The organism is Kluyvera sp. EC_51, from assembly GCF_019584505.1.
Lineage (GTDB): Bacteria > Pseudomonadota > Gammaproteobacteria > Enterobacterales > Enterobacteriaceae > Kluyvera > Kluyvera sichuanensis.
This window is the reverse complement of record NZ_VDAG01000029.1, coordinates 56,169-139,678: the sequence shown is the minus strand read 5'-3', so window position 1 is coordinate 139,678 and position 83,510 is coordinate 56,169. Positions and strand designations below refer to the sequence as shown.

General features: G+C 54.8%; 79 protein-coding genes, 1 tRNA gene and 1 other RNA gene (1 of these 81 only partly in view). 46 read left to right on the top strand and 35 right to left on the bottom strand.

Features of this window, described 5'->3' with window-relative positions; translation table 11 throughout:
• The 9 genes from FHC49_RS08715 to FHC49_RS08675 form a co-directional block, all read left to right on the top strand.
• Window positions 1-99 (top strand): IS1 family transposase (locus FHC49_RS08715; RefSeq protein WP_000641146.1); only part of this gene is annotated, 99 nt, incomplete at its 5' end.
• A 45-nt stretch (window positions 100-144) separates the two neighbouring features.
• On the top strand, window positions 145-696 hold the full coding sequence (fimA, locus tag FHC49_RS08710; RefSeq protein ID WP_220439545.1) for a type 1 fimbrial major subunit FimA: 552 nt from the start codon (window positions 145-147) through the stop codon (window positions 694-696).
• A 70-nt stretch (window positions 697-766) separates the two neighbouring features.
• Window positions 767-1,306: a fimbrial protein gene (locus tag FHC49_RS08705; RefSeq protein ID WP_220439550.1), complete on the top strand. Its 540-nt coding sequence runs from the start codon at window positions 767-769 to the stop codon at window positions 1,304-1,306.
• Window positions 1,307-1,323: 17 nt separating this feature from the next.
• Window positions 1,324-2,040, top strand: coding sequence for a fimbria/pilus periplasmic chaperone (locus FHC49_RS08700; RefSeq protein WP_220439544.1), 717 nt, complete (start codon window positions 1,324-1,326; stop codon window positions 2,038-2,040).
• 72 nt (window positions 2,041-2,112) lie between these two features.
• Window positions 2,113-4,713 carry a fimbrial biogenesis usher protein gene (locus FHC49_RS08695; protein WP_220439543.1) on the top strand — a complete coding sequence of 867 codons (2,601 nt, stop codon included), beginning with the start codon at window positions 2,113-2,115 and terminating at the stop codon, window positions 4,711-4,713.
• 10 nt (window positions 4,714-4,723) lie between these two features.
• Window positions 4,724-5,251 (top strand): fimbrial protein, encoded by a 528-nt coding sequence (locus FHC49_RS08690; protein ID WP_220439542.1) that lies wholly within the window; start codon window positions 4,724-4,726, stop codon window positions 5,249-5,251.
• A 12-nt stretch (window positions 5,252-5,263) separates the two neighbouring features.
• Complete coding sequence (locus FHC49_RS08685) at window positions 5,264-5,767, top strand: fimbrial protein (protein ID WP_185668341.1); 504 nt, start codon at window positions 5,264-5,266, stop codon at window positions 5,765-5,767.
• A 16-nt stretch (window positions 5,768-5,783) separates the two neighbouring features.
• Window positions 5,784-6,689, top strand: coding sequence for a fimbrial protein (locus FHC49_RS08680; RefSeq protein WP_220439541.1), 906 nt, complete (start codon window positions 5,784-5,786; stop codon window positions 6,687-6,689).
• A 185-nt stretch (window positions 6,690-6,874) separates the two neighbouring features.
• Window positions 6,875-7,174 (top strand): SymE family type I addiction module toxin, encoded by a 300-nt coding sequence (locus FHC49_RS08675; RefSeq protein WP_220439540.1) that lies wholly within the window; start codon window positions 6,875-6,877, stop codon window positions 7,172-7,174.
• A gap of 48 nt (window positions 7,175-7,222) precedes the next feature.
• Here the strand turns inward: FHC49_RS08675 and FHC49_RS08670 are convergent.
• Together FHC49_RS08670 and FHC49_RS08665 are read right to left on the bottom strand one after the other, a co-directional pair.
• Window positions 7,223-7,298: transfer RNA gene (locus tag FHC49_RS08670), tRNA-Phe, on the bottom strand.
• Window positions 7,299-7,403: 105 nt separating this feature from the next.
• Entirely contained in the window at window positions 7,404-8,111 is a 708-nt protein-coding gene (locus tag FHC49_RS08665) for a DUF554 domain-containing protein (RefSeq protein WP_185668338.1), read from the bottom strand.
• A gap of 418 nt (window positions 8,112-8,529) precedes the next feature.
• On the opposite strand from FHC49_RS08665, the gene FHC49_RS08660 reads away from it, so the two are divergent.
• Window positions 8,530-10,665, top strand: coding sequence for an ornithine decarboxylase (locus FHC49_RS08660; protein WP_220439539.1), 2,136 nt, complete (start codon window positions 8,530-8,532; stop codon window positions 10,663-10,665).
• A 138-nt stretch (window positions 10,666-10,803) separates the two neighbouring features.
• On the opposite strand, the gene FHC49_RS08655 is transcribed toward FHC49_RS08660, so the two are convergent.
• The 4 genes from FHC49_RS08655 to mutY form a co-directional block, all read right to left on the bottom strand.
• The gene (locus tag FHC49_RS08655) at window positions 10,804-12,060 is read right to left on the bottom strand and encodes a nucleoside permease (protein WP_185668336.1); all 1,257 of its coding nucleotides are present in this window, start codon (window positions 12,058-12,060) and stop codon (window positions 10,804-10,806) included.
• A gap of 241 nt (window positions 12,061-12,301) precedes the next feature.
• Window positions 12,302-13,381 carry a membrane-bound lytic murein transglycosylase MltC gene (gene mltC, locus FHC49_RS08650; protein ID WP_220439538.1) on the bottom strand — a complete coding sequence of 360 codons (1,080 nt, stop codon included), beginning with the start codon at window positions 13,379-13,381 and terminating at the stop codon, window positions 12,302-12,304.
• 47 nt (window positions 13,382-13,428) lie between these two features.
• Entirely contained in the window at window positions 13,429-13,704 is a 276-nt protein-coding gene (locus tag FHC49_RS08645; RefSeq protein WP_185668334.1) for an oxidative damage protection protein, read from the bottom strand.
• Between the two features lie 26 nt (window positions 13,705-13,730).
• The gene (mutY, locus tag FHC49_RS08640; RefSeq protein WP_185668333.1) at window positions 13,731-14,783 is read right to left on the bottom strand and encodes an A/G-specific adenine glycosylase; all 1,053 of its coding nucleotides are present in this window, start codon (window positions 14,781-14,783) and stop codon (window positions 13,731-13,733) included.
• 156 nt (window positions 14,784-14,939) lie between these two features.
• On the opposite strand from mutY, the gene trmB reads away from it, so the two are divergent.
• The 4 genes from trmB (at window position 14,940) to FHC49_RS08620 (ending at window position 18,005) form a co-directional block, all read left to right on the top strand.
• A complete protein-coding gene (gene trmB, locus FHC49_RS08635) occupies window positions 14,940-15,659 on the top strand; it encodes a tRNA (guanosine(46)-N7)-methyltransferase TrmB (protein WP_185668332.1) in 720 nt (239 codons plus the stop codon).
• Between the two features lies 1 nt (window position 15,660).
• Complete coding sequence (locus FHC49_RS08630; RefSeq protein WP_185668331.1) at window positions 15,661-15,987, top strand: YggL family protein; 327 nt, start codon at window positions 15,661-15,663, stop codon at window positions 15,985-15,987.
• A gap of 177 nt (window positions 15,988-16,164) precedes the next feature.
• Window positions 16,165-16,884 (top strand): DUF2884 domain-containing protein, encoded by a 720-nt coding sequence (locus FHC49_RS08625; RefSeq protein WP_220439537.1) that lies wholly within the window; start codon window positions 16,165-16,167, stop codon window positions 16,882-16,884.
• Between the two features lie 116 nt (window positions 16,885-17,000).
• Window positions 17,001-18,005, top strand: coding sequence for a DUF1202 family protein (locus FHC49_RS08620; protein ID WP_220439536.1), 1,005 nt, complete (start codon window positions 17,001-17,003; stop codon window positions 18,003-18,005).
• Between the two features lie 45 nt (window positions 18,006-18,050).
• On the opposite strand, the gene FHC49_RS08615 is transcribed toward FHC49_RS08620, so the two are convergent.
• The 8 genes from FHC49_RS08615 to FHC49_RS08580 form a co-directional block, all read right to left on the bottom strand.
• Window positions 18,051-19,352: a TRAP transporter large permease gene (locus FHC49_RS08615; RefSeq protein ID WP_220439535.1), complete on the bottom strand. Its 1,302-nt coding sequence runs from the start codon at window positions 19,350-19,352 to the stop codon at window positions 18,051-18,053.
• The gene (locus tag FHC49_RS08610; RefSeq protein WP_220439534.1) at window positions 19,352-19,855 is read right to left on the bottom strand and encodes a TRAP transporter small permease; all 504 of its coding nucleotides are present in this window, start codon (window positions 19,853-19,855) and stop codon (window positions 19,352-19,354) included. The genes FHC49_RS08615 and FHC49_RS08610 overlap by 1 nt, the downstream gene beginning before the upstream one ends.
• Window positions 19,856-19,902: 47 nt before the next feature.
• Window positions 19,903-20,889 carry a TRAP transporter substrate-binding protein gene (locus tag FHC49_RS08605; RefSeq protein WP_220439533.1) on the bottom strand — a complete coding sequence of 329 codons (987 nt, stop codon included), beginning with the start codon at window positions 20,887-20,889 and terminating at the stop codon, window positions 19,903-19,905.
• 302 nt (window positions 20,890-21,191) lie between these two features.
• Window positions 21,192-22,328, bottom strand: a complete 1,137-nt coding sequence (gene hemW, locus FHC49_RS08600; protein ID WP_185668325.1) for a radical SAM family heme chaperone HemW — start codon at window positions 22,326-22,328, stop codon at window positions 21,192-21,194.
• A complete protein-coding gene (locus FHC49_RS08595) occupies window positions 22,321-22,914 on the bottom strand; it encodes an XTP/dITP diphosphatase (RefSeq protein WP_185668324.1) in 594 nt (197 codons plus the stop codon). The genes hemW and FHC49_RS08595 overlap by 8 nt, the downstream gene beginning before the upstream one ends.
• A gap of 8 nt (window positions 22,915-22,922) precedes the next feature.
• On the bottom strand, window positions 22,923-23,213 hold the full coding sequence (gene yggU, locus FHC49_RS08590) for a DUF167 family protein YggU (RefSeq protein WP_185668323.1): 291 nt from the start codon (window positions 23,211-23,213) through the stop codon (window positions 22,923-22,925).
• On the bottom strand, window positions 23,210-23,776 hold the full coding sequence (locus FHC49_RS08585) for a YggT family protein (RefSeq protein ID WP_220439532.1): 567 nt from the start codon (window positions 23,774-23,776) through the stop codon (window positions 23,210-23,212). Before FHC49_RS08585 ends, yggU begins: the two co-directional genes overlap by 4 nt.
• Before the next feature lie 18 nt (window positions 23,777-23,794).
• A complete protein-coding gene (locus FHC49_RS08580; RefSeq protein ID WP_220439531.1) occupies window positions 23,795-24,499 on the bottom strand; it encodes a YggS family pyridoxal phosphate-dependent enzyme in 705 nt (234 codons plus the stop codon).
• Between the two features lie 16 nt (window positions 24,500-24,515).
• On the opposite strand from FHC49_RS08580, the gene FHC49_RS08575 reads away from it, so the two are divergent.
• Both FHC49_RS08575 and FHC49_RS08570 read left to right on the top strand, forming a co-directional pair.
• Window positions 24,516-25,496: a type IV pilus twitching motility protein PilT gene (locus tag FHC49_RS08575; RefSeq protein ID WP_220439530.1), complete on the top strand. Its 981-nt coding sequence runs from the start codon at window positions 24,516-24,518 to the stop codon at window positions 25,494-25,496.
• Between the two features lie 522 nt (window positions 25,497-26,018).
• Window positions 26,019-26,672, top strand: a complete 654-nt coding sequence (locus FHC49_RS08570; protein ID WP_185668417.1) for a LuxR C-terminal-related transcriptional regulator — start codon at window positions 26,019-26,021, stop codon at window positions 26,670-26,672.
• A gap of 99 nt (window positions 26,673-26,771) precedes the next feature.
• Here the strand turns inward: FHC49_RS08570 and ruvX are convergent, their stop codons facing one another.
• From ruvX to FHC49_RS24365, 9 genes are all read right to left on the bottom strand, one after another.
• Complete coding sequence (ruvX, locus tag FHC49_RS08565) at window positions 26,772-27,191, bottom strand: Holliday junction resolvase RuvX (RefSeq protein WP_035892025.1); 420 nt, start codon at window positions 27,189-27,191, stop codon at window positions 26,772-26,774.
• Window positions 27,191-27,754: a YqgE/AlgH family protein gene (locus FHC49_RS08560; RefSeq protein ID WP_220439529.1), complete on the bottom strand. Its 564-nt coding sequence runs from the start codon at window positions 27,752-27,754 to the stop codon at window positions 27,191-27,193. Before FHC49_RS08560 ends, ruvX begins: the two co-directional genes overlap by 1 nt.
• Window positions 27,755-27,900: 146 nt before the next feature.
• A complete protein-coding gene (gene gshB, locus FHC49_RS08555) occupies window positions 27,901-28,848 on the bottom strand; it encodes a glutathione synthase (protein ID WP_035892023.1) in 948 nt (315 codons plus the stop codon).
• Window positions 28,849-28,860: 12 nt separating this feature from the next.
• The gene (rsmE, locus tag FHC49_RS08550) at window positions 28,861-29,592 is read right to left on the bottom strand and encodes a 16S rRNA (uracil(1498)-N(3))-methyltransferase (protein ID WP_185668318.1); all 732 of its coding nucleotides are present in this window, start codon (window positions 29,590-29,592) and stop codon (window positions 28,861-28,863) included.
• 78 nt (window positions 29,593-29,670) lie between these two features.
• Window positions 29,671-30,378 carry a deoxyribonuclease I gene (endA, locus tag FHC49_RS08545; protein ID WP_064542663.1) on the bottom strand — a complete coding sequence of 236 codons (708 nt, stop codon included), beginning with the start codon at window positions 30,376-30,378 and terminating at the stop codon, window positions 29,671-29,673.
• A 94-nt stretch (window positions 30,379-30,472) separates the two neighbouring features.
• On the bottom strand, window positions 30,473-30,973 hold the full coding sequence (locus FHC49_RS08540) for a SprT family zinc-dependent metalloprotease (RefSeq protein WP_220439528.1): 501 nt from the start codon (window positions 30,971-30,973) through the stop codon (window positions 30,473-30,475).
• 77 nt (window positions 30,974-31,050) lie between these two features.
• Window positions 31,051-32,445 (bottom strand): sugar porter family MFS transporter, encoded by a 1,395-nt coding sequence (locus FHC49_RS08535; protein ID WP_220439527.1) that lies wholly within the window; start codon window positions 32,443-32,445, stop codon window positions 31,051-31,053.
• Between the two features lie 408 nt (window positions 32,446-32,853).
• Window positions 32,854-34,008: a methionine adenosyltransferase gene (gene metK, locus FHC49_RS08530; RefSeq protein ID WP_220439526.1), complete on the bottom strand. Its 1,155-nt coding sequence runs from the start codon at window positions 34,006-34,008 to the stop codon at window positions 32,854-32,856.
• Between the two features lie 166 nt (window positions 34,009-34,174).
• Window positions 34,175-34,483, bottom strand: a complete 309-nt coding sequence (locus FHC49_RS24365) for a hypothetical protein (RefSeq protein WP_255581259.1) — start codon at window positions 34,481-34,483, stop codon at window positions 34,175-34,177.
• 173 nt (window positions 34,484-34,656) lie between these two features.
• On the opposite strand from FHC49_RS24365, the gene yqgB reads away from it, so the two are divergent.
• From yqgB to speB, 3 genes are all read left to right on the top strand, one after another.
• The gene (yqgB, locus tag FHC49_RS08515; RefSeq protein WP_185668313.1) at window positions 34,657-34,788 is read left to right on the top strand and encodes an acid stress response protein YqgB; all 132 of its coding nucleotides are present in this window, start codon (window positions 34,657-34,659) and stop codon (window positions 34,786-34,788) included.
• A gap of 8 nt (window positions 34,789-34,796) precedes the next feature.
• Window positions 34,797-36,773: a biosynthetic arginine decarboxylase gene (speA, locus tag FHC49_RS08510; RefSeq protein ID WP_185668312.1), complete on the top strand. Its 1,977-nt coding sequence runs from the start codon at window positions 34,797-34,799 to the stop codon at window positions 36,771-36,773.
• Between the two features lie 233 nt (window positions 36,774-37,006).
• Window positions 37,007-37,927, top strand: coding sequence for an agmatinase (gene speB, locus FHC49_RS08505; protein WP_220439524.1), 921 nt, complete (start codon window positions 37,007-37,009; stop codon window positions 37,925-37,927).
• A gap of 102 nt (window positions 37,928-38,029) precedes the next feature.
• Here speB and FHC49_RS08500 read toward each other — a convergent pair whose 3' ends face one another.
• Window positions 38,030-39,298 carry an OprD family outer membrane porin gene (locus FHC49_RS08500; RefSeq protein ID WP_220439523.1) on the bottom strand — a complete coding sequence of 423 codons (1,269 nt, stop codon included), beginning with the start codon at window positions 39,296-39,298 and terminating at the stop codon, window positions 38,030-38,032.
• 388 nt (window positions 39,299-39,686) lie between these two features.
• A complete protein-coding gene (locus FHC49_RS08495; protein WP_220439522.1) occupies window positions 39,687-40,445 on the bottom strand; it encodes a M48 family metallopeptidase in 759 nt (252 codons plus the stop codon).
• A gap of 267 nt (window positions 40,446-40,712) precedes the next feature.
• On the opposite strand from FHC49_RS08495, the gene tkt reads away from it, so the two are divergent.
• The 7 genes from tkt to FHC49_RS08460 all read left to right on the top strand — a co-directional run bounded on the left by tkt (window position 40,713) and on the right by FHC49_RS08460 (window position 49,131).
• Window positions 40,713-42,704 (top strand): transketolase, encoded by a 1,992-nt coding sequence (gene tkt, locus FHC49_RS08490; protein WP_220439521.1) that lies wholly within the window; start codon window positions 40,713-40,715, stop codon window positions 42,702-42,704.
• Window positions 42,705-43,000: 296 nt separating this feature from the next.
• A complete protein-coding gene (epd, locus tag FHC49_RS08485; protein ID WP_220439520.1) occupies window positions 43,001-44,029 on the top strand; it encodes an erythrose-4-phosphate dehydrogenase in 1,029 nt (342 codons plus the stop codon).
• Between the two features lie 39 nt (window positions 44,030-44,068).
• Window positions 44,069-45,232, top strand: coding sequence for a phosphoglycerate kinase (gene pgk / locus FHC49_RS08480; RefSeq protein WP_220439519.1), 1,164 nt, complete (start codon window positions 44,069-44,071; stop codon window positions 45,230-45,232).
• A 92-nt stretch (window positions 45,233-45,324) separates the two neighbouring features.
• The gene (gene fbaA / locus FHC49_RS08475) at window positions 45,325-46,404 is read left to right on the top strand and encodes a class II fructose-bisphosphate aldolase (protein WP_185669879.1); all 1,080 of its coding nucleotides are present in this window, start codon (window positions 45,325-45,327) and stop codon (window positions 46,402-46,404) included.
• 188 nt (window positions 46,405-46,592) lie between these two features.
• Window positions 46,593-47,450 (top strand): small-conductance mechanosensitive channel MscS, encoded by an 858-nt coding sequence (locus FHC49_RS08470; RefSeq protein ID WP_220439518.1) that lies wholly within the window; start codon window positions 46,593-46,595, stop codon window positions 47,448-47,450.
• Window positions 47,451-47,651: 201 nt separating this feature from the next.
• A complete protein-coding gene (gene argO, locus FHC49_RS08465; protein ID WP_220439517.1) occupies window positions 47,652-48,287 on the top strand; it encodes an arginine exporter ArgO in 636 nt (211 codons plus the stop codon).
• Between the two features lie 85 nt (window positions 48,288-48,372).
• Complete coding sequence (locus FHC49_RS08460) at window positions 48,373-49,131, top strand: oxidative stress defense protein (RefSeq protein ID WP_185669876.1); 759 nt, start codon at window positions 48,373-48,375, stop codon at window positions 49,129-49,131.
• Between the two features lie 65 nt (window positions 49,132-49,196).
• On the opposite strand, the gene argP is transcribed toward FHC49_RS08460, so the two are convergent.
• Entirely contained in the window at window positions 49,197-50,090 is an 894-nt protein-coding gene (gene argP / locus FHC49_RS08455) for a DNA-binding transcriptional regulator ArgP (RefSeq protein ID WP_035896251.1), read from the bottom strand.
• A 213-nt stretch (window positions 50,091-50,303) separates the two neighbouring features.
• Between argP and rpiA the strand changes: the two genes are divergently transcribed.
• The 3 genes from rpiA (at window position 50,304) to FHC49_RS24670 (ending at window position 52,746) form a co-directional block, all read left to right on the top strand.
• Window positions 50,304-50,963: a ribose-5-phosphate isomerase RpiA gene (gene rpiA, locus FHC49_RS08450; RefSeq protein WP_047347933.1), complete on the top strand. Its 660-nt coding sequence runs from the start codon at window positions 50,304-50,306 to the stop codon at window positions 50,961-50,963.
• Window positions 50,964-51,228: 265 nt separating this feature from the next.
• Window positions 51,229-52,461 (top strand): phosphoglycerate dehydrogenase, encoded by a 1,233-nt coding sequence (gene serA / locus FHC49_RS08445; RefSeq protein ID WP_185669875.1) that lies wholly within the window; start codon window positions 51,229-51,231, stop codon window positions 52,459-52,461.
• Window positions 52,462-52,686: 225 nt separating this feature from the next.
• Entirely contained in the window at window positions 52,687-52,746 is a 60-nt protein-coding gene (locus FHC49_RS24670; RefSeq protein ID WP_185669884.1) for a type I toxin-antitoxin system Ibs family toxin, read from the top strand.
• 91 nt (window positions 52,747-52,837) lie between these two features.
• On the opposite strand, the gene FHC49_RS08435 is transcribed toward FHC49_RS24670, so the two are convergent.
• The 3 genes from FHC49_RS08435 to zapA all read right to left on the bottom strand — a co-directional run bounded on the left by FHC49_RS08435 (window position 52,838) and on the right by zapA (window position 54,008).
• A complete protein-coding gene (locus FHC49_RS08435; RefSeq protein WP_220439516.1) occupies window positions 52,838-53,434 on the bottom strand; it encodes a 5-formyltetrahydrofolate cyclo-ligase in 597 nt (198 codons plus the stop codon).
• Window positions 53,435-53,453: 19 nt separating this feature from the next.
• Window positions 53,454-53,637: non-coding RNA, 6S RNA (ssrS, locus tag FHC49_RS08430), on the bottom strand.
• Between the two features lie 41 nt (window positions 53,638-53,678).
• A complete protein-coding gene (gene zapA / locus FHC49_RS08425) occupies window positions 53,679-54,008 on the bottom strand; it encodes a cell division protein ZapA (RefSeq protein WP_185669873.1) in 330 nt (109 codons plus the stop codon).
• 158 nt (window positions 54,009-54,166) lie between these two features.
• Here zapA and FHC49_RS08420 point away from each other — a divergent pair, with 158 nt between their 5' ends.
• The 8 genes from FHC49_RS08420 to FHC49_RS08385 all read left to right on the top strand — a co-directional run bounded on the left by FHC49_RS08420 (window position 54,167) and on the right by FHC49_RS08385 (window position 64,328).
• The gene (locus FHC49_RS08420; protein ID WP_185669872.1) at window positions 54,167-54,745 is read left to right on the top strand and encodes a YecA family protein; all 579 of its coding nucleotides are present in this window, start codon (window positions 54,167-54,169) and stop codon (window positions 54,743-54,745) included.
• A gap of 69 nt (window positions 54,746-54,814) precedes the next feature.
• Window positions 54,815-56,131 (top strand): Xaa-Pro aminopeptidase, encoded by a 1,317-nt coding sequence (pepP, locus tag FHC49_RS08415; RefSeq protein WP_185669871.1) that lies wholly within the window; start codon window positions 54,815-54,817, stop codon window positions 56,129-56,131.
• Window positions 56,128-57,306, top strand: a complete 1,179-nt coding sequence (gene ubiH, locus FHC49_RS08410) for a 2-octaprenyl-6-methoxyphenyl hydroxylase (RefSeq protein WP_220439515.1) — start codon at window positions 56,128-56,130, stop codon at window positions 57,304-57,306. Before pepP ends, ubiH begins: the two co-directional genes overlap by 4 nt.
• Window positions 57,307-57,327: 21 nt before the next feature.
• The gene (gene ubiI / locus FHC49_RS08405) at window positions 57,328-58,530 is read left to right on the top strand and encodes an FAD-dependent 2-octaprenylphenol hydroxylase (protein WP_220439514.1); all 1,203 of its coding nucleotides are present in this window, start codon (window positions 57,328-57,330) and stop codon (window positions 58,528-58,530) included.
• A 392-nt stretch (window positions 58,531-58,922) separates the two neighbouring features.
• On the top strand, window positions 58,923-60,017 hold the full coding sequence (gene gcvT, locus FHC49_RS08400) for a glycine cleavage system aminomethyltransferase GcvT (RefSeq protein WP_185669883.1): 1,095 nt from the start codon (window positions 58,923-58,925) through the stop codon (window positions 60,015-60,017).
• A gap of 26 nt (window positions 60,018-60,043) precedes the next feature.
• Complete coding sequence (gcvH, locus tag FHC49_RS08395; RefSeq protein ID WP_220439513.1) at window positions 60,044-60,433, top strand: glycine cleavage system protein GcvH; 390 nt, start codon at window positions 60,044-60,046, stop codon at window positions 60,431-60,433.
• Window positions 60,434-60,650: 217 nt separating this feature from the next.
• Window positions 60,651-63,524, top strand: a complete 2,874-nt coding sequence (gene gcvP / locus FHC49_RS08390; RefSeq protein ID WP_220439512.1) for an aminomethyl-transferring glycine dehydrogenase — start codon at window positions 60,651-60,653, stop codon at window positions 63,522-63,524.
• Between the two features lie 60 nt (window positions 63,525-63,584).
• Window positions 63,585-64,328: an SDR family oxidoreductase gene (locus tag FHC49_RS08385; RefSeq protein ID WP_220439511.1), complete on the top strand. Its 744-nt coding sequence runs from the start codon at window positions 63,585-63,587 to the stop codon at window positions 64,326-64,328.
• A 107-nt stretch (window positions 64,329-64,435) separates the two neighbouring features.
• Here FHC49_RS08385 and bglA read toward each other — a convergent pair whose 3' ends face one another.
• Window positions 64,436-65,869 (bottom strand): 6-phospho-beta-glucosidase BglA, encoded by a 1,434-nt coding sequence (gene bglA, locus FHC49_RS08380; RefSeq protein WP_185669866.1) that lies wholly within the window; start codon window positions 65,867-65,869, stop codon window positions 64,436-64,438.
• A 120-nt stretch (window positions 65,870-65,989) separates the two neighbouring features.
• A complete protein-coding gene (locus FHC49_RS08375; protein ID WP_185669882.1) occupies window positions 65,990-66,718 on the bottom strand; it encodes a MurR/RpiR family transcriptional regulator in 729 nt (242 codons plus the stop codon).
• A 51-nt stretch (window positions 66,719-66,769) separates the two neighbouring features.
• Between FHC49_RS08375 and yqfB the strand changes: the two genes are divergently transcribed.
• Window positions 66,770-67,084, top strand: a complete 315-nt coding sequence (yqfB, locus tag FHC49_RS08370; protein WP_220439510.1) for a N(4)-acetylcytidine aminohydrolase — start codon at window positions 66,770-66,772, stop codon at window positions 67,082-67,084.
• 158 nt (window positions 67,085-67,242) lie between these two features.
• On the top strand, window positions 67,243-67,905 hold the full coding sequence (locus FHC49_RS08365; RefSeq protein ID WP_220439509.1) for a hemolysin III family protein: 663 nt from the start codon (window positions 67,243-67,245) through the stop codon (window positions 67,903-67,905).
• Window positions 67,906-67,982: 77 nt separating this feature from the next.
• On the opposite strand, the gene ygfZ is transcribed toward FHC49_RS08365, so the two are convergent.
• A complete protein-coding gene (gene ygfZ, locus FHC49_RS08360; RefSeq protein ID WP_185669863.1) occupies window positions 67,983-68,966 on the bottom strand; it encodes a tRNA-modifying protein YgfZ in 984 nt (327 codons plus the stop codon).
• A 247-nt stretch (window positions 68,967-69,213) separates the two neighbouring features.
• Between ygfZ and sdhE the strand changes: the two genes are divergently transcribed.
• Window positions 69,214-69,480 carry an FAD assembly factor SdhE gene (gene sdhE, locus FHC49_RS08355; RefSeq protein WP_185669862.1) on the top strand — a complete coding sequence of 89 codons (267 nt, stop codon included), beginning with the start codon at window positions 69,214-69,216 and terminating at the stop codon, window positions 69,478-69,480.
• Entirely contained in the window at window positions 69,461-69,877 is a 417-nt protein-coding gene (locus tag FHC49_RS08350) for a protein YgfX (protein ID WP_185669861.1), read from the top strand. Before sdhE ends, FHC49_RS08350 begins: the two co-directional genes overlap by 20 nt.
• Here FHC49_RS08350 and fldB read toward each other — a convergent pair.
• Window positions 69,874-70,395, bottom strand: coding sequence for a flavodoxin FldB (fldB, locus tag FHC49_RS08345; protein ID WP_185669860.1), 522 nt, complete (start codon window positions 70,393-70,395; stop codon window positions 69,874-69,876). The two genes, FHC49_RS08350 and fldB, sit on opposite strands and share 4 nt — an antisense overlap.
• 102 nt (window positions 70,396-70,497) lie before the next feature.
• Between fldB and xerD the strand changes: the two genes are divergently transcribed.
• From xerD to lysS, 5 genes are all read left to right on the top strand, one after another.
• Window positions 70,498-71,394 (top strand): site-specific tyrosine recombinase XerD, encoded by an 897-nt coding sequence (xerD, locus tag FHC49_RS08340; RefSeq protein WP_185669859.1) that lies wholly within the window; start codon window positions 70,498-70,500, stop codon window positions 71,392-71,394.
• Between the two features lie 22 nt (window positions 71,395-71,416).
• Window positions 71,417-72,130: a bifunctional protein-disulfide isomerase/oxidoreductase DsbC gene (gene dsbC, locus FHC49_RS08335; protein WP_185669858.1), complete on the top strand. Its 714-nt coding sequence runs from the start codon at window positions 71,417-71,419 to the stop codon at window positions 72,128-72,130.
• A gap of 5 nt (window positions 72,131-72,135) precedes the next feature.
• Window positions 72,136-73,869 (top strand): single-stranded-DNA-specific exonuclease RecJ, encoded by a 1,734-nt coding sequence (gene recJ, locus FHC49_RS08330; protein ID WP_220439508.1) that lies wholly within the window; start codon window positions 72,136-72,138, stop codon window positions 73,867-73,869.
• A gap of 89 nt (window positions 73,870-73,958) precedes the next feature.
• Window positions 73,959-75,057, top strand: a protein-coding gene (prfB, locus tag FHC49_RS08325; RefSeq protein ID WP_115073720.1) for a peptide chain release factor 2 whose coding sequence is annotated in 2 segments (ribosomal slippage) — window positions 73,959-74,033 and window positions 74,035-75,057 — 1,098 coding nt in all. Because the reading frame shifts where the segments join, the coding sequence is not laid out codon by codon here.
• Between the two features lie 9 nt (window positions 75,058-75,066).
• Window positions 75,067-76,584, top strand: a complete 1,518-nt coding sequence (gene lysS, locus FHC49_RS08320) for a lysine--tRNA ligase (RefSeq protein ID WP_220439507.1) — start codon at window positions 75,067-75,069, stop codon at window positions 76,582-76,584.
• A 74-nt stretch (window positions 76,585-76,658) separates the two neighbouring features.
• Here lysS and FHC49_RS24360 read toward each other — a convergent pair whose 3' ends face one another.
• Together FHC49_RS24360 and FHC49_RS08265 are read right to left on the bottom strand one after the other, a co-directional pair.
• Entirely contained in the window at window positions 76,659-83,129 is a 6,471-nt protein-coding gene (locus FHC49_RS24360; RefSeq protein WP_255581258.1) for a calcium-binding protein, read from the bottom strand.
• An 18-nt stretch (window positions 83,130-83,147) separates the two neighbouring features.
• Window positions 83,148-83,510 carry the 3' portion of a hypothetical protein gene (locus FHC49_RS08265; protein WP_220439506.1) on the bottom strand. 519 nt of this gene lie beyond the right edge of the window, so the window shows 363 of its 882 coding nt (coding positions 520-882); its start codon lies beyond the right edge, outside the window; it ends in the stop codon at window positions 83,148-83,150.

Genomic DNA, 83,510 nt, shown 5'->3' with positions numbered 1-83,510 from the left:
CTGGCACGGCTGGGACGGAAGTCGCTGTCGTTCTCAAAATCGGTGGAGCTGCATGACAAAGTCATCGGGCATTATCTGAACATAAAACACTATCAATAAGTTGGAGTCATTACCAAGATTCTCTATTAATAAGGAGTAGGTTTTATGGGAATTAATAAAGTCGCGCTGGTTATTATCTCTGCGCTGTCTATGGCTTCAACCGCTGCATTAGCGGCAGATACCACGACCGTAAATGGCGGTACCGTTCATTTTAAAGGTGAAGTCGTTAATGCTGCCTGCGCCGTCGATGCCGGTTCTATCGACCAGACCGTGCAGATGGGCCAGGTTCGTTCCGCAAAACTGGCGACGGCGGGCAGCACCAGCTCCGCAGTGGGCTTTAACATTCAGTTGAACGACTGCGATACCACCGTCTCTACCAAAGCGTCAGTGGCCTTCTCCGGCACGGCGATTGATACCACCAATACCACAGTTCTGGCGCTGCAAGGTTCAGCTTCCGGCGGCGCGTCTAACGTCGGTATTCAGATCCTCGACAACAAAGGCAAACCGCTGGCATTAGACGGTGCCACCTTCAGCAGCGCGACCACGCTGAACGATGGTACCAACGTGATTCCGTTCCAGGCGCGTTACTACGCCACCGGTGCGGCAACCGCGGGTGCGGCGAACGCTGACGCCACCTTCAAAGTGCAGTACGAGTAACCCATTCGGCAGGGACGACGTTCGGGGCCAGGGGGGCCCAGTTATCCGTGAAGGAACGGAGATGATAACGATGCAATGGATGAAATGGGGCCTGCTGGTTGCCATGTCGCCAGCCGTGGCGCTGGCTGGAAATCACTGGAACGTGACGGTCCCCGGCGGAAATATGCGCTTTCAGGGCGTCGTCGTCGCTGAAGCCTGTAGCGTCGCGGCGGGGGATCGCCTGATGACGGTAAAAATGGGTCAGGTCAGCAGTCATCGTTTTCATGCGGTAGGCGAAGAGTCCAACCCGATTGCTTTTGATATCCATCTTGAAGATTGCAACACCGAAGTCAGTCAACACGTCGGCGTGTCATTTCAGGGTGTGGCTGATGGCAAAGACCCGAACGTGCTCTCGGTGGGCGAAGGCGCGGGGATTGCTACCGGTATTGGTATCGCGCTGTTTGATGATCAGGGCGGGCGAATTGCGCTGAATGACGATCCCGTGCGCTGGGTGCGGCTCCACGACGGGCCGACCACGCTGCACTTTGTGGCGAAGTACCGATCGACCGCTCGGCAGGTCGTCGGCGGTACGGCCAATGCGCAGGCCTGGTTTGCATTGACCTACCAGTAATGAACCGAACGCAGGATATGACGGTAAGTACAACAAGGGTAAACATGAAAAGAACGTTGATGATGGTGTTCGGGCTGCTGATGGCGGCAACCGGGCTGGTTTCGCGCGCGGAAGCGGGCGTGGCGTTGGGGGCGACCCGCGTGATTTACCCGGCAGGGCAAAAGCAGGTTCCGCTGGCGGTCACCAACACCGATGAAAACGGCACCTACCTGATCCAGTCATGGGTGGAAAACGCTGCGGGAACGAAAGACGGACGCTTTGTGGTGACGCCGCCGCTGTTTGCGATGCAGGGAAAAAAAGAGAACACCTTACGTATTCTCGACGCCTCCAATAACCAACTGCCGCAGGACAGAGAAAGCCTGTTCTGGATGAACGTCAAAGCCATTCCGGCGATGGACAAATCTAAGCTTAACGACAACACCCTGCAACTGGCGATTATCAGCCGCATCAAGCTCTACTACCGCCCGGCTAAGCTTGCCATGCCGCCGGAAGAGGCTGCTCAGAAACTGACGTTTCGTCGCAACGCCGGCAAGCTCACGCTTATCAACCCTTCGCCCTATTACCTGACGGTTACCGAACTTAGCGTGGGCACGCGTGGGCTGGAAAACGCGCTGGTGCCACCGCTGGGCGAAACCAGCGTGAAAATTCCGGATGAGGCGAGCGGCGAGATTACCTACAGAACTATTAATGACTACGGTGCACTGACGCCGCGCGTCATCGGTGTGATGCGTTAAACAACGGGAATTTCCCGTATCCCTTGAACAGAATAAGAACAGACTGCCGGGCGATATCGAACCGGAGGGACTATGTCATATCTGAAATTTGGCCTCGACCATTTGCAGGCCCGACGTATACGGCTGACGCAACTCTCCGTTGCGACGTTGCTCGCTTCACCGGCCTTTCTCGCTCAGGCGGAGCTCTACTTTAACCCGCGTTTTCTGGCCGACGACCCGGCTGCCGTCGCGGATCTTTCTAGCTTTGAGAAGGGGCAGGAGCTACCGCCGGGCACCTATCGTATGGATATCTATCTGAACGATGGCTTTATGACCACTCGTGATGTCACCTTCAGCGCCGGTGAAAACGGCCACGGTTTGATGCCGTGCCTGACGCGCGGCCAGCTTGCCAGCATGGGGCTTAATACGGCTGTGATTAAGGGAATGGAAGCGCTAGAGCCTGATGCTTGTGTACCGTTTACGGAGATGATCAAGGATGCGACCATCCGCCTGGACGTCGGCCAGCAGCGTCTGTACCTGACCATTCCTCAGGCCTATATGGGAAATCAGGCGCGCGGCTATATTTCACCAGAGCTGTGGGATAACGGGATCACCGCCGGGCTGCTGAACTACAACTTTACCGGTAATAACGTACAAAACCGCGTTGGTGGCAGCAGCCAGTACGCCTATTTAAACCTGCAAAGCGGGCTAAACGTTGGCGCGTGGCGGCTGCGTGATAACAGCACCTGGAGCTACAGCAGCGGTTCAAGCAGCGAGAATAAATGGCAACACGTCAACACCTGGCTGGAACGTGATATCACGCCGTTTCGCTCGCGCCTGACGCTAGGCGACAGCTACACCAACGGCGACGTCTTTGACGGCATTAACTTTCGCGGCGCACAGCTGGCATCCGATGACAATATGCTGCCGGATAGCCAGAAAGGCTTTGCGCCGGTCATTCACGGTATTGCGCGCGGTACGGCACAGGTCTCTATCAAACAGAACGGCTATGAGATCTACCACAGCACGGTGCCGCCAGGTCCCTTCACCATTAACGATCTCTATGCCGCGGGCAACGGCGGCGATCTTCAGGTCGCCATCAAAGAGGCGGACGGTAGCGTTCAGAGCTTCACCGTGCCGTACTCTTCGGTTCCGGTTTTGCAGCGTGAAGGCCACACCCGCTACGCGCTGACTGCCGGGAAATACCGCAGCGGCAACGATCTCCAGGAAGATCCCACCTTCTTTCAAAGCACGCTGATGCACGGGCTACCGGCAGGATGGACGCTTTATGGCGGTACCCAACTGGCAGACCGCTATCGTGCCTTTAACCTGGGCGTCGGGAAAAATATGGGCGATCTGGGCGCGCTGTCGGTGGATATCACCCAGGCCAACGCGATGCTGCCCGATGACAGCGAACAGCAGGGCCAGTCGGTACGATTTCTCTATAACAAATCACTCAGTGAACTGGGTACCAATATTCAACTGGTGGGCTACCGCTACTCCACGCAGGGCTACTACAGCTTTGCCGATACCACCTACCAGCGCATGAGCGGCCATAGCGTAGTGACCGAGGACGGGCCGGTTTACGTGAAGCCGAAATTCACCGACTACTACAACCTGGCCTATAGCAAACGGGGCAAGGTGCAGGTGAGCGTGACCCAGCAGCTAGGCCGTACCGCCACCCTTTACGTAAGCGGTAGCCGCCAAAGCTACTGGGGAACCGACAGCGCGGATGAACAGTTCCAGGTCGGGCTGAATACCGCCGTCAGTGACATCAACTGGACGCTGAGCTACAGCCTGACCAAAAACGCCTGGCAGGATGGGCGTGACCAGATGCTGGCCGTGAACGTCAACATTCCATTCAGCCACTGGCTGCGTTCCGACAGCCAGTCCGTCTGGCGACACGCCAGCGCCAGCTACAGCATGTCTGACGATCTTAACGGTCGCATGAGCAACCTGGCCGGGCTGTACGGCACGCTGCTGGAAGATAACAACCTGAGCTACAGCGTGCAGACCGGCTACGCCAGCGGCGGGGAAGGCTCTAGCGGCAGCACCGGCTATGCGGCACTGAACTATCGCGGCGGTTATGGTAACGCCAACGTCGGTTACAGCCACAGCGACAGCCTGAAGCAGCTCTATTACGGCATGAGCGGCGGCGTGCTGGCGCATGCCAATGGCGTGACGCTAAGCCAACCGCTGAACGACACGGTTGTGCTGGTGAGCGCGCCGGGTGCGGAAGGCACAAGAATTGAAAACCAGACCGGGGTGCGCACCGACTGGCGCGGCTACGCCGTCCTGCCGTACGCCACCGAGTATCGCGAAAACCGCGTGGCGCTCGACACCAACTCGCTGGCGGATAACGTCGATTTAGACGACGCGGTGGTCAACGTGGTGCCCACTCATGGGGCGATTGTGCGGGCGAAGTTTAAAACGCGGGTAGGGATGAAGCTGCTAATGACGCTCACACATCGCGGCAAGCTGGTGCCTTTCGGTGCGGTGGTGACTTCAGCAGACAATCAGAACAGCAGCATCGTGGCGGATAACGGCCTCGTTTACCTGAGCGGTATGCCGCTCGCCGGGAAGGTTCAGGTGGTATGGGGCGAAGGCGACGATGCACGCTGCGTGGCGGACTACCGCATCCCAAATGAGAGCCTGGAACAGACGCTGATTCAGCTATCGGCCGTGTGCCGCTAAGGACAGAAGAATGAGAACTTCCTTTTATCTGCTCAGCGTGTGCTTGGCGCTGACGGCTACCTGCGCGCTGGCGGCGGATAGCACGATAACTATTACCGGCAACGTCAGGGATAACGGCTGCGCCGTGGCGGGGGAATCAAAAGACTTTACCGTTGACCTGATGAATAACGCCGCTAAACAGTTCGACGCCGTTGGCGCAACTACGCCCGCCGTCCCGTTTCGCATCGTGCTCTCGCCGTGCGGCGGGGCGGTCAGCGCAGTGAAGGTGGGATTTACCGGCGTGGCGGATAACGGCAATACCAGCCTGTTAAAGCTGGGCAGTGGCGCGTCTGCCGCGGCAGGAATGGGGGTGCAGATCCTCAACGGGCAGCAGACCACGCTGCCGATTAACGCTGCATCGTCGACCATTCCGTGGACGACGCTCACCCCCGGCCAGACTAACACGCTGAACTTTTACGCCCGCCTGATGGCGACGCAGGTGCCGGTCACCCCGGGCCACGTTAACGCCACGGCGACGTTCACTCTTGAATTTCAGTAAGCGGAGGCGCAGATGAAACGGGTTTATTACGGATGGCTGTGGGCGTTAGCCCTGATGGCGGTCTCTCCGGCGCTGTGGGCTGCCGATGTCACCATCACCGTCAACGGTAAAGTGGTGGCAAAGCCCTGCACGGTATCGACCACCAACGCCAGCGTCGAGCTTGGCGACCTCTATACCTTTAGCCTGCTTTCCGCGGGCTCGGCCTCCGCGTGGCACAGCGTGGCGCTTGAGCTCAGCAACTGCCCGGTCGGCACATCAAGGGTGATTGCCAGCTTTAGCGGCACGGCGGACGCCACCGGCTACTACCAGAATCAGGGCACCGCCAAAAACATCCAGCTTGAGCTCCAGGACAACGGCGGAAACACGCTGAACACCGGCGCTACCACGACGGTGACGGTGGACGAAGCATCGCAGTCTGCGCATTTCCCGCTGCAGGTGAGGGCGCTGTCGGTGAACGGCGGTGCAACCCAGGGCACCATTAAGACGGTCATCAACGTCACCTATACCTACGCCTGACCAGGAGAAGAGAGTAATGAAAAACGTGATAGCCCTACTGACCACGCTGCTGCTGGCTGGTTGGTCGTTTAACGCCTGGTCGTTTGCCTGTAAGACGGCGAACGGTACGACCATCCCCATCGGCGGCGGCAGCGCTAACGTTTATGTGGATCTTGCGCCTGCGGTAAACGTGGGGCAAAACCTGGTGGTCGATCTCTCGACGCAGATTTTTTGTCATAACGACTACCCGGAGACCATCACCGACTATGTGACGCTGCAGCGCGGCTCGGCCTACGGCGGGGTGCTGTCGAGCTTTTCCGGCACCGTGAAATATAACGGTACCAGCTACCCGTTTCCCACCACTACCGAAACATCGCGCCTGATCTATAACTCCAGGACCGACAAGCCCTGGCCTACGGTGCTCTATTTGACGCCAATTAGCTCCGCCGGTGGTGTGGCAATTAGCGCCGGCACGCTGATTGCGAGGCTGATCTTGCGACAGACCAACAACAAGAACAGCGATGATTTTCAGTTTATCTGGAATATCTACGCCAACAATAACGTGGTGGTGCCGACCGGCGGCTGCGATGTTTCCTCGCGCAACGTAACGGTGACTCTACCGGATTACCCCGGCTCCACGGCCATTCCACTGACGGTTTACTGTGCGCAGAGTCAGAAGTTGGGTTACTACCTTTCAGGCACCACGGCGGATGCGGCGAACTCCATCTTCACCAACACCGCGTCGGCCTCACCGGCACAAGGGATTGGCGTGCAGCTTACGCGCAACGGCAGCGTACTTCCTGCTAATAGCACGGTGTCGCTTGGCACGGTGACGACGTCTGCCGTCAGCCTGGGATTAACGGCCAACTACGCGCGAACCAGCGGTCAGGTGACGGCGGGGAACGTGCAGTCGATTATTGGGGTGACGTTTGTGTATCAATGAGGGCGCTGTGTCGCAACGTTTTGCGAGGCGAATTCCAGATTAACGTGATGATTTGATTAGCGTATGAAAACCGCTTGCGGCCTGTAAGTGATAGCAGTACCTTTGCCTGGCATCTGCAAAATCAGGTGCCGGGATTAGCCTCTCCGATGGCGGCATTATTGACTGCTTGTTGGAGGTTGCCCCTTATGGCTACGATCCCTACCCAGACTCACCCATCATCCGCCACACCGATAAAAACCGAGCGCCGCTACACCGTCAGCTACGTCCCTCAGCAAGGTAATGCCAGCACGCCCTCCTTGAACCTCAGCGGAAAATGGCTAAAAGAGGTCGGTTTCGACACGGGAACAGGCGTCACGGTGAAGATTGCCGGAGACTGCATTGTGCTGATTCCGGATAACGATGAAATGAAAGCGCTGCGCGAAGAGATTAAGCAGATGAAGAACATGGTAAAAGCGGTGAAGGAGGGGGGATTGAACGCGTTGTGATATCCCTGAAAAGCAAAAACCCAGCCATAGGCTGGGTTCTTTAAATAGTGGTGCCCGGACTCGGAATCGAACCAAGGACACGGGGATTTTCAATCCCCTGCTCTACCGACTGAGCTATCCGGGCAACGGGGCGCATTAAACCGTAATCGCCTCGACTCGTCAACGAAATTTATAAAATTTGCGGCGAGTCGCACAATCTATCACCACTTTGCCCGTTTTACACACTGCGTCAGGCAAAAAACGCCGTCCAGGCCGCCGAAATCGGCATCGCCAGCAGCAGCGCAGGCAGCATATTCACCACCGCAAACATCTTAATCCCGCAGATGCGCAGCCCGGTAGCCAGCAGCAACAGGCCGCCGACGGCGGTGAAGTCGGCCATCATGGCGGGGGTGGTCAGCGGCAGGATCAGGAAGGCGCAGAACGCCAGCGAGAGCTGGATGATGAGCATCGGCACACTGATGGCGCAGACGGCAAAACCGAGCGAGCAGGCAAAGATCATTGCGGTGAAGAAATCGAGAAACGACTTGGCGATAAGAATGGTCGGGTCGCCGGTCATGCCTTCATGCATCGACCCAAAAATTCCCGTCCCGCTAGCGCAGAACAGTACGATAATCGCCACGAAGCTTTGAATAAAGTTCTCGTGCTGGCTGCTTTTTCCCGGCTTGAGCATCCGCTTTTGTACGCTGGAAACGGCTTTATTGATGCCTTTTTCCAGAAAGCAAAACTCACCAATCAGCGCGCCGACCAGCGTTGCGAGTACCATCACCGGCATATTGGCGCATTTGATAACGAGCAGAAGGCCAATCCCCAGCGAGGCAAGGCCAAAAATCGAGGTCATTGAAATGCGAATACGCTCGGGTAAACGCTGGCTGAGCAGCGCACCGATCAAGCCGCCGACCAGCACCGCGCCAGCATTAATAAATGGGCCTATTACCACGTTAACTCCTGTTACTTATCGATAAGTCCTGCATTATTATGGACTGATTAATCGGTTCAGTTCTTGTTTCTCCGTGGTATAAGTGCATAAAAATTTCGTCTTGCACCCCCTGGGGAATGGTGCCATGATTGCGCGAATTTTCTCCTTTCCTGAATCGGGGCCGCCTGCAATGACATCTTTGCCATTACATCGCCAATGCCACTTCGCCTGCTCGCGAAGGTCTGCCCCTTGCTCATTGCTCACCATGCGGTGAAGCCAACGCACGCTCACTGCAGGACAACAGTAAGATTAGACCATGTCTGCTTTTACTGATGTCTGGCGGTCGGAGCTGTAACCCAGTTGCACCCAGACGCTTTATGGGGCAAAGCCAGCGGCTTTGTCCGGGGCTTTTACTCTCCCTGAGTGGGTCGTTGCGCTTATGAAATCAATGCACATTGCTGCCAGTCGCGAACTGGTCTCTCGTCTCTCCACCCATCGCAGCGTGGTGGCGCTAGACGGCACCGACTTTACCGATGTGGCAGCAGTCGTCATTACGGTGGCGGATAGCCACAGCGGCATCCTGGCATTACTCAAACGTACTGGCTTTAACCTGCCGGTCTTCGTGCTGACGTCGGATGCTATCAGCGTGCCGGAAGGCGTGAATGCGGTGATTAGCGGAAAAGAGCAGGAGTGGCTGGAGCTGGAAACGGCAGCCTGTCGCTACGAAGAAGATCTTCTGCCGCCGTTCTTCGACACCCTGACCCAGTACGTTGAAATGGGCAATAGCACCTTTGCCTGTCCGGGTCATCAGCACGGCGCGTTCTTTAAAAAGCACCCGGCGGGCCGCCAGTTCTATGACTTTTTCGGTGAGAACGTGTTTCGTGCTGACATGTGCAATGCCGACGTGAAGCTCGGCGATCTGCTGATCCACGAAGGCTCCGCCAAGCACGCGCAGAAGTTTGCGGCGAAGGTCTTTAACGCCGATAAAACCTACTTTGTGCTGAACGGCACTTCGGCGGCTAACAAGGTCGTGACCAACGCGCTGCTCACTCGCGGCGATCTGGTGTTGTTCGACCGCAACAACCACAAATCCAACCACCACGGCGCGTTGATTCAGGCTGGGGCAACCCCGGTCTACCTGGAAGCGGCGCGCAACCCGTTCGGCTTTATCGGCGGCATTGACGACCACTGCTTTGACGATAGCTATCTGCGCGAGCAGATCCGCGACGTGGCGCCAGAGAAAGCCGATGACGCGCGTCCGTTCCGCCTGGCGATCATTCAGCTTGGTACCTATGACGGTACGATTTACAACGCCCGTCAGGTGGTGGATAAAATCGGCCATCTCTGCGACTACATCCTGTTCGATTCCGCGTGGGTGGGCTACGAGCAGTTTATCGACATGATGGCGGACACCTCGCCGCTGCTGCTGGATCTTAACGAAAACGATCCGGGGATTTTTGTCACCCAGTCGGTGCACAAACAGCAGGCCGGGTTCTCGCAGACCTCGCAGATCCACAAGAAAGATAACCACATTCGCGGCCAGGCACGTTTCTGCCCGCACAAGCGGCTGAACAACGCTTTTATGCTGCACGCCTCAACCAGCCCGTTCTACCCGCTGTTTGCGGCGCTGGACGTGAATGCCAAAATTCATGAAGGGGAGAGCGGCCGCCGCCTGTGGGCGGAGTGCGTTGAGCTGGGCATTGAAGCGCGTAAAGCGATTGTGGCGAACTGTAAGATGATCCAGCCGTTTATCCCGCCGATCGTCGACGGCCGCCCGTGGCAGGATCATCCGACCAAAACTATCGCCAGCGAACGTCGTTTCTTCAGCTTTGCGCCGGGTGCGCGCTGGCATGGTTTTGACGGTTACGCGCAGGATCAGTACTTCGTCGATCCGTGCAAGCTACTGCTGACTACGCCGGGCATTGATGCACAAACCGGCGAGTACACCGAGTTTGGCATTCCGGCGACGATCCTCGCGCACTACCTGCGTGAAAACGGCATTGTGCCGGAGAAGTGCGATCTCAACTCGATCCTCTTCCTGCTGACGCCTGCGGAATCCGCTGAGAAAATGGCGCAGCTGGTGGCGATGCTTGGTCAGTTTGAGCAGCACATTGAAGATGACACGCCGCTGGCCGACGTGCTGCCGACCATCTACAACAAATACCCGGTGCGCTATCGCGACTACACCCTGCGTGAACTGTGTCAGGAGATGCACGACCTGTACGTCAGCTTCGACGTGAAGGATCTGCAAAAGGCGATGTTCCGCAAAGCCAGCCTGCCGGCGGTAGTGATGAACCCGCAGGATGCCAACAGTGAGTTTATTCGCGGCAACGTTGAGCTGGTGCGTATCAGCGAAGCGGAAGGGCGCATTGCTGCCGAAGGGGCGTTGCCGTACCCGCCGGGCGTGCTATGCGTGGTGCCGGGCGAGGTGTGGGGCGGTGCGGTGCAGCGCTACTTCCTGGCGCTGGAAGAGGGCGTGAACCTGCTGCCGGGCTTTTCGCCGGAGCTTCAGGGGGTTTACAGCGAGAAGGATGCTGACGGGATTAGTCGGTTGTATGGGTATGTTTTGAAGTAGGGAGTGGGATTTCCCCTCACCCTAACCCTCTCCCCATGGGGGAGAGGGGACTGTTAGGTGCAGTGATTAATAACAGAATCCGGGGCGTTTTTCTCCCTCTCCCCCGTGGGGAGAGGGCCGGGGTGAGGGGGCCGTGCCTTAGTGGGCAACCGTCTGCACACCGGCAGGCGTACGCTCATGTTTGTATTTAAACAGCCCAACAAACGCCACCGCCAGAACCAGAGAGTAGGCAGCGAAAATCAGCCATACGCTCTGCCAGTCGGTGATGCCGTCCACGGTATACATCTCAACCACTTTACCGCTCGCCATACCGCCGAGGATACAGCCGAAGCCGTTGGTCATCATCAGGAACATGCCCTGCGCACTAGCGCGAATCTCCGGGCGAACCTCTTTCTCAACGAACACCGAACCGGAGATGTTGAAGAAGTCGAAGGCGCAGCCGTAAACAATCATCGACAGGACCAGCAGCACGGTGCCGAATGGCGTTGGGTCGCCGTAGGCGAACAGGCCGAAGCGCAGCATCCATGCGAAGATACTAATCAGCATCACGTTCTTGATGCCGTAGCGGCTTAAGAAGAACGGAATGGTGAGGATGAACAGGGTCTCAGAGATCTGCGAAATCGACATCATCACCGACGCGTGCTGCACGATAAAGCTGGTCGCAAACAGCGGATCTTTATCGAAGCTGTGCAGGAAGGTGTTGCCGAACATGTTGGTGATCTGCAGCTCTGCGCCCAGCATCATGGAGAAGATAAAGAAGATTGCCATGCGCTTGTTTTTAAACAGCGCAAACGCATCCAGCCCCAGCATGCTGGTCCAGCTCTGTTTCTGCTGCTGGTTAGAGACCGGAATATGCGGCAGGGTCAGGGTAAACAGCACCAGCACGACCGACAGCGCGGCACCGATATACAGCTGCATATGGCTCAGCTCGAAGCCGGAGAAGCTCACCGCCCACATCGCCAGAATAAAGCCGATAGTGCCCCAGATACGAATTGGTGGGAAATCGTTAACGATATCCAGACCGGCCGTTTTCAGGCGGTAGTAAGAGATGGTGTTAATCAGGCCCAGCGTTGGCATATAGGCTAGCGAGTTGAGCAGGATAACGAAGAACATTGCGCTCGGTGTGGTGACTTCGGCCGCCATAAACAGCGTACCGGCCCCGACCAGGTGACAGAAGGCGTAAACCCATTTGGCGCTGATCCACTTATCCGCCACGATGCCGAGCAGCGTTGGCATAAAGACGGCAGCGATACCGAGGGAGCTATAAACCGCGCCGATAGATGCGCCGTCGAATTTAAGCGTAACAAACATGTATGAGCCGAGCGTGGTGAGCCAGCTCCCCCAAAGACAGAACTGCAGGAACGACAGTATCTTAAGCTGCAGCTTTAAATTCATGTTGCTTTCCTCACAAAATTTGGCGTGGTGTGTTACTTGGATAACATTCAGAGGCGTTATTTGCGCTGATACTATCAACGTGGATAGCGAGACATTGTTAAGCACCGCAAAATTTTGCAATTATTCTTACTTTGCAAAACGATTTAGTGACAAAAGTAACATTTTTATAGCGGGAGTTGGTGGGAAGGCCGCTCTCATCCCGGTGAGTTAGGGATGAGAGCGCCTGATAGTGTGAGAATTATTACTTGCGACGATAGCTCTTCTGCGCGGTATTCACCTTATACAGATAGCGACGTGATTCCGCAGACGGATGGCGCGTGGTCAGGGTCTGATAAACGTCGCCCGGGGCCATGCTGTTGATAATATTCGCCGCCTGAACTTTATCGTTGGAGAAGACGCGCAGCACGCTGCCCGCGCCGCCGTTATAGGCGGTGATCACCGCATAGCGACGCGACGTTGGGTTATCGATACCGCCCAGATAGACGTTACTCAGCATCGCCAGATAGGCGGTACCGGTGTCGATGTTACTGGCCGGGTCGAACAGGAAGCTACGGCTTGGCGTGCCGGATTTCCCCTGCGAACGGAACACGTCTTTCCCAGCGGTATGCTGCACAACCTGCATCAGCCCCATCGCATCAGAACGGCTGACCGCATACGGGTTGAAGGAGGATTCGGTCTGCATAATCGCCAGAATCAATGACTCGTCGACGCCGTATTTACGGGATGCCTGACGCACCATGCCCAGATATTTATGCGCACGTTTATCCAGGTGGTTTGGCACCAGATTAATGGTCACGCTGTAGATAATATGCAGGCCGCTGGTGCGTTTTTTCATCCGCGTTTGCAGCAGGTAGTCAGCAAAGCGCTCGGCGCGCCACTGCCAGCGAATGGCTTCGCCGGTATTGTCGACCACCTGGCCGTAGAGGAACGGCTCTTTGGAAATCTGAATATCGTCGGCGTCGGAATAAAGGTCAACCGAGCCGGGGTCATCGCCCATTAACAGGGTGGTGACGATGGCTTGGCGCAGACGCGCGGCGGGATCGGTGCCAGCGATGGTTTCAACGGTGATGGTACCGTCGTCAAAGTTGATGTGGCTACGGGTCTGGTAGCCATCGGAATACTTAACGTAGTCTTTTGGGCCCGCTATCAGAACTTCGTTAAAGCCCCAGATGTTTTCAATGTTATGGGCGAACTGCCCCATCAGAATGTCAAAACCGTTGGTGTCTTTGACCCACGCCTCGTTATAGGTATCGCCTTTATTTTTTGAGGAACAGGAGACCAGCAGCGGCGCAATGAGTGCCAGAGCGAGTAATTTTTTCATTATTCCGGGAGCGCGTGTTGTTGATGTCTTAAAGGCCCGTCGGGCCCTTACTGTTTTTCAGGCGGCGTGTAGCCTTCAATGTGCACATCTTTGCCTTCAAACAGGAAATTGATCATTTCCTCTTCCAGCAGCTTACGGTGCTCCAGGTTCATCATGTTCAGTTTCTTTTCATTGATGAGCATGGTCTGCTTCTGCTGCCACTGCTTCCAGGCCTCTTTTGAGATCTCGTTATAGATACGCTTTCCCAGATCGCCTGGGTAGAGCTGGAAATCTTGTCCTTCGGCTTCGCGCTGCAGGAAAGTACAAAAAATGGTTCTGCTCATAATCAATCCTCTTATGTCGCCGCTCGTTAAACGAGTGAATCGGCGCGTAACTGCTGCAACAGGCGCTCAACCGGTGCGGCCAGCCCAACGACGGGCGGCTGCGCTAAGTTATACCAGAGAGCGTTGCCTTCATCCATGCATGGCGTGAATGAGGACACAGTAAGCCACATTGGCACAATGTCCAGATGGAAATGGCTGAAAGTGTGGCGGAACGCGGTTAGCTGAGTCAGCGTATCAGCAGGGATGTGCCGTGCCTCGAGCCAGTCTCGCAGCGCTTCTTCGGTCTCAAACTGCGGGAAACAGTATAGACCGCCCCACAGTCCGCTAGGCGGACGCTGCTGGAGAAAGACGTCGCGGCCGTTCTGCATCATCAGAAAATAGCCGGTACGTTCCGGGATGGTCTGCTTGGGTTTTTTGCCCGGATACTGCGCCCAGCTGCTATTCGCTGTGGCGATGCAGCCGTTCTCCAGCGGGCAGAGCGAACACTTCGGCTTAGAGCGGGTGCAGACCATCGCGCCGAGATCCATCATTGCCTGGTTAAAGCGCGATACGCCAACCGCAGGGGTGACCTGCTCGCTGATATCCCACAGTTTTTTCTCAACGTCCTTTTTCCCCGGCCAGCCGCCCACGGCGTAGCAGCGTGCCAGCACGCGCTTGACGTTGCCGTCGAGAATCGGGAAATGCTTGCCGAGCGACAGTGACAAAATCGCCCCGGCGGTGGAACGCCCTACGCCAGGCAGCGCGGCCACTTCATCGAAGGTTTCCGGGAAGCGTCCCTGGTGGAGCGTAGCGACCTGCTGCGCGGCCTTATGCAGGTTACGCGCGCGGGCGTAGTAGCCGAGCCCGGTCCACAGATGCAACACGTCATCGAGCGGCGCGTTGGCGAGATCGGTTACGGTCGGAAAACGTGCCATAAACCGTTCAAAGTAAGGGATGACGGTGGTAACCTGCGTTTGTTGCAGCATTACCTCGGACAGCCATACTTTGTAAGGCGTCTTTTCAATTTGCCAGGGCAGGGTTTTACGCCCGTATTTGTCGTACCACTCCAGCACCTGGGCTGAAAATTGAGACGCTTGCATGGTCAAAGCTATGTTTCCAGTATCGTACTATTCAGGGGCCAGATTGCAGCACAGCGGTACTATGCTGTAAACAGGAACTTTCCGGTGCTTGCATCCGGCAACTAACTTTGGATAATGCCCGTTTCCCGAACACTCTCACAAGCAGACTTAATTTTTATGAAGAACGACGTCATTTCACCGGAATTTGATGAAAACGGCCGCCCACTGCGCCGCATTCGTAGTTTTGTTCGTCGCCAGGGGCGACTGACAAAAGGGCAGGAACACGCGCTGGAAAACTACTGGCCGGTGATGGGCGTTGAATTCAGCGAAGAGCCTGTCGACCTCGCCGCCCTGTTTGGCCGCGAAGCACCGGTCACGCTGGAGATTGGTTTCGGGATGGGCGCTTCGCTGGTGGCGATGGCCAAAGCGCGCCCGGAGCAGAACTTCCTCGGCATTGAAGTGCACTCACCGGGCGTGGGCGCGTGCCTGGCATCCGCACACGAAGAAGGTGTCGATAACCTGCGCGTGATGTGCCACGATGCGGTCGAAGTGCTGCACAAGATGATCCCGGACAACTCCCTGAACATGGTTCAGCTCTTTTTCCCTGACCCATGGCACAAAGCGCGTCATAATAAACGCCGTATCGTTCAGGTACCGTTTGCCGAGCTGGTAAAAAGCAAACTGAAGCTGGGCGGCGTGTTCCACATGGCGACCGACTGGGAAGCCTATGCCGAACATATGCTGGAAGTGATGTCCTCCATTGACGGATATCAGAACCTGTCTGAAAGTAAAGACTATGTACCGCGCCCACAATCGCGCCCGGTAACCAAATTTGAACAGCGTGGTCATCGTCTTGGCCACGGCGTATGGGACTTAATGTTCGAGAGGGTGAAATAAAATGGCAAAGAATCGTAGCCGTCGTTTGCGTAAAAAGATGCACATCGAAGAGTTTCAGGAAATTGGTTTCTCCGTTGCATGGCGCTTCCCGGAAGGCACCAGCGCAGAGCAGATTGATCAGCAAGTCGACCAGTTTATCGATGAAGTGATCGAGCCGAACAAACTGGCCTTTGACGGCAGCGGCTATCTGGCCTGGGAAGGTCTGATTTGCACCCAGGAAATTGGTAAATGCACCGAAGAACACCAGGCGCTGGTCCGTAAGTGGCTGGAAGACCGCAAGTACGAAGAGGTCCGCACCAGCGAACTTTTCGACGTTTGGTGGGACTAATAGTCTATATACACGAAATCATTCAAGCTGCATCAAGGCGGCAAGAGAGCGAATCCCCAGGAGCGTACATAAGTACGTGACTGGGGTGAGTGAACGCAGCCAACGCAGAGGCAGCTTGAAGGATGAAGTGTATAAGGGGCCGGCATTTGCTGGCCCGATTTATATTAAGGGAAAGTGATGATGCGTAAAACGCTGCTGACGGCAGTTTTAACCTTCACTGCGATGTCCGCCCATGCTGACTACCAGTGCAGCGTAACCCCCCGCGATGATGTTGTGCTTAGCCCGAAAACCGTGCAGGTGAAAGGTGAAAACGGCAACCTGGTGATCACCCCAACCGGCGATGTGACCTACAACGGCAAGGTCTACACGCTGAGTGCTGCCCAGCGCGAGCAGGCGAAAGACTACCAGACCGAACTGCGCAGCGCGCTACCGTGGATTGACGATGGCGCTCGCAGCCGCGTTGAAAAAGGCCGCGTAGCGCTGGATAAAATCATCGCTAAAGAAGTGGGCGAGAGCAGCAACATGCGCGGGCGTCTGACCAAGCTCGATGCGCAGCTCAAAGCACAGATGAACCGCATTATTGAACACCGCACCGACGGCCTGACCTTCCACTACAAAGCTATCGACGAAGTTCGCGCCGATGGGCAGCAGCTGGTGAACCAGGCGATGGGCGGTATTCTCCAGGACAGCATCAACGAAATGGGCGCCAAGGCCGTGCTGAAAGGCGGCGGTAACCCGCTTCAGGGCGTGCTGGGGAGCTTAGGCGGTCTACAAACGGCCATTCAGAACGAATGGAAAAACCAGGAGGCGGATTTCCAGGCTTTCGGTAAAGACGTGTGTGGTCGCGTGGTGTCGCTGGAAGAGAGCCGCAAAGCGCTGGTTGGCACCCTGAAGTAACCCCTTCTTAACTGGCTACCTGCTTTTCGCCGGTAGTCAGAATCAGATTTCGTTTATCCTTCTTCCCTTCGCAGATTCCGTATGATGCACCCTCACTCATAAAAAGGAATTTGCCGATGACACTCGCCTGGAAATGCGGGCTGCTCCTGCTAAGTAGTATCTCCCTTCACGCTTTTGCCGATGACAACACGCCAACTGATGATGTTATTAAGCAGCAGTTCGCCGAACACTCTGATGGCTTGATGCATCTTGGGGCACTGAAGCTTAGTCCGCTAGAATCGGTAGGCAATCGCGCGACCTACATGGTCGAGGGCGATATTGCGTCTAACGACGATCTCTACGGTATTCTTGGCGCAGCTGGCGACTACCTTTTCTACGAACGGACCTGGAAAAAAGACCAGCCGGTAAAATTTTCGGCGATGATGACTGCCGTTGGAACCAGGACTTCAGGCTGGAAAACCGAATTTTTCTCAATGCAAATGGCCGCCAAAAGCGTGGGACGCCCCTTTAGCCACGAGAAAGATCTCTCCAGGGCGCTGGTGGTTAACGACAGCGGCTATATGGCGCAGTTTGCCAGAATAGACGCGCAGTTCGCCGCCAGTAAGACGCTTATCCAGAAACAGCAGGCAGAGTATGAAGCGCTAAAGAAAAAGCTCGATGCTCAGGATGAAAAGATCAAACGTTCATGGGGAACAGATGAAAACGGTAAGCAGCTCGATCGTGGCGCGCTTCAACGAGCGCAAGTCCAACAGTTGAATGAACTCGATCGTAAAAATAGCTTTGCCAAATTTGAGTCTCAGTACTATCTCAACGTTTATGAACCAGCGCTGGCGGCCTGCCAGAAAAAAGCGGGTTGCGATAGCGCTCCCATTCACGCAGCCCGTGACGTGGTGCTAGAGAAAACAAAAGAGGAGTACTACCGCCAGCATATCCAGTTGCGGGACAAACTGACTGCTGAGATGGCGGAAAAAGATAAACAACTGGCACCGCTGCAGAAAGAGCGTCAGGCGCTGTATGAACAGATGATGGAGGTGTCGTTCAGTATTAATGACCTTGAGCGTAACGATAAGATCTGGCAGGAAGGGACGGCGAAGCTGCGTAAAGAGGGCGTGATTCCGTAATACAAGATACAAGGGAGGCGAGCCTCCCTTTACGAGCGTGAAACCTTACATCAGCCCCAGAATCTGCGGAATAAACAGGGAAATCTGCGGGATATAGGTAATCATCATCAACGCAACCAACAGGGCGAAATAGAAAGGAAGCAGCGGCTTGATCAACTGTTGGATTTTCACCCCAGAGATTGAGCAGCCGACAAACAGAGCGCTGCCTACCGGCGGCGTCAGCAACCCGATGCACAGGTTCGCCACCATCATGATCCCGAAATGTACCGGGTCCATCCCCAGATCCTGAGCGATCGGCAGGAAGATTGGTGTGAAGATCAGCACCGCAGGCGTCATGTCCATAAAGATACCGACGATCAGCAGCACGATGTTAATCAGCAGCAGAATGACCAGCGGGTTGTCTGAGATCCCCATCAGCGTGTCACTGATCATATAAGGGATATCGGCGTTGGTCATTGCCCATGACATGCCCACAGAAAAGCCGATCAGCAGCAGAACGATGGAGGTGGTCACCACCGACTCAAGGATAAGCTTAGGCAGGTCGCGCCACTTCACCTCGCGGTAGATAAGCACCGACAGGATAAAGGTATAAACTACCGCAATGGCAGAGGCTTCGGTGGCGGTGAAAATCCCGCCGAGGATACCGCCCATCACGATAAAGACCAGCAGCAGGCTTGGCAGCGCGTCGAGGAAGGCTTTTGCTGCTTGCGCACAGGTTGGGCGCTCAGAAACCGGATAGCCGCGTCGTTTGGCAATAATCGCGCAGACGATCATGATAGCCAGGCCCATCAAAATGCCGGGCAGGTAGCCCGCCATAAACAGCGAAGCGACAGAAACGCCGCCTGCGGTAAGGGAGAAGACAATAAGCACGTTCGACGGCGGGATCAGCAAGCCGGTGATGCAGGAAGAGACGTTAACCGCCGTAGAGAATGCCGGATCGTAACCTTTTTTGGTCTGGATCGGATGCAGCGTCCCACCGACGGCTGCCGCCGCTGCAACCGCTGAACCTGAAATGGATCCAAACATCATATTGGCGAGTACGTTGACGTGGCCCAGCGAGCCGGGCACGCGGCCAACCATCACCTGTGCGAGGTTGATCAACCGTATCGCAATGCCGCCGCTGTTCATCAGCGTACCGGCAAAAATAAAGAACGGGATCGCCAGCAGGGCGAAGTTATCGAGTCCGTTCGCCAGGCGTTGGGAAACGCTAATCACCGCGATATCCCATGGGAACATCAATAGCATGGAGGCGACGGTGGCAATACCGATGGAAAACGAAATCGGCACGCCGATAAACACCAGCACGAAGAACGCGCCAAACAGCGTTAAGGCAATATACCCGTCCATTAGCACGCTCCTTGCGTGGAATTTTTCAGGCTCAGTAAGCCGTTAACGATGAACCATAAGGCGTAAAACATCATGATGAGACCGGTTAATGGCAGGATCAGATAGACGTAGCCCATCGGGATCTGCATCGCAGCGGACACCTGCGAAGTGGCGAGCGTTTTATCGATAAGCTTCAGGCCGCCGGTGACGATCACCGAACCGGCAAAGAGAAAAATCAGCAAGTTAATCACGATGCTGAGTAGCTTCTGTTTTTGCGGTTTCAGCGTCATCGCCAGTAAATCAATCGCCAGATGGCGCTGCGCGCCGACGGTATAGGCGGCCCCGAGCAGACCAACCCAAATCATCAGAAAGCGTGCCAGTTCGTCGGTAAGCGTGCTGGGCTGGCTTAACACATAGCGGCTAAAAACCTGCCAGACGACGCATATAACCAGCGCGATCATGACCGCGACGGAGAACGCGGCGATCGTGCGGTCCACCGCCTGTTTAGTGCGGGTAAAAATCATCGTTTATTATCCTGGTGAAGGCGGGCCAAGGGCTGGCCCGCAAGGGATTATTCTGCGGCGGCTTCAAATTTGGCCAGCAGCGCGGCCTGTTTTGGATCTTTGCTGAAATCATCGAACAGCGGCTGAACGGCGGCACGGAACGGCGCTTTGTCGACTTTGACGATCTCCCCGCCCATCGCTTTAGCCTGTGCGCGGGTGTCGGCATCGACCTGATCCCACAATTTCTGCTGATAGGCTTCTGAGGCTTTGGCCGCTTTAGCGAGAATCTGCTGCTGCTCCGGGGTCAGCTTGCCCCAGGTTTTTGTTGAAATCACCAGGAAGTCTGGAATGGAGGCATGCTCATCTTCAGAGAAGACTTTCGCAATTTCGATATGGCGCGTTTGTACCCACGACGGCACGTTATTTTCTGCACCATCGACGACGCCTTGCTGCATGGCGGTATAGACTTCGCCGAACGAAATAGGCGTTGGTGACCCACCCATTAATTCCACCATTTTAATCGTCGTTGGGCTGGCCTGAACGCGAATTTTCAGCCCTTTTAAATCTTCAGGTTTAGTAATAGGCTGTTTGGCGTAAAAACTACGGGTACCAGCAACATAAGCCGAAAGTGCAAAGAATCCTTTCTCTTTGGTGGATTCCATAATTTCTTTACCGGCTTCGCCAAAGACGACCTTATTAAAATGGTTCTGGTCTTTAAACAGGAATGGCAGATTATAAATGGCGTACACGTTATCAAATGATTCCAGATCGCTGGCAGAGCCTTTAGTTAAATCCAGCGCCCCGTTTTGCAACAGCTCCATGGTTTCACGCGCGCTGCCCATCTGGCTGCTTGGGTAGATGCGGAGCGTCATTTTGCCGTCAGACAACTGCTTAACTTCTTTCGCCATTTCCTCGAAGGCCTGGTGAACAACGTGGCTGCGCTCGAGATTGTGCGCGAGCTTAAGCGTCACTTTTTCTGCAGCGGTTGCCCCGGTGGAAAGTAACGCGAGCAGAGAAGCGCACATCAGCGTTTTGCTAAAAGAGAGAGGTTTCATTAATAGGCTCCATGCACATTAATTATCGTGGTTTATATCTGTCGGGATAGTCTGTGTTTCTGTATGACATATTATCCTGGTTGTCAGACAACTTCACGCTAACGCTCTCACATTTTTAACCTGGCTATATGTTAAATGCGATTTTTGTGTGCTGGGTTATATTTATTTAATATCCATCACTGGTTATTAATATTTTATTGAAATATTTATGTGGGTATTATTCGTTAAAATTAATTTAGATAGATCGGAATAAATGAGGTATATATTTGCCGTTATTAATAACGGCAAATATATAAGTTGCATTATTCGCTAAGGAATAATTCCAGCAGCGAATTCAAAAATAGCTTGCCGTGCTCGGTGATCTGCCAGTACGCCTCGCACTCGGTCAGGTAGTTCTGTGCCAGTGCTTCATCAAGCTGCGGGCGGATCACGCTTTCATCGAGGCCGGTGTAGGCGCTGAATTCCGCGCGTGGCGCTGGCTCCAGCAGGCGAAAACGGTTCATAAAGAACTCGAACGGTTTGTCCGCGTTTTCAACGTCGTGCTGACGTTCCAGATAGCGTCCTTCCATATAGCCGCGCGGGTGGCGAGTCTTGGCTGTGCGTAGAATGCGCCCATCCGGGAAGGTCACCTTACCGTGTGCACCGCAGCCGATGCCGAGATAGTCACCAAAGCGCCAGTAGTTGAGGTTGTGCTGGCACTGGTAGCCCGGTTTGGCGTAAGCCGAGGTTTCATACTGCTGATAGCCCGCGGCGGTCAGCAGCTGATGGCCTTGCTCGAAGATATCCCACAGCGAGTCGTCGTCCGGCAGCACCGGTGGGCGAGAGCCGAACAGGGTATTAGGCTCAATCGTTAGCTGGTACCAGGAGAGGTGCGGCGGGGAAAGTTCAATCGCCTGACGCAGGTCGCTCAGCGCCTCTTCCAGTGATTGATCCGGTAGCCCGTGCATCAGGTCGAGGTTGAAGCTGCGTAGCCCCAGCCCGCTCGCCAGACGCGCGGCGCGCTTAGCCTCTTCCGGCCCGTGAATACGCCCCAGCCGCTGCAATTTGCTGTCGCTAAAGCTCTGCACGCCGATGGAGATGCGGTTCACCCCTGCGCGCTGATACTCCACAAAGCGATCAGCTTCGACGGTGCCAGGGTTGGCTTCCATGGTGATTTCCGCGTCGCTTGCCAGCTTCAGTCGCGCACGCACGCCGTCGAGCAAGGTCTGCATCGCCGGGCCTGAAAGCAGGCTCGGCGTACCGCCGCCAATAAAGATGGTCTTTACTTCACGTCCCTGTGCCCAGGCGACATCCGCATCTAAATCGCTCAGCAGATGCTGTACGTAGTCGTCGTGAGGCACTTCGCCCTTAAGCGCGTGCGAGTTAAAGTCGCAGTACGGGCATTTTTGCACGCACCACGGGATATGAATGTAGAGACTCAGCGGAGGCAGATTAACCATTGCGCATCGCTTCCAGTAACTGCTTCAGCGCCTGACCACGGTGAGAGATGGCAATCTTCTCTTCGCGCGTGAGTTCGGCAGCAGTTTTGCCTTCCGACGGTACGAAGAAAATAGGATCGTAGCCAAAGCCACCTTCACCCGCTGGTGCACGGGTAATCACGCCAGGCCAGCGGCCGTGGCACACCAGCGGCGTGGGATCTTCGGCGTGACGCAGGTACACCAGCACGCAGTGGAACTGCGCCTGACGCTGGTCGTCTGGAACGTCTTTCAGCGTCACCAGCAACTTTTCGAGGTTCTGTTGGTCGGTGGCGTCCACGCCGGAATAGCGGGCGGAGTAGATACCTGGCGCGCCACCTAATACATCGACAGCCAGGCCGGAGTCGTCGGCAATCGCCGGTAAGCCGGTCACCTGGGCGGCATGACGCGCTTTGAGGATCGCGTTCTCAATAAAGGTCAGCCCGGTCTCCTCAGCGGATTCCACGCCAAGCTCGGTCTGGGCGACGATATCAAGACCAAAATCAGCGAGCAGCGAGGCGAGCTCGCGCACTTTACCGGCGTTACCGGTAGCGAGGACAACTTTTTGCATGGGATATCCTAATTTGTCAGGGCTGCAATGCCCGCAGGAATGTGTTGCGGATGAATAATTTTAACCTGTTTATGCCGCCCCAGTTCGCCTTTCTCAACGATGACCTGGCTTTTGGCAACCTTAAACTGTTTGGCGAGATACTTCACCAGATGGGCATTGGCCTGCCCATCAACGGGTGGGGCGGTGATGGCGACTTTTAACTCGTCGCCATGCTCCCCGACAATCGCGTCACGGCTGGCCTTTGGCTGAATGTATAGCCGTAGAACCAGCCCGTCATCGCAGGGCGTGACGGCACTCATAGCGCCATCCACAGCCCTGGCAGCAGCATATTGCCGGTGGCCTGCAGGACTTCTGCGATGCCCATATTAATCACGTACAGCAGCAGAACCAGAACCATTGGAGAGAAATCGATGCCCCCCATGGACGGCAGCAGGCGGCGGATTGGGCGCAGCAGTGGCTCGGCCAGCTGCATCAGCACAAATTCCACCGGGCTGCGGCCCTGACTGACCCAGCTCATGATAGCCATCAGCAACAGTACCCAGAAGATCAGCAGACCAATCGTCTTGAGCAGGATCAGCACCGCTGAGATCCAGATAATCGGCTGGAAGGTCACCACCATAAACAGCACGATGGCCTTGATAAAGCACAGGATAAACGCCAGCAGCAACGAGGAGCTGTCCAGCGGCCCCATTGGCGGAATAATACGGCGCAGCGGCCCAACGATAGGCTGGGTTATTTTCACCACGAACTGAGAGAACGGGTTGTAGAAATCACAGCGCGCCCACTGCATCCAGACGCGCAGCAGTAGCACCATTGTGTACAGTTCGAGAACTGTAGCGAGCAGGAAGGTCAACGTCTTCATGGCGTTCCTTGAGGTTCCTTATTTTTTTGTGTAATCACGCGCACCGAAAATCGCGGTGCCAATGCGTACCATTGTACTACCCGCCGCGATGGCGGCTTCCATATCGTCAGACATACCCAGAGATAATGTGTCGACGGTTGGGTAGTCTGCTTTCAACCGCGCAAACGCGGCTGCCATCTGTTGAGCGACGGCAAGTTGTCGCTCGTACTCTGTTTCCGGAGCCGGAATGGCCATCAGGCCGCGCAGGCGGACGTTTGGCAACGCGGCAATGTCGGCGGCCAGGGCATCCAGTGCGTCCAGCGAAATACCGGATTTGCTCTGTTCATCGCTGATATTGATTTGAATCAGCACGTTAAGCGGCGGCATCTCTGCCGGGCGCTGCTCGCTTAGCCTTGTGGCTATCTTCAGGCGGTCGACGGTATGACACCAGTCGAAATGCTCGGCGACCAGACGACTTTTGTTGGACTGCAACGGGCCAATAAAGTGCCATTGCAGCGAGGTGATACCTTTTTCCCGAAAGTGGAGGATCTTTTCCACCCCTTCCTGAACATAGTTTTCGCCAAATGCCCGCTGCCCGGCAGCGATCGCTTCTTCGACGGCGCTCGCAGGTTTGGTTTTACTGACTGCAAGCAGCGTAACTTCTTCTGAATCACGGCCGCAACGTACTGCTGCCGCTGAGATTTTCTCCCTGACCTGTGCCAGGTTATGCGCAATATCGTTCATATGTGCTGGTGGGTCTATGGATATACAAGAAATGGTGTCGCTTAGTGTAAAGCATAACGTATCGGATCTACACCTATGTAGCAGCAGGACGGCACGCTGGCGCCAGGCCGGAAAGCTTTTGATCGCGCCGTTTTCCTCGCCGGACCCGCAAATGCTGCTGGCGAGCTGGCTCAATGAAGCGCAAAAGCGCGAATGGCAGCAGCGCCATCAGCTGGATTTTGCGCTCTCGCTGCCTGGCTGTCCGCGCCTGCGTGCCAGCGCCTTTACGCACAGCGAGGGCATCTCTCTGGTGCTGCGACTGCTGCCTGTGGCGTGTCCAACGCTTGCGGCGCTGCATACGCCGGTGGCGCTGGCGGAGCTGCTACGGGAAGAGAGCGGGCTTATCCTGGTGACAGGAGCGACGGGGAGCGGTAAATCGACGACCCTTGCCGCAATGGTTGATCACCTCAACCATCAACTGGCGGGGCATATTGTGACGCTCGAAGACCCGGTGGAGTTTGTGCACGAAAGCGCTAGCTGTTTAATTCATCAGCGTGAAGTCGGGGCTCACACGGCGTCATTTTCCGCAGCACTGCGGGCCGCTCTGCGTCAGGACCCTGACGTTATTCTGCTGGGTGAATTGCGTGATAGCGACACCATTCGTCTTGCGCTGACGGCGGCAGAAACCGGGCATCTGGTTCTGGCAACGTTGCATACGCGAGGGGCACCGCAGGCCATTGAGAGGCTTATTGACGTTTTTCCCGCACAGGAAAAAGATCCGGTGCGTCATCAGCTGGCAAGCAGCCTGTGCGCGGTACTGTCGCAAAAGCTACAGCCGGATAAGCACGGCGGGCGGGTGGCGTTGTTTGAAATGCTGATCAACACCCCTGCCGTGGGTAACCTGATCCGCGAAGGGAAGACGCACCAGCTGGCAGGGGTGATGCAGACCGGCCTGCAGAACGGAATGCAGACTTTCAGCCAGAGCTATCAGCAGCGGGTGAAAGCCGGGATGCTATAACTTTGCGAAGGGAGTATACTTTTCACGCTGGCAACCAACAGATAAATCAGCCCCGGCGCTGAAACATTTTCCCTACCACAATGTATACATTAATAATGTGATGTAATTCCTGTTTTTTAATAAGCGCATCTTAAGTGATTATATTTTAAATGGCGTTTGTAAATATAATTATTTATCCTGTTGCGTGAATGTATTATTTTGTAGTTTCTACGTGATAATGCGCAAAACATTTTTATAACTTACTACGATTTTTATTCTAATAGAGTAATAATCTCTAAGCCATTAGGATGAGTTATTTGTAATGGTTCAATTACATTATGTTGCGTAGGCTTACAAAAAAAGGTTGATATTCTTTTGACACTTCTTGGCTCTTCGTTCTATTCTATTTATGTAATTAGGACTAATCTTATGAAATATTATTTCACTTCTTGATGCGTCCTTATTATTAATGGTATTAGGTTTACCTTTGCTTTGACTTATAAAACACCATGATGGTGGAAATAGACTATGGAGAGTTTCAAAATGTTTGAAGTAACAGAGAGTGCATCTAATTCCCGCAAGATTATTCTTATCACCCATCCGTCAGTACAAGCCAACGCATTTGCCAACTACCTTGCTGAATTACTGTCGGTTTCTGTCGATGTGCATAACATCAACAAGCCGCTGATGCAGCGCCTGAGCAAAGGCACCGTGGTGTTGTTCGACATCGCTGTTTCCAACAAGAAACTGAACGGTATCTGGCGCGATATTATTCGTACCCAGTTCGATTCTCCGCGCCTGCTTATTATTAATAGCGCACAGAAGTACGAATTATACGAAATGGCACAATGGCCAGCATTGTACGGCGTTTTCCGTCACGACGACGAGGAATCGCGCTTAATTGAGGGCGTCAAAGCGGTCTTAAACGGCGAGCAGACGGCTGAATTGAGCGTGATGCACCCGGCAATGTATGCTGTTGAACATACAGAAGAAACTCATGATAGTGTTCCACTGACGGAACGTGAATGCGAAATTCTGAATGAATTACGCCACGGTGCGACCAATATGGATATTGCTCGCGCATTGTTCATCAGTGAAAATACCGTGCGTACGCACCTGTATAATGTTTTCCGCAAACTCAGCGTGAAAAACAGAACTCAGGCGGTAAGCTGGGCAAACGAAAATCTGCGTCACTAATATCCTGACATCAGATGGCCAATGCGTGGGCTGTGCGATGAGCCTCAGCCGCGTATCACAGGTCTGTTCCCGGGAATTGATTTCCCGGGGGCGGCCGCGCTAGAAACCCTGGTCGAAATAACTTTCCAGAATCACCACCGCAGACGCTGAGTCGACGCTACCTTTGTCCAGCGCGCGAAATCCCCCGTGTTCAAACAGCCCTGCGCGAGCCTCAACGGTGCTTAATCGTTCGTCATGCAGCGTGATCGCGACGCCAAAGCGGCCGTGGATCTTGTTGGCAAAATTGCGCGCGCGGGCGGTCAGCGGTTGCTCGGTGCCGTCCATATTGAGCGGTAAACCAACGATCACCGTTTCCGGCTGCCACTCTTTCAGCAGGCGAGCGATCAGATTCCAGTCCGGCGTGCCGTCCTGTGCTTTCAGCGCGGCCAGCGGACGTGCCGTTCCGGTGATACGTTGACCAATGGCCACGCCGATGCTGCGCGTGCCGAAATCAAAAGCCAGCAGTGTTCCACTACTCATTATGCGTGCCCCGCAGCGCCAGACATGGTCAGAATATTGATACCAATAAGCTTAGTCGCTTCTTTCCAGCGCTCGCCAATCGGCGTTTTAAACAGAATATTGAGATCCGCAGGCGCGGTCAGCCAGGCGTTATCGAGGATCTCTTGCTCCAGCTGTCCTTTCTCCCAGGAGGCATAGCCCAGCGCAACCAGCACGTCATTTGGCTGACGCGCGGTACCCAGCGTCTCCAGCACGTCGCGAGAGGTGGTGACGATGGTGTTATCGGAGATACGGATGCTTGAGGAGAACGACGCCGGCGGCGTGTGCAGAATAAAGCCGCGATCTTCGGCCAGCGGGCCACCCAGCATCACGGGTTTATCCAGTCGAATAGCGGGATCGCGCGGTTCGGCGGTGATCTTCAGCTTCTCGAGGATGCCCTCGATCTGCAAATTTTCCAGTGGTTTATTAATGATGATGCCCATCGCGCCATCGTCGTTGTATTCGCAGATGTAAACCACGGAACGGCGGAAGATAGGATCCTGAAGGGATGGCATAGCAATAAGGAAATGATGCTGTAAATTCATTATCAGAGGTTCTTGTCCTGTTTCAATACGCAGCGATGCCCAGTATGCGGGGAAAGTACACGGCTGTCACCAGGCTTGCCCGTTTACGGTGGGGGCGAAAGGCCTGATTGGCGGCGGGTTCCCTCCCGCCGTTTAAAGGCAATAGCTTATTTTTGCAGGCGTTTTTCAATTGCGTCCATCAGCATACCGGTGATAGAAATCGGATATTCCGCTTCGATTTCGCGCACGCAGGTCGGGCTGGTGACGTTAATTTCCGTCAGACGATCGCCGATGATGTCGAGGCCAACGAAGATCAGACCTTTGGCTTTCAGCGTCGGGCCGACTTTACGGGCGATGGCCCAGTCGCTTTCGCTCAGCGGACGCGGCTCGCCACGACCACCGGCAGCCAGGTTACCACGGGTTTCGCCGCCCTGCGGGATACGCGCCAGGCAGTAAGGCACCGGCTCACCGTCGATCACCAGTACGCGCTTATCGCCGTCTTTGATGGCGGGCAGATAGTTCTGCGCCATGCAGTAGCGGCTGCCCAGTTCGGTCAAGGTCTCGGCAATCACGCCAATGTTCGGATCCCCTTCCTTCACGCGGAAGATAGAGGCGCCGCCCATGCCGTCCAGCGGCTTCATGATGATGTCGCCGTGCTTTTCCCAGAACGCTTTCAGCTGGGCTTTGTTGCGGGTGACCAGCGTTTCTGGCGTCAGGTCGGAGAACCAGGCGGTAAACAGCTTCTCGTTACAGTCGCGCAGGCTCTGCGGCTTGTTGACGATCAGCGTCCCTTTTTCTTCCGCGCGCTCCAGAATATAGGTTGCGTAGATAAATTCGGTGTCGAACGGCGGATCTTTACGCATCAGGATAACGTCGAGGTCGGCGAGTTTAATATCCTGCTCGCTGCCGAACTCGTACCATTTATCGTAGTTCTGCTCAACGCTCAGAAGACGCGTACGGGCGTGGGATTCGCCGTTGATCAGATAAAGATCGTTCATCTCCATATAGTGGAGTTCATAGCCGCGACGCTGTGCTTCCAGCAGCATAGCGAAGCTGGTGTCTTTCTTGATGTTGATGCTTGCGATGGGATCCATCACGATGCCGAGCTTGATCATTATTGTTCTCCTTTAACCCAAATCACCAAAGCGCACCTGCAGTGCGGTGATGGCGGTGAGTGCGGTAGTCTCAGTGCGCAAAACGCGAGGCCCCAACAGAATATCAGTAAACTGGTAGCGTGCGGTCATGGCAATTTCATCCGCTGACAGGCCGCCTTCCGGGCCAATCAGCAGGCGTACGCGCTCCACCGGCAGCGGCAGCGTGTTGATGCTGGCGCTGGCGCGCGGATGCAGATTGAGCTTCAGTGCATCATCCTGCTCGGCGCACCATGCCTCAACGTCCATCGCCGGGCGAATTTCCGGAACCTGGTTGCGACCGCACTGCTCACAGGCGGCAATCGCGATTTTTTGCCACTGCTGAATCTTCTTATTCAGACGCTCGGCATCCAGTTTAACGCCGCAGCGCTCGGAAAAAAGTGGCGTAATGAGGCTTACACCCAGTTCAATCGATTTCTGGATGGTGAATTCCATTTTATCGCCGCGCGACATCACCTGGCCTAAGTGAATATGGATAGGGGATTCGCGGTCGTCGAGGGTGCTGCTCTGGATTTCAACCGTCACGTTCTTTTTACCGGCATCGGTGATAACGGCCTCAAAGACGTGATTGCTGCCGTCAAACAGCTGAATGGCCTGGCCTTTGCCCATGCGCAAAACGCGCCCGACGTGGTTCGCCGCATCTTCGCATAGGGCAACCTGCGTGCCGACGGTGAGTGATTCTGGGTGATAGATGCGAGGGATGCGCATAGTCTGAATTCCATCTGTGGCTACGCCCTCTCCGCCGGGGAGAGGGCAGGGCAAAATTACAATTGCCGCTAGTGTAGGTTAGCTCTTTTGCGCCTGGCAAGCCTGCAGCACATATGGATTATGGTTGCCCTGAATTTTAGCGATGCGCTGATCGCGTTCGCACTCCCATTGGCTGACGGGATACATTTTGTCCCAGGCGTTGAATAGCTGGGTTTGCTGGCGGGAGAGTGTTAGCTGATAACGGTCGCGCATATAGAAGTAGATACGAGCGATGGCACCGCGTGAACGCTCTGGCGGCTCGGCGACTTTCTCTTTAAAGTCGACCTTCATCGCGCACTGGCCGTACTGGCCTTCGCCGCCGTTCCACTGCCCGTACATGAAGTTGCCGCGATCGCCGTTCACCTCACCGACGGCGGGCTGCAGGTTATGCATATCGCTCTCCATCTTGCGGTATTCCGGGTCTTTGGCGCAGTTCTTCCGCCCGCCATCCTGCCAGCACTGACGCTGATGGCCGAACTGCCACGCCGGCACAACGTGCTCCCACTCGACGCGGCTGGCGCGGTTCTCATTTTTACGCACTTTATAGCCGCAGGATTCCAGATCGATAACGCCTTTCTTACCCTGCCAGTTAATTTTACAGCCGCAGTAGAAATCGCCGGGAACGTCGCTATTCACTTTTACGCCCGCGCTTTTGGCCTGGGAAAAGCTGTTAATACCCTCGGCAAGCGCCTGCCCAGAGAGTGCCGCCGCGACAAACGCCACGGCAAAAGACAAATTACGGTACATCACGAACTCCATCTCAAAACGAGCCCGCAACGTAACCAATGTGGTTGTCAGATGCAATCAGTCAGGTCAGAAAACTTCCAGATATTTCCGTTAGTTACATTTCGGCAACTAATGGTTCGCCGCAGTGGAGGCAGCGATAGGTGGCCTCACCGCGCACCACGCGATTATGGCGGCGAACGGTAAGCTGGTGCTGCTGGCAACGGCAGCGATAGGGGAAGGTATTTTTGCGCACGGACTCCAGTTCGAACTGATGAGTACGCCGCGCCGGAACGCCAAGCACGCTCTCCATCATCCACTTCCACTCTTTGCCGTGCGGCGCGACCCGGCCAAAGTGTTTCCAGACCAGCAGGTGCGCCAGCTCGTGCGGCACCACTTCATCAATAAACGCCTGCTGATTTTCCTGTAACAACACGGGATTGAGGCGAATTTCATATTGCTGAAGCCAGGCGGTACCGGCAGAGGTGCCGCGCTGCTGATAGACCAGCTTTGGTTCAGGGTAGTTACGCCCCAGCGCCAGGTTGGCCTGAGCGAGTTTTTCCCGCAGGCTGCGCATGACGTTTTGCTGGACGGCGATAGGAATTCGAGGGGTTTTCATAACGGCTGAGGATAGAGCGTGAAGCGAGGTGGTGCAAGAGGAAGCTTCCTCCCAGGCGGGAGGAAGCGGGATGACGGTTAGTCGCGAGCGCCAATTTCGCGCAGCGGACGGCCCTGCATCAGGTTACGTTCAATGTGTTCCAGAGAGACGTTTTTGGTTTCCGGAATCAGCCACAAGGTCAGGAAGATAAACAGCACGTTCAGGCCACCGTATACCCAGAAGGTATTGGCGCTGCCGAGCGAGTTCAGCATGGTCAGGAAGGTTGCCCCGACGATCATGTTCGCAATCCAGTTGGTGGCGGTAGAGCAGGTGATCCCGAAGTCATGGCCTTTCAGCGGCTGGATTTCAGAGCACAGTACCCAAATCAGCGGACCGGCGCTCATGGCGAAGCCAACGATAAACATCAGCAGCATCAGTACGGCGAAGTACTGGGCAACGGCGGAGTGGATACCGATGTGCATCATTGAACCCAGCACGCCCATGCCGACGGCCATGACGATAAAACCGAGAATAAGGGTTGGTTTACGGCCCCAGCGGTCAACCAGACCAATCGCGATAAAGGTTGCCAGCACGTTGGTCAGGCCAACGATAACGGTACCCCACATCTGTTCGGTGGTGTTGGTGTAGCCCGCCAGCTCAAAGATTTTCGGTGCGTAATACATGATGACGTTCATACCGGTGAACTGTTGCATCACCTGCAGCAGCACGCCGAGGAACACCGCGCGACGGAAGTTGCTGTTCTCTTTGAACAGCGCCCAGCCGCTCTGTTTCACCTTCAGGCTTTCACGGATTTCATCCAGTTCACGTTTGGCTTCTGCACTGGTATCACGCAGACGCATCAGCACGCGCTCAGCATCGTTAAAGCGACGTTTCGCGGCAAACCAGCGCGGGCTGTCCGGCAGGAAGAATACGCCAATCAGCAGCAGGACCGCTGGAATGATGATCACGCCCAGCATCCAGCGCCATGCGCCGCTATAGCTGAAGGCGGTATCGGACAGGTACGCACCGAGAATACCGATGGTAATCATCAACTGGTACATGGAAATCATACTGCCGCGGATTTTCTCCGGCGCGATTTCAGACAGGTACAGCGGGGCGGTGTAGGAGGCTACGCCGACAGCCAGGCCAAGCAGTACGCGGGAAAGCAGCAGTATTTCTACGTTTGGCGCGGCGGCAGAGAACAGGGAACCGGCAACGAACAGGATCGCACCGATCATCAGGCTTTTCTTACGGCCCAGCTTGAAGGAGAGCCAGCCGCTGCCGACTGCCCCGACTGCGGCGCCAAACATCATGGAACTGACCACCCACTCCTGCGTATGCGGGCTGAGCTGGAAATCGGTTGTAATAAAGGGCAATGCACCGGCAATAACGCCGATATCAAGGCCAAACAGCAGTCCGGCCAGCGCCGCTAAGAAGCAGACAAAGAAGGTCATTGTCTTGTTCGAGCGACCCTGTTTTTTATTGTTAGGCATGATGCTCTCCAATTGAGTCATTGATTCTATCGATGCTTAGGGTAGGAGAGTATGTCGCAAAAAAATGTGATTACAATCACGACTGTGTAATCGGTTACACTGATGTGTAAGTTACGTGTCAGTTAAATATCAATTTAATCATGGCGTTAATGCTGTTTCAGATAAAGTAAAAAGATCGATAATGAGACTTTATTGAAACACAAAGCATTATTATGAAAAGCTGTTTCATGGCGTTAAGGCGGGGCTTGTGCCGCAAGGCACTATTAATGTAATCGCTTTCACTAAATTGTGTGGAACTGTAAATTGTTACGTAAAAGAGATGAATGCTGTTGTGCGGGGAACAATTCCCAAAGCAACAGGTATAAAAAAAGCCAGCACAAGGCTGGCTTTCAACAAAACGGCTAAACCTTATTTCAGGCCAGCCGCTTCGCGCAGCTGAGCTGCTTTGTCGGTTTTTTCCCATGGGAAGGTTTCGCGACCGAAGTGACCGTAAGCTGCCGTCTCTTTGTAGATCGGGTGCAGCAGGTCCAGCATCTGGATCAGGCCGTATGGACGCAGGTCGAAGAACTCGCGAACCAGACCAATCAGCTGCTCAGCAGGCACTTTCTCGGTACCGAAGGTTTCCACCATGATGGAAGTCGGTTCAGCCACGCCGATAGCGTAGGAAACCTGGATTTCACAGCGGTCAGCCAGGCCTGCGGCAACGATGTTTTTCGCCACATAGCGTGCTGCGTAGGCTGCAGAACGGTCAACTTTAGAAGGATCTTTACCGGAGAACGCGCCGCCACCGTGACGGGCCATGCCGCCGTAGGTATCCACGATGATTTTACGACCGGTCAGGCCACAGTCACCCATTGGGCCGCCGATAACGAAACGACCGGTTGGGTTGATAAAGAATTTGGTCGACGCGTTCAGCCACTCGGTAGGCAGAACCGGCTTGATGATCTCTTCCATCACGGCTTCTTGCAGTGATTTCTGGTCGATGCTGTCGGCGTGCTGAGTAGACAGAACGACGGCATCGATACCCACCACTTTACCGTCGTCGTACTGGAAGGTGACCTGGCTTTTCGCGTCAGGACGCAGCCAAGGCAGGGTGCCGTTTTTACGCACTTCAGCCTGACGCTGCACCAGACGGTGTGCGTAGGTGATTGGCGCTGGCATCAGCACGTCGGTTTCGTTGGTGGCATAACCAAACATCAGGCCCTGGTCGCCCGCGCCCTGTTCCAGCGGATCGGCGCGGTCAACGCCCTGGTTAATGTCCGGAGACTGCTTACCGATAGCGCTCAGTACGGCACAAGAATTGGCATCAAAGCCCATATCAGAATGCACATAGCCAATTTCGCGAACGGTATTACGGGTGATCTCTTCGATATCAACCCATGCGCTGGTGGTGATCTCACCACCGACCAGCACCATACCGGTTTTGACGTAGGTTTCACACGCTACGCGCGCTTTCGGATCCTGTTCAAGGATGGCGTCCAGCACGGCGTCGGAAATTTGGTCAGCGATTTTGTCAGGATGCCCTTCAGATACAGACTCGGACGTAAAAAGGTGTTTTGCCATATTTAATATCACCCAATGAGAATTTGGTTAGCTCAAACTGTTGTATTGAATAATCACGATGGAAGATTATACCACGGACTTAATGGTTGCCGTCACTGGCAGTCTGAGTGTTAATCGGTATAGATGGATTAACATCTGGACGGCTATTTTAGGTCACATCTTCACCTCATTGCCAGTTTTTTTTGAGATAGCTCGCATTCTGCTGCAACTGAGATTGGAAATTTTTCCTGACACCGGCGGCAAGCTGCACATTTATATTTTGCATTTTAGGTGGGTTATCGGTATAAAACGCCGCGCGCGGCTCATACAAAAAAGCACACGTCATTTTTCGTGTTGCCACTTCCAGCCGGGCTAAGACTTTTGCTTTGGCTTGAGGTTCGTCTTTCGGGGCGGCCGTGGAGGTGATACGAGATAATGAACCGTTGTATTCTGCTGATTCTACCGTGCCGTCCTGGCGCGACGATGTTCCCCGCAACCCCCCATTCTGCTTTGCATACCAGCCGATGTTATACCCATTTCGGCGCTACTCAGGACTCCCGAGCCGGTAGGTAACGGAACACTGAACAAGGGCGCTCTTGTCACAACAAGAGTTTTCTCGTGGTTTCTCTGAACCGTCATAATGTGTTCAGGTGCTTGTTTTATAATGATATGAATAAGAAACCGGTCGCACAGTCGGAGCGTCAGCAGGTTCTGCTGCCTATTCAGGCTGTATATGGGTTGTTATCGCAACGTCACGCTGCGATAGTAGTTAACTGTTTTACACTTGTTATAAATAATTGAGGTTCGCTATGTCTGACGACATTTCATTCGATTCGCATTCGTCAGCAGGCGAACGCGGTGTACTACGTTCCATGCAGGAGGTTGCGATGAGCTCCCAGGAAGCCAGCAAAATGCTACGCACATACAACATTGCCTGGTGGGGCAATAACTACTACGACGTCAACGAGCTTGGCCACATCAGCGTCTGCCCAGACCCGGATGTACCGGAAGCGCGCGTTGACCTCGCCGAGTTGGTAAAAGCCCGTGAAGCGCAGGGGCAACGTCTGCCTGCGCTGTTCTGCTTCCCGCAGATCCTGCAGCATCGTCTGCGTTCGATTAACGCGGCGTTCAAACGTGCGCGTGAATCTTACGGCTATAACGGCGACTACTTCCTGGTTTACCCAATTAAGGTTAACCAGCATCGCCGCGTGATTGAATCGTTGATCCACTCCGGGGAACCGCTGGGGCTGGAAGCCGGTTCTAAAGCTGAATTGATGGCCGTGCTGGCGCACGCGGGCATGACCCGTAGCGTGATCGTCTGTAACGGCTATAAAGACCGCGAATACATTCGTCTGGCGCTGGTCGGCGAGAAGATGGGCCACAAGGTCTATCTGGTCATCGAAAAGATGTCTGAAATTGCCATCGTGCTGGAAGAAGCCGAGCGCCTGAACGTGGTGCCACGCCTTGGCGTGCGTGCGCGTCTGGCTTCTCAGGGTTCCGGTAAGTGGCAGTCCTCCGGCGGTGAAAAATCCAAGTTCGGCCTGGCGGCAAACCAGGTTCTGCAACTGGTGGAAATCCTGCGTGAACGCGGTCGTCTGGATAGCATCCAACTGCTGCACTTCCACCTCGGTTCGCAGATGGCGAACATTCGCGATATCGCGACCGGCGTGCGTGAATCCGCCCGTTTCTACGTTGAGCTGCACAAGCTTGGCGTGAACATTCAGTGCTTCGACGTGGGCGGTGGCCTGGGTGTGGACTACGAAGGTACCCGCTCGCAGTCCGACTGCTCCGTGAACTACGGCCTGAACGAATACGCCAACAACATCATCTGGGCGATTGGCGATGCGTGTGAAGAGCACGGCCTGCCGCACCCGACGGTGATTACCGAGTCCGGTCGTGCGGTGACCGCGCACCACACGGTGCTGGTGTCTAACATTATCGGCGTTGAACGTAGCGAACATACCGAAGCAACACCGCCTGCTGATGATGCGCCACGCGCGCTGCAAAGCATGTGGGAAACCTGGCAGGAGATGCACGAGCCGGGCAACCGCCGCTCGCTGCGCGAATGGCTGCACGACAGCCAGATGGACCTGCATGATATTCACGTCGGCTACTCTTCAGGCTCCTTTAGCCTGCACGAGCGCGCGTGGGCCGAGCAGCTCTACCTGAACATGTGTCATGAAGTGCAGAAGCAGCTTGACCCGAGCAACCGCGCACACCGTCCGATTATCGACGAACTGCAGGAGCGTATGGCGGATAAGATTTACGTCAACTTCTCGTTGTTCCAGTCGATGCCGGATGCGTGGGGTATCGATCAGCTGTTCCCGGTGATGCCGCTGGAAGGGCTGAATCAGGTGCCTGAACGCCGCGCGGTGCTGCTGGATATTACCTGTGACTCCGACGGTGCTATCGACCACTACGTCGACGGCGACGGGATCGCGACCACCATGCCAATGCCGGAATACGACCCGGAGAACCCGCCGATGCTGGGCTTCTTTATGGTAGGGGCGTATCAGGAGATCCTCGGCAACATGCACAACCTGTTCGGTGATACCGAAGCGGTTGACGTGTTCGTCTTCCCTGACGGCAGCGTGGAAGTTGAGCTGTCTGATGAAGGCGATACGGTGGCGGACATGCTGCAATACGTGCAGCTGGATCCGAACACCCTGCTGACGCAGTTCCGTGACCAGGTGAAAAACACCGATCTCGACGCCGAGCTGCAGCAGCAGTTCCTGGAAGAGTTTGAAGCCGGTCTGTACGGCTATACTTATCTGGAAGACGAGTAAGTTTACGGGGCCCCTCACCCTAACCCTCTCCCCAAAGAGGCGAGGGGACCGCTCCCTCAGGGAGAGGACCGGGGTGAGGGCGCCAGGCGCACGGTCTCCGCTGCGCTTGAATCCGTACAAATTAACGGCGATAATCCGCCGCAAATATGCAGTTACCAAATCAATCCCTTCCTCGTCGGGCCTAACGACGCGGAGGGGATTTTTTTTACAGTGATTTTAAAAGAGGTCAGCACATGAGCACCTTAGGTCATCAATACGATAACTCCCTGGTTTCCAACGCGTTTGGTTTTCTTCGTCTGCCGATGAACTTCATGCCGTACGACAGCGACGCGGATTGGGTCATTACTGGCGTACCGTTTGATATGGCGACCTCAGGTCGTGCCGGTGGCCGTCACGGCCCGACGGCTATTCGCCAGGTTTCCACTAACCTGGCCTGGGAGCACAACCGCTTCCCGTGGAACTTCGACATGCGTGAACGCCTGAACGTCGTGGATTGCGGTGACCTGGTTTACGCTTTCGGCGACGCCCGTGAGATGAGTGAAAAACTGCAGGCGCACGCGGAAAAACTGCTGGCGGCCGGTAAACGCATGCTCTCCTTTGGCGGCGACCACTTCGTCACGCTGCCGCTGCTGCGCGCGCACGCGAAGCACTTTGGCAAAATGGCGCTGGTGCACTTCGATGCCCACACCGATACCTACGCTAACGGCTGCGAGTTCGACCATGGCACCATGTTCTTCACCGCGCCTAACGAAGGTCTGATCGACCCGAACCACTCCGTGCAGATTGGTATCCGTACCGAGTTCGACAAAGACAACGGCTTCACCGTACTGGACGCAGGCCAGGTGAACGATCGCACCGTGGACGATATCATCGCGCAGGTTAAGCAGATCGTTGGCGATATGCCGGTCTACCTGACCTTTGACATCGACTGTCTGGATCCGGCGTTTGCACCGGGTACTGGTACGCCGGTAATCGGCGGCTTGACCTCCGATCGCGCCATTAAACTGGTGCGCGGCCTGAAGGATCTGAACATCGTTGGTATGGACGTGGTAGAAGTCGCACCGGCGTACGATCAGTCTGAGATCACCGCTCTGGCGGCGGCGACGCTGGCGCTGGAAATGCTGTACATCCAGGCGGCGAAGAAGGGCGAGTAAGACCTTCGCGGAGGTTCCCCGGCGTCGGCGTAAACGCCTCGGCCGGGCTACGATTAACGTGTAGCCCGGCCGAGCGCAGCGACGCCGGGAACCACTCAACGATTAAAACGCGTTAAACGGATACTCGACGTAAACGCGCACTTCATTACCGCTGACGTTATAGTCGCTGGCGTTGCTGGAAACGCGCAGCACCGAGTAGCGAACTTTAAACTTCAGATCTTTCGCCGGGCCGTTCTGGACCTGGTACTGCACCTGGTTAAACCACTCGTGCTCTTTACCGTTATTGGTTTCCGCCGTCTTGATGTTATCGCCGCGAACGTACGCCGTGGTCCAGCTCAGACCCGGTAAACCCAGCCCGCCAAAGTCCAGCGCGTAGGACGCCTGCCATGAACGCTCATCTTCACCGTTGAAATCAGACCAGTAAGAGTTCGCCAGCCAGATGGTATTGCCGCCGTCACCGACGCCGCCTTGATCCTGGTAGCTGCCGTAGTGATAGCCGGTGCTGCCGCTGCTCTGCTGGTAGGCAATTTTGAAGGTGTGAATATCCCAGATGTAGCTGGTGGCGAGGCTCCAGATGCTGTTGCTGCGGCCGGTATCCAGCGAGTCGGCGTATTCCTGCTCCAGGCGAGAGTTATAGCCGTTGAAGTCGAAGACCAGCTTCTGATCTGCCGCCAGCGGCTGAGCATAGTTCAGGCCGAGGTACTGCTTGTTCAGCACGTCTTCGACGTGGGAGGCGTACAGTGCGCCGCTCAACTGGTCGTTAAACTGATAGCTCGCGCCGCCGAAGGTAATGCTCTGCAGGCCGCTGTTGTGGCTATCGTCGCTTTTACGCTGCTCGTCGGTGAAGTAACCGGCGTTCACTTCCAGACCGGCGATCTCTTTAGAGGTCAGCATGGTCCCGGTGAAGGTTTCATACAGCAGGCGAGAATCGTCGGCGTAGAGAATTGGTAGCGTTGGGCGCTGGTTGCCGTAGCTCAGCACGGTATTGGAGAAGCGCATTTTAGCGGTCGCGCCGAATTTGGCTAAATCAGATTTCGCACGGCCGTCGTTATCCTGAGCGAAAAAGTCGATGCCGCCAGCGCCGCTGTTACCGCGGCCGCCGTCCAGGCGCACGCCGTACTGAGCGATACCGTCTACGCCGAAACCGATAGGGCCCTGGGTGAAGCCGGATTCAAAGGTCGCGATAAAGCCCTGGCCCCATTCACTCTTATCATGCAGCCCATCGCGATAGTCGCGTTTGATATAGGCGTTACGTAAAAAGAGATCCAGATGGCTGTCATCAATAAAACCCTGGCTGTCGGATTGTTGGCTTGCGAAAGCTGGCGCAGAGGCAATAATACTTAAAGCAATTAACGTTAATTTATTTTTCACGGAGGGAACTTCTCTGTTTATCTGACGGTCGAATTGTGTTGTTACCGTTCGGATAGTCGCCTGAAAAAGTGTCGAAAGCAATCATTGTATGAATGGATGTGTCGCGAGGGATCGTGCTACAGGGTGCGTAGTGCCTGGATCTCGTGAATAGCTATGGACTATTTAAAAATAAGGTAAAAGAACTTCCTGAAAGGTAAATAGTATATTTTTTATTTAATATTTAGAATAAATGTTCGAGCGCTGCGGTGTTGGCTTATATATTTGACCGGGGCGACATCTACGTATATTTAACGGTTTGTGCGCTTAAATTATCAATTAATGCCGTTTAGCCATTATTAATATTTTTTGCTTATCAAAGCAAGGGGGCAATATTGCCCCCCCTAAATAATTATTTAATGCCGTCCGCCTGCAGGCGGTCGCGAATGTGCTGGGCGCGCTCCTGCGAGGCCGGGTGATCGTCAAACATGGAGCTTTGACGGCCATCTTCAAGCTTAGAGAGTTTCTCAAAGCTGGTGGCAAGCCCGGTCGGGTTGATCCCGCGTTTGCGCAGCAGGTCATAAGAGTAGTCGTCCGCCTCCGACTCCTGACGCTGGGAGAACTGCGAGTTCACTAGCTTCTCGCCAAGATCGCCAAGCTGGGACTGCGACAGGCTGCCGACGATGCCGCCAGCGGAAGCCGCCGCTGCGCGCAGGGCGTTAGTGCCAATCGCCACCTGCATCCCTTTCTTCACGTGGCCGAGCGCAACGTGGCCCATTTCGTGGCCGACAACCGCTTCGACTTCATTATCGTTCATCAGATCCATCAGGCCGCTATATACGCGGATGCAGCCGTTGGCCATGGCGAAGGCGTTGACGTCTTTCGCCACGTAGACTTTGTAGTTCACCGGCTGGCCGTTAATGTTATCGCCGAGCGCCGCCGCTATCTTATTGAGTCGCTGTACATAAGCGCTGTTTGCTGGCGCAATGGTAGCCTTACTGTCCATATCTTTACAGGCCTGGTCGCTCAGCGCCTGAACCTGCTGATCGCTCAACGAAAATGCCTGCAAGGCACCGGTACTCGAGCTTAATAAACCATTTGAATCCATATTCTGGCAGCCGCTCAGCAGTAAAGTTGCGCCAAACGCCAGAACCATCGCCCGTTTTTTCATGAGATTGCTTCCAAAGTCGTTTATCTGAAAATGCCCTGGAACTGCGCCGCCAGAGTTAGGCTAAGTATAAAGAATATCGCGGCTTACGGGCGAGGGGATTACATCTTGTTAACCTCTGTTCCAGAGATTTCTGAAGTAGCAAAAGGATGCTCCATGTACATGCTTTGTCGCATAGGTTACATTGTTGACACTTTTTTCTGGCAAAGCCCGTAACGTGCGCCTCTCGTGACGTTAGGGTTGCCTTCAACAGTCCGAACTGGAGTCAAAATGTCCTCACGTAAAGAGCTTGCTAATGCTATTCGTGCGCTGAGCATGGACGCAGTACAGAAAGCCAATTCCGGTCACCCGGGTGCCCCAATGGGTATGGCTGACATTGCCGAAGTCCTGTGGCGTGATTTTCTGAACCATAACCCGCAGAATCCGTCCTGGGCTGACCGTGACCGCTTTGTGCTGTCTAACGGCCACGGCTCCATGCTGATTTACAGCCTGCTGCACCTCACCGGTTACGATCTGCCGATCGAAGAGCTGAAAAACTTCCGTCAGTTGCACTCCAAAACCCCAGGTCACCCGGAAGTGGGTTACACCGCTGGTGTTGAAACCACTACCGGCCCGCTGGGCCAGGGCATCGCGAACGCCGTAGGTATGGCGATTGCAGAAAAAACGCTGGCGGCGCAGTTCAACCGCCCTGGTCACGACATCGTTGACCACTTCACCTATGCGTTCATGGGCGACGGCTGCATGATGGAAGGCATTTCTCACGAAGTGTGCTCCCTGGCCGGTACCCTGAAACTGGGCAAACTGATCGCGTTCTATGATGACAACGGCATCTCCATCGACGGCCACGTTGAAGGCTGGTTCACCGATGACACTGCTAAACGTTTCGAAGCTTATCACTGGCACGTGATCCGTGGCATCGATGGTCACGATCCAGAAGCGATTAAGCGTGCAGTAGAAGAAGCGCGTAAAGTGACCGACAAGCCATCCCTGCTGATGTGCAAAACCGTTATCGGTTTCGGTTCGCCAAACAAAGCTGGCACCCACGACTCCCACGGTGCACCGCTGGGCGAAGCCGAAGTGGCGCTGACCCGCGAAAAACTGGGCTGGAAATACGGTCCGTTTGAAATCCCGGCTGACATCTACGCGCAGTGGGATGCGAAAGCAGCAGGCCAGGCGAAAGAAGCCGCATGGAACGACAAGTTCGCAGCTTATGCTAAAGCCTTCCCACAGGAAGCAGCAGAATTCACCCGTCGTATGAAAGGTGACATGCCGTCTGACTTCGACGCGAAAGCGAACGAATTCATCGCTAAGCTGCAGGCTAATCCGGCGAAAATCGCCAGCCGTAAAGCTTCCCAGAACGCGATTGAAGCCTTCGGTCCTCTGCTGCCAGAATTCCTCGGCGGCTCCGCTGACCTGGCGCCTTCTAACCTGACCATCTGGTCCGGCTCTAAGGCTATCAACGAAGATATCGCGGGTAACTACATCCATTACGGCGTGCGTGAATTCGGTATGACCGCCATTGCCAACGGTATCTCCCTGCACGGTGGTTTCCTGCCGTACACCTCTACCTTCCTGATGTTCGTTGAATATGCCCGTAACGCGGTGCGTATGGCGGCGCTGATGAAGAAACGCCAGGTGATGGTCTACACCCACGACTCCATTGGTCTGGGCGAAGATGGCCCAACTCACCAGCCGGTAGAACAGATTGCTTCCCTGCGTGTGACCCCGAACATGAGCACCTGGCGCCCATGTGACCAGGTTGAATCCGCGATTGCGTGGAAATATGGCGTAGAGCGTCACGACGGCCCAACCGCGCTGATCCTCTCCCGTCAGAACCTGGCACAGCAGGAACGTACTGAAGCGCAGCTGGCGAACGTGGCCCGTGGTGGTTACGTGCTGAAAGACAGCGACGGCCAGCCGCAAATCATCCTGATCGCGACCGGTTCCGAAGTTGAGCTGGCCGTTGCCGCTTACGAAAAACTGACCGCAGAAGGCGTGAAGGCGCGCGTGGTTTCCATGCCGTCCACCGACGCATTCGACAAGCAGGACGCGGCTTACCGTGAATCCGTGCTGCCGAAAGCGGTCTCTGCACGCGTCGCTATCGAAGCGGGCATCGCGGACTACTGGTTCAAATACGTGGGCCTGAACGGCGCAATCGTCGGCATGACCACCTTCGGTGAGTCTGCGCCAGCGGATCTGCTGTTCAAAGAGTTCGGCTTCACCGTTGAGAACGTGCTCGCGAAAGCGAAATCCCTGCTGTAATCTGCGTTTTCTCTGAAATGAAAGGGTCGCTTCGGCGGCCCTTTTTGTTTTTCTCTGGAATTTCTTTGCACATTATTCCAATCAAAATGTGATGCATGTCAGATATTAGGCGTCTCTGTCTGGACAATCATTCCTTTTATTCCTTGTTTCGCTTATTCTAGCTGAAGCGTTTCAGTCGATAAATTGTTCGACATTTAACCAATCAGTCACTGTTTGTGGCGGGTGAGGTTTCCCAAAGCGTTTGGCTGCATTACTCTGTTTGCCACTTTGCATCGGGATAACCTTGCAGGAGACCTATGACCGTACGCGTAGCGATTAATGGCTTCGGTCGCATTGGACGTAACGTGGTTCGTGCTTTGTATGAATCCGGACGCCGTGCGGAAATCACCGTGGTGGCAATCAACGAGCTGGCAGATGCTGCGGGCATCGCGCACTTGTTGAAATATGACACCAGCCACGGGCGCTTTGCCTGGGATGTTCGCCAGGAGCGTGAACAGCTTTTCGTCGGCGATGACGCCATCCGTCTTCTGCATGAGCGCACTATTGAAGCGCTGCCCTGGAAAGAGCTATCGGTTGATGTCGTGCTAGACTGTACCGGCGTATACGGCAGTCGCCATGACGGCGAAGCCCATATTGCCGCTGGCGCGAAGAAGGTGCTCTTTTCACATCCTGGCAGCAACGATCTCGACACCACCGTGGTGTTTGGGGTCAATCAGCACGAATTGCGTGCGGAGCACCGTATTGTCTCCAACGCCTCCTGCACCACGAACTGCATTATTCCCGTCATCAAACTGTTAGATGATGCTTATGGCATTGAATCGGGCACGGTCACGACCATCCACTCCGCGATGCATGACCAGCAGGTGATTGACGCCTACCATCCCGATTTACGCCGTACGCGCGCAGCAAGCCAGTCGATTATTCCGGTAGATACTAAGCTCGCCGCGGGAATTACCCGTATTTTCCCGCAGTTTGGTGACCGCTTCGAGGCGATTGCGGTGCGAGTACCGACTATTAACGTGACGGCAATTGACCTGAGCGTGACGGTGAAAAAGCCAGTAAAAGCAAATGAAGTCAACCAGTTGCTGCAAAAAGCAGCACAGGGTGCATTTCATGGTATAGTTGACTATACGGAATTACCGTTGGTCTCAACTGATTTTAACCACGATCCGCACAGCGCCATTGTCGATGGCACGCAGACGCGGGTGAGTGGGGCGCATCTGATCAAAACGCTGGTCTGGTGTGATAACGAATGGGGTTTTGCTAACCGAATGCTCGACACCACGTTAGCAATGGCCGCTATTGGTTTCAGGCTCGACGCTTGAGCGTCGACAAAACTTTAAGTATCAACGAGAGGATTCACCATGTCTGTAATTAAGATGACCGATCTGGATCTGGCTGGTAAACGCGTTTTCATCCGTGCGGACCTGAACGTACCAGTTAAAGAAGGGAAAGTAACCAGCGACGCACGTATCCGTGCTTCACTGCCAACTATCGAGCTGGCGCTGAAACAGGGTGCGAAAGTGATGGTGACTTCTCACCTGGGTCGTCCGACCGAAGGCGAGTACAACGAAGAATTCTCTCTGCTGCCGGTAGTTAATTACCTGAAAGACAAACTGTCTGCTCCGGTTCGTCTGGTTAAAGATTACCTGGACGGCGTAGAAGTTGCTGCCGGTGAGCTGGTTGTTCTGGAAAACGTTCGCTTCAACAAAGGCGAGAAGAAAGACGACGAAGCACTGTCCAAAAAATACGCTGCACTGTGCGACGTATTCGTAATGGACGCATTCGGTACTGCACACCGTGCACAGGCTTCCACCCACGGTATCGGCAAATTTGCTGACGTTGCGTGCGCAGGCCCGCTGCTGGCAGCTGAACTGGACGCGCTGGGTAAAGCACTGAAAGAACCTGCTCGCCCAATGGTGGCTATCGTTGGTGGTTCTAAAGTTTCTACCAAACTGACCGTTCTGGACTCCCTGTCTAAAATCGCTGACCAGCTGATCGTTGGCGGTGGTATCGCGAACACCTTCGTTGCTGCTCAAGGCCACAACGTGGGTAAATCCCTGTACGAAGCTGACCTGGTTGACGAAGCTAAACGTCTGCTGACGACCTGCGATATCCCAGTCCCAACTGACGTTCGCGTAGCGACCGAGTTCTCCGAAACTGCGGCAGCAACCCTGAAATCTGTTAACGACATCAAAGATGAAGAGCAGATTCTGGACCTGGGCGACGCGTCTGCAGAAAAACTGGCAGAAATCCTGAAAAACGCCAAAACCATCCTGTGGAACGGCCCGGTTGGCGTGTTCGAATTCCCGAACTTCCGCAAAGGTACTGAAATCGTTGCTAACGCTATCGCAGACAGCGACGCGTTCTCCATCGCAGGCGGCGGCGACACCCTGGCAGCTATCGACCTGTTCGGTATCGCTGACAAAATCTCCTACATCTCCACTGGCGGCGGCGCATTCCTCGAATTCGTGGAAGGCAAAGTCCTGCCAGCAGTAGCAATGCTCGAAGAGCGCGCTAAGAAGTAAGCCATTCAAGGGCAGGGAAACCTGCCCCATTTTCAGCGCGCTTTATAGAGCTCGCACCTTTTCTAACGGCCGAAGATACAGGACTACGTAACATGTCTAAAATTTTTGATTTCGTAAAACCAGGTGTTATCACCGGTGATGACGTACAGAAAGTTTTCCAGGTAGCAAAAGAAAACAACTTCGCTCTGCCAGCAGTTAACTGCGTTGGTACTGACTCCATCAACGCCGTTCTGGAAACCGCTGCAAAAGTTAAAGCACCGGTTATCGTTCAGTTCTCCAACGGTGGCGCTGCGTTCATCGCAGGTAAAGGCGTGAAAACTGACGTTCCTCAGGGCGCTGCAATCCTGGGTGCTATCTCCGGTGCACACCACGTACACCAGATGGCTGAACACTACGGTGTTCCAGTAATCCTGCACACTGACCACTGCGCTAAGAAACTGCTGCCGTGGATCGACGGTCTGCTGGACGCGGGTGAAAAGCACTTCGCGGCTACCGGTAAACCACTGTTCTCTTCCCACATGATCGACCTGTCCGAAGAGTCCCTGCACGAAAACATCGAAATCTGCTCTAAATACCTGGCGCGCATGTCCAAAATGGGCATGACTCTGGAAATCGAACTGGGTTGCACCGGTGGTGAAGAAGACGGCGTGGACAACAGCCACATGGACGCTTCTGCACTGTACACTCAGCCAGAAGACGTTGATTACGCTTACACCGAACTGAGCAAAATCAGCCCACGTTTCACCATCGCAGCTTCCTTCGGTAACGTACACGGTGTGTACAAACCAGGTAACGTGGTTCTGACCCCAACTATCCTGCGTGATTCTCAGGAATACGTTTCTAAGAAACACAACCTGCCGCACAACAGCCTGAACTTCGTCTTCCACGGTGGTTCCGGTTCTTCTGCTCAGGAAATCAAAGACTCCGTAAGCTACGGCGTAGTGAAAATGAACATCGATACCGACACCCAATGGGCAACCTGGGACGGTATCCTGCAGTACTACAAAACCAACGAAGCTTACCTGCAGGGCCAGCTGGGCAACCCGAAAGGCGAAGACCAGCCGAACAAGAAATACTACGATCCACGCGTATGGCTGCGTGCAGCTCAGGCGTCCATGATCGCTCGTCTGGAACAGGCTTTCACTGAACTGAACGCGAAAGACGTTCTGTAAGATAAACCTGATTCTTGACCAAAGCCCGCTGCATAGCGGGCTTTTTTATTGCCTTTTCAATATGATGGGCTGGTATGAAAGTGTGACCGGCTTGGCAAAATACTGATTTTTTGTTTACCCTTTATACCTGCCTGTACTTTTACGGGTCGTTTTTAGTTTCCCATCCGGGTATCCATAAGGAATATTGAATGGAAGATTTAAACGTTGTCGATAGCATAAATGACGCTGGCTCCTGGCTGGTGCGCAACCAGGAATTACTGCTGAGCTATGCCGTCAATATCGTCGCGGCGATTGCGATCCTTATCGTCGGGATGATTGTGGCGAGGATTGTCTCTGGCACCGTCAACCGCCTGATGCTGGCGCGTAAAATTGATGCCACCGTAGCGGACTTTCTCTCCGCGCTGGTACGCTATGCGATTATCGCCTTTACGCTGATTGCCGCGCTGGGCCGTGTCGGTGTGCAGACCGCCTCAGTGATTGCCGTACTGGGTGCCGCCGGTTTAGCCGTAGGTCTGGCGCTGCAGGGCTCGCTCTCCAACCTGGCTGCTGGCGTACTGCTGGTGATGTTCCGTCCGTTCCGCGCGGGTGAATACGTTGATCTCGGCGGCGTTGCCGGTACCGTGCTCAGCGTGCAGATTTTCTCGACCACCATGCGTACCGTTGACGGTAAAATTATCGTGATTCCGAACGGTAAAATTATTGCGGGCAATATTATCAACTTCTCCCGTGAGCCTGCGCGCCGTAATGAGTTCATTATTGGCGTCTCTTACGATGCGGATATTGATAAGGTTAAGCAGATCCTGACCCGCATTCTTGAAGCGGACAACCGCATTCTCAAAGACCGCGATATTACCGTGCGCTTAAATGAACTGGCGCCGTCGTCAGTGAATTTTGTCGTACGTGCCTGGAGCCTCAGCGGCGACCTGCAAAACGTCTACTGGGACGTGCTGGAGCAAATTAAGCGTGAGTTCGATGCCAACGGCATTAGCTTTCCTTACCCGCAGCTAGACGTGCATATGAAGCCGGGGAATGCTGCTAAGCAGTAATCGCTTCCATGCGGTAATAAAGCCGGGCTGATGCCCGGCTTTTTTTATGGACGGCGTAAACGTCTTATCCTGCCTATATTGGTACGCATAGCTTAAAAAATTATTAGTTAAATTTATTACTGATTAAAAATATCAATTTCCGCTAATGATTTTATCGCGTTATAGTCAGCGCCATTCCTGAACTATCTGAAGAAAACTATCGTGATATCTTACTATTTTCAAGGTCTTATGCTCGGTGCTGCGATGATCCTGCCGTTGGGGCCGCAAAATGCTTTCGTCATGAACCAGGGGATCCGTCGTCAATATCACCTGATGATCGCCTTACTTTGCGCCGTTAGCGATCTGCTGTTGATCTGCGCTGGGATCTTTGGCGGTAGCGCGCTGCTGACGGCTTCGCCATGGCTGCTGGCGCTAGTGACCTGGGGCGGCGTCGCGTTCCTGCTGTGGTATGGCTTTGGGGCGCTGAAAACCGCGATGGGCAGTAATATCGAACTGGCGACTGCCGAAGTGATGAAGCAGGGACGTTGGAAAATTATCGCCACCATGTTAGCGGTGACCTGGCTTAACCCACACGTCTATCTGGATACCTTTGTGGTGCTGGGAAGCCTCGGTGGCCAGCTGGCAGAGGAACCAAAACGCTGGTTTGCGCTGGGCACGGTTAGCGCCTCTTTCCTGTGGTTCTTCGCGTTAGCGCTGCTGGCAGCCTGGCTTGCTCCACGTTTACGTACCGCCAAAGCACAGCGTATTATTAATCTCGTTGTCGGCGTAGTGATGTGGTTTATTGCATTTCAGCTGGCAAAAGAGGGCGTCGGGCATCTGCATGCGTTGCTGAACTAGGTCTCATCTGATGGACTTTCCCCTGGCAACGGCTAAGCTTGCAGGCAAGACCCCGTTGTCGGGTGATAACCAAGGAGATACAACAGTGAAGTTTAAAGTGATGGCTCTGGCTGCAGTAGTTGGGTTTAGCGCAATGGCGGTACAGGCAAATGAATTGCCGGACAGCCCACATATCGTGACATCGGGTACGGCGAGCGTGGATGCGGTTCCGGATATCGCGACGCTTGCCATTGAAGTCAACATAGCTGCCAAGGATGCCGCGAGCGCGAAAAAACAGGCCGACCAGCGCGTCGCGCAATATCTCTCCTTCCTCGAGCAAAACGGCGTAGCGAAAAAAGACATCAGCTCCGCGAACCTGCGTACTCAGCCAGATTATGACTACCAGAACGGTAAAAGCGTGCTGAAAGGCTATCGTGCGGTGCGTACCGTAGAGGTGACGCTGCGTCAGTTGGATAAGCTGAACTCGTTGCTGGATGGTGCGCTGAAAGCAGGGCTGAACGAAATCCGTTCTGTGTCGCTGGGCGTGGCACAGCCGGATGCCTATAAAGATAAAGCGCGTAAAGCGGCAATTGAAGATGCGATTCATCAGGCGCAATCTCTGGCGGCGGGCTTCCATAGCAAATTGGGGCCGGTATATAGCGTACGTTACCACGTCTCTAACTATCAGCCGAGCCCGATGGTGCGGATGATGAAGGCGGATGCGGCACCGGTTTCCGCGCAGGAAACTTACGAGCAGGCGACCATCCAGTTTGATGATCAGGTGGATGTGGTGTTCCAGCTCCAGCCTGAGCAGGCTGCGACTCCTGCGGCTCCAGCCGCAGCTCCAGCGCCTGCTGCTAAATAACGGGTAGGGTGCAGGGGGCGGCGGTGCTTGCCCGCTCCCTGTATCCGCTCAATAAAGGAAAAAGCTTAATCCTGACGCAGCACCTTATGCCCATAAGCCAGCAATGCATCCGTTACCTTCCGCATCATTCGACTCTCCGGCGCAAACCGGTGCCAGTAAAGCATCCGACGCTGGAACAGCCCAGGCGTCAAGTCAATCAGTTCCCCGCTTGCCAGCTCTTTCTCTATCTGCAAATGCGGGATCATACAGCAGGTCGTCCCCTGACGGGCCAGCTGCACAAACGCTTCTGACGAGTTCACGATATGGCACGGTACGCTACCCGGCGGCAGATCGAAGTTTTGCTGCAAAAAGGCCTGGTGCATATCGTCCAGATGATCGAAGGCCACGGCCGGCGCTTTCAGCAGCGCAGAGCGGGTTACTCCGTTAGGAAAATAGCGCTCGGCAAATGCTTTTGACCCGACAAATAGATAGTCGAGTGCCCCGAGCTGATCGACCAGACAGCTTGGCAGCGCCTGTGGTTGAATACTCACCGCGCCAACCACTTCACCACGGCGCAAACGCTCCTGGGTCCGGGTTTCATCTTCTACCTGCAAATTCAAACGAATAGGGGAGTTGGCCAACACGTCAGCAAGCGCTGGCAGCAGCCAGGTTGCCAGACTGTCGGCATTGACTGCTAGAGACAGCAGCAGCGGTGTGGAGCCGGTTTGCTCATCGCCAAGCCACTCCTCTTCCAGCAGCTCAACCTGACGCAGCAGCGCCAGCAGTTTCTGCCCCTGTTCCGTTGGGCGCGGCGGCACGGTTCGCACCAGCAACGGCTGACCGAACATGTTCTCCAGCTGCTTAATGCGCTGGGAAACGGCGGACTGAGTGATGCACAGTTTCTGCGCGGCGCGCTCAAACCCACGTTCCCTGATAACGGCATCCAGCGCCTGTAGTGTTCTGTAGTCCGGACGTTTCATTGCTCTGAGGTACTCCCCTATAGGTGTTATCTGCACTATGACATAAATTTACCCGATATACAGACGAAAATGGTTTGCAGTTTACTGTGATAGAGGTCACGTGTTGGGCATCTGCTTTATCGCACCCGGCCTGAGGTTTCCCGGCTGCTCGAATTGTTCCAGGGTTATGTTCTATAATGCGCGGCAGTTGATGACACCACAGGCGAAACGATCATGACGCAGGATGAACTGAAAAAAGCAGTAGGCTGGGCAGCACTTCAATACGTACAGCCGGGTACGATTGTTGGTGTGGGCACGGGGTCTACTGCGGCGCACTTTATTGACGCGCTGGGCACGATGAAAGGACAAATCGAAGGGGCGGTATCAAGCTCAGATGCCTCTACCGAGAAGCTGAAAAGCCTCGGCATTACCGTTTTCGATCTGAACGAAGTCGACCGTTTAGGCATCTACGTGGACGGTGCAGATGAGATCAACGGCCACATGCAGATGATCAAAGGCGGCGGTGCAGCGCTGACGCGCGAAAAAATCATTGCCTCCGTTGCGGACAAATTTATCTGTATCGCTGATGCTTCCAAGCAGGTTGATATCCTGGGTAACTTCCCGCTGCCGGTTGAAGTGATCCCAATGGCTCGCAGCGCTGTGGCGCGTGAGCTGGTAAAACTGGGCGGTCGTCCAGAGTACCGTCAGGGCGTCGTGACCGATAACGGCAACGTGATCCTTGATGTGCACGGCCTGGAAATTCTCGATGCTATCGCACTGGAAAACGCGATTAACGGCATTCCAGGTGTGGTCACCGTGGGTCTGTTCGCGAACCGTGGCGCGGATGTCGCGCTGATTGGTACCGCCGACGGCGTGAAAACCATCGTGAAATGATCTGGCCGGGGGGAAAATACAATTTCCCCCATTTTTTTTATGTGGGCTAAATTCGGTGACTTGTGTCACATTTTTGCGTCACACATTATTAACATCCCACGTTTATCTTTCCACTTAGCATTTTATGCTGGCATTTCCCGCTGCATGACATTTCCTCATCACCCCGACGCAAACGTTCATATTGCCGCAATAATTTTTTTTGATATGTTGCTTAGGTGAACTTTCGTTCACCACAACATGAGTAAAACAAAGACAGGACGGGGAAATGGCTAAGGTATCACTGGAAAAAGAGAAAATTAAATTTCTGCTGGTTGAAGGCGTGCACCAGAAGGCGGTGGATAGTCTGCGCGCGGCAGGCTACACCAATATCGAGTTTCACAAGGGTGCGCTGGATAGCGAACAGCTGAAAGAGTCGATCCGTGATGCCCATTTCATCGGCCTGCGTTCCCGTACTCACCTGACGGAAGAGGTTTTTGCTGCTGCAGAGAAGCTGGTGGCGGTGGGCTGCTTCTGTATCGGTACCAACCAGGTTGACCTGGTAGCGGCGGCCAAACGCGGCGTTCCTGTATTTAACGCGCCATTCTCTAACACCCGCTCCGTGGCGGAACTGGTGATCGGTGAACTGCTGCTGCTGCTTCGCGGTATCCCGGAAGCGAACGCCAAAGCGCACCGTGGCGTATGGAACAAACTGGCGGCGGGCTCTTATGAAGCGCGCGGCAAAAAGCTGGGTATTATTGGCTACGGCCACATCGGCACCCAACTCGGCATTCTGGCGGAATCGCTGGGGATGCACGTTTTCTTCTACGATATTGAAAACAAGCTACCGCTAGGTAACGCCACCCAGGTACAGCATCTTTCTGACCTGCTGAACATGAGCGACGTGGTCAGCCTGCACGTGCCAGAAAATGCGTCAACCAAGAACATGATGGGCGCAGAAGAACTGGCGCTGATGAAACCAGGCGCGCTGCTGATTAACGCCTCACGCGGCACGGTTGTTGAAATTCCTGCGCTGTGCGATGCGCTGGCGCGTAAGCACCTGGCCGGGGCGGCTATCGACGTCTTCCCAACCGAACCTGCTACCAACAGCGAGCCGTTCACCTCGCCGCTGTGTGAGTTCGACAACGTTATCCTGACGCCGCACATCGGCGGTTCTACCCAGGAAGCGCAGGAGAACATCGGCCTGGAAGTGGCTGGCAAACTGATTAAGTACTCCGATAACGGCTCTACGCTCTCCGCGGTCAACTTCCCGGAAGTGTCGCTGCCGCTGCACGGCGGTCGTCGTCTGCTGCACATCCACGAAAACCGTCCTGGCGTGCTGACAGCGCTCAACCAAATCTTCGCCGAGCAGGGCGTGAACATTGCCGCACAGTACCTGCAAACCACACCGCAGATGGGTTATGTGGTTATCGATATTGAAGCGGAAGAAGATGTGGCGGAGAAAGCGCTGCTGAGCATGAAGGCGATTCCGGGCACCGTCCGCGCGCGTCTGCTGTACTAATCTTTATCCATTCTCTCCAGACGGGCAGACCAAAGGTCAGCCCGTTTTTGTTTTCTGTTTCCGTACTGCAACTCATACATGGCATTGACGAGCCTCACCGCAAACGGTGATTAAAGGTTCTGCTGCGCATTGTGTGTGGGGAAAAGGATTTTACGATAGGGGTTCAGCATAGGGCTGAAACGGAAAAGCCCCTACCGAAGCAGGGGCTCTAAAAGGAAAGGGATAATGATGAGACTCGTCATCATACTGCTGATTTTGTTAATCATCGCTTGGCCAGCCTATTAACAAGATTTACGCAGGAGGGAGGTTCGCCTCTCTCACCCTTTACCGAGGAATCTAGGTCAAAAAAGAATCGATGTCAATCGGCAGAAAATGCTTACCACTGCCACACCTTCGACGGTGTGACTACGGCCGGTAGAGGAATATCCCACTCTTCAACCGGCAGACCATCGACCAACTGACAGTCGTGCGCATAGCCGACGGGCTGAATATCGTGCTGCTGCCAGTTTTGCAGCGTACGGTCGTAAAAGCCTCCGCCCATGCCCAGCCGTTGGCCCAGTTTATCAAAGGCAACCAGCGGCGTTATCAACACGTCGAGATTCGCCAGCGGCAGCACATCGCGCACATCAAGCTTCGGTTCGCGGATTTTCAGGCGGTTCGTCACCAGTTCGCTGTGCGGATGGTAATGCAGAAACAGCAGATTCCCAGGACTAAACGGGTGTAATACGGGCAGGTAGACGCGCTTACCGGCTTGCCAGAGCTGTTCAATCAGGGGGTGGGTATCAAGCTCACCGTCAAAGGATAAGAACAGCGCGACGGTTTTTGCCATCACCACGGGAGGCCAGGCCATCATGCGGTCTGCGGCTTGCTCGCCGTAAAGCGTTTGTTGCTGGGGCGTGAGCGCACGACGACGTTGCCGGATTAGCTGGCGAATGTGCTGTCGGGAATTTTGTTGCTCAGATGGATGCGTCATAAGACCGGTAGGTAGAAGGGGAATCTCCGAGATGCCGCCGCAGGCTGTAACCCTTGAACCCTTGGTTCAAGGTGAATGCGTCGTCACAGTTTTAAGGCTTCTCGGACGGACCGAGCATGCTCACCAACCGTGGAGCGCCACATTCTTGTGGTATGAAATATCGGCTCAGGGGACTGGCCCGCTTGCGAACATCTCAGAGAAATTTTGTCTTCACAGTCACTCTACCATAGTAAACTGCAAAGTGTTATTCAAACTTTGGGGCTGACTTATCGGATATGCGACCCTGGTCAAGCAATGCCTGTTCAATGGTCTGTTGCAGCATCCGAATGCGCTGTTCCATGCTGGAAGCATAGTCGCGCGTCTTTGCCCTTTCCTGAGTTAACTCATAGCTGATATTCAACGCGGCGATGAAAACCAGCTGCTCAGTATTTGTGACTCTAGTGCGTTCTTTCAGATCTTGCAACCGCTGATTCAGATCGTCCGCTGCCTGATTCAAAGCATCTCTTTGTTCAGGCGGGCAATTCACTCGCAGTGAACGGCCAAAAATTTGGATATCGACGGGTTGTGCAGACATGTCACCTTCCTGCTGATTGACTGCGCTTCCTTCACTCTCAGGATGTGAAGGGGCGACACTATAGCTACCCTGGTATGAAGATACAAGCCCTTTTCTGGTATCTCCAGGGTCCAAAGTGGTAGCATATCATGAATTCCACCCAACAATGACGAATGCGCATGTCTATACAGAACGAAATGCCGGGTTACACCGTGATGAACCAGCTGTTAAACCAACAAGGGGTAGGCCTGACGCCTGCAGAAATGCACGGTCTGCTGAGTGGATTGCTCTGCGGCGGAAACAAGGACAGCTCCTGGCAGCCGCTGGTTCACGACCTGACCAACGAAGGTCTGGCGTTTGGTCACGAGCTTGCCGAGTCGCTGCGTTCCATGCATGCGGCAACCAGCGATGCGCTGGAAGACGACGGCTTCCTTTTTCAGCTTTATCTGCCTGAAGGAGACGATGTCAGCGTGTTCGACCGCGCCGATGCGCTCTCCGGCTGGGTGAACCATTTCCTGCTCGGTCTGGGCATGGTACAGCCAAAACTGGATAAAGTGAGAGATGAAACCGGCGAAGCCATTGACGATCTTCGAAATATTGCGCAACTTGGCTATGAAGAAGATGAAGATCAGGAAGAACTGGAAATGTCGCTGGAAGAAATTATCGAATACGTTCGCGTAGCGGCGCTGCTGTGCCACGATACTTTCACCCACCCGCAGCCGACCGCGCCTGAAGTGCAAAAGCCAACATTACACTAATCACAACGCCCGCTCCGCTTGCTGCGCAAGGCCGGTAAACGGAGCGCTAAGGGATTGAAAGGAGATGTCATGACACAGCAAGCGTTTCTCCGCCGCCGCCAGGCATTACTGGCGCAAATGAAACCAGGCAGCGCGGCGCTGATTTTTGCCGCGCCAGAGGTGACTCGCAGCGCGGATTCTGAGTATCCCTATCGCCAGAATAGCGATTTCTGGTACTTCACCGGCTTTAACGAGCCTGAAGCCTTGCTGGTGCTGATTAAAAGCGATGACACTCACAACCACAGCGTGCTCTTCAACCGCGTTCGTGACCTGACGGCTGAAATTTGGTTTGGCCGTCGTCTGGGCCAGGACGCCGCACCGGAAAAACTGGGCGTTGACCGCGCGCTGGCGTTCAGCGAAATCAATCAACAGCTGTTCCAGTTGCTGAACGGCCTGGACGTTATCTACCACGCGCAGGGCGAATACGCTTTTGCTGATGACATCGTCTTCACCGCGCTGGATAAACTGCGTAAAGGGTCGCGCCAGAATCTCACTGCGCCGGACGCGATGATCGACTGGCGTCCGATGGTGCATGAAATGCGCCTGTTCAAAGACAGTGAAGAGATTGACATCCTGCGTCGCGCGGGCGAAATTTCTGCGCTGGCCCATACTCGCGCGATGGAAAAATGCCGTCCGGGGATGTTTGAATATCAGCTGGAAGGGGAGATTCTTCACGAATTCTCTCGCCACGGCGCGCGTTACCCGTCCTACAACACCATTGTCGGCGGCGGCGAAAACGGCTGCATCCTGCACTACACCGAGAACGAATCAGAGCTGCGCGATGGCGAGCTGGTGCTGATTGACGCGGGCTGCGAATATAAAGGCTACGCGGGCGATATCACCCGTACTTTCCCGGTGAACGGCAAATTTACCCCGGCACAGCGCGCTATCTACGACATCGTGCTCGCCTCGCTGTACAAATCCCTCGAGTTGTATCGCCCTGGCACCTCCATTCAGGAAGTGACCGGTGAAGTGGTGCGCATCATGGTGACCGGCCTGCACGGTCTGGGGATCCTCAAAGGGGAAATTGATCAGCTGATTACTGACAACGCCCACCGCCCGTACTTTATGCATGGCCTGAGCCACTGGCTGGGGCTGGATGTGCATGACGTTGGCGTCTACGGCGCCGACCGTTCCCGCGTGCTTGAGCCGGGGATGGTGCTGACCGTTGAGCCGGGCCTGTACATCGCGCCAGACGCGGACGTGCCGGCGGAATATCGCGGTATTGGTATTCGTATTGAAGACGATATTCTCATTACCGAAGACGGTAACGAGAACCTCACCGCGAGCGTCGTGAAGGATGCTGATGCCATTGAAGCGTTGATGGCAGCGGCACGTCAGCTATGAGCGTGATTATTGTCGGCGGCGGCATGACCGGCGCCACGCTGGCGCTGGCTATTTCGCAGCTGACGGCGGGCCGCCTTCCGGTGCACCTGATAGAGGCGGCGGATATTCACGCCGCCGAACATCCAGGCTTTGATGGGCGGGCGATTGCGCTGGCCGCTGGTACCTGCCAACAGCTGGCGAAGATTAACCTGTGGCAGGCGATTGCCGACTGTGCGACGCCGATTACCACCGTTCACGTCAGCGACCGCGGCCATGCCGGTTTTGTCACCCTTGATGCTCAGGATTATCGTCTCTCTGCACTCGGCAATGTGGTGGAACTGCACGATGTGGGTCAGCGCCTGTTTGGCCTGCTGCGCCATGCGCGCGGCGTCACGCTGCATTGTCCATCACGGGTATCGCTGGTTGAACGTCAGGCTGATGGTGTAAGCGTGACGCTGGATAACGGTGAAACGCTGCACGGCAAACTGCTGGTTGCCGCCGACGGTTCGCGCTCCACGCTCGGCGAGCAGTGCGGTATTGCCTGGCAGCAGGAGCCGTATAATCAGGTGGCGGTGATTGCCAACGTCTCCACCGCCGTGGCGCATCAGGGGCGGGCGTTTGAACGCTTTACCGAGCATGGCCCTATCGCCATGCTGCCAATGTCTCAGAACCGCTGTTCGCTGGTGTGGTGCCATCCGCTGGCGCGTCATGACGATGTGCTCAACTGGTCAGACGCTGAGTTTTGCCGTGAGCTACAGAAAGCGTTCGGTTGGCGTTTAGGCCGAATTACCCACGCTGGCGCGCGCAGCGTGTATCCGTTATCGCTGACCACCGCAACCCGGACGGTATCGCACCGCCTGGCGCTGGTGGGCAACGCGGCGCAGACGCTGCATCCGATTGCCGGACAAGGTTTTAACCTCGGCATGCGCGATGTCATGACGCTGGCGGAACATCTGGCAGGCGCGCACGAGGCCAATCAGGATATCGGCGACTACTCGCTGCTGTGCCATTACCAGCGCCAGCGCGCGGAAGATAAAGCCGCCACGATTGGCGTAACCGACGGGCTGGTGCATCTGTTCGCCAACCGTTGGGCTCCGCTGGTAGTCGGGCGCAACGTGGGCCTGATGACGATGGAATTATTTACCCCTGCACGCGATGTGCTGGCACAGCGGACGCTGGGCTGGGTCGCCCGCTAATCAGCAGTTTAAGGAGTTAATGTGCAAAGTGTTGATGTTGCCATCGTAGGCGGTGGAATGGTTGGGCTGGCGGTAGCCTGCGGTTTACAGGGCAGCGGCCTGCGGGTTGCCGTGCTGGAACAGTCGCTACCGCAGGCGCTTGCCGCCGATGCGCCACCTGCGCTACGCGTCTCCGCCATCAATGCGGGCAGCGAAAAGTTGCTCACAAAGCTGGACGTCTGGTCGGCCATTACCGCCCAGCGCGCCAGTTGCTACCACGGCATGGAAGTGTGGGATAAAGACAGCTTTGGTCGTATTACGTTTGATGACCGCAGCATGGGTTACAGCCATCTCGGCCATATCGTTGAAAACGCGGTGATTCACCACGCGTTGTGGCAGAAAGCCGAGCGCAGTTCCGACGTCACGCTGATGGCACCCGCTGAACTGCAGCAGGTGGTCTGGGGTGAGAATGAAGCGTTTCTGACGCTGAAAGACGGCAATATGCTGACCGCGCGTCTGGTCGTGGGGGCGGACGGCGCTAACTCCTGGCTGCGCAGCAAAGCGGATATTCCGCTGACCTTCTGGGACTATCGCCATCACGCGCTGGTGGCGACCGTTCGCACCGAAGAGCCGCACGAGGCGGTGGCGCGCCAAAGTTTCCATGGTGAAGGTATTCTGGCCTTCCTGCCGCTCTCCGATCCGCATCTTTGTTCGATTGTCTGGTCGCTGTCGCCGCAGGAAGCGGAACGGATGCAGCAGGCCGATGACGCTGAATTTAACCAGAAGCTGAATATCGCCTTTGATAATCGCCTGGGGTTGTGCAAGGTGGAGAGCGAACGTCAGGTATACCCGTTGACCGGGCGCTATGCACGTCAGTTTGCCGCCCATCGTCTGGCGCTGGTCGGCGATGCAGCGCACACCATCCATCCTTTGGCCGGGCAGGGGGTGAACCTGGGCTTTATGGACGCCGCCGAGCTGATTGAAGAGCTGCGTCGTCTGCATACGCAGGGCAAAGACATCGGCCAGCATTTCTATCTGCGTCGCTACGAGCGCAGCCGTAAGCACAGTGCCGCGCTGATGCTGGCAGGGATGCAGGGCTTCCGCGAGCTGTTTGCTGGCGAAAATCCGGCGAAAAAACTGCTGCGCGATCTCGGTCTTGCGTTGGCTGATACGCTACCCGGCGTGAAGCCGCAGCTAATTCGTCAGGCAATGGGCCTGAACGACCTGCCAGAGTGGCTTCGTTAAGTCGCTCACACTTTTACTCCCGGTGGTTCTACCGGGAGTCTCCTCTCTCATTTGAAAAATTCTAATTTCACGCCGTTTTTCGCATTAGTTTTATTAATCCATGCATTTTCATGTTACGGAAAAAGCGCCCTGTTTTACGCATAAAATATTATCTTATGCTGAATTGTTAACCATTGTTGTTAATAAAATGGGGTGTATTTCGCTTTTTTGCAGTCAATTCCTCTGTATGCTTTTTCGCGGCTTTTGGTCATAAGCTAATGTGATGTCCCCTTTTTCAGGATGGTTTACCACGATGTTCGGTGGTAAGTTCAGGGAAAAGAGAACGTTTGCGTCGGTGCCCAGATGGGCGTCGGCGTTTGGTTTTGTGGTGCGATATATTCAACGAGGACATGATGGCTCAACAAACGCCTTTGTATGACCAGCACGTGTTATGTGGCGCGCGTATGGTGGATTTCCACGGCTGGATGATGCCGCTGCACTATGGCTCACAGATTGATGAGCACCACGCGGTGCGTACCGATGCCGGGATGTTCGATGTGTCGCACATGACCATCGTCGATCTCCACGGGCCGCGGACCCGAGAGTTTCTACGCTATCTGCTGGCAAACGACGTTGCCAAGCTCACCAAGCCCGGCAAGGCGCTCTACAGCGGTATGCTAAATGCATCGGGCGGCGTGATTGATGACCTGATCGTTTACTACCTTACCGAAGATTATTTCCGCCTCGTCGTTAACTCCGCCACCCGCGAAAAAGACCTCTCCTGGATTACCCAACACGCTGAACCTTATGCCATCGACATCACCGTCCGTGATGACCTGTCGCTGATTGCCGTACAGGGGCCGAACGCGCAGGCGAAAGCCGGCACGCTGTTCACCGATGAACAACGTCACGCTGTGGAAGGCATGAAGCCGTTCTTTGGCGTGCAGGCGGGTGACTTCTTTATCGCCACCACCGGTTACACCGGCGAAGCAGGCTATGAAATTGCCCTGCCAAAAGAGCAGGCCGCCGATTTCTGGCAGAAACTGGTTCAGGCTGGCGTGAAGCCTTGCGGTCTGGGCGCGCGTGATACGTTGCGTCTGGAAGCCGGGATGAATCTCTACGGCCAGGAGATGGACGAAAGCATCTCCCCGCTGGCGGCCAACATGGGCTGGACCATCGCCTGGGAACCGGCCGAACGCAACTTTATCGGTCGCGACGTACTGGAGCTGGAGCGTGAGAAAGGTACTGAGCAGTTGGTCGGCCTGGTGATGACCGAAAAAGGCGTCCTGCGCGGTGAACTGCCGGTGCGCTTTACCGATGCCCGCGGCAACGCGTGCGAAGGTGTGATCACCAGCGGGACTTTCTCGCCAACCTTAGGCCATAGTATTGCGCTGGCTCGCGTCCCGGCTGGGATTGGCGAGATGGCGATCGTGCAGATCCGCAACCGCGAGATGCCGGTCAAAGTGACAAAACCTATTTTTGTGCGTAACGGCAAGGCCGTCGCGTAAGCCCTTTTTATTCTGGAGATTTTTTGATGAGCAACGTACCAGCAGAACTGAAATACAGCAAAAAACACGAATGGCTGCGCAAAGAAGCGGACGGTAGCTACACCGTTGGTATCACCGAGCACGCACAGGAATTACTGGGTGACATGGTCTTCGTTGACCTGCCGGAAGTTGGCGCGACCGTTAGCGCGGGCGACGACTGCGCCGTGGCGGAGTCCGTTAAAGCGGCTTCCGATATCTATGCACCGATCAGCGGCGAAATCGTTGCCGTGAACGACGAACTGGGCGACTCGCCGGAGCTGGTGAACAGCGAACCGTACGCGGGCGGCTGGATCTTTAAGATCAAAGCCAGCGACGAAGCGGAAGTTGCCGCGCTGCTGGATGCGACTGCATACGAAGCCCTGTTAGAAGACGAATAAATACGCTTCATACTTCGCGCTGCAGGCGCGTTGGCTGCGTTCGTTCAGCCCAGTCACGTACTTATGTACGCTCCTGGGCATTCACTTACTTGCCGCCTTCCTGCAACGCGAATTATTTTGCGTATTCGGCGTAGTTTGTAGGCCCGGTAAGCGAAGTGCCACCGGGCAGGTCAGTTAGACAATTACGATTCACCGCACGTTTCAGGAACCATCGCTCATGACACAGACTTTAAGCCAGCTTGAAAACCGTGGCGCGTTTATTGAACGTCACATCGGGCCGGATGCCCAGCAGCAGCAAGAGATGCTCAAAACAGTTGGCGCGGATTCATTAAACGCACTGATTGCGCAGATCGTGCCGAAAGATATCCAGCTTGCTACGCCGCCACAGGTTGGCGAGGCCACCACCGAGTTTGCCGCGCTGGCGGAGCTGAAGGTGATTGCCGGTCGCAACAAGCGCTTTAAGTCATACATTGGCATGGGTTACACCCCGGTACAGCTGCCGCCGGTTATCCAGCGCAACATGCTGGAAAACCCGGGCTGGTACACCGCGTACACCCCGTATCAGCCAGAAGTTTCTCAGGGTCGTCTGGAAGCGCTGCTCAACTTCCAGCAGGTGACGCTGGATCTGACCGGTCTCGATATGGCCTCCGCCTCTCTGCTGGACGAAGCCACCGCAGCCGCTGAAGCGATGGCGATGGCCAAGCGCGTGAGCAAACTGAAGAACGCCAACCGTTTCTTCGTTGCCGCTGACGTGCATCCGCAGACTCTGGACGTCGTCCGTACCCGTGCGGAAACCTTCGGTTTTGACGTGATTGTCGACGACGCTGGCAAAGCACTGGAGCATCAGGACGTCTTCGGCGTGCTGCTGCAGCAGGTCGGGACCACCGGTGAAGTTCATGACTACAGCCAGCTGATTGCTGAACTGAAATCTCGTAAAGTCGTCGTCAGCGTTGCTGGCGATTTCATGGCGCTGGTGCTGTTAACCGCACCGGGCAAGCAGGGCGCGGATATTGTCTTCGGCTCTGCGCAGCGTTTCGGCGTACCGATGGGCTACGGCGGCCCGCACGCGGCATTCTTTGCCGCAAAAGATGAATTCAAACGCGCCATGCCTGGCCGTATTATCGGCGTATCGAAAGATGCCGCTGGCAATACCGCGCTGCGCATGGCGATGCAGACCCGCGAGCAGCACATTCGCCGCGAGAAAGCGAACTCCAACATCTGTACCTCGCAGGTACTGCTGGCTAACATTGCCAGCCTGTACGCGGTCTTCCATGGCCCGGTTGGTCTGAAGCGTATTGCGAACCGCATTCACCGTCTGACCGATATTCTGGCAGCCGGTCTGCAGCAGAAAGGGCAGAAGCTGCGCCATGCGCACTACTTCGACACCCTGTGCGTGGAAGTGGCGGATAAAGCCGCCGTACTGGCGCGCGCTCAGGCTGCGGAAATCAACCTGCGCAGCGATATCCTCAACGCGGTCGGCGTGACCCTGAACGAAACCACCACCCGTGAAGACGTGCTGGCGCTGTTTAGCGTGATTCTGGGCGACAACCACGGTCTGGACATCGACGCGCTGGATAAAGACGTGGCGCTCGACAGCCGCTCTATCCCGCAGGCGATGCTGCGCGACGACGCCATCCTGAGCCATCCGGTGTTTAACCGCTATCACAGCGAAACCGAAATGATGCGCTACATGCACTCGCTGGAGCGTAAAGATCTGGCGCTGAACCAGGCGATGATCCCGCTGGGTTCCTGCACCATGAAGCTCAACGCTGCGGCGGAAATGATCCCTATCACCTGGCCGGAATTTGCTGAACTGCACCCGTTCTGCCCGGTTGATCAGGCGGAAGGCTACCATCAGATGATCGGTCAGCTCTCCGAGTGGCTGGTGAAACTGACCGGCTATGACGCGCTCTGCATGCAGCCGAACTCTGGCGCACAGGGTGAATATGCGGGCCTGCTGGCGATTCGTCACTACCACGAAAGCCGCAACGACGGTCATCGTGATATCTGTCTGATCCCGAGCTCAGCACACGGTACCAACCCAGCTTCCGCGCAGATGGCGGGGATGCAGGTGGTGGTGGTGGCCTGCGATAAGAACGGCAACATCGATCTGGCGGATCTGCGCGCGAAAGCGGAGCAGCATGCGGACAACCTTTCCTGCATCATGGTGACCTACCCGTCCACCCACGGCGTGTACGAAGAGACTATCCGTGAAGTGTGCGAAATTGTTCACCAGTTCGGCGGCCAGGTGTACCTCGACGGCGCAAACATGAACGCCCAGGTTGGTATTACTTCCCCAGGTTTCATCGGCGCGGACGTTTCGCACCTCAACCTGCATAAAACCTTCTGCATTCCACACGGCGGCGGCGGCCCAGGTATGGGTCCTATCGGCGTGAAGTCACACCTGGCGCCGTTTGTTCCGGGCCATAGCGTGGTGCACATTGAAGGCATGCTGACCCGTCAGGGCGCGGTTTCCGCAGCACCGTTCGGCAGCGCTTCCATTCTGCCAATCAGCTGGATGTACATCCGCATGATGGGCGCAGAAGGGCTGAAGCAGGCAAGTCAGGTGGCGATCCTCAATGCTAACTACATTGCGACTCGCCTGAAAGATGCCTATCCGGTGCTCTACACCGGCCGTGACGGTCATGTGGCGCACGAATGTATTCTGGATATTCGTCCGCTGAAAGAAGAGACCGGCATCAGCGAGCTGGATATTGCCAAGCGCCTGATTGACTATGGTTTCCACGCGCCAACCATGTCCTTCCCGGTGGCCGGTACCCTGATGGTTGAGCCAACGGAATCCGAAGGCAAAGCCGAGCTGGACCGCTTTATTGACGCGATGCTGGCGATCCGCAGCGAAATCGACCGCGTGAAAGCGGGTGAATGGACGCTTGAAGACAACCCGCTGGTTAACTCCCCGCACACCCAGAATGAGCTGGTGGCGGAGTGGAACCACGGCTATAGCCGCGAAATCGCCGTCTTCCCGGCAGGCATGGCGAACAAATACTGGCCGACGGTGAAACGCCTCGACGACGTTTACGGCGACCGTAACCTGTTCTGCTCCTGCGTGCCGATGAGCGAATATCAGTAATGCTCTGATTAGGCTATCTTTTAAAGGCGCTTCGGCGCCTTTATTTTTTGGGGGATGCGAATGGCAATGGCATTAGTGACCGGCGCAAGCCGGGGGATTGGGCGGGCGACGGCGTTACAGCTGGCGCAGGAAGGCTATACGGTGGCGGTGAACTATCACCGCAACGAAGCCGCCGCCAACGACGTGGTAAACACGATTATTTCGCAGGGCGGCAAGGCCTTTGCCGTTCAGGCGGATATTGGCGATGAAGCGCAGGTGGAAGCGATGTTTGCCCGCCTCGACCAGCAGGATGAACCGCTAACGGCGCTGGTCAACAACGCGGGCGTGCTGTTCACCCAAAGCCGCGTAGAGGCGTTAACCGCCGAGCGTATCAACCGGGTATTGACCACCAACGTGACCGGCTATTTTCTCTGCTGCCGGGAAGCAGTAAAGCGGATGGCGATACCGCACGACGGGCAGGGCGGCGCGATTGTCAACGTCTCCTCGGCGGCGGCGCGTCTGGGCTCGCCGGGCGAATACGTGGACTATGCCGCCTCGAAAGGGGCGATTGATACGCTGACCACCGGGCTGTCGCTGGAAGTGGCGGCACAGGGTATTCGGGTGAACGGCGTCAGGCCTGGGTTTATCTATACCGAGATGCATGCCGACGGCGGGGAGCCGGGGCGCGTTGATCGGGTGAAGTCCGTGCTGCCGATGCAGCGTGGCGGCCAGCCGGAAGAGGTGGCGCAGGCGATTGTCTGGCTACTGAGCGAGAAGGCGTCGTATGTGACGGGGAGTTTTATTGAGTTGGCGGGTGGGAAGTAGTGTGGTGTATGCCCCTCACCCTAACCCTCTCCCCGTGGGGAAGAGGGGACCGACCGGTTTTCTCCCTCGCCCCTTTGGGGAGAGGGCCGGGGTGAGAGGAAACAGACTTACAAACTCTCGCCGTTGCTAGCAATCACCGCTTTATACCACTCAAAACTCTTCTTACGTGAACGCGACATATCACCCGTGCCGTCGTCGTGCTTGTTCACATAGATAAAGCCATAGCGCTTACTGTACTGGCCGGTGGTGAACGACACGCAGTCGATGCAGCCCCACGGCGTATAGCCCATCAGATCCACGCCATCATAGGTGACCGCTTTCATCATCTCTTCAACGTGTGCGCGCAAATAATCAATGCGGTAGTCGTCGTTAATGCTGCCGTCGGCTTCGACTTTGTCGTACGCGCCAAAGCCGTTTTCCACGATAAACAGCGGCTTCTGGTAGCGTTCGTACAGCTCGCACAGCGAGTAGCGCAGGCCAACCGGGTCAATCTGCCAGCCCCAGTCTGACGCTTTCACGTGTGGGTTCGGTACGCTGCCTTCAAAGCCGGAGATCGCGTCACCGCTGCCGCCCTCCGCCTTCACGGCGTTGGTCATGTAGTAGCTGAAGCCGAGGTAGTCGCAGGTGCCTTCACGCAGAATTGCCTCGTCGCCCGCTTCCATCTTGATATTGAAGCCACGACGTTCCCACTCGTTCAGCACATAGCTCGGGTAGTAGCCGCGCAGCTGCACGTCGGTAAAGACGTAGCGTTCGCGCATCGACTCCTGGGCGAACATGACGTCTTCCGGTTTGCAGGAGAACGGATAGAGCGCCACCATCGCCAGCATGCAGCCGACTTTCATCTCAGGGTTGATACGGCGAGCGGCTTTCACCGCCAGGGCACTGGCCACGAACTGGTGGTGCAGCACCTGGTACATGGTTTCTTCAGGGTTTTCATGCTCGGTGTAAACCACGCCAGAGCAGCAGTAGCCAAACAGCGGTGCGCGCCAGTTACGCTGGTTGTTGATTTCGTTGAAGGTCATCCAGTATTTGACCTTATTCTTGTAGCGCTCAAAGACGACTTCCGAGAAGCGAACAAAGAAATCAACGACTTTGCGGTTGGTCCAGCCGCCGTACTCCTGCACCAGGTGCAGCGGCATTTCGAAGTGGGAGAGGGTAATCACCGGCTCGATGTTGTACTTCAGCAGTTCATCGAACATGTCATCGTAGAATTTCAGCCCTTCTTCATTTGGCTGCGTTTCGTCACCTTTCGGGAAAATGCGGGTCCAGGCGATAGAGGTACGGAAGCACTTGAAGCCCATCTCGGCGAACAGTTTGATGTCTTCTTTGTAGTGGCCGTGGAAGTCGATGGCTTCGTGGTTCGGGTAGTATTTTCCCGGTTCGACCTGCTGGGTAATTTCACGCGGTACGCCGTGGGCACCGCCGGTTAGCACGTCACAGATGCTGGGGCCTTTGCCGCCTTTATTCCAGCCGCCTTCAACCTGGTGGGCAGCAACCGCGCCACCCCATAAAAAGTCTTTCGGTAAGGTCAGTTTTTTCATCGTTGCTATGCTCAGTTATTGGGCTTAATAAATCTGAGTCTAACAAAGAGATAATAAATGTCACGATATAACAAATCCCACTTCAGGGAATATGTTACATCGAAAAAACACCCTGTATTTTTATGCTAATTTCTTCGCCAGTTTACGGCCTAACGATTCCAGAATATAGATAACCGGGATCTGCGTTGTAATATCGTAAACGCCGGCAATACGGGTTTGCGGTACATGCCAGGAGAGGTTGAAGTCGGCAAGCTTTGCCAGGCGTGAGTGTTCGTGGCTGGTGATGGACATAACCTTGCAGCGATGCAGGCTGAACTGCCCGGCAAAGCGTAGGATCTCTTCGGTTTCTCCCGATACCGAAAGCACGATCGCCAACGCATTTTTCGCCATGTCATTGGTGACCGGGAAATAAGGGTCGTCAATATGGTTACTGAATTTACCAATATTTGAGAAAAAGCGTGCGCCATATTTTGCCAGCGAGCCGGAAGTTCCTGCACCGACAAAAATAATACGTTCGGAAGAGAGAATAATATCCACCGCGTCATCCAGCAGTTTATCAAACTCGTCGTTATTAACGCTTTTGAAAAAGCTGATAATTTCGCTGGCACCAAAATTGGCTTGCTGCGGTTCATCCTGCTCTAAATATAATTTGAAGCGTACGCGGAACTCCGAGTAACCTTCGCAGTTGAGCTTTTTACAAAAGCGCATCACCGTGGTGGTGGAGACACCCGCCGCGTCGGCCAGTTCACGGATGGTCATGTACATCACCGTGTCGCGATTTTTAATGACGTAGTGATAGACCATCATCTCAAGATTATTGAGGCTGGCAACGGCGGCGTGGGAGAACATGCTCACGGTGATGGATACTCGTAAAAATAATGACCTGATAGGAATGATAACATGCAGCCAAACGACATTACCTTTTTTCAGCGCTTTCAGGATGACATTCTCGCTGGACGCAAAACGATCACCCTGCGCGATGCCGCAGAGTCACACTTTAAGGTTGGGGACGTGCTGCGCGTTGGCCGCTATGAAGATGATGGTTACTTCTGCACCATCCGCGTGGTGGCAACCTCTACCGTCACGATGGATACGTTGAGCGAGCGCCATGCAGAACAGGAAAACATGAGTCTGCCGGAGCTGAAAAAGGTGATTGCGGATATCTATCCGGGCGAGAACCTGTTTTATGTTATTGAATTTCAATGTGTTGAATAAAAACGTGTACACCTGTTAGCTGAATGGATTTGTTAACTCACTGATTATTTTGAGTTTATAAAAATTCATTTTTTTATTTTAGCTTACATGTGTTCACTGGAACCATTCTCAGTTACGCTAGGGTGTTTGCTTAATTTGTCGTTCGCCCGGAGCGCGTAATGGATAAGAAACCACTCATCAAGCAGGGATATTCTCTGGCAGAGGAAATTGCCAATAGCATCAGCCACGGCGTTGGCTTTGTCCTGGGGATTGTCGGGCTGGTTTTACTGCTGGTTCAGGCCGTTGACGCTAACGCCAACGCCACAGCGATCACCAGCTACAGCCTGTACGGCGGCAGCATGATCCTGCTGTTTCTGGTCTCCACGCTGTATCACGCCATTCCGTCACAGCGGGCCAAGGTGTGGCTGAAAAAATTCGACCACTGCGCTATCTACCTGCTGATTGCCGGCACCTATACGCCATTCCTGCTGGTGGGGCTGGACTCGCCGCTGGCGAAAGGGCTGATGATTGTTATCTGGAGCCTGGCGCTGCTGGGGATCCTGTTTAAGCTGACCATTGCGCACCGCTTTAAAGTTCTGTCGCTGGTGACCTATTTGACGATGGGTTGGCTGTCGCTGATTGTGGTCTATCAACTGGCGGTGAAGCTGGCGATTGGCGGCGTGACGCTGCTGGCGGTCGGCGGGGTGGTTTATTCGCTGGGGGTGATTTTCTACGTCTGTAAGCGCATTCCCTACAACCATGCTATCTGGCATGCGTTTGTGCTGGGCGGTAGCGCCTGTCATTTTCTGGCCATTTATCTGTACGTGGGGCAACACGCATAGATTCGGTGCAACCCCGGCGGCGCTGCGCTTGGCCGGGCTACGGTTGATCGGTAGCCCGGGCGAGGCACGAAACTCAACTACTCTTCGTCTAACGAATACGGCAGCGGCTTAATGCTCAACGTATTGGCATCGTCGCGCACGCGGAACACGCTATCGGCTTCCATATCGTTGTTCATCACGACCTGCACCAGTATCTGACCATCTTCCAGCTGTACGGCGGCCAGCACGGTGCCGGTACGTCGCCAGTTGTCACCCATCTTGAGCTCAAGGTCTTCACCGGCTTCCGGTACGCGAGCGGCTTTGCCTGCCAGCGTCCATAGCGCGCGTTTGTTGGCCCCGCGGAATTTGGCGCGAGCGACCATCTCCTGCCCGGTATAGCACCCTTTTTTGAAGCTGATGCCGCCCAGCGCCTGCAGGTTAGTTGCCTGCGGAATAAACTGCGCGCTGTTTGCTTCATCAATCACCGGCAGACCGGCTTCGATATCCAGCGCCAGCCACTGCTGGCTGTTGTTAAGCTGGGCTTCGCCGCGCAGGGCTTCGGTGATGCGTTCAGCGGTTGCGGTATCGGTCACCAGCAGGAAACGTTCTTCCGGATGGGCAAACCACAGCAGGGAAGTTTCACCTTCCTGCAGGCACGGTTTCTCGGCGTTTGGCAGTTCCGCGAACAGGTTAGCCAGCGCGGCGCGGGCCTGGAAACCGGCCACGCCCAGCAGCACCGCGTCATCGTTTGGCGCAATCACCACCTTCGAGAAGACGGCGTATTTTTTCAGTTGGGTCAGTTGCGCTTCACGGACGCTGCGGCGCTCAATAAATGCAAAACCATCCTGACGATGGAACAGGCGCAGGTTGCTCCACATTTTGCCTTTCGCATCGCAGTGGGCGACCAGCAGATGCTGATGCTCAGTCAATTGCGCCACGTCTGCCGTTACCTGACCCTGCAGGTATTTTTCACTGTCGGCACCGGTCACGGTCGCCAGCGCCCAATCATCGAGCGTCATCAGCGTCAGCGGTAAGCGGGCAGAGACGCCTGGCTGACGTGGAGGAAACGGAGTAAAAGCCATATTGATGTCCTGAATAGAGTTGCGAACGCACTTATTCACTCATGGTAAAAGAGATGCCTGCCATTGCAAGCGCTTTTGCAGGGCGTTTTGTGCCCTCTGCGCGTTCTGCGAAGCGGCTCGAAAGAAAAATAATCCCTTTCATATTTCAGGGCTTTTTTCGGAATATGACGCGTGAAACGTGATATTCCAGTAAGGTAACGGCAAAAAACACGTTAAACTAGTCACAACGTAATGCTGGAAGGAAATTATGGACATCAATAATAAAGCCCGTATCCACTGGGCATGCCGCCGCGGTATGCGCGAACTCGATATCTCCATCATGCCGTTCTTTGAGCACGAGTACGACACGCTCAGCGATGAAGACAAAGCGGTCTTCATTCGTCTTCTTGAATGCGACGATCCTGACCTCTTCAACTGGCTGATGAACCACGGCAAGCCTGACGACGCTAACCTTGAGCGCATGGTACAACTCATTCAAACACGGAATCGGGAACGTGGTCCTGTGGCAATCTGATTTACGCGTCTCCTGGCGCTCACAGTGGCTCTCTTTATTGCTCCACGGTCTGGTGGCGGCTTTCGTGCTGCTGATGCCGTGGCCGTTGAGTTACACGCCGCTCTGGCTGCTTTTGCTGTCGCTGGTGGTGTTTGACTGCGTACGTAGCCAACGACGCATTCACTCGCATCAGGGGGAGATTAAGCTGTTGATGGACGCAAGGCTGCGCTGGCGCAATCAGGATTACGAACTGCTTGGTACGCCGTGGATGCTGAATTCGGGGATGATGCTACGGATTCGTCGCCTGAATGGTGGCCGTCGTCAGCATCTGTGGCTGGCGGCTGACAGCATGAATCCTGAAGAGTGGCGCGACCTGCGGAGAATTCTTCTGCAGCAGCCCGCGCCCACGAAGCACTAAGAGAACTGCTCGGCCATCTCGCCGAGAATCTGTTCGCACCAGCTCTGAATGCGTTCATCGCTAAGATCGTACTGGTTGGTTTCATCCAGCGCGAGACCGACGAATAGCTGCCCGTCAGCAATCACCGGTTTCGGGCTGGTGAACTCGTAGCCTTCAGTTGGCCAGTAGCCGACAAATTTCACCCCTTTGCTCGCCAGCTTATCGTGCAGCATACCCAGCGCATCGAGGAACCACTCGCCGTAGCCGAGCTGGTCTCCCATGCCGTACAGCGCGATGATTTTACCTTCCAGGTCTAGCGTGTCGAGCTGTTCCCAGACCGCTTCCCAATCTTCCTGAATTTCACCGAAATCCCAGGTTGGAATGCCGAGAATGAGCACCTCATATTGCTCCATCAGGGCGGGGGAATCATCTTTCAGGTTATGTAATGTGACCAGTTCCGGACCGATAATGTCGCGAATTTTTTCCGCTGCCATCTCGGTGTAGCAGGTGCTGGAACCGTAAAAAAGGCCGATATTCATGACGTACTGCTCTCGATTCTTGCGATGATGATGCGCCCAGTGTACCAGAAAGGGGGCTAATTCAGGCATAATGGTGCTGATTTAACACGCAGAGGGGCCGAGGTGGATAAGGATCTTGCACGAATCGAACAGTTTCTCGATGCGCTGTGGCTGGAGCGCAATCTGGCTGAAAATACCCTTAGCGCCTACCGCCGTGACTTGACCATGGTGGTAGAGTGGCTGGCGCACCGCGAACTCTCGCTGGAAACAGCGCAAAGCGACGACCTGCAAAATTTGCTCGCCGAACGTCAGCAGGGGGGCTATAAAGCAACCAGCACCGCCCGACTGCTGAGCGCCATGCGACGCTTCTTCCAGCATCTGTATCGTGAAAAATTCCGTCCGGACGATCCCAGCGCCCAGTTGGCATCACCGAAACTCCCCCAGCGGCTACCGAAAGATCTCAGCGAAGCGCAGGTAGAGCGTTTGCTACAGGCACCGCTGGTCGATCAGCCGCTGGAGCTTCGCGATAAAGCTATGCTTGAAGTGCTGTATGCTACCGGCCTGCGCGTTTCCGAACTGGTGGGGCTGACGATGAGTGATATCAGCCTGCGTCAGGGCGTGGTTCGGGTGATCGGTAAAGGCAATAAAGAGCGGCTGGTTCCGCTCGGCGAAGAGGCCGTTTACTGGGTTGAGAACTGGCTGGAGCATGGCCGCCCCTGGATGCTTAACGGCGTGGCGATTGACGTCTTGTTCCCGAGTCAGCGTGCCCAGCAGATGACGCGTCAGACCTTCTGGCACCGCATTAAGCACTATGCCCAGTTGGCGGGTATCGACAGCGAAAAACTGTCACCGCACGTGTTGCGCCACGCTTTTGCGACGCATTTGCTGAACCACGGCGCGGATCTGCGTGTCGTACAAATGCTGTTGGGGCATAGCGATTTGTCGACCACACAAATTTATACGCACGTCGCGACAGAGCGGCTGCGACAACTTCATCAACAGCACCATCCACGAGCATGATGCTGATTTAAAAGGACAGTTTATGAAACAAGGTTTAATGATGTTCACCCTGCTGGCGGCGGCATTTTCCGGCCTGGCGCACGCTGACGATGCCGCTATCAAGCAGTCGCTGGCGAAACTGGGCGTGCAGAGCACCGATATTCAGCCGGCGCCGGTCGCCGGGATGAAAACCGTCCTGACCAACAGCGGCGTGCTGTACGTCACCGATGACGGCAAGCACATTATTCAGGGGCCAATGTATGACGTCAGCGGCGCGCAGCCGGTGAACGTCACCAACGCACTGCTGATGACCCACCTGAACGCGCTGGAAAAAGAGATGATTGTCTACAAAGCGCCGCAGGAAAAGCATGTGATTACCGTCTTTACCGACATCACCTGTGGCTACTGCCACAAGCTGCATGAAGAGATGAAAGACTACAACGCGTTGGGGATCACCGTGCGCTATCTGGCCTTCCCGCGTCAGGGGATCCAGAGCCAGGCTGAGCAGGATATGAAATCCATCTGGTGTGCCAAAGACCGCAACAAAGCGTTTGACGATGCGATGAACGGCAAAGGCGTTCAGGCCGCCACCTGCGATATCGACATTGCCAACCACTACGCGCTCGGCGTGCAGTTCGGCGTGACCGGCACTCCGGCTATCGTGCTCAACAACGGCTACGTGGTTCCGGGCTATCAGGGGCCGAAAGAGATGAAAGCCTTCCTCGACGAACACCAGAAACAGACCAGCGGTAAATAATTCGCGTGAAACCACAGACTCAACTTCGCCGCCGTGAGGTGGATGATTCAATCGTGTTGCCGGGCGAACTGTCGCCGCTGCTGCGCCGTCTGTATGCCAGCCGCGGGGTGAAAACCCCGGACGATCTGGAGCGTGGCCTGAAAGGCATGCTGCACTGGCGCTCGCTGACGGGCGTGGAAAAAGCCGTCGAGATGCTGCATGACGCGTTTGAAAAAGAGCTGCGCATCATGGTGGTGGGCGACTTCGATGCCGATGGCGCGACCAGTACTGCACTGAGCGTGCTCGCCCTGCGGGCGATGGGCTGCCAGAACGTCGAATACCTGGTGCCGAACCGTTTTGAGGACGGTTACGGGTTAAGCCCGGAAGTGGTCGATCAGGCCCACGCTCGCGGCGCGCAGATGATCATGACGGTGGACAACGGGATCTCTTCCCATACCGGGGTCGATCATGCGCATGACCTTGGGATCAGCGTGCTGGTGACGGATCATCACCTGCCGGGCGAAACGCTGCCCAAGGCGGATGCGATGGTTAACCCGAATCTCGTCGACTGCCCGTTCCCGTCAAAATCCCTGGCGGGCGTAGGCGTGGCCTTTTATCTGATGCTGGTGCTGTGTAACCACCTGAAAGAGAAAGGTTGGTTCGAAAAACGTGGGATCCCCGTGCCGAAGATCGTCGAGTTTCTCGATCTCGTCGCGCTGGGGACGGTTGCCGACGTGGTGCCGCTGGATGCCAATAACCGCATCCTGACCTGGCAAGGGCTGAGCCGCATTCGGGCCGGTTACTGTCGCCCGGGGATTAAAGCGCTGCTGGAGATTGCCAACCGCGAGGCGGCGAAGCTGGTGGCAAGCGATCTTGGCTTTGCGCTCGGTCCACGCCTGAACGCGGCCGGTCGTCTGGACGATATGTCGGTCGGCGTGGCGTTGCTGCTGTGCGATAACCTCGGCGAAGCCCGCGTGCTGGCAAACGAGCTGGATGCGTTGAACCAGACGCGTAAAGAGATAGAGCAGGGGATGCAGGCAGAAGCGCTGACCCTGTGCGAGCAGCTTGAGCGCAGCCGCGCCGAACTGCCGGGCGGGCTGGCGATGTATCACCCCGAGTGGCACCAGGGCGTGGTTGGCATTCTGGCGTCGCGTATCAAAGAGCGTTTCCATCGGCCGGTGATCGCTTTTGCCCCGGCGGGTAACGGTCAGCTTAAAGGCTCGGGACGATCCATTCAGGGGCTGCATATGCGCGATGCGCTGGAGCGTCTGGATACGCTGCACCCTGGGTTGATGCTCAAGTTCGGCGGCCACGCGATGGCGGCGGGACTTTCTCTCGAAGAAGAACGCTTCGAAGAGTTCCAGCGCTGCTTTGGCGAACTGGTCACCGAATGGCTGGACCCGGCGCTGTTGCAGGGTGAGATTCTCTCCGATGGTGAACTGAGCCCGCAGGAGATGACGCTGGAGATGGCGCAGATGCTGCGTGAAGCCGGGCCGTGGGGGCAGATGTTCCCGGAACCGCTGTTTGACGGGCGTTTTCGCCTGCTGCAACAGCGCCTGGTTGGTGAACGTCATCTTAAGGTGATGGTTGAACCGGTCGGCGGCGGCCCGCTGCTGGACGGCATTGCGTTTAACGTTGATACCGCCGTCTGGCCGGATAACGGCGTGCGCGAAGTGACGCTGGCGTACCGTCTGGATATCAACGAATATCGCGGCAACCGAACCCTGCAGCTTATCATCGATCATCTCTGGCCGATTTAGCATCGCTTATACTGTAATTAAGAGCGGGAATCCGCTAAGATTCCGCTCTTATAACCGCATTTTTCTCGTCCATTAAAAGAAAATAGACCATGTTTGAAATAAACCCGGTAAATAATCGCATTCAGGACCTCACGGAGCGCTCCGACGTTCTTAGGGGGTATCTTTGACTATGATGCTAAGAAAGAGCGTCTGGAAGAAGTAAACGCCGAGCTGGAACAGCCGGATGTCTGGAACGAACCCGAACGCGCGCAGGCGCTGGGCAAAGAGCGTTCCTCACTTGAAGCGATTGTCGACACCCTCGATCAAATGTCTCAGGGTCTGGAAGATGTATCCGGCCTGCTGGAATTGGCTGTAGAAGCCGAAGACGAAGAGACCTTCAACGAAGCCGTTGCAGAACTCAATACCCTGGAAGAGAAGCTGGCACAGCTGGAATTCCGTCGTATGTTCTCCGGTGAGTATGACAGCGCCGATTGCTATCTCGATATCCAGGCAGGTTCTGGCGGTACTGAAGCGCAGGACTGGGCAAGCATGCTCGAGCGTATGTATCTGCGTTGGGCAGAAGCGCGTGGCTTTAAAACCGAAATTATTGAAGAGTCCGAAGGGGACGTGGCCGGGATTAAATCCGTAACCATTAAAATCTCCGGCGACTACGCGTACGGCTGGCTGCGTACGGAAACCGGCGTTCACCGTCTGGTCCGTAAGAGCCCGTTTGACTCCGGCGGCCGTCGCCACACCTCCTTTAGCTCCGCGTTTGTTTACCCGGAAGTTGACGACGATATCGATATCGAAATCAACCCGGCGGATCTGCGTATCGACGTGTATCGCGCATCCGGCGCGGGCGGTCAGCACGTTAACCGTACGGAATCCGCGGTGCGTATCACCCATATCCCAACTGGGATCGTGACGCAGTGCCAGAACGACCGTTCTCAGCACAAAAACAAAGACCAGGCCATGAAGCAGATGAAAGCGAAGCTTTATGAACTGGAAATGCAGAAAAAGAATGCAGAAAAACAGGCGATGGAAGACACCAAGTCCGACATCGGCTGGGGTAGCCAGATTCGTTCATATGTCCTGGACGATTCCCGTATTAAAGACCTGCGCACCGGGGTTGAAACCCGCAATACGCAGGCGGTACTGGACGGAAGTCTGGATCAATTTATCGAAGCAAGTCTGAAAGCAGGGTTATGAGGAACCAACATGTCTGAACAAAACGCACAAGGCGCTGACGAGGTAGTCGATCTTAATAACGAAATGAAGGCACGCCGCGAGAAGCTGGCTGCACTGCGTGAGCAGGGCATCCCGTTCCCGAACGATTTCCGTCGTGACCGTACCTCTGATCAACTGCACGCTGAATTCGATAGCAAGGACAGCGAAGAGCTGGAAGCGCTGAATATCGAAGTTTCCGTTGCCGGTCGTATGATGACTCGCCGTATTATGGGTAAAGCTTCCTTCGTGACTTTACAGGACGTTGGCGGCCGTATTCAGCTGTACGTGGCGCGTGACGATCTGCCGGAAGGCGTTTACAACGAGCAGTTCAAGAAATGGGACCTCGGCGACATCCTGGGCGCGAAGGGTAAACTGTTCAAAACCAAAACCGGTGAACTGTCTATCCATTGCACCGAGCTGCGCCTGCTGACCAAAGCACTGCGCCCGCTGCCGGACAAATTCCACGGCCTGCAGGATCAGGAAGCGCGCTATCGTCAGCGTTATCTGGATCTGATCTCCAACGATACTTCCCGTAACACCTTCAAAGTGCGTTCCCAGATCCTGGCGGGTATTCGTCAGTTCATGGTTGGCCGCAACTTTATGGAAGTGGAAACCCCAATGATGCAGGTGATCCCTGGCGGCGCGTCTGCCCGTCCGTTCATCACCCATCATAATGCGCTGGATATGGACATGTACCTGCGTATCGCGCCGGAACTGTACCTGAAGCGTCTGGTGGTTGGTGGCTTCGAACGCGTGTTCGAAATCAACCGTAACTTCCGTAACGAAGGTATCTCCGTTCGCCACAACCCAGAGTTCACCATGATGGAACTCTATATGGCGTACGCGGACTACAAAGATCTGATCGAACTGACCGAATCTCTGTTCCGCACGCTGGCGCAGGATATTCTGGGCCACACCGAAGTACCTTACGGCGACCAGACTTTTGATTTCGGCAAGCCGTTCGAAAAACTGACCATGCGCGAAGCTATCAAGAAATATCGCCCGGAAACTGACATGGCCGATCTCGATAACTTCGACTCTGCGAAAGCCATTGCGGAAAGCATCGGCGTTCACGTTGAGAAGAGCTGGGGTCTGGGCCGTATCGTGACCGAGATCTTCGAAGAAGTGGCGGAAGCGCACCTGATTCAGCCAACCTTCATCACCGAATATCCGGCTGAAGTTTCTCCGCTGGCGCGTCGTAACGACGTGAACCCGGAAATCACTGACCGCTTTGAATTCTTCATCGGCGGCCGCGAAATCGGTAACGGTTTCAGCGAGCTGAACGACGCAGAAGATCAGGCGCAGCGCTTCCAGGATCAGGTTAACGCCAAAGAAGCGGGTGATGACGAAGCGATGTTCTACGACGAAGACTACGTCACCGCGCTGGAACACGGCCTGCCACCGACCGCGGGTCTGGGTATCGGTATCGACCGTATGGTCATGCTGTTCACCAACAGCCACACCATCCGCGACGTGATTCTGTTCCCGGCCATGCGTCCGGTGAAATAATCGCGATAGCGTGAGATAAAACAAACCCCGGCCATGTGCCGGGGTTTGTTTTTACGCGACATAAACCGGCAGGTTTACGCACTCATCAGCGAGTTGACAGTAGTACGTGCCGTGCTGAGAGATGGAGACATGTTGACCACGCAGTCATCATCGTTATCACTATCGGCGGTAAACATGGCCATCTGTTCCCTGATTTTCTGCAACGATACCGGTGCATCGGCGGGTTGCGCCAGCGGTAGCGGAATATCATCTTCGATATGATTAAGAACATCTTCAATTAGCCAGTCCGTGCCGTCGGCAAAAGTGATATGTTCAACCCGGTATTTTGCCGCAGAGAAGTAGTCTTTCACCGTGACGCTGTCCGTGCTGTCTTCAAACGTAATCAGTAAATCGTTGCTGTTGCGCTGTACGATAGCTTTTGCCGCTTCGGTTCCGTCGCCAAAACGGAGAGTGTCGTTATCGCCGCTGTAGCTATAGCCTTCGGTAATGACGTCCTGACCGTCCCCGGCGCTAAACAGGTAAATATCACTACCATATCCGCCCAGGAGACTATCGTTTCCCGCACCGCCTGACAGTTGGTCGTTATTTTTTCCACCATCCAGATGGTCATTTCCTGCACCGCCGCTTAGCCAGTCATTGCCCTCGCCGCCATTTAGCGCGTCGTCACCATCATCGCCGTACAGCGTATCTCTACCGGCATCGCCCTTCAGCGTATCGTTTCCTGCGTTACCCGCCAGCAGATCGTCGCCAGCGCCGCCAGCCAGCATATCATTGCCATTTCCACCATATAGGGTATCGCTACCACCCGCACCGGAAATCGTATCGTCACCGTCGTCGCCGTACAGCGCATCGTCGCCGTTACCTCCGTTAAGGGTGTCATTCCCGCCAGCGGCGTGGATTTCGCTGCCGGAGTTTTGAGCAAAGAGAGACTGTGCCTCGTCAGTTCCTGCGCGGAGGAGATATTGGTTTTCAATCATATCGCAATCCCACGTTGTACCATCGGCAAAAACGATCCTTGCGATCGGGGGCCTGCTGAAGTAGTCAGTGAGCGTCACGTTATCGGTGCTGTCGCGAAAGCTGATAACCAGGCTGTTACCGCTACGATATATCAGGGTGTTTTTCGCCAGCAGCGTGTCTCCTAGATGTAGCGTATCAATGGCAATTTCCCCGATGGTGCTGGTGATGTGATCCTGGCCGTCTCCGGCATTGAACAAGTAGGTGTCTTTGCCATAACCGCCGCAAAGCGTATCGTTCCCTGCGCCGCCGCTTAACAGGTCATCACCGTCGTTGCCATACAGCGTATCGTTCCCGTCGTCGCCGTGCAGTATGTCATCGCCCGTATCACCAATTAGCGTGTCATCGCCACCTGCGGCATGAATTTCACTGCCTTCCTCAAATGCTGTCAGCGTCTGGTTATTGTCATGGCCCCTGAGCACCATGGCTCGCATAGTTTCGTAGTCCCACTCGGCACCGTCAGCAAAAACGATACGGTAGTCGGGGCGAGCGTAAGGGTAGAAGTAATCGTTCAGGGTGATGCTGTCACCGGTATCCGGGAAAGCGATAATCAGGTCATCGTCCTGACGAGAGGCGATGGCGGCGTCAGACCGCAGGTCACGACCAAAACGGATGGTATCCGTATCGTGTCTGTACTCAGAATAATTTCCCCATTCATCGACGAAATCCTGTCCGTCGCCAGCGTTGAAAAGATACGTATCGCTCCCTGTCCCTCCGCTTAACGTATCATTCCCTTCGCCGCCGGCCAGCGTGTCATTACCGACATCGCCATAGAGCTGGTCGTCCCCGGACCCGCCGTAAAGCATGTCATTACCTGCTTCACCATAGAGCAGATCGTCACCGGCACCGCCGTACAGTATGTCGTTGCCTTCCCAGCCTGAAAGCTCATCGTCTCCGGCACCACCTGCCAGCATATCGTTACCTTCCCAACCTGTAAGCCAATCGTTCCCTTCACCACCATCCAGATAGTCATCTCCCAGAGAGCCCTCGAGAGAATCGTTGCCTCCGCCTCCGTCAATATGGCTACCCTCAGCAAACGCCATGAGATTATCGTCCCCATCCGTGCCGCTAAGCGTTAGGGTCTTGATTATCGTTTGATTCCAGGTGGTGCCATCGGAAAAGTTAATGCTATCCAGCGTAGGGACGCTGTTAAGAAAATAGCTCCTGATGGTGACGCTATCATCACTGTCTTTGAAGGTGATGAGTAGATCATCGTAGCTACGTTGTACGATGGCATTTTCCGCCAGCAGCCCTTCGCCAAAATAGAGCGTATTGCTGTCTCGCTGGTCGGCATAGCCTTGATCTTCAATAATATCCTGACCATCACCTGCGTTAAACGTATAGGTATCGCTGCCTTCACCGCCGGACAGAAAATCGTTACCTTCACCACCGTTGAGCCGGTCATTGCCGCCCATACCATAGAGCTTATCGTCACCGGATAAGCCGTACAGAGAGTCATCGTTATCACCGGCCTCGAGTACGCCACCCGCTTCTGTTGCCGTGAGCGTCTGTGGGGCATCGTGCACGGAGTGGAGCGCTGCGCTAATGGCTGCCGTATCCCAGAAAGTGCCATCAGCAAACTCAATCCGTGATATCAGCGAATAGGCGGCAGAAAAGTACTCCTCGATGGTGATACTACCTTCTCCGCTTTCAACGCTGATGATCAGGCTGTCACCATCTCGTAGGAACTGAACTTCTTCGGGTCTAATTCCCTCCCCAAAGCGCAGTGTGTCCTGGCTGGTATCTTCTGGTTCGTTCCACGACGACATATTGCTAAAGATATAATCGTGCCCGTCGCCTTTATTAAACAGGTAGATATCATTTCCGTGGCCGCCCTGAAGAACGTCATCGCCTGCGCCACCGGACAGAATATCGTCTCCGCTTCCGCCGGTAATTGCGTCGTTTCCTTCGTCGCCATAAAGCACATCATTGCCCTGTCTTCCTTCGAGCGTGTCGTCTCCGCCAGCGGCATGAATTTCACTGCCATCTAGCATTGCCATCAGAAATTGATCGTCTTCTGTTCCCGCCAGGGCTCGTGCCGCGACGTCTTCCTGGTTCCAGATGGTTCCATCGGCAAAGATTAGGCTTTCTACAATCTGCTCATTTTTGTAGAAGTACTTTTTTACCGTCACGCTATCATCGCTACCCTGGAAGGTAATGACTAAATCATAATCATCCTGGGTGAGTATGGCCTTGTCAGGAGACAACCCTTGCCCAAAACGGATTGTATCCTGGCCTGCAAGCAGCGCTCTGGCGCGCTGGCTATCTTCATTTTCGTTAATTCGAGAGAAATCCTCCAGGTCACCGCTGTATTCAAAAATCACTTCCTGGCCGTCACCCGCATTGAACAAATAGGTGTCGTCTCCCTCACCACCACACAGATAGTCGCTGCCTTTACCGCCGCTAAGCGTGTTAGCCCCGGTATCTCCAAATAGCGACTCGCTCTCGTCGCCACCGGTGAAAAAGTTATCGCTGGTTTCTTCTTCCTGCTCCGGCACTTCAGGAACCTCGGGAGCTTCAGGGGTTTTAGACGCATCTGAGGATGGGGAGAATTCTGCGTCATCGGCCAGATAGTCGACCATACCTGGTTCATGCTGAATTAACGTGTAGCGGAGGTCTGCCAGTTTCTGTCGGTTGTAGTCAGAATAAATAGAGAGGTCAATTAATGTAGAGCTCACCTCGTTGAGCAGAGCATATTCGCCAGCCTGATAGAGTTTGGTAAACAGCGCTTGTGCCGCCTCCAGGCTAATGACTACACCAGCGACACCGGAATTAAACCCTGTTAATACGACATCTTTCAGGTGGTCATAGAGGGTGGTCTGCGCCAGTAACTGTGCGCTGGTGTAATTCCTGAATTGTTGATATTCTTTCAGCAGCAGTGTTGAAGGTTCTGCCGCGATCTTTGATCCATGATACCAGTGGTTATAAGATGAGGCAGTAAGTTGCTCCAGCAGGGCGACCTGCTGCGCGGTAACGGAGTACAACCTGGTAGCAGCAACGTCTTGTACTCCCGCCCATTGATAAATCAGCTTATCCAGCAGCGCTTCTTTTTGGCCGCTGTCAGTTTCCGCAATGTATTCGGTAACCAGCGCTTTTAATATATCGTCCTGAGCCATTGCTTCACGTAGATCGGATACGTTGCCAAAGCCTCGTGCGTTTGGCAGTTGAATCACATCCGTCGTCAGGGGAACGTCATTGACGTGAACGCGATCGGACTGATCTATCTTAAACCAGACGTCGGCACTGACCGTGGTCCTGCCGTCAGCCCACTTGACGGTGCTGGTCTGCCGGTGAGCTTCGCCATTGGTGTCCTGATAGGTTGAAGAGGCATAGCGGATATCGATTGCTGCCACGCCGGCATCGCTTAGAGTGACGAGTTCACCGTCATCCGTTTCGCCGTTACTGTTTTTATCCTGCCAGATTTGCAGCGATGACCAGACTTTGTCCTGGGCGTCGATTATTCCGTCCTGATTATCATCGAGCTCCAGCAGCGCCTGAAAACCATTGCTGGCGGTACTGCCATCTTGCAGCAGAGTATGGTTGCCGAACAGTTCCCGTCCATTATTGATCTTGCCGTCGCCATTTAGATCGCGAACCAGAAAACCGTCGCTCGCCGCTGCCCAGCCGCTCAGTTCCCTGACGCCGTCACCGCCGTAATCAAAATGAACTCCCCTACCGGACAGCGTTTCTACACCGTTGCCATCCATGTCGATGACCACAGGATCCACTTTCTCAGCCTCTCCGTTATCCGGCATTTTATCTTTGGCATTCTTATTGTTGGTACCTGACGGATCTTCTTCAGAGGCATCCTCTTCCTCGTCGCTCCGGATAGTAATACCTAATGCTGACCAGACTCTATTTCCTGCTGCATCTGTATCAACTATTGCCCATTTTTTAAAATCAGTAATTCTAAGACCGTTATTAATCACTAGCGTATTGCCGTCAAAGGTATATTTATTACCGACATAATCGGTGTATGTGCCTTCTGGGTCGCCTTCTGAGTGAGTGGCTTCTTTTAGCTCTACCAGTTGATGATTGCTGTCAGATAAGAATACTGAACCATGAATATCCGCCTTATCGGTAAGATGAATAGTGTCAAAATCGTCGACGACGAAAGAGTTAAACCCAGCGCCGCCATAGAGCGTATCGGCATCACCATCAAATGGTGTGAGAAGGTCGCCGCCGTAAAGTATGTCCGTCCTCTTATTATCCTGAATGATATTATTTAAATTAAAGCCGCCCTGGGCATAAAGAATATCGTCACCTCCACCACCGTATAAGGTATCGCTACCCATTCCACCGTAGAGAACATCGTCACCTTTTCCTGCAAACAATTTATCATTACCACTTTCACCCATCAGGACATCATCGCCCGCGTAGCTTGAAAGGTTATCGTCCCCGCTGCCGCCAATCATCAGATCCGCTACGCCGTCGGCAAAGTTATTCTTCTGGTACTTGCTACTGTCGATAACCTGGTCGGTGTTATTGAGTGCCAGGTAAATATTGGTGGATATTAATTCACTACCCCCAAACCATTCGTGACTATTCTCATAGCCGAGCGCTTTGAGTGATTCAAGGAGCGCGTCACGGGCAGGGTTAAGTATTTCGGTGAGATCGCTAACTTCCTTTCCTGAAACGTTTTGTGCCAGATCTAAAATCGCTTTATAATCTGTATTAGCCTCGGCAATCTTGTCTTTTTTTGGCTCTGCCGTAGTGATATCCGGCGCATGACCAAATGCTGCCTCATACTCCAGGATTTTTTCTCGGTTTTCCTGAAGAACTCGGAATATATTTTGTGCTTCTGCCGTGCCGACATTATTTGGATCATCGTAGAGGCCAAATATTTGCGACTCCATAAATCGACGTTTAGCAATTCCGGGGCGAACTGTCTGACCGGGGGCATTTGAATTGTAACGAATTTCATACCAGGCAGCAGCGCGGTTGCCGGTATCAATTGCTTCTCTTAAGCGCGGGCCAACGAGGCCTGAATTCCCCCATACGCAGCTGGCAAGAACCAGCTGTTCTTTGGAGTTTGCAAATTTTTCGTCATCAATATTAATTATCTCTCTCAATCGGCCACTATAAACACTACTCCAGAGTGAACTGAAGGCTGCCTTAGATTCATTTTCATTATTAAATTTAAACTCAAGGCGACGAGGTTCAGCGGGGGCGAAGTCTGGATTAGTGTCGTCGTGCCGCTCTTGTAAAATAGCGTTATATCTTGTGACATTTGTAGTACGAGCTATCATTAGCGCACGGAGGCGTGAAATATAACCATTTTCTATTTTTTGTGATTCAGTTAACGGGACTGAATCATTAGTCCATATTAATCCCATTTCTTTCAAAACAGCGAGCCTTACGGTATCCCCCCCAGTATAAAGATCGAAACCTACGCCAATGGTCGGGTGACCGTCTACGTCACTTAACTCAAGACTTTTAAGACGGTCTTCTTTACTTTTAGTCTCGAGTGCAAAGAGCATAGTATAGAGAGTATCAGTAAAATTATTAATGGAATGCCATTTAAGTGTCATAGTAAATAATTCCTTATGTTATTTAATTCCATCGTTATAGAAGATTTCACAATTGGCGTCTGGGTTAAACGACCATTTCCTGTATTTGAAGCTATAAGTACTCATTACTATGTTATCGATAAAATAAGGCGTGCCTTTATATAAATAGATATCTGACTTCCAGGCGGCCTGTCGAATGGCACCTGAAAGAAGCGTGTGCTGCTTGTTTTCGGGAAGTATGGCTCTCGGTTCAAGCCCTGTCAGGCTGTCGTTAACAAGGATAAGTCCTTGTGCCAGAATGTCGGGCATGGGCAGCCTGAGGCTTTTACATTCGTCCTTAATTATGCTCTTCACAGGTTCAGGAATTGGGCCAGCGTATTGCACAAAGGTTAATGGGGCGGT

Excerpts from the sequence above, each read along its gene's own strand:
- fimA (WP_220439545.1), top strand. The coding sequence starts at position 145 with ATGGGAATTAATAAAGTCGCGCTGGTTATTATCTCTGCGCTGTCTATG.
- FHC49_RS08705 (WP_220439550.1), top strand. The coding sequence starts at position 767 with ATGCAATGGATGAAATGGGGCCTGCTGGTTGCCATGTCGCCAGCCGTG.
- FHC49_RS08700 (WP_220439544.1), top strand. The coding sequence starts at position 1,324 with ATGACGGTAAGTACAACAAGGGTAAACATGAAAAGAACGTTGATGATG.
- FHC49_RS08695 (WP_220439543.1), top strand. The coding sequence starts at position 2,113 with ATGTCATATCTGAAATTTGGCCTCGACCATTTGCAGGCCCGACGTATA.
- FHC49_RS08690 (WP_220439542.1), top strand. The coding sequence starts at position 4,724 with ATGAGAACTTCCTTTTATCTGCTCAGCGTGTGCTTGGCGCTGACGGCT.
- FHC49_RS08685 (WP_185668341.1), top strand. The coding sequence starts at position 5,264 with ATGAAACGGGTTTATTACGGATGGCTGTGGGCGTTAGCCCTGATGGCG.
- FHC49_RS08680 (WP_220439541.1), top strand. The coding sequence starts at position 5,784 with ATGAAAAACGTGATAGCCCTACTGACCACGCTGCTGCTGGCTGGTTGG.
- FHC49_RS08675 (WP_220439540.1), top strand. The coding sequence starts at position 6,875 with ATGGCTACGATCCCTACCCAGACTCACCCATCATCCGCCACACCGATA.
- FHC49_RS08660 (WP_220439539.1), top strand. The coding sequence starts at position 8,530 with ATGAAATCAATGCACATTGCTGCCAGTCGCGAACTGGTCTCTCGTCTC.
- FHC49_RS08655 (WP_185668336.1), bottom strand. The coding sequence starts at position 12,060 with ATGAATTTAAAGCTGCAGCTTAAGATACTGTCGTTCCTGCAGTTCTGT.
- mltC (WP_220439538.1), bottom strand. The coding sequence starts at position 13,381 with ATGAAAAAATTACTCGCTCTGGCACTCATTGCGCCGCTGCTGGTCTCC.
- FHC49_RS08645 (WP_185668334.1), bottom strand. The coding sequence starts at position 13,704 with ATGAGCAGAACCATTTTTTGTACTTTCCTGCAGCGCGAAGCCGAAGGA.
- mutY (WP_185668333.1), bottom strand. The coding sequence starts at position 14,783 with ATGCAAGCGTCTCAATTTTCAGCCCAGGTGCTGGAGTGGTACGACAAA.
- trmB (WP_185668332.1), top strand. The coding sequence starts at position 14,940 with ATGAAGAACGACGTCATTTCACCGGAATTTGATGAAAACGGCCGCCCA.
- FHC49_RS08630 (WP_185668331.1), top strand. The coding sequence starts at position 15,661 with ATGGCAAAGAATCGTAGCCGTCGTTTGCGTAAAAAGATGCACATCGAA.
- FHC49_RS08625 (WP_220439537.1), top strand. The coding sequence starts at position 16,165 with ATGATGCGTAAAACGCTGCTGACGGCAGTTTTAACCTTCACTGCGATG.
- FHC49_RS08620 (WP_220439536.1), top strand. The coding sequence starts at position 17,001 with ATGACACTCGCCTGGAAATGCGGGCTGCTCCTGCTAAGTAGTATCTCC.
- FHC49_RS08615 (WP_220439535.1), bottom strand. The coding sequence starts at position 19,352 with ATGGACGGGTATATTGCCTTAACGCTGTTTGGCGCGTTCTTCGTGCTG.
- FHC49_RS08610 (WP_220439534.1), bottom strand. The coding sequence starts at position 19,855 with ATGATTTTTACCCGCACTAAACAGGCGGTGGACCGCACGATCGCCGCG.
- FHC49_RS08605 (WP_220439533.1), bottom strand. The coding sequence starts at position 20,889 with ATGAAACCTCTCTCTTTTAGCAAAACGCTGATGTGCGCTTCTCTGCTC.
- hemW (WP_185668325.1), bottom strand. The coding sequence starts at position 22,328 with ATGGTTAATCTGCCTCCGCTGAGTCTCTACATTCATATCCCGTGGTGC.
- FHC49_RS08595 (WP_185668324.1), bottom strand. The coding sequence starts at position 22,914 with ATGCAAAAAGTTGTCCTCGCTACCGGTAACGCCGGTAAAGTGCGCGAG.
- yggU (WP_185668323.1), bottom strand. The coding sequence starts at position 23,213 with ATGAGTGCCGTCACGCCCTGCGATGACGGGCTGGTTCTACGGCTATAC.
- FHC49_RS08585 (WP_220439532.1), bottom strand. The coding sequence starts at position 23,776 with ATGAAGACGTTGACCTTCCTGCTCGCTACAGTTCTCGAACTGTACACA.
- FHC49_RS08580 (WP_220439531.1), bottom strand. The coding sequence starts at position 24,499 with ATGAACGATATTGCGCATAACCTGGCACAGGTCAGGGAGAAAATCTCA.
- FHC49_RS08575 (WP_220439530.1), top strand. The coding sequence starts at position 24,516 with ATGGATATACAAGAAATGGTGTCGCTTAGTGTAAAGCATAACGTATCG.
- FHC49_RS08570 (WP_185668417.1), top strand. The coding sequence starts at position 26,019 with ATGTTTGAAGTAACAGAGAGTGCATCTAATTCCCGCAAGATTATTCTT.
- ruvX (WP_035892025.1), bottom strand. The coding sequence starts at position 27,191 with ATGAGTAGTGGAACACTGCTGGCTTTTGATTTCGGCACGCGCAGCATC.
- FHC49_RS08560 (WP_220439529.1), bottom strand. The coding sequence starts at position 27,754 with ATGAATTTACAGCATCATTTCCTTATTGCTATGCCATCCCTTCAGGAT.
- gshB (WP_035892023.1), bottom strand. The coding sequence starts at position 28,848 with ATGATCAAGCTCGGCATCGTGATGGATCCCATCGCAAGCATCAACATC.
- rsmE (WP_185668318.1), bottom strand. The coding sequence starts at position 29,592 with ATGCGCATCCCTCGCATCTATCACCCAGAATCACTCACCGTCGGCACG.
- endA (WP_064542663.1), bottom strand. The coding sequence starts at position 30,378 with ATGTACCGTAATTTGTCTTTTGCCGTGGCGTTTGTCGCGGCGGCACTC.
- FHC49_RS08540 (WP_220439528.1), bottom strand. The coding sequence starts at position 30,973 with ATGAAAACCCCTCGAATTCCTATCGCCGTCCAGCAAAACGTCATGCGC.
- FHC49_RS08535 (WP_220439527.1), bottom strand. The coding sequence starts at position 32,445 with ATGCCTAACAATAAAAAACAGGGTCGCTCGAACAAGACAATGACCTTC.
- metK (WP_220439526.1), bottom strand. The coding sequence starts at position 34,008 with ATGGCAAAACACCTTTTTACGTCCGAGTCTGTATCTGAAGGGCATCCT.
- yqgB (WP_185668313.1), top strand. The coding sequence starts at position 34,657 with ATGAATAAGAAACCGGTCGCACAGTCGGAGCGTCAGCAGGTTCTGCTG.
- speA (WP_185668312.1), top strand. The coding sequence starts at position 34,797 with ATGTCTGACGACATTTCATTCGATTCGCATTCGTCAGCAGGCGAACGC.
- speB (WP_220439524.1), top strand. The coding sequence starts at position 37,007 with ATGAGCACCTTAGGTCATCAATACGATAACTCCCTGGTTTCCAACGCG.
- FHC49_RS08495 (WP_220439522.1), bottom strand. The coding sequence starts at position 40,445 with ATGAAAAAACGGGCGATGGTTCTGGCGTTTGGCGCAACTTTACTGCTG.
- tkt (WP_220439521.1), top strand. The coding sequence starts at position 40,713 with ATGTCCTCACGTAAAGAGCTTGCTAATGCTATTCGTGCGCTGAGCATG.
- epd (WP_220439520.1), top strand. The coding sequence starts at position 43,001 with ATGACCGTACGCGTAGCGATTAATGGCTTCGGTCGCATTGGACGTAAC.
- pgk (WP_220439519.1), top strand. The coding sequence starts at position 44,069 with ATGTCTGTAATTAAGATGACCGATCTGGATCTGGCTGGTAAACGCGTT.
- fbaA (WP_185669879.1), top strand. The coding sequence starts at position 45,325 with ATGTCTAAAATTTTTGATTTCGTAAAACCAGGTGTTATCACCGGTGAT.
- FHC49_RS08470 (WP_220439518.1), top strand. The coding sequence starts at position 46,593 with ATGGAAGATTTAAACGTTGTCGATAGCATAAATGACGCTGGCTCCTGG.
- argP (WP_035896251.1), bottom strand. The coding sequence starts at position 50,090 with ATGAAACGTCCGGACTACAGAACACTACAGGCGCTGGATGCCGTTATC.
- rpiA (WP_047347933.1), top strand. The coding sequence starts at position 50,304 with ATGACGCAGGATGAACTGAAAAAAGCAGTAGGCTGGGCAGCACTTCAA.
- serA (WP_185669875.1), top strand. The coding sequence starts at position 51,229 with ATGGCTAAGGTATCACTGGAAAAAGAGAAAATTAAATTTCTGCTGGTT.
- FHC49_RS08435 (WP_220439516.1), bottom strand. The coding sequence starts at position 53,434 with ATGACGCATCCATCTGAGCAACAAAATTCCCGACAGCACATTCGCCAG.
- zapA (WP_185669873.1), bottom strand. The coding sequence starts at position 54,008 with ATGTCTGCACAACCCGTCGATATCCAAATTTTTGGCCGTTCACTGCGA.
- FHC49_RS08420 (WP_185669872.1), top strand. The coding sequence starts at position 54,167 with ATGTCTATACAGAACGAAATGCCGGGTTACACCGTGATGAACCAGCTG.
- pepP (WP_185669871.1), top strand. The coding sequence starts at position 54,815 with ATGACACAGCAAGCGTTTCTCCGCCGCCGCCAGGCATTACTGGCGCAA.
- ubiH (WP_220439515.1), top strand. The coding sequence starts at position 56,128 with ATGAGCGTGATTATTGTCGGCGGCGGCATGACCGGCGCCACGCTGGCG.
- gcvT (WP_185669883.1), top strand. The coding sequence starts at position 58,923 with ATGGCTCAACAAACGCCTTTGTATGACCAGCACGTGTTATGTGGCGCG.
- gcvH (WP_220439513.1), top strand. The coding sequence starts at position 60,044 with ATGAGCAACGTACCAGCAGAACTGAAATACAGCAAAAAACACGAATGG.
- gcvP (WP_220439512.1), top strand. The coding sequence starts at position 60,651 with ATGACACAGACTTTAAGCCAGCTTGAAAACCGTGGCGCGTTTATTGAA.
- FHC49_RS08385 (WP_220439511.1), top strand. The coding sequence starts at position 63,585 with ATGGCAATGGCATTAGTGACCGGCGCAAGCCGGGGGATTGGGCGGGCG.
- bglA (WP_185669866.1), bottom strand. The coding sequence starts at position 65,869 with ATGAAAAAACTGACCTTACCGAAAGACTTTTTATGGGGTGGCGCGGTT.
- FHC49_RS08375 (WP_185669882.1), bottom strand. The coding sequence starts at position 66,718 with ATGTTCTCCCACGCCGCCGTTGCCAGCCTCAATAATCTTGAGATGATG.
- yqfB (WP_220439510.1), top strand. The coding sequence starts at position 66,770 with ATGCAGCCAAACGACATTACCTTTTTTCAGCGCTTTCAGGATGACATT.
- FHC49_RS08365 (WP_220439509.1), top strand. The coding sequence starts at position 67,243 with ATGGATAAGAAACCACTCATCAAGCAGGGATATTCTCTGGCAGAGGAA.
- ygfZ (WP_185669863.1), bottom strand. The coding sequence starts at position 68,966 with ATGGCTTTTACTCCGTTTCCTCCACGTCAGCCAGGCGTCTCTGCCCGC.
- sdhE (WP_185669862.1), top strand. The coding sequence starts at position 69,214 with ATGGACATCAATAATAAAGCCCGTATCCACTGGGCATGCCGCCGCGGT.
- fldB (WP_185669860.1), bottom strand. The coding sequence starts at position 70,395 with ATGAATATCGGCCTTTTTTACGGTTCCAGCACCTGCTACACCGAGATG.
- dsbC (WP_185669858.1), top strand. The coding sequence starts at position 71,417 with ATGAAACAAGGTTTAATGATGTTCACCCTGCTGGCGGCGGCATTTTCC.
- lysS (WP_220439507.1), top strand. The coding sequence starts at position 75,067 with ATGTCTGAACAAAACGCACAAGGCGCTGACGAGGTAGTCGATCTTAAT.
- FHC49_RS24360 (WP_255581258.1), bottom strand. The coding sequence starts at position 83,129 with ATGACACTTAAATGGCATTCCATTAATAATTTTACTGATACTCTCTAT.